Consider the following 115,343-nt stretch of genomic DNA (forward strand, 5'->3'; position numbering starts at 1 on the left):
GGGGTGGGGGGGGGGGCGGGGGTGGGGGGGGGGGGGCCGCCCCCCCCCCGGGGGGGGGCGGGGGGGGGCCGGCCCCCGCGGGGGGGGGGGGGGGGGGGGGGGGGGGGTCCCCCCCCCCCCCCCCGCCTCCTGCGTGGTCACCCGGTCGTCTCGGGGCACACCTGGCCCGAGCGGTGGCGGGTCAACCGACCTTGTGCAACCAGACGACGGGGTTGCCCTCGCCGCTGTAGCGGAAAGGTTCGAGCTCGTCGTCCCAGGCCTGGCCGAGGGCGAGGCGCAGCTCGCGGTGCAGCTCGAGGGCGTTGGACCCCGCGATCTCCATGGCGTAGCGGATGCGGTCCTCGGGGATGACGGTGTTGCCCGCCGTGTCGGTCTGCGCGAAGAACACCCCGAGGTCGGGCGAGTGCATCCAGCGACCACCGTCGTGGTCCTCGCCGGGATCTTCGGTCACCTCGTACCGCAGGTGCTCCCATCCACGCAGGGCGGAGGCGATGCGGGCACCGGAGCCCTCGTCGCCCTGCCACGAGAACTCGGTGCGCTGGGCGCCGGGCAGCACGGGCTGGTCGACCCAGGCGAAGTTCACGCCGTGCCCGAGGGCACGACCGACGGCCCACTCGACGTGTGGGCACAGTGCACGAGGGGACGAGTGCACGTAGAGCACTCCCCGAGCGGTTGCAGCAGCCACGATTCCTCCATCTGGTTCAGGTGCGACTTCCCCATCGACCTGTCAGACGTGACTCGTGTGCGTTCTTCGATTGTGCGGGCCGGGGCCCGATGACTCACGGACCGGAGCCCGTCTCGTGAATTATGACCGACCCGGCTGAGAAATCACAACTGTGTAACACCTGCGAAGACGGTGCCGCCCCGGGCGGGTCGCCGGCGCGCTGCCGGCCTCACTTCGCCTGCGAGTAGTCGTCGACGACCGCGACCGTCACGGGGAACGCCACGGGAGCTTCGCCGAACAGCAGCCGACCGGCCTCGACGGCGCTCTCGGTGACCAGACCGGCCACCTCGTCGGCGACCCCGACGGGCGCGTGCACCACCACCTCGTCGTGCAGGAAGAACACCAGGTGGGGCGCGTCGACCCCGGCTCCCCACCGGGCGTGCAGGCGCCGTCGCAGGGCGCCCATCCAGCACAGGGCCCACTCGGCCGCCGTCCCCTGCACGACGAAATTCCGGGTGAAGCGACCCCACGAGCGGGCGTCACGGTCGGCCGGGCGAACGCCCATCTCGGGCGGGAGGGCGCCTGCCGCGGACCCGGCGGCCCCGGGCTCGTCGATAGGCCGAGGCGAGCTGCGCCCGAGCAGGGTGTCGACGACTCCCCCGGCCTCGCCCGTGCGGGCCGCGGCCTCGACCAGCGCCATCGCGTCGGGGAACCGTCGGGCCAAGCGCGGCACGAGCCGGCCGCTCTCGCCCTGCGTCGCCCCGTACATGGCGCCCAGCATGGCCACCTTCGCCTCGGCCCGCGACGCCACGGCGCCGCTCGCGACGATGCCCTCGTAGAGGTCGCCCGCCCCCGCCCGCGCCATCGCCCGGTCGCCGGACAGCCCGGTCAGGATGCGCGGCTCGAGTTGCGAGGCGTCGGCCACCACGAGGCTCCAGCCGGGGTCGGCCACGACGGCCCCCCGGACCGCCTTCGGCAACTGCAGCGCGCCTCCTCCGCTCGTGGCCCATCGTCCGGTCACGACGCCGCCGGGCACGTAGTCGGGGCGGAACCGACCGTCGCGCACCCAGGCGTCCAGCCACGACCAACCGTTGGCCACGAGCAGCCGCTGCATCTTCTTGTAGTGGAGCAGGGGTCCGACGGCGGGGTGCTCGTGCCGCTGCAGCTCCCACTGGCGCGTGGACTGCACCAGGACGCCCGCACGGTTCAGGGCCCTGACCAGCTCGGCCGGCGAGTCGGGGTTGAGGTCGGGCGCGTCGAGGGCCCGTCGCACCTCGTCGAGGGCCGTGCGCATGCGGGCAGGGCGCTCGCCCGGTGCCGGCCTCGACCCGAGGGCCGCGGTGAGCAGTTCGTCGTGCACCCGGGGCGACCACGGGATGCCCCGGTGCCGCATCTCGACGGCGATCAACGCCCCGGTCGACTCGGCGGCGACGAGCAGTTCGAGTCGGCCCCGCGTCGACGACGCCTCGACGGCGTCGCGCTGGGCCACGAACTCGCCCACCGGGTCGGGCAACGAGTCGGGCACGACCTCGAACAGACCGTCCGACTCGCCGGGCGCCGCCTGCGGGACGTCCCAGGGCCCCGGTCGAGGCCCGTCCGAGGCGAACCCGGGCGTCGCCGTCGACAGCCGCAGGAGGGCGTGCACGAGCCGCAGGTCGACGCACCGGGCCACGGTGACCCCGGCGTCGAGGAGGCGCGGGTACCACCGCGGGGTGTCGTCCCAGACCCAGCGGGGCGAGGCCTCGCGCTCGAGGTCGGCGACCCGCCGCGGCAGGTCGGTCGCGGCGACCGTCTCGACGCCGACCACCTCGAGGCGACCCGACGAGCCGCGTCCGAAGCGGGTCAGCTCGACGTCGCCGTCGGCCAGGCGACGCAGCAGGAAGAACACCGTCCGATCATCCCACCGCGGCCCGGCACCGTCGGTCCACGGTGGGCACGGCGGCTAGTGCAGCGGATGGCCGGCCGCGTCGAGCACGTTCTTCTCGCCCGCCTCGATCGGCAGCGTGAAGCGGTTCTGGGCCGGCGGGATCGGGCAGTTGAACGCGTACGAGAACGCGCAGGGCGGCAGGACGGCACGGTTGAAGTCGAGGGTGATCGTGCCGTCGCCGGCCGGGGTCGGGAAGAGGAACCGCCCGACCGAGTACGTGCTGTCGCCGTTGGTGGCGTCGCCGAAGACGAGCTGCAGACGATCGCCGTCCCCCGACGGGAAGGCGGCGAGTTCGTGGTCGACCCCGCCGCCCGAGAAACGGATGAGCCCGGGCAGCGGCTTGGGGCGGCTGAGCTCGAGGTCCTTCTGGTGGCGGATGTCGACCAGGGCGTCGGGCGCGGTCGGCACGAAGTCGGCCGTGACCACCCAGTCGGGGTCGAACGGGAACGCGTCGATCGAGCCGAACCCCGTGACGGCGTCCGAGGCGGAATCCCAGACGCGCAGGGCGTAGCCGGTGTGGTCGTCGTTCGCGATCACCGTGCCGGTCGTCGTCGGCGAGAACCTCAGGGCACTCGGCGTCATCGCGTCGTCCCCCGCCACGACGACGGTGCCGTCGACGAGGTCGCCGTCGACCCGGATGCCGTCCGCGGCGGTCGCCGTGAGGGCCAGTCCCGACACGCCCTGCGGCGTCGGGGCCCACCGCCCCGGGACTCCCCAGACGGTCTGCTCGTGGTCGACCCACTGCGTGCCCGTCAGCGCCAGCGGGCCCTGCGGCGACACGGCCCGGGTGCGGCGCAGCGCGTGGAAACGGTCGAGCTCGGCCTGACCTGCCGCCGTCCCGGACGGGGCGTCGGCTCGGTCGGTGCCGGGGGTGGTGTCGGTCATCGGTCCTCCTGGGGTCTGCCGGGGTCAACGCCGAGGAGGCGCGGTTCATGCCCCGAGGCGCGGCACGGCCTCGGGACGCGCACCGCGCCTCCTCGCCGTCCGGCTCAGGCCTGCGGGTCGTCGCCGCCCACGGCCAGGCGACGCAGCTGCTCGTCGAACGGCACGACGGCCGCGAACGCGTCGTCCGCGCCGCCCTGGTGCCGGTCGACCAGATCGGCGAACTCCCCCGCGGCGCGGGTGACGCGCTCGGGCAGCGTCGTCGACGTGCCGTCGCCCTCGCCCCAGTCCTCGGACGCCGCGAAGACCGACGTCGGCACGACGACCGCCTGCAGGTACGCGAAGAGCGGTCTCACCGCGTACTCGAGGGCGAGCGAGTGCCGGGCCGTGCCGCCGGTCGCCGCGACGAGCACGGGCGTGCCCGTCAACGCCTTGTGGTCGAGCACGTCGACGAACGACTTGAAGAGCCCGCTGTACGACGACGAGAACACGGGCGTCACCGCGATGACGCCGTCGGCGGTCGTCACCTTCTCGAGCGCCGCCGCCAGGGCGGGAGGCGCGAACCCGGTGAGCATCGCGTCCGTCACCTCGTGCGCCAGGTCGCGCAGCTCGACCACCTCGACCTCGACGAACGACCCGCGACCGACGAGGTCGCGCGTCGTCGCCTCGACGAGGCGGTCGGCGAGCAGGCGGGTGGACGACGGCTGGCTCAGCCCGGCGGACAGGGCGACGATCTTCTTGGTGCTCATGGCGCGCCTCCCGGGGCCGTCAGCGGGCGGACGACGCGACGAGGGCGTCGTGCGCGGTGGGGGTGCCGGCGGACTGCGACGCACGGGCCTCGACGAGCGAGGCGTGCGTGGGGGCGTCGGGCACGTCGGCCGGACGGTTCGCCGCGAACTCGCGGCGGAGGACCGGCACGACCTCGCCGCCCAGGATGTCGAGCTGCTCGAGGACCGTCTTCAGGGGCAGGCCGGCGTGGTCCATCAGGAAGAGCTGGCGCTGGTAGTCGCCGACGTAGTCGCGGAAGCCGAGGGTGCGGTCGATGACCTCCTGCGGGCTGCCGACCGTGAGAGGGGTCTGGCTCGTGAAGTCCTCCATGCTCGGGCCGTGACCGTAGACGGGAGCGTTGTCGAAGTACGGCCGGAAGGTCCGCTTGGCGTCCTGCGAGTTCTTCGCCAGGAACACCTGACCGCCGAGGCCGACGATCGCCTGGTCGGCACGGCCGTGGCCGTGGTGCTCGAAGCGGGTGCGGTAGAGCTCGACCATCTGCTTCGTGTGCGAGGCGGGCCAGAAGATGTGGTTCGCGAAGAAGCCGTCGCCGTAGTAGGCGGCCTGCTCGGCGATCTCGGGGCTGCGGATCGAGCCGTGCCACACGAAGGGGGCGACGCCGTCGAGGGGGCGGGGGGTCGCCGTGAAGCCCTGCAACGGGGTACGGAAGTGGCCCTTCCAGTCGACGACGTCCTCGCGCCACAGACGGTGGAGCAGGGCGTAGTTCTCGATGGCGAGGTTGATGCCCTGACGGATGTCCTTGCCGAACCACGGGTACACCGGCCCCGTGTTGCCCCGCCCGAGCGTCAGGTCGACGCGGCCGCCCGCGAGGTGCTGCAGCAGCGCGAAGTCCTCGGCGATCTTCACCGGGTCGTTCGTGGTGATCAGGGTGGTGGCGGTGCTCAGCACGATGCGCTCGGTCTGGGCGGCGATGTAGGCCAACAGCGTCGTGGGGCTCGAGTTCACGAAGGGCGGGTTGTGGTGCTCGCCGGCCGCGTAGACGTCGAGGCCGACCTCCTCGGCCTTCTTCGCGATCGTGACCATCGCCTGGAGGCGCTCGCCCTCGGTCGGGGTCACGCCGGTGGTCGGGTCGGTCGTGATGTCGCCGACGCTGAAGATTCCGAACTGCATTGCTCCACCTTAGGTCATCTGCATGCGTTTGCATGCACTTGACCGAACCGCGGGGTGGGGGTCGGCATTCCCGTGGCGCGCGACCGCCGACGGGATCGGGCCGTGCACCCTTCCGCCCCGGCGCCGGTGGACCGCGGAGTGCCGTCCGCCCTGTCGGCAACTCAGGGCCGCTGCTGCACCGCACACGCGCAGGCCCGACAAGGCGGGCCCGTGACGCGAGGGCGCAGCAGGAGCCAGGAACTGCCGACACGGCGACGCGACGGGGCCGGACCGGACCCGGGCCGAGTGCGGGCGGGCCCGGCTCGGAACGGATCGGCGCGTCAGCACGGGCCCCTGACGGCAACTCCGGGCAGGTGCTCCGCCGCGCACGCGCCGGCCCGGACAGGCGGGGCCGAAACAGAGCGGCGCAGCAGGAACCAGGAATTGTCGGCCCCGCGACGGATGGGGGGCCGAGCGAGCAGGGCGGGAGGCGCGTGTGGCTGACGCGGGACGGGGCGGGCGGTCGCGGCGGAAGCGGTCACGGCCAGGACGGATCCGGTCGGGCGAGCGGTGGGTGAGGCCACGGGCGGGTCAGGCCCCGGGCGGGTCAGGCCCCGGGCGGGTCAGGCCACGGGCGGGTCAGGCCAAGGGCTGGTCATGCCCCGGGCGGGTCAGGCCAGGGGCGCCAAGCGTAGCCATCGCTCGGCGACCTGCGCCTGCGTGACGGGCCCGTCTCCGTCGCGGTCGATCTGGGGCGAGTCGAACTCGACCCACCAGGTGCGGGCCGAGCCGCCGATGGCCGAGACCCCCTGCCAGGCGCTGCCGCCGGCCCGGACGACGATGCCGGTCGGACCGTACGGGAAGGGCGTCGCGGGGTCGTCGTCGGAGTCGAGCACGTAGACCTGTGCGCCGACGCCCATGCGCGCCGGCCCGGACCGTCGGTCGTCGTCGGACGAGGGATCGCCGCCCCAGGAGTCGGGGTCGGGCTCCGGCCGTCGGGGCCGCTTGGTGAACATGGACGACATCGTGCCACGCACGGCGCACGCGAGGCGACGACGCGGCCGCGCTCACAGCGGGCCCCTAGGCCGACGGGTGCCGGGCCGGGGCCACCGGTGCGTGCCGGAGTAGGGCGGACGGGACTTGAACCCGTGACCGATCGATTATGAGTCGACTGCTCTAACCGGCTGAGCTACCGCCCCCCGCGTCGACCCACCGGTGCGCGCCGGGGTCGGCCGGGGCGGTGCCGCGGTCGACCGTCAGTGTGCGCGGTCGGACGCCGCGTCGGTGGAGGGGACCACCGGCTGACCACGATACAGGCTCTCGAACACGCTCAGGGTGCGCTCGATGTCGTGCCCCTCGATCATCTTGAGGCTCGCCCGCCGCATGGCGAGGTAGTCGTCGTCGGACTTCGTCAGCACCGTCGTGAGCTTGTCGGCGAGGTCGCGGCTGTCGCCCGGGCGGAAGAGGTAGCCGTTCTCGCCCTCGTCGACGAGGTGCGGAAGCGCCATCGCGTCGGCCACGACGATCGGCAGGCCCGAGGCCATCGCCTCGAGGCTGGCGATGCTCTGCAGCTCGGCGATGGAGGGCATGGCGAAGACGGTCGACTCGGTCAACGTGCGGCGCAGTTCGTCGTCGGACAGGTAGCCCACGAACGTCACGACGTCGGCGAGTCCCAGGTCGCGGCTGGTGGCCTGCAGCTGCTTGAACAGGTCGCCCCCGCCGACGATCGTGAGCGTCGCGCCGAGCGCGGGGTCGAGCAGGGTCATGGCGCGCAGCAGCACGTCGATCTGCTTCTCGGCGGTGACCCGGCCCACGAAGACGATGCGGTTCGCGTCGGGACGCGTGTCGAGGGCGGTGTAGTGGCCGGCTTCGATGCCGCACGAGACGGCGAGCACGCCGCTGACGGCGACGGACTTCTCGAGGAACGTCGCCGCCTTCTGCGTGGGCGTCGTGATGGCCGCGGCCCGGTGGAACGTCTTGCTGGCGTCGTTCCAGGCGATCTGGGTCGCCTTGGCGCGCAGGCCCTTGGGCAGACCGGTGTGCTCGAGCAGGTTCTCGGGCATGAAGTGGTTCGTGGCGACGACGCGCACGCCCCGACGTTCGGCGACCTGCGCGACCCCGCGACCCATGACGATGTGCGACTGGATGTGGACGACGTCGGGGTGGATCTCGTCGAAGATCTTCTCGGCGTGCTCTTGCACCCGCCACGGCGTCGCGAAGCGCAACCAGTCGTGCAACGGCCAGCGCGTCGAGTAGAGCCGGTGCACGGTGAGCGTCACGCCGCCGTGCTGCTCGAGGAAGGTGCCGTGGTGGCGGCTGGCCGCCGGGACCATGAGGTGCACGTCGTGCCCGCGCTGGGCGAGTCCCACGGCGAGCCGCTCGGTGAAGTTGGCCGCTCCGTTGACGTCGGGCGGGAACGTGTCGCCGGCGATCAGCACGGTGAGTCGGTCCGACGACCCCGAGGAGGCGCGGGTGGCGGCGTCGGCCGTCGTCGCGTCGACGGGGTGGCCGGGTTCCGAGGGCATCGGGGCGGTGGTCACGGTTCGTGGCGTCTTTCTCGTGCTCGGTGGCCGGGGTGGCGCGTCACGCGTCCGGCGGGTGGTGGGACCGTCGGTCGCGACGACCCCACGCTAGCTCAGGCTCGGGTCTGCGGATGGTATTTGGCGAGCTGGAACACGCCGTAGACGGCCACCGCGGCGGCGATGACGAAGAAGACCCCGGCGACGGGCGGTGCGTTCTGCGCCTCGCCCAGCACGACGATGCCGATGCCGACGGCGATGAGCGGGTCGACGACGGTGAGGCCGGCGATGACGAGGTCCGGCGGACCGGACGAGTAGGCGTTCTGCACGAAGTACCCGCCGAGCAGGCCCGCCGCGAGGAGGAAGACGATGCAGACGATCGTGAGCCAGTCGAAGTTGCCCGCGAACACGCGGTTCAGCACCACCTTCGCCAGGGTCGCGACGAAGCCGTAGAGCACGCCGGCCGCGATGATGTAGAACAGCGCGCTGCGCCGGCGGCGAAGGAGCGCGAAGGCGATGCCGAGCACGGCCCCCACCGCGGCGAGGATGACGAGCACGGTGACGAGCTGTCGCGTCGTGATCTCGGGCTCGATGGCCGTGAACGCGGCGACCGTGACGAAAAGGCCCACGCCGCCGACGCAGAACAGGATCGCCCGCTTGGCACGCCGGTCGAGCCGACGACCCGTCGCCCGCGAGTTGAGGACGGCCGTGATGACGAGCGCCACCGCGCCGAGGGGCTGCACCACGAGCAGCGGGGCGATGCGCAGGCTGGTGAGCTGGAAGAGGATCGCGAGCCCGAGCAGCAGCGTGCCCAGCACCCACGACGGTCGACCGACGAGTGCCAGCACCTGGCGGACGTTCATGCCGCTCGTGGCGGCGCCGATGCGGCGCTCGACCTTGGCGACCCCCTGGTGCTGCAACTGCGCACCGATCGAGAGGAACACCGCACCGATGAGGGCGATGGGGATGCCGAGGGCCTGGTAGGGGGTCAGGGATACCTGGTGGGTGAGCTCCCCGATGTCCGTCGTCACGGCGTCCACGCTAGCGCCGTGGCGCTGGATAGTCTGGACGAATGGCCGTTCGACCCATTTCCATCACGGGTGACCCCGTGCTCCACTCCCCCGCCTCCGAGGTGACCGTCGTCGACGACGAGCTGCGCGCCCTCGTCGCCGACATGTTCGACACGATGGACGCCGCCCCCGGGGTCGGCCTCGCGGGCCCGCAGGTGGGCGTCGGCAAGCGACTCTTCGTCTATTCGTGGACCGATGACGACGGAACCCTCTGGCGCGGGGTGGCCGTCAACCCGACGCTCTGGCAGAGCCCCCTGTCGATCGAGCCGCTCGACGACGAGTCGGAGTCCGAGGGCTGCCTGTCCGTGCCCGGGGAGAGGTTCCCGCTGCGTCGGGCCGACGGAGTCGTGCTGCGGGCCACCGACCTCGACGGCGACGAGGTCGAGATCGAGGCCTGGGGCTGGCTCGCCCGCATCTTCCAGCACGAGTACGACCACCTCGACGGCGTGCTCTACGCCGACCGGCTCGAGCACCCGTTCCACAAGGCGGCGGCCAAGGCCGTCCGCAAGAAGGGCTGGGGCCAGCCGGGCAACACCTGGCTGCCGGGCGTCGACCACCTCGAGGACTGACCGGTGAGCGAGCCGACCCCGAGTCCAGGGAGGCGCGTCCTGCGAACCGCAGGACGCGCCTCCGTCGGTCTCGGCCCCGCGGCACCTGTCGCAGGCGGGAGAAGACCTTCGCACGCGGGAGAAGACCTTCGCACGCAGGAGACGACTTTCGGGGGCAAGAGAAAAGGCCCAGAGGGTGGAGCCTCTGGGCCTTCGCTCCCCGAGTTGGACTCGAACCAACAACCTGCCGGTTAACAGCCGGCTGCTCTGCCAATTGAGCTATCGAGGAATGGCAACCGCCTCGGACCTTCGTCCGTGACAGCGGAGACAACTCTAGCAAAGATCTGGGGCCCCGTCGGACCACGGTGCCGACCCGGCGCGTCGGACGACCGCGGACACCGGCTCAGTACCCGGCGCGCGGGTCGACGACGCCGACGAAGTCGCCCCGGCCGACGAACGCCGCGACGTTGTGACGGATGCGTTCGGCGAGCAGGGGGGCCGTCATCTCGGGAGTGTCCGCCTGGTGCGGAGTCACGACGACGCGCGGCTCGCCGAACAGCGGATGGCCGTCCGGCAGCGGCTCGGGCGTCGTGACGTCGACCCCGGCACCCCACAGCCGCTCGGCCCGGACGGCGTCGACGAGGGCGTCGGTGTCGACGAGGCTGCCCCGGGCGACGTTGACGAGCACGGCCGTCGGCGGCAGCAACGCGAGCCGACGCGCGTCGAACAGGCCGGAGGTGCCGGGCGTCGCCGCGGCGGCGAGCACGACGACGTCCGCGTCGGGCAGCACCTCGTCGAGCCGGTCCACGGCGACCGTCCGGTCGGCACCCGCCACGGGGTCGTCCGAGCGTCGCACGATCGTGACCCGCACGTCGAACGGCGCCAGCAGGCGCATCAACTCGACCGCGATTCCCCCGGCGCCGACGATGACGACGTGGGCCCCGTACAGCGAACGGCCCTGCTGCTCGGTGGCCCACGAGGTCGCCCGGACGCGCTGCGGCACGACGCGCAGCAGCGAGAGCACGAGCATGAGGGCGTGTTCGGCCACGGGCTCGGCGAACGCGCCCTTGGCGCTGGTCCAGAGCGGCAGGGCCCGGTCGGCCCGGGCCGCGATCACCTCGGCGAAGGCGTCGACGCCGGCGTAGGGCAGCTGCACCCACTCGATGCCGGGGTGGTCGTCCAGGGCGCGGGCGAGGCCCGCGGGGTCGCGGTACGAGAGCCAGACCAGGCCGCGGGTGTCGGGGCCGAGGGGGACGACCTCGGCTCCCCCGGCACGGACGGCCTCGACGAAGACCGGGGTCTCGCGCGGGGCCACCGAGACGGGGCCGGGGGTCGGCCGTCGCCCGGGCGTCGGCGCGGGGCCCGTGGTGAGGACCGCGCGGTGGCCGCGCGCGCCTCCCGGGGTCGACGCCCGGGGCGCGTCCCCCGCGACGGCCCCACCGGTCGAGTCGGCGGTCACGGTGACTCGGGGCCCACGCCGTCGGCGTCGGGCGCCCGGCGGGACGCCTCGCGCTCCTCCGGGCGGATGATGTCGATCGGCGTCGTCTGGGACAGGACCTTGACGTAAGGGTCGATGCCGGTGCGCAACACGTCGTCGATGTCGCCCAGACCCACGAGGCGGCCGCCCCGCATGACGGCGACGCGGTCGGTGATGGCGCGGGCCTCGGCGACCGACGACGTGACGACGAGCGCCGAGAACTGACGCCCCTCGTGCAGGTTCTTGATCACGTCGAGCACGGCCTGCCGCACCAGCACGTCGACCCCCCGGGCGGGCTCGTCGGCGATGAGCAGCGGGGGCTCGAGCACGAGGCTGCGGGCCAGGGCGACGCGTTGGCGTTGACCCGAGCTGAGTTCCCAGGTCTGCTTGAGCATGGTGCCGAGCGGCAGGTGGACGCCGTCGACCAACGTCGCGACGATGCGCCCGGCCTCGGTGCGGTCGAACTTCCGGTCTCGAAGGTAGATCGGCTCGGCGATGGCCTCGCCGACGGTGAGGTCGGGGCTCAGGCGTTCGCCGTCGTCCTGCGCGAGGTAGCCGACCATCGTCGACAGCCGGTCGCGACGTCGACCGGACAGCTTGCCGACGTCCTGCCCGAAGACGCGGGCGGTGCCGCCGACCAGGCGCGGACGCCCCTCGTCGACGCGCCCGGTGCCGGTGAGCCCGGCGAGGGCCATGGCGAGCGTCGACTTGCCCGAGCCGCTCTCGCCGAGGACGGCGACGATCTCGCCCGGCTCGACCCGCAGGGTCACGCCGTCGACCGCACGGACGGCCGGGTGGCCCGCGCGCGCGGGGTAGAGCAGCGACAGGTCGTCGGTGACGACCGGCTGGTCGAGGTCGAGCTCGCGGGCCGCCACCGTCAGGCCGCCCCGCCGGCGGGGTGGCCGTCGGTCGCCGTGCGGTCGCCGCCCGTCGCCGCCTCGCGGTCGAGCCGGGCCAGGTGCTCGCGCCGCGACGCCTGCTCGATCGGGTCGGGCACCGGCAGCGAGGCCAGCAGGCGCTGGGTGTACGGGTGCTCGGGGGCGCCGAGCACCTGGTCGTTCGGCCCGCTCTCGATCAGGTCGCCGTGGAACAGCACGCCGATGCGGTCGGCGAGCATGTTGACGACCGCGAGGTCGTGGCTGATGAAGAGCGCCGCGAAGCCCAGCTCGGACTGCAGCTCGGTGAAGAGCTCGAGCACGCGGGCCTGGACCGACACGTCGAGCGCGCTGGTGGGTTCGTCGGCGATCAGCAGCGTGGGGTCGAGGGCGAGCGACCGGGCGAGGCTCGCCCGTTGACGCTGGCCGCCGCTGAGCTCGTGCGGGTACCGGTCGGCGAACGACTTCGGCAGCTGGACCGCCTCGAGCAACTCGTCGACGCGCGGGCGGGCGGCCCGGGCGTCCTTCGCACGACCGTGCACGATGAGCGGCTCGGCGACGCACTCGGCGATCGTGAGCAACGGGTTGAAGCTCGACGCGGGGTCCTGGAAGACGAAGCCGATGTCGGCGCGCTTCGGCTTGAAGTCCCGCTCGTGCACGCCGTTCATCTCGATGCCGAGCACCTCGAGCGAGCCACCGGTGACCTTCGTCAGGCCGGCGATGGCCCGCCCGATCGTGGTCTTGCCCGAGCCGCTCTCGCCGACCAGGCCGACCACCTCGCCGCGGGCGATCGTGAAGTCGACGCCCTTGACGGCCCGGAACCCACCACGACCGAGGCGGCCCGGGTACTCGATCTCGAGTCCCCGCGCCCGCACGACGACCTCGCTGTCGGCCGGCTGCTCCTGCTGGGTGTGGCCGCGGGCCTCGAGCTTGGGCACCGAGCCGAGCAGGCGCTTCGTGTAGTCGTCCTGCGGGTTCGCGAAGAGCTCGACGGCCGGGGCCTGCTCGACCACCTTGCCGAGGTACATGACCGCGACCCGGTCGGCGAGGTCGGCGACGACGCCCATGTTGTGCGTGATGAGCACGATGGCCGTGCCGAACTCGTCGCGGCAGCGGCGCAGCAGGTCGAGGATCTCGGCCTGGACCGTCACGTCGAGGGCGGTGGTCGGTTCGTCGGCGACGATCACCGACGGGTCGAGCACGAGCGCCATGGCGATCACCACGCGCTGCTTCTGCCCGCCCGAGAACTGGTGCGGGTAGTAGTCGACGCGGGTCTCGGGGTCGGGGATGCCCACGCGACGCAGGATGTCGATCGCCTTGACCCGCGCCTCCTTGCGTCCCACCTTGCCGTGGGCCCGCAGGCCCTCGGCGATCTGCCAGCCCACCGTGTAGACGGGGTTGAGCGCGGTCGAGGGCTCCTGGAAGACCATGGCGACGTCGGTGCCGCGCAGCTCGCGCACCTTCTTCGCGCCGACCTCGAGCACGTTCTGCCCCGAGAGCAGCACGGCTCCCGTCGCGACGGCGGTCTCGGGCAGCAGGCCGAGGATCGTCTTCGCGGTCACCGTCTTGCCGCTGCCGGACTCGCCGACGATCGCCAGGACCTCGCCGGCACGGACGTCGAGGGTCACGCCCCGCACGGCGGCCACGTCACCGCCGTCGGTCGCGAAGGTCACCTCGAGGTCGGTGATGCCGACGGCGACGGGACGCTCGTCGCGGGGGGCGGCCGGTCGGCCCGTCGTGGTCGTGTCGGCGCTCATGCGGTCACCTCGTCGTTCGTCGTGGTCGGTGCCTGCCCGGCTGCGCGGGTGGCCCCCGTCTTGCGCTTCGCGCGACGGCGGGTCCGGAGGCGCGGGTCGGCCAGGTCGTTCATGCTCTCGCCCATCAGCGTGATGCCGAGCACCATGAGCACGATCGCCGCACCCGGGAACACGCCGGTCCACCAGATGCCGCTGGCCGTGTCGGAGAGGGCACGGTTGAGGTCGTAGCCCCACTCGGCCGCCGACGTCGGGCCGATGCCGAAGCCGAGGAAGCCCAGGGCCGCGAGGGTCAGGATCGCCTCGGACGCGTTGAGCGTCAGGATGAGCGGCAGGCTGCGCGTCGCGTTGCGCAGGACGTGCTTGAACATGATGCGGCCCGTGCTGCTGCCGTTGACCTTCGCGGACTCGACGAAGGCCTCGGCCTTCAGTCGGGTGGCCTCGGCCCGGACGACGCGGAAGTACTGCGGCACGTACACCACGGTGATCGAGATGCCCGCCGACACGATGCCGCCCCACAGGCTCGACTGGCCGCCGCTGATGACGATCGAGACGACGATGGCGAGCAGCAGCGACGGGAACGCGTAGACCGCGTCGGCGATGACGACGAGCACGCGGTCGAGCCAGCCGCCGAGGTAGCCCGACACCAGGCCGAGGGTGACGCCGATGGTGATCGAGAGCACGACGGCCACGATGACGACGGCCACGGCGGTGCGGGTGCCCCACATGACGCGGCTGAAGACGTCGTAGCCGCCGACCGTGGTGCCCCAGAGGTGCTCGGCCGACGGAGGCGCCTGGCGCGGGAACGCCTCGGTGGCGCCGCGCAGCTGGCCGAAGCCGTACGGGGCGATGAGCGGCGCGAAGACCGCGAGCAGCACGAAGACGGCGACGATGACGACGCCGGTGAGCAGCATGCCGCGCTGCAGCCCGACCGAGCGGCGGATCTGGGCCACGACGGGCAGGCGCAGGAAGAGGGGTTCGCGGCGGTCGGCCGCGACGGTTGCGTCGGTCATGGTCAGTACCTCACCCGGGGGTCGATCAGCGCGGCGATCACGTCGACCACGAAGTTGGTCACCGCGACGATGACGGCGAGCACGGCGACGATGCCCTGCACGGCGACGAAGTCACGGGCGGACAGGTACTGCTGCAGCTGGAAGCCCAGCCCCCGCCAGCCGAAGGTCGTCTCGGTCAGCACGGAGCCACCGAGCAGCATGGCGATCTGCAGGCCCATCACGGTGATGATCGGGATGAGCGCCGGCTTGAGGGCGTGGGCCCGCACGAGGCGGAACTCGCTCACGCCTCGAGAGCGCGCCGCGTCGACGTACTCGGAGCCGAGGGTGCCGATCACGTTGGTGCGCACCAGGCGCAGGAAGATGCCCGCGGTGAGGACGCCGAGCGCCAGGGCCGGCAGCACGGCGTGCGACAGGACGTCGGTGATGATCGTCGAGTTGCCCGTCCGCAGGGCGTCGACGATGTAGATGCCCGTCGGGTCGTCGATGCGGCCGAGCGCGATGGCCACGCGCGTGCTGGCGCGACCGCCGAGGGGCAGCCAGCCGAGCCAGACCGAGAAGGTCAGCTTGAGCAGCAGGCCGGCGAAGAAGACGGGGGTCGCGTAGGCGAGGATCGCCAGCACGCGCAGGATGGCGTCGGGCCAACGGTCGCGCACGTAGGCCGCGAGCATGCCGAGCGGGATGCCCAGCACGAGCGCGACGATCAGCGCGTAGAAGACCAGCTCGATGGTGGCGCTGCCGTACTGCAGCAGGATGTCGCTGATCGCACGGTTGTCGGTCGCGGTCGTGCCGAAGTCGCCGCGGACGATCTGGCCGAGGTACTCGAGGTACTGCACGATGACCGGGCGGTCGTAGCCGGCCGCGGCGAGGCGCTCCTGCAGCTGCGCCTCGGTGAGGCGCCCGCCGACGGAGGCGGTGATCGGGTTCCCGACGACGCGCATCAGGAAGAACACGAGCGTGACGAGGATGAACACGGTCGGCACGATGAGGATCGCGCGGACCACGATGTAGCGTCCGAGGCCGCCGCCGCCGGAGCCCCGGGACTTCCCGGGGGTCGAGGTGGGCGGCGCCGTGAGGGAGCCGTCGGTGATCAGGGTCACGTCGTTGGGCCTTTCGATGGTGTGGTGCCGGTCGCAGGCCGGAGGGGGCGCCCCGCGGTGTCGCGGGTCGCCCCCTCGGCGTACGGCCGTGGTGCGGAGTCCCCCGCCCCCCGAGCCCGACCGGCGGACCGGCGGGGCTCAGGGGACGAGGAGGCGCGTCAGCGGCTCAGCGCACCGTAACGGAACTTGAACGACGCGTCGAGCGTGTCGTCCACGCCCTTGACGTCGGACTGCGACACGACGACCTGCGTGCCCTGCAGCAGCGGCAGCGTGGGCAGGTCGGCCGCGACGGCGTCCTGGATCTGACCGATGACGGCCTCGCGTGCCGAGGCGTCCTGCTCGCCGATCTCCTGCGTCAGCAGACCCTGGACGGTCGGGCTGTCGTAGTGGTTGCCGACGAAGTTGTCCGCGCTGAAGAACGGCGTCAGGTAGTTGTCGGCGTCCGAGAAGTCGGGGAACCAACCCAGCTGGTACACGGGGTAGGCGTCCTCGCGGCGCTCGGTGCTGTAGGTGTCCCACAGGGTCGACTGCAGGTTGACGGTGAAGAGGCCGCTCGCCTCGAGCTGCGACTTGATCAGCGCGTATTCTTCGTCGCTCGACGCGCCGTAGTGGTCGGGGCTGTACTGCAGGTCGATCGACACCGGGGTGCTGACGCCGGCGGCCGACAGGGCCGCGGCGGCCTTGTCGACGTCGGGGCCGCCCTGGCCGTCGCCGTAGAGGCCCTCGAGGGGCTTCGTGGCACCGGTCAGGCCGTCGGGGACGACCGAGTAGAGCGGCGTGTAGGTGTCGTTGTAGACGTCCTTGGCGAGGGCCTCACGGTCGATCGTGTCGGCCACCGACTGGCGGACCGCGAGGGCCTTCGCCGCGTCCGCGTCGGGCTGCGTGGCACCGTAGGGCATGGTGTCGAGGTTGAACACCAGGTACCGGATCTCGCCACCGGGGCCGTTGTGCACCGTCAGCGAGTCGTCCTTGGCCAGGTCGGCCAGGTCGGTCGGGCTCAGGCTGCGGTTCGCGACGTCGACGTCGCCGTTCTGGACGGCGAGCTTGAGGTCGGTCTCTTCGGTGTAGTAGGTCGCCGTGACCGAGTCGGTCTTCGGGGCCCCGAGCACGCCGTCGTAGGCGTCGTTCGCCTCGTAGGCGATCGTCTCGTTCTGCGAGTAGTCCGTGATCTTGTACTGACCCGAGAAGGCGTCGCCCGTGACGATGTCGTCGGCGTCGGTCAGCGCGGTCGCCGAGAAGACGTCCTCGTCGACGATGGGGCCGGCGGGGCTCGAGAGCACCTGCGGCCAGGTCTGGTCGGCCGACTTGAGGGTGAAGACGACGGTCGTGTCGTCGGGCGCGTCCGTGCTGGCCAGGTTGCCGAGCAACGACGAGGGGCCGTTGGGGTCGGCGATCGCCAGCTGACGGTCGAAGCTGAACTTGACGTCGCTCGAGGTGAGCGCGTTGCCGTTCGAGAAGGTCAGGCCGTCCTTGAGCTTGACGGTGTACTCGGTCGGGCTGGTGAAGTCGGCGGACTCGGCCAGGTCGGGCTCGACGTCGGGGCTGCCGTACGGGGCGTTCGTCAGGAAGCCGAACACCTGGTTCTGGACGGCGAACGAGCCGTTGTCGTACGAACCGGCCGGGTCGAGCGACGTGATGACGTCGGTCGTGCCGATGCTGAGACCGTCGAGGGCGTCGGTCGCGTCACCACCGGAGGCGCAGCCCGAGAGGACGAGCGCGGTGGCAGCGGCGCCACCGACGACGGCCAGGGCGCGTCGGGCGAGCGTGGAGTCGGATGTCATATCCGGTTACCTCTTTCTCTGTGTGCAAGGGGTCCCGGGCCGTGCTGTGGACGCGGCCGTTTCGGGGAACGTTCATTGGTAACACACACGTGACCGTGCAACGGGTTCATCGCGCAACTGTTTACAGGCCCGCAACGAACCCTTGCCACGTGGTCGGGTCGCGGGTGGGGCCCCGGGCCCCGCTGCTCGGACCCGGAGGCGGGCCTGAGGGCCTGCGGGCCTGCGGACCTGCGGGCCGGACCCGGCGACCCGCGGCGGGCCGGCCGGACGCCCCGGGGTCGGCACGCCCTGTCGTCACTCCTGCCGGATCGACCGTCGGTCGGCCTCCACCGCCGCGATGCGCACCTGGATCTCGCGCCAGCGTTCGGGTTCGGCCTTGACGTCGGTGCGGAACGACTGGCCGAGCAGTTCGGACTTCTCGCGGATCAGGTCGCGCTCGACGATCGAGACCACGATGCCGCGGCAGTACGTGGTGATCTCGCGTCCCTCGCGCTCGGGGATCGGGGCGACCGCAAGCTCTTTGGCCAGCGCGTCGAAGGGCGACGGGGTCTGGCCGAGCACCACGTCGAGCCAGTCCGACGAGTCGAACCGGTCGAGGCTGGCACCGATCGCGTCGCGGACGACCGCCAACGCGCTGTTCTCGATGCGTGCCCTGGCCGCGCGCTGCATCAGGTCGAAGCCGACCGTGGCGGGGTGCTGCAGCATGGCCATCAGCGCGTCGCGCTCGGTGCGCGTGGTGAGGTCGCCCGGCAGGGTCAGCAGGCTCGGGCCGGCCGGTTCGTCGGGCACGGGCGGCAGGCTGGTGATGGACTGCCGGCCGTCGGACACGCTCTTCGGCTGCGTCCGCTCGAGGGCGTGCTGCGCCGAGGAGGCGCGGCGGGCGTCGTCGACGCTCGTCGCGACGTCGGCCGGGTCGAGCCCGAGCCAGCCGGCCAGCGACCGAACGTAGCCCTGCGTCATCGACCGGTCCCGGATGCCCGCGACGACGGGAGAGGCGGCCCGCAGCGCGGACACGCGACCCTCGACCGTCTCGAGGTCGTGCCCGTCGATCAGCCGCCGGATCATGAACTCGAACATCGGTCGCTTGGTCGAGATGAGGCGACGCACGGCGTCGTCGCCCCGGTTGAGACGGAGGTCGCAGGGGTCGAGCCCGTCGGGGGCCACCGCGACGAAGGTCTGGGCGGCGAAGCGCTGTTCTTCGGCGAAGGCGCGGGACGCGGCCCGCTGCCCCGCCTCGTCGGGGTCGAAGGTGAACACGACCTCGCCGCCGGTCGACGTGTCGGCCCCGCCGACGTCGCCGAGCATCGGGCGCAACACCTTGATGTGGTCGACGCCGAACGAGGTGCCGCAGGTCGCCACGGCCGTGGTGACCCCGGCGAGGTGGCAGGCCATCACGTCGGTGTAGCCCTCGACGATGACGACCTGCTTGCCCTTCGAGATGTCGCGTCGGGCCAGGTCGAGCCCGTAGAGCACCTGGGACTTGTGGTAGATCGGCGTCTCGGGGGTGTTGAGGTACTTGGGGCCCTTGTCGTCGTCGAGCAGGCGCCGGGCACCGAACCCGATGGTCGACCCGGTGACGTCGCGGATCGGCCACACCAGTCGGCCGCGGAACCGGTCGTAGGGGCTGCGATCGCCTTGGCTGAGCAGCCCCGCCGTGACCAGTTCGTCGTCGCGGTAGCCGAGCCCCTTCAGGTGCGAGCGGAGCGCGTCGAACGACTTGGGGGCGAAGCCGACGCCGAAGCGTTCGGCCGCCGCCGGGTCGAAGCCCCGCTCGCCGAGGAAGCGCCGTGCCGGCTCGGCGTCGGCGGCCGTCAGCCGACCCACGAAGAACTCGCGCGCCGCCTCGTTCGCCGAGATGAGCCGCGCCCGGTTGCCGTGGTCGCTCGCCTGCCCGCCGTCTTCGTAGTGCAGCTCGAAGCCGATGCGGGCGGCCATGCGCTCGACGGCCTCTTGGAACGTCGTGTGGTCGGTCTTCATCACGAAGCTGAAGACGTCGCCGTCTTCGCCGCAGCCGAAGCAGTGGTACCGGCCGACCTGGGGCCGCACGTGGAAGCTCGGGCTGCGCTCGTCGTGGAAGGGGCACAGGCCCTTCAACGAACCGACCCCCGCCCCCTTGAGCGTGACGTGGTCGCCCACGATGTCGGCGATGTTGGTGCGCGACCGGACCTCGTCGATGTCGTTGCGTTTGATCAGGCCGGGCACGTGTCGATTGTAGGTCGCGCCACCGACGACGCCGACCCGAGGGGCCCACCGCGGGAGGACGAGGAGGCGCGGCCGGGCTGGGCAGGACCCGCGCCTCCTCGGCGGCCCGCCCTATCGACCGGCGGTGAGCCGGTCGTGCCAGGCCATCGCGCTCTGGTCGGTCAGCGACGCGACCTGGTCGACGACCACGCGACGCCTCGCGGCGTCGTCGTCGGCCGAACCCCAGTCGGCGGCGAAACCGCGGTCGAGCTCGGACGGGCCCGCCTGCCAGAGGGCGTCGGCGAGGCTGGTGAGCACCTCGCGCTGCCGCAGGTAGATCGGCTGTCGGTTGTCGCGGGTCATCACGAACGCGGCCACGATGCCCTTCAGCACGGCGATCTCGCCGATCACGTCGGGCGCGACGACCACGGAGGCCCCGAAGCGCATCAGGGCGTCACCCGGGTACGACTCGCGCGTCGCCTGCGTCGCCGACCCCGCGAAGCGGCCGATCAGCTGACTCGTCAGGTTCTTCAGGCGTGCCTGCGCGAAGCGGCTGCCGTCGTAGGACTCGAGCCAGAACGGCAACGCCTGCAACCGGTCGAAGGCCTCGGTCAACTCGTCGCGGCTGAGTTCACCACCGACCCACTCGTGCATGGCCGTGACGAGCGAGTCGTGGTCGACCCGGGCGCCGAGGCTCGCGACGTCGACGTAGCCGTTGACCACGGCGTCCTCGAAGTCGTGCACCGAGTACGCGATGTCGTCGCTGAGGTCCATCACCTGGGCCTCGACGCAGCGGCGCCGCCGGGGGGCTCCCCGACGCAACCACTCGAAGGCGGCCGTGTCGTCGTCGTAGAAGCCGAACTTCATGCGTCCCCCCGGGTCGGGGATGCCCTGGGCGGCGGGCCACGGGTACTTGCAGCTCGCGTCGAGGCTGGCCCGCGTCAGGTTGAGGCCGAAGCTGCGACCGGTGGCGTCGATGACCTTGGGTTCGATGCGCGTCAGGAGGCGGAGGGTCTGGGCGTTGCCCTCGAAGCCGCCGATGTCGGCCGACCACTCGTTGAGGGCCCGCTCGCCGTTGTGACCGAACGGCGGGTGGCCGAGGTCGTGCGCGAGGCAGGCCGTGTCGACGACGTCGGGATCGAGGCCCAGGCTGGTCGCGAGCTCGCGACCGACCTGCGCGACCTCGAGCGAGTGCGTCAGACGGTTGCGTGCGAAGTCGAGGCCCGCCGTGGGGCTCAGCACCTGCGTCTTCGCCGCCAGGCGACGCAGCGCGCTCGAGTGCAGCAGGCGGGCCCGGTCGCGGGCGAAGTCGCTGCGGCGGTTCGAGTGCTGCTCGGGCAGCCAGCGCTCGGAGTCGGCGGGGTCGTACCCGGGGGCGGCACTCGGCAGGGCTTCGGTGGACACCGGGGCCTCTCGGTCAGGAACGGACGGGATCGAGCGGACGGACGTGCCTAACCGCCGCTGTGGTGCAGCTCGGCCGCCGCGAGCTCGGCCTTGAACGCCTCGTCGAGGTCGCGGCTCTCGAGCCAGCGGTCGGGCAGCGCCGGTCGCTTCGGGCTGCCGGCTCGGCCGCGGGGGCCCTCGGCCGCCTCACCGGGGTAGCGCTCGTCGGGGTCCATCGTGGCGAGGAGGTCGTCGATCTGCTGCAGCGAGTCGGCGAGGGCCAGGGCGGCCCGGACTTCTCCGCCCACCGGGTAGCCCTTGAAGTACCAGGCGACGTGCTTGCGCATGTCGCGGCAGGCGCGCCCCTCGTCACCCGACCAGAACTCGACCATCAGCTCGGCGTGACGCCGGAAGGCCCGGCCCACCTCGCCGAGGGTCGGCTCGGCCTTCAGGTCTTCGCCTCGGAAGGCGGCGGCCAGGTCGCCGAACAGCCACGGCCGACCGAGGCAGCCCCGTCCGACGACGACGCCGTCGCAGCCGGTCTCGTCGACCATGCGCAGGGCGTCGGCCGCCGACCAGATGTCACCGTTGCCGAGCACGGGCACGTCGGTGATCGCCTCTTTGAGCGTCGCGATGGCGGACCAGTCGGCCGTGCCGGAGTAGAAGTCGGCGGCCGTGCGGGCGTGCAGGGCGATGCTCGCGACGCCGGCGCCCTGGGCGGCTCGGCCGGCCTCGAGGTACGTGAGGTGGTCGGAGTCGATGCCCTTGCGCATCTTGACGGTGAGCGGGATGTCACCAGCGGCCTTGACGGCCCCCTCGACGATCTCGCGGAACAGCCCGATCTTCCAGGGCAGGGCCGAGCCGCCGCCCTTGCGCGTCACCTTCGGGACCGGGCAGCCGAAGTTGAGGTCGATGTGGTCGGCGCGGTCTTCGGCCACGAGCATGGTGACCGCCTCGGCCACCGTGTTGGGCTCGACGCCGTAGAGCTGGATGCTGCGCGGGGTCTCGGACTCGTGGTGCTGGATCAGGCGCATCGACTCGGGCGTGCGCTCGACCAGCGCCCGGCTCGTGATCATCTCGCTGACGTAGAGGCCGGCGCCGTACTCGCGGCAGAGACGACGGTAGGCCGTGTTGGTGATGCCCGCCATCGGGGCGAGCACGACCGGCGAGGCCACGTCGATCGGGCCGATCGAGAGGCCTCGCGAAGGCAGGGTGGTGGTGGACATCGTTACGATTCTCCCATGAGCGACGGCGGGCTGACGAGCGGTGTGGACGACACGGTCGCAGGGGGCGACGCAGGGCACGACGCCGACCGGCCCGAGGGCACCGACCGGGTGCGCGCGGACGCCGCCGCGCGGGGAGTCGCGGTCGAGATCGTGGCCCGACCCGCGGCCGACTCGCTGGAGGCCGCGGCCGCCCTGCTCGGGCTCGAGCCGTCCGACATCGTCAAGAGCCTCGTGGTCAAGCGCCACGACGGGTCGTTCGTGTTCGCGCTCGTGCCGGGCGACCGCCAGATCTCGTGGGCCAAGCTGCGAGCCGCCGTCGGCGTCAACAAGCTGTCCATGCCCAGCGCGGACGTCGCCCTCGAGGCCACGGGGTACGAGCGGGGCACCATCACCCCGATGGGCAGTGCGACGGCCTGGCCGGTGGTCGCGGACTCCCGCGTCACCGGTCGACGCGTCGCCCTCGGCGCGGGCGCACACGGCTTCAGCGCCTTCGTCGACGCCGACGAGTTGGTGCGGGCGTACGACGCGACGGTGGCCGACATCAGCGACTGACTCCGCGCCTCCCGGGCCGGTCTCCCGCCGCCGCGTCGTCGGGCGCGACCGAGGCGTCAGCCGGCACGACGAGGCAGGCGTCGCCCTCGCAGACGACGGCGTCGGACGCGCCGAGCATGGTGAACGGGCCGGACGACAGGGGGCCTCGCGAGTCGGAGGAGCCGCTCACCGCGTCGCCTCGGAGGCTACCTGCTCGAGGGCCTGGACGAAGGCCTCGGGCGCCTGGGCACCCGAGATGCCGTACCTGCCGTCGAGGACGAAGAAGGGGACTCCCGAGATGCCGTAGGCCTGCGCCTGGGCCTGGTCGGCACGGACGTCGTCGAGGTGACGACCGGACTCGAGCGCCTCCCGGGCGGCGGACTCGTCGAGGCCGACCTCGCCGGCGAGCTGCACGAGGTCGTCGACGCGGCCCACGTGACGGCCCTCTTCGAAGTAGGCGTGGAGCAGGCGCTCCTTCATCTCGACCTGACGGCCGTTCGCCTTGGCGAAGTGCAGCACCTCGTGCGCCTTGACGGTGTTCGTGTGCTGCAGGTGGTCGAAGTCGTAGGCGAGGCCCACCTCGGACGCGATGCCTGCCACGGTGGCGAGCATGCCGCGGACCTGGTCGGCGGGCATCCCCTTGTGCGTCGACAGGAAGTCGACCTCGTCGCCCTCGAAGTCGACCGGGGTGTCGGGCGACAGCTCGAACGAGTGGTACTCGACCTCGACGGGGCGGCCGAAGCGCCGCACGGCCTCCTCGAACTTGCGCTTGCCGATGAAGCACCAGGGGCAGGCGATGTCGGACCAGATGTCGACCTTCACGGTCGCGGACGGGGTGGCGGGGGCTGAGGTCACGGCAGGCTCAACTCGGCCCCGGGCGCGGCCATTCCCGCGCGTGGCTCCGCCGGCCCCCGCCCGCCCCGCTCCGTCGACACGCGCCCACCTCGCTCCGTCGTCGCGCGCCCGCCCCCCGCTCCGCCGTCACCCGCCCGCCCCCGCTCCGTCGTCGCGCGCCCGCCCCCGCGTGCGAGATCGCGGTGCTGCCATTCGCCTCACATGTGGCGCGCTCGGTCACCCCCGCCCCTGGTCCACGAGTCGGTATCCGCGCTGCCCCCTGGTCCCTCGTCCGCCTCCCCCGGTCGGCAACTCCTGATCCGTGCGGCGTCTCGGCACGGCCAGCCGCCAGGCCCTGCGGCCCCGTGGCCCCAGGACGCGCGGGAGGCCGGAATTGCCGACACGCGACTCCGGTCTCGCACCTCCAGCCGTCGTCACCAGCGCCTCGATCGCGGCAGCGGTCCGGGCCCAGCGGTCGCGGACCATCGTCGTCCCGGCCCGGAACGGCACCCGTCCGTCGAGGGCGATGTCGGCGTCCTTCGCACGGTCCTGGTCGAAGCGCTTCTCGTGGTGTTCCCGGCCGTCGGTCTCGAAGCCCACGATCCCGTCGACGAGCATGTCCAGGATCTTGCCCGTGCCACCCACCGGGACCTGTCGCTCGACGTCGTGGCCGGCACGACGCAGCCGCGTCCCGGCCGCGGACTCGAGGATGCTCTCGGCTCCCCCGTCGCTCCAGGCGACCAGACCGGCGGCGTCGGCTCGTCTGCGGCCCAGGACCTCGGCGGCGTCGTCGTCGTCGGTCACGATGCCGACGTGACGGGCCCAGTCCACCAGGATCACCGCGTCCTCGAGGGACCGCGATTCGACGACGGCGCGAGCGAGGGCGTCCCGGGGGTCGACCGACCAGGTCGTCCCGCGCGCGCCGAGCTCGACCGGGTCCCAGACGATCCTGACCCCGCGGCGGCGTCTGAGCCGGGACGCGGTGGCAGGTACGGACACGGTGATCGGCGGACGGCGCCACGACCACGCGCCGAGCTGGTGCAGGGCAGCGGCCCCGGTGAGGCGGCCACCCACCGCCACGGCCACGAAACGTGGATCGTGTCGCGGCCAGGTCGAGTACCAGCCACGGCGGGGTCGACTCACCGCCCCTGACCGGACGGCGACGGTGAGCTGGCGGTCGGTGGCGCCCTGCGCCACGAGATCGTGCTTGTGCAGGAGTCCCCCGGCATGCGAGACGAGTTCGGCGATCGTGGTCATGTCGACAGGCTGCCGAGGTCGACCCGGGCGTCCCGAGCGACCTCTGGGTGCCTGGGGACCGTCGCTCGCACCCGCCATCTGTGGAGGAGCGCTCGCCCGGCAGGACAGGACGAACCCGGCCGGGAACTCCTGCCGCGTGCCGCGCGAACCGCCGACACGCCCGCCCTTCGGCGTGTTCTGCGACGGGAAGCAGGAATTGCCGACGCGGCGAGGGGCCAGTGGGCGGGGGTCCGGAGGCGCGAGGCGGACCCGGGGTGGGTGCGAGGCCCGGCCCGGAGGCGCGGCGACGGGTGCGAGGCCCGGCCCGGAGGCGCGGCGACGGGTGCGAGGCCCGGCCCGGAGGCGCGGCGACGGGTGCGAGGCCCGGCGCGGAGGCGCGGGACCGGGGGCGAGGCTGGGTTTGAAGCCCGGGCGCGGAGGCGCGGGGCGACCCCGGGGTCGCGGCGACGGGCGCGGAGGCGCGGGGCGACCCCGGGGTCGCGGCGACGGGCGCGGAGGCGCGGGGCGACCCCGGGGCGCGGCCGGGCCCGGGGGGCACGGCGACGGGCGCGGCGCCGACCGACGGAGCCGCGCCCGGCCGGCGGTGCTAGGCGCCGAGCAGCTGCTCGGCCAGGTACGCCCGCAGCCCGGCCAGCGGGATGCGCTGCTGGGCCATCGTGTCGCGTTCGCGGACGGTGACGGCGTCGTCGTCGAGCGAGTCGAAGTCGACCGTGACGCAGAACGGGGTGCCGATCTCGTCCTGGCGGCGGTAGCGACGGCCGATGGCGCCGGCGTCGTCGAAGTCGATGTTCCAGTACTTGCGGAGGTCGGCCGCGAGCCCGCGCGCCATGGGCGACAGCTGCTCGTTGCGGCTCAGCGGGAGCACGGCGACCTTGACGGGTGCCAGACGGCGGTCGAGCTTGAGCACGGTGCGCTTGTCGACGCCGCCCTTGGCGTTCGGCGCCTCGTCCTCGGTGTACGCGTCGACCAGGAACGCCATCAGCGACCGGGTCAGGCCCGCCGCGGGCTCGATGACGTAGGGCGTCCAGCGTTCGTTCTTGGCCTGGTCGAAGTAGGTCAGGTCCTTGCCCGAGGCGGCCGCGTGGGTCTTGAGGTCGTAGTCGGTGCGGTTCGCCACGCCCTCGAGTTCGCCGAATTCGCCGCCGGCGAAGCGGAAGCGGTACTCGATGTCGACGGTGCGCTTCGAGTAGTGCGAGAGCTTCTCGGCGGCGTGTTCGTAGAGGCGGAGGTTCTCGGGGTCGATGCCGAGGTCGACGTACCACTGGAACCGCTGGTCGATCCAGTACTGGTGCCACTCTTCGTCGGTGCCGGGCTCGACGAAGAACTCCATCTCCATCTGTTCGAACTCGCGGGTGCGGAAGATGAAGTTGCCGGGCGTGATCTCGTTGCGGAAGCTCTTGCCGATCTGGCCGATGCCGAACGGCGGCTTGATCCGCGACGACTGCAGGATGTTGTCGAAGTTCGTGAAGATGCCCTGCGCGGTCTCGGGACGCAGGTAGGCCATGCCCTGCTCGTTGTCGACCGGACCGAGGAACGTCTTGAGCAGGCCCGAGAAGTTCTGCGGCTCGGTCCACGAGCCCGGCTGGCCCGTGTCGGGGTCGCGGACGTCGGCCAGGCCGTTCTCGGGCGGGTGGCCGTGCTTGGCCTCGTACGCCTCGAGCAGGTGGTCGGCGCGGTAGCGCTTGTGGGTGTGCAGCGACTCGACGAGCGGGTCGCTGAAGACCTCGACGTGGCCCGAGGCCTCCCACACCTGGCGGGGCAGGATGACGGCGGAGTCGAGGCCGACGACGTCGTCGCGACCCTGCACCATGGTCTGCCACCACTGGCGCTTGATGTTCTCCTTCAGGGCGACGCCGAGGGGCCCGTAGTCCCAGGCCGAGCGCGAACCGCCGTAGATCTCTCCCGACTGGAAGACGAAGCCGCGGCGCTTGGCCAGGGCGATGACGGAATCGAGACGGTTGGGTGCTGCCACGTGTGATGCTCCGATGAGTTGAGGCCCGAGCTGGGTGCCCGGTCGGTCGAGGTACCCGGCAACTCTAGCGGCGGCGCGTCACCGGCCGAGCGCGGCGGCCACCGCCTCGACGTCTCCCTCGTCGTTCCAGAGGTGGAAGGCCACGCGCACGCGACCGGCACGCCCCGACACGACCAGCCCGGCGTCGCCGAGGAGGCGCTGGTCGCGTCCGTCGGGGTCGGCCCAGGTCACGATGGCGCGGCCCTGCGCCTCGATCCCGAGCCGCGAGCAGAGAGCGTCACCCGTGCCGGCGGCGTGTGCCCAGGTCTCGTCCGCGTCGAGCCCGGCGAACGCCTCGAGTGCGGGCAGCGCCCCCGCCCAGGCCTGCCAGGCGGGCGAGACGTCGAACGCCCGGGCGTCACCGGCGAGCCGCATCTCGGGGCCGTAGCACGAGCCCCACACGTCGTCCCCGGCGTACCAGCCGGCCTGGGCGGGCACCATGGCCGCCCGCAACCGCTCCCCCACGGTGAGGAACGCCACGCCACGCGGGCAGCACAGCCACTTGTAGGCGTGCGTCACCGTCGCGTCGTAGCGCGACGCGTCGACCGGTCGCACCCCGGCGGCCTGAGTCAGGTCGCACAGGGTCAGCGCCCCGTGCCGGGCCGCGGCCTCGACGACGGCCGCGTCGTCCGCCACCTGGCCCGTCGCCGACTGGACGGCCGACCACGCCACGAGGTGCGTGTCGGGCCCGACCGACCCGGCGAGCTCGTCGAGGGGCACGCTCCGCACGCGGACGCCCCGCGCCTCCTGGACCACGAACGGGTAGACGATCGAGCTGAAGTCGCCCGTCGGGACGAGCACCTCGGCACCGTCGGGCACCGAGGCCGCGACCACGGCCACCATGGACGAGGTCTGCGACGCGATGGCGACGCGACCGACGTCGACCCGGGCCAACCGGGCGAAGGCAGCACGCGCCTCCTCGACGACGGCGCCGTAGGCCGCCGGCCCGGCCAGTCCGGACGCCCAGGCGTCGACGTCGGCGCGCAGGGCCGCGACGGTGGCCCGCGTGGGCAGCCCCATGGTGCAGGCCGCGAGGTAGCCCGGTGCCGGGGCGAAGAGGTCGGCGTGCGGCGAGGTCATGCCTCCAGGGTCCGGGAGCACGGACCTCACGACAACCACCAGTGTCTGAGGTCGTCCATCACCGTGGCTTATGCTTCGCAGATGACCGCCGACCTCGACCTGGCCTCCCTCCGGGTCGTCCGCGCCGTCGCCGACACGGGCACCATCACCGCCGCGGCCGCCCTGCTCGGCTACAGCCAGCCCGCCGTCAGCCAGCAGCTGCGCCGGGCCGAGCGCCAGGTGGGCCAACCGCTCGTGCTGCGCGCCGGGCGCGGAGTCGCCCTGACCGAGGCCGGGCAGCGGCTCGCGGCCCACGCCGTCCACGTCCAGGCGGCCCTCGACGCCGCCCGCCAGGACCTCGACGCCCTGGGCGGGGTCGCCACGGGCCGCGTCACCCTGGCCGGGTTCCCCAGCGCGTCCTCGACGATCGTGCCCGACGTGCTGTCGCGCCTGCGCGACCGGCACCCCGGCCTGACGGTCGACTACGTCGAGGCCGAACCCCCGGAGGCGCTGGCACGACTGCGGGACGGCTCGGCGGACGTCGCGGTCACCTTCAGCCACGGGGGCGCCCCGGCGGGCGAACGCGACCTCGACGGGCTGCTGCACCGCGCCTCCTTCGTCGACCGCACCGTGCTCGCCGTGCCCGCCGCCCACCCGTTCGGCCGCGGTGACGCGTTCGCGAGCCTGGCGCACGAGCGGTGGATCGGCGGCTGTCCCCGCTGCCGCGGGCACCTGCTCGCGACCTGCGCGGCGTCGGGCTTCGAACCCGAGATCGTGCTCGAGACCGACAACGCGCTGGCCGTCCTCGGGCTCGTCGCGGCAGGTCTCGGCGTCGCCCTGCTGCCGGGCCTGTCGCTCGTGGCGGCTGCCGTGCCCGCCGGGGTGCGCGTCGTCGAGCTCGACGACGGCCTCGCCCGGGTGGTGCACGTCGTCCACGGGCGTGGCGGCGACCGGGTGCCGAGCGTGCGTGCCGTCCTCGAGGCCCTCGGGCACGTCGACGGCGGGGCACTCGGACTCGTGGCCGTCGGTCCGGAGGTGCCGACGGGAGCGCCGGGTTAGGCTGGCCCGACGAACCAGGAGAGGTGCAGGTCGTGCGCAGAAGACTGTCCGTCGGCATCGCCGTCTCGACGTTGGCCCTCGTCGGGCTGACCGGGTGCTTCCCGAGCCTCGACGGCCTGACGCCGGTCGGCGCGGGCGGGTCCGGCGGTTCGGCCGCGACGCCGGGCACCGGGGCGAGCGGCGTCCCTCAGCCCCAGGTCACGGGCGCTCCGGGAACGGGCGGTGGCTCGGGGTCGCAACCCGACGCCCTGGCACCCGGCGGCACCCTGCTCGGTCAGGTCAACTACAAGGACCTCACCATCTACGTCTACGGCGTCGGCGAGCTGACCACCACGGCCCCCTCGATCTACGCCCGCCCCGACGGCACCGACCCCTACCCGGCGGGCACCGACGTCGAGGTCACCGCCTACGTGCTGACGAACAACTCGCAACGTCGCCTCGACCTCACCGACCTCAGCGCGGACTACTCGTCGTACGGCAACGACCTGGCCACGCAGGACGTCTTCGCCGGGCAGGACCTCCTGACCCGGCTGGGCTACGAGACGTCGCTCGAGTCGAAGTTCCCCGCCGACAGCACGACCTGGTACCTGTTGCCCGGCGAGTCGACCGTGTTCGCCAACGCCTGGTTCCACCGGGCGAGCGACGGCCCGTTGACCCTGCAGTTCCTCTGGCCGGCCGAGCGGATCTTCCTGGGCGCGAACATCCAGTTCTGACGGGGCCGTCGCGCGAGTGCGGGTCCGCGGCCTCGCCCGAGGCCACGTCGGATCGTGCCCGGGCGTCGGTCAGGCCGGGCTCGGGGCGTCCACCGCGCCGCCGAACCGGCGGGTGCGCGAGGCGTAGGTCTCGACCGCCTGCCACAGGTCGGTGCGGGTGAAGTCGGGCCACAACCGGTCGAGGAAGACCATCTCGGCGTAGGCGGACTGCCACAGCAGGAAGTTGCTCGTGCGCTGCTCGCCCGAGCTGCGGACGAACAGGTCGACGTCGGGCAGTTCGGGCGCGTACAGGCGCTTCTGGATCAGCTTCTCGCCCACGGCCGACGGCCTGAGCCGCCCGGCCGCGACGTCGTCCGCGATCGAGCGCACCGCGTCCGCGATCTCGGTCCGGCCGCCGTAGTTCACGCACATGGTCAGCGTCAGGACGTCGTTGCCCTTCGTCAGCTCTTCGGCGAACTGCAACTCTTTGACGACCGACCCCCACAGCCTCGGCTTCCGCCCGGCCCAGCGGACCCGTACGCCCCAGGCGTTCAATTGGTCACGTCGGCGGTGCAGCACGTCGCGGTTGAAGCCCATCAAGAAGCGCACCTCGTCGGGCGAGCGCTTCCAGTTCTCGGTCGAGAACGCGTAGACGCTGAGGTGCTTCACCCCGATCTGGATCGCCCCCGCCACGACGTCGAGCAACGACATCTCGCCGGCCTTGTGCCCCTCGACGCGCGTGAGCCCGCGGCCGTTGGCCCAGCGACCGTTGCCGTCCATGACGATCGCCACGTGCTCGGGCACGGCGCCCCTCGGCATCGCCGGCGGGTGCACGCCCGTCCAGTCGAGCGGGCGGAAGTCGGCGGCGTCGCGGTGGGTCTTCTTCACGGTCTCTCTCTTCCGGGCACCCGGTCGACGTGCTGCAGCGATCGCAGTCCCCGTTCGAGGTGCCACTGGGTGTACGCGGCGACGACGCCGCTGGCCTGGTTGCGGGTCGCGTCGGGGGCGTCCTCGGCGTGGCCCCAGTCACCCGTCAGCAGCGCTCCCAACAGGGCCAGCGCCTCCTGCGTCAACCGCGGAGCGCCGGGAGGCGCGTGCGAGTCGGCCACCACGCCGCCCAGCTGGACGACGAAGGCCGAGTGGGGCCCGGGTGCGCCCGTCACGGCGCAGTCGCCGAAGCTGGGCGACCAACCGGCGATGCTGAGCGCGCGCAGCAGGTACGAGTCGAGGGTCAGTTGCGGAGCGTGCTCGTGGCGCGCGAGCGAACGGAGGGCCCCGACGAGCAGGAGGTACTGCTGCAGGCCCGCCTCGGCCTCGGTGAGCTTGTCGGCCGTCTCGACCATGACGCTGCCGGCCGTGTAGCTCTCGTAGTCGGCGGCGATCACCGCACCGTACGAACCGAGCGACTCGGCCTGCTGCACGATGTCGAGCGACCGACCCTCGTAGAGCTGCAGGTCGGCCACCATCATCGGCTCGAGCCGCGCGCCGAACTTCGAGGCCGTCCGCCGGACGCCCTTCGCGACGGCCCGGATCTTGCCGTGGTTGCGGCTCAGCATCGTGAGGATGCGATCGGCCTCACCCAGCTTGTGGGTGCGCAGCACGACGCATTCATCACGGTAGACGGGCACCGACCAAGCATCGCACGCGTGGTACAAACGTCAGGTGCACGCCACAGCCTTCGCCGTACCCCTGTGGGTGGACCTCCTCGCCGTCGGCATCGGCAGCCTGCAGGGGGCGATGTTCGCCTCCGAGTACAAGGACCGCCGGCTCGACCTGCTCGGCATCGCCATCATCGGCACCGCCACCGGCCTCGGCGGCGGCGTGCTGCGCGACGTGCTGCTGGGCGAGGTGCCCCGCGCCATGACGAGCAACTGGTACCTGCTCGTCGCCGTGGCGGCCGCCATCGTCGGCATGGCCCTGCAACGTGTCTTCACCCGGCTGGCCGGCGTCATCACGGTGCTCGACGCCCTGACGATCGGACTGCTCGGTGCGATCGGGTCGACCAAGGCGCTCTCGCTCGGGCTGCCCGAGATCCCCGCCGTGTTCGTCGGGGTGATCGCGGCCGTCGGCGGGTCGGTGCTGCGCGACCTGCTGATGAACCTGACGATCGCGATGATGCACGTCGGATCGCTCTACGCCGTCGCCGCCGCCGGCGGGACCGTCGTGCTCGTGGTCGCCGTGTCGCTCGGCGCCCCCGTCGCCGCGGCCGCGATCGCCGGCACCTCGATCACCTTCGCCATCCGCATGCTGGCCGTCCGCTTCGGCTGGACGCTGCCCGAGCAGCGCGCCCTCAGCAGATTGCCGCGCTGGCGCCGCCCGCGCTGACCCCGAGACACGACCGGCCGAGGCGCCCGGGGCGTCCGCGCAGCCGTCGGCAACTCCTCACGGGTGCGCCCGGGCACCCCGCCACGCCGCTCGGCCGGACCCGCCTGCCGCAGCAGGCAGGAGTTGCCCGCACCCGCGAACGACCTCGCGGCCCGACCATGCGGGTGCGGGCACGACGACGCCCCCGGCACCGTCGGCACCGGGGGCGGGTCGGCCGGGCTCAGACGGCGGCGAGCTCGCGGGCGTCGCTCACCGTGCGGATGGCGCGGTTGACCGCCGAGACGATGGCCTTGAGCGATGCGGTCGAGATGTCGGCGTCGATGCCGACGCCCCAGAGTCGGGTGCCGTCGACGTCGAGCTCGACGTAGGCGGCGGCCTGGGCGTCGCCCGAGGCGCTCAACGTGTGCTCGACGTAGTCGTAGAGCTTGACCTGGACCCCCTGGTCGGCCAGCACCGCGATGAAGGCGGCGATGGGCCCGGTGCCGCGGGCCGAGGTCGACTCGACGCCCTCGCCGACCCGCAGGTCGACGTCGAGCGTGGTCTCGCCGCTCATGTCGCTCGACGTGCTCGTCCGCGTCAGCTCGAAGCGGCCCCACTTGTCGTCGGCGTCGTCGGCGGGCAGGTACTCGTCCTGGAAGATCGACCAGATGTGGGCGCTGGTCATCTCGCCGCCCTCGCTGTCGGTGCGCGACTGCACGACGCCGCTGAACTCGATCTGCAGCTTGCGGGGCAGGTCGATGGCGTGGTCGGCCTTCAGCAGGTAGGCGACGCCGCCCTTGCCCGACTGCGAGTTGACGCGGATCACGGCCTCGTAGCTGCGCCCCAGGTCCTTCGGGTCGACCGGCAGGTACGGCACGGCCCACTCGAGTTCGTCCACGTCGACGCCGCGGGACGCCGCGGTGGCCGCCATGGCCTCGAAGCCCTTCTTGATGGCGTCCTGGTGCGAACCCGAGAAGGCCGTGTAGACGAGGTCGCCGGCCCACGGGCTGCGCTCGTGGACGGGCAGCTGGTTGCAGTGCTCGGCGGTGCGCTTGACCATGTCGAGGTCGCTGAAGTCGATCTGCGGGTCGATGCCCTGCGTGAAGAGGTTGATGCCCAGGGCGACCAGGTCGACGTTGCCGGTCCTCTCGCCGTTGCCGAACAGGCAGCCCTCGATGCGGTCCGCACCCGCCAGGTAACCGAGCTCGGCGGCCGCGATGCCGGTGCCGCGGTCGTTGTGCGGGTGCAGCGACAGGATGACGCTGTCGCGACGCGCCAGGCGACGGTGCATCCACTCGATCGAGTCGGCGTAGACGTTCGGGGTCGCCATCTCGACGGTGGCCGGCAGGTTGACGATCACGGGACGCTCGGGCGTCGCGTCGAAGGCCTCGATCACCTGGTTGCAGATGTCGAGCGCGAAGTCGAGCTCGGTGCCGGTGTAGCTCTCGGGCGAGTACTCGTAGAAGACGGCCGTCTCGGGGATGGTCTTCTCGGCCTCGAGGCACAGTCGGACGCCCTCGAGGGCGATGTCGACGATGCCCTGGCGGTCGGTGCGGAAGACGACGTCGCGCTGCAGCACGCTCGTCGAGTTGTACAGGTGCACGATGGCCTGCTTGGCGCCGGCGATCGACTCGTAGGTGCGGGCGATGAGGTGTTCGCGCGCCTGGGTCAGCACCTGGATGGTCACGTCGTCGGGGATGGCTCCCTCGTCGATGAGGCTGCGGACGAAGTCGAAGTCGGTCTGCGACGCGCTCGGGAACCCGACCTCGATCTCTTTGTAGCCCATGCCGACCAGCAGGTCGAACATGATGCGCTTGCGCTCGGGGCTCATCGGGTCGATCAACGCCTGGTTGCCGTCGCGCAGGTCGACGGCGCACCATCGCGGCGCCTCGGTGATGCGCTTCGACGGCCAGGTGCGATCGGGCAGGTCGACGGCGATCTGCTCGTGGAACGGCCGGTACTTGTGGATCGGCATGGCCGACGGCTGCTGTGCGTTCTTCATGTCCTGTGGTCTCTCTCGCCCTCGAGGGGCTGCTCTTCGCGGGGGTGTCGGCCGACGACGGACTCCGCGACGAGTGGGGCCTGGGTCAGGACTCGCCGCGGCAGCTAAGGAGGAGCAGGCCGGTGGACACGTGACGAGGCTAGCACCGACCGAGGAGGCGCGGGTCGTCGACCGCCGGCACCGCGCCTCCTCTGCTCGTCGCGTCGATCAGACGACGGTGCGGACGAGCCGCACCACCGCCCCGACCGACAGGTCGGGCAGGTAGGCCCGCCCGAGCGCCGTGCCGATGGCGGGCAGCTGGACCGGATCGGGGAAGGCCATCACGAGCGGCACGAACTCGGGCTGGAACTTCTTCTTGAAGGTGAGCAGCGTCTGGAAGCCGTACGCGGGTTCGAGCACCCGCCCGAGGAAGGTCAGCACGCGCTCGGTCTGTGTCGCCGGGCCGTCGACCGGGCCGGTGGTGGCGAGCGGCGCCGCCGACAGGCTGAGGAACTCGACGCCCCGCTCTTTCATGGCCAGGGCCGACGAGGCGATCACGAACTCCATGACGCCGTTCATGCTGTCGGGTCGGCGGCGCATGAAGTCGAGGGTCCACCCGACGACCTCGCCGTCGCGCCAGGTGGGCAACCAGCTCGTCACGGCCAGGACGGTGTCGTCGGCGTCGAGCGCGAGCATCAGTGCGACGTCCGGGTCGCGCAGCTCGTCGAGGCCGCCGAGGGTGAACCCCATCTCGGGGAGGTTTTTCTCGGCGACCCAGAGCTCGCTGATCTCGGTGATCTGTCGGGCGACCGCGGGGCGCAGGTCGGCGTACCGGGTCCATTCGGCCCGGACGCCGTTCTTGGTCGCGCGGTTGAGGCTCGACCGGACGTCCTGCCACTTCTTGCCGGTCATGCTGAAGGTGGCCGGGTGCAGCACGGTCTCTTCACCGACCGGCAGGGTCGTCCAGCCCAGGTCGTCGAAGAACGGGGAGAGCTCGCCCCGCACGCTGTAGAAGACGGGGGTGAGCCCCTGGTCGTCGCACCACCGGGCGAAATCGAGGGTGACCTCGCGCAAGCGGTCGGGCGGGCAGAGGGGTTCGGCGGTCGTCAACGCGATGCCCGAGACCACCCGGTACGCCACGGCCGACCGGCCGTCGGCGGTGAACCACCAGCTGTTGCCCGACCACAACGCCATGTGCGACAGCGTGCCGGGTGCCCCGCGGTGCACGATCTCGCGCACGCGGGCTCGTTCGGCGTCGGGACGGAGGTCGCCCGGCCGCACCGCCCCGGCCACGAGCGCCACCAGGACGACGAGCCACCACAGCGGCCCCGTCCACTCGAACGCCACCCGGACGACACCGCCCACCGGGACCGGCCCCAGCCCCGCCAGGCCGACGAACCCCACGGGCACGAAGCGCTCCGGGACGTCGGCCGCGAGGGTCGCCGCGTCGACGGACGGGACGAAGGAGGCGCGCCCCACCCAGGCGACAACGGCGAACGTCCCCGAGAGGACGGCCCCGGCCCCCAGCACGACCGTGGCGACGAGACGCCGTCGCACGCCCGCCCCCACGCCGAAGTGGTGCCGGAGGACGAACAACGAGACGGCCGTGCCCGCCGGCACGGCCACCGCGACGACGGTGAGCAGGACGTGCGCGACGAGGTGTCGCCGGGGGTCGCCGTCCGCCGTGCCCGTGGCCGGCATGACCACGTAGTACACGAGGGCGAAGACGGCGAGGAGTCCGTTCACGGCGACGGCGACGTCCAGGGCGACCCGTCGGCCCCGGCGGAGGAACCACGCGGCGACGAGCAGGACGGCCAGCGGCAGCAGGCTCAGCGCGACGGTCGGCACGGCGTCGATGCTGCCGAGCGCCGCGGCCCGGGCGCAGGCGTCCACCCGTTCGGCCTGCCGGTCGAGCGGCGTGCGCAGGGCCGCCGCGCAGAGGCTCGCCGGCGACCGGCCCGACAGGACGTCACCGAACAACAGCCCGAAGGGTGACAACGGTCCCACGGGGCTGCGCGCGAGCAGGGTCAGGACGGGTCCGGCCGCGGTCACGGCCACGACGGCCGAGGCGAGGCGACGCACCTCGTGGTGCGAGCTGCGCAACCAGCCGCGCCGGGCGGGCGGTCCGGCCAGGAGACGGCCGAGCGCGAGTCCGACCACGGCACCGACCAGGGCGTAGAGCCCCGAGGGGTGGCCGTCGTAGAGCACGAACGCCAGCAGGGCCGAGAAGCCGAGCAAGCGGATGCGTCGACGCCAGAGCGGACCCACGAAGCCGCTGACGGTCATGATCGTGCCGAGCGCCGGGGTGAACGGGTGCAGCGTCGACTCGGCGGCGACCTCGAGGGCCCAGGGTTGCCCCACGGCGCGACCGACGGCTTGCACGGCGACCCCGACCGCCGTGGCCACGACGGCCGTCACGACGTAGGCCGTGAGCGCCCGGCGGCTGCCGATGCGCCGCTCGGCGACGCCGACGAGCACGAGCACGGCGACGACGGCGAGGACGAGCTCGCGGGGGCCGGAGGCGAAGAGCACCGAGCCGAGGGTCAGCGGCCAGAAGCCGCGGTCGTCGAACGGGTCGAGACCCGCACCGACGGCCTCGCGCAGGCGTTCACCCGGCCCGTGCACCAGGCTGCCCGAGACCACCGCCAGCACGACGAGGAGGGCGGCGAGCACGATGCTGACCGGCTGGGACCTCGCGAACGCGACCGTCGAACGCCAGGCCGCGCCCAGACGGCCCCGAGCGGCAGGGGCGTCGACGGCGCTCACGGCTGCTGGACCGAGTCGGCGAGCCCGAGCCGCGGATAGAGCGCACCGATGCCGTGCGCGAAGCCGTTGGTGGCCGTCGTCCAGTCGTGGGCGCTGCCGGGCGAGACGTAACGGGTCACGGACATGCCGGCCCGCTCGGCCGCGGCGGAGTTCTCGGTCATGATGCGACCATAACGGGTGTCGTTCTGACCCACCGCGAAGAACGCCGTGGTGTCGGGGTACGGCGCCTTCGCGGCCATGATCGCCTGCGGCTGGGCGGCCTCGTAGGCGGCGTCGCTGCCCGCGAAGCCCCCGTCGACGGTCGCCTGACGGGTTCCGATCGAGGGGCCGAGCTCGCCCGAGACGTCGATGAACGAACCGAACAGGTCGGGGCGCGCCGACGCGAACTGGATCGAGCAGGTGCCACCCTGCGAGAACCCCCCGACGGTCCAGGCCCGGGGGCCGGTCGCGACGTGGAAGTGGCTGGTCATGTAGTCGACCACGTCGGTCGTGATGTACGTGGCGCTGTCGCCGAGCGGGCCGTCGACGCACATCGGGTTGTCGGCGTCGGCACCGAGCTGGTCGGGCACCACCACGATGGGAGCCAGACCGTGGTTGCGGGCGGCGAACGCGTCGAGGGTCTCGACGAGGTGCCCGGGGCCCACGACCGACTCGGGACTGGCCGGCTGGCCCGACATCATCACCATGACCGGCAGGGCCGGGGCGTCGGCGACGAGGGCCGCCGGGGGCAGGTACACGATCGCGTCGCGGGCGGCGAAGTGCGAGACCGTCCCGGCGATGTGCACGGAGCCGTACCGACCGTGCTCCGGCATGCCCGCGGGAGCGTGCCAGGTCGACCAGAGCGTCGGGTCGAACGCGGTCGACGACGCCGACGCGGGAGGCGCGGTGCCGGCGTCCGCCAGGGCCGGCACCGTCTCGCGGCCGAGGGCCTGGGCGAGGTCCTGGTAGACGCCGCCGTCCCGGTTGACCGCCAGACCCGTCGCCAGGACGAAGACGACCGCGGCGACGACGGCCACCACCTTGCGCCACCACCGCGTGCGGACCAGGCCGACCACGACGAGGCCCAGGCCCGCCCCCAGGGCGGCGATCCAGATCCGGTCGACGAGCGTGGGTGCGACCCCGACGACGTCCTGGACGTCGCCGAACCACCAGGTGGCGAGCAGCGCCGCTGCCCCGCCGACGACGACGCCGAGCCCGACCCAGCGCCACCACGTCCGACGCGTCCGCGGCCGGACGAGCAGCCACGCGACGCCGAGCCCGGCCACGACGTCGACCGGTGCCAGCACGGTCGAGGACAACAGGGGAAGCGACGACAGGTCGATCATGGGGCACTCCGTTCCGGCGGGGGTGGCTCGACGGCGACCGCCCGGACGACACTCTGCCCGCACGGACCGTACGGACACCGCGCCGACAGACAGCTCTCAGCAGCCTCATCATCGACGCCCAGCGGACACGCGACCTCGGCCGGCGTGCCGGCGTCATCGGGACGTCGGCGTCGTCGGGGACGTCGGACGGGCGCGCGAGGCTAGTCCGTCAGGCCGTGCTCGTACGCGTAGACGACCAACTGGACTCGGTCGCGCAGCGAGAGCTTCGAGAGCACCCGGCTGATGTGGGTCTTGACCGTCGCCTCGCTCAGGAACTCCCTCGACGCGATCTCGGCGTTGCTGAGTCCGCGGGCCGCGAGGTCGAAGATGTCCCGCTCCCTCGTGGTGAGGGTGCCGAACGACTCGGGGACGGCCCGGGCGCGCGACGCCCGGCCGTCGAAGTGCTCGAAGAGCTCGCGGGTCGCCGACGCGGCGATCACGGCGTTGCCCGAGTGGACGGTCCGGATCGCGGCGAGCAGGAACTCGGGGTCGGCGTCCTTCAGGACGAAGCCGCTCGCGCCTCCTCGGATCGCCCGCGTGGCGGCCTCGTCGAGGTCGAAGGTGGTGAGGACGATGATGCGGGGCGGCCGACGAGAGGCGGCCTCGGCCTGGGCCAGGACGGCGGTGGTCGCGGCGATGCCGTCCATCACCGGCATCCGGATGTCCATCAGGACGACGTCGGGGGCGGTGCGGGCCACCATCGCCACGCCCTCGTCGCCGTTGCTCGCCTCACCCACGAACTGCAGGTCGGTCTGCGATCCGACGAGCATCTTGATTCCCGCCCGGAACAGGGCCTGGTCGTCGACCAACGCGACTCGGATGGGCGCCGCGGAGCGGCCGGGCATGTCGATCATCGGATGCGTACCTCTTGGGTCAGTGCCAGTGTCGGCACGATGGCGTGGACGACGAAGCGCCCCTCGGCGTTCTGGGTGGTGAGCGATCCGCCCGCCAGGGTGGCTCGTTCGCGCATGCCGTCGAGGCCGTGGCCACCGCGACGCTCGTCGCCGCTCGTGTCGACGGGACGCGTGGGCGGACGGACGACGTTCGAGATCAGCAGGTGCAGGGCCTCGTACCGCCAGTCGAAGTGCAGGTCGACGGGATGGTCGGCGGCCCCGTGACGGAGGACGTTCGTGAGGCTCTCCTGCACGATGCGGAAGACCGCGAGCTGTCGGTTCGTCCCGAGCACCTGGGGTTCGCCGGTCACCCGGAGGTCGACGCTCAAGCCCGAGCCGCGCATCTGCTCGAGCAGACGGTCGAGGTCGCCGAGGGCGGGCTGGGGTGCCTCGCCCTGGCTGTGCCGCAACTGCCCGAGCAGCACGCGGACGTCGCCGAGCGCCTCCCGTGCCGTCGTGGCGATGGTGGTCAGGGCCCCGTCGACGGACGTCGGGTCGACGCGGGCGGCGTAGCGTGCCCCGTCGGCCTGGGCGATGACGACCGCCAGCGAGTGGGCGACCACGTCGTGCATGTCGCGGGCGATCCGGTTGCGCTCCTGCTCGACCGCGATGTCGCGCTCGGCCCGGGCCGCCTCGCGCTCGGCCCGCGCGGCGTCGTTCTCGGCCCGCGCGGTCTCGCGCTCGGCGATGAGGCGCGCCTCGCGGCTGAGTCGCTCGGACCACCGCTGGCGGGCCAGGAGTCCCCCTGCCCAGGGCAACCCGAGGAGGGCGAGGAAGCCCAGCAGCGTGATGCCCACCTGCAGCAGGAGGCGGACGACGTCGGTGACCGCGTAGATGTCGTAGTCGACCCCGAAGAGACTCTGCTGCACGTACGACAGGTAGAACGTGCCGAGCAGGGCCCCGGCCCCGACCGAGACGAGCCCCGTCCACTTCACCCGGTCGCTGCCGTAGGCGGCCGTCGAGTACAGCACCGCGCAGATCGCGAGGTTCGTGACGCCGGGTGCGGCGCCCGTCGCCATCTGCGAGGCCGCGACCAACCAGGCGAGGGTCAAGGCCAGCCCCGGCGACAGGCGACGCAGCGCGAAGGTGACCGTCATGCCCAACACGACGAAGGGGGTCGTGACCACACCGTCGGTCAGCAGCAGGCCGACCACGCCGAGGACCAGTGCCGCCGTCAGGTCGACGGCGACCTGGTACGGGGCGAGGCGGCGGAAGATCACCCGACAACCGTACGACGTGCCGCGGTGGACCGGGGCCCGCCGCAGCGCGCGGACGACCTGGGGACCACCACGATCATCCGGAGGGACGACGGACGGCCCGGACGCCTCGGGCGCCCCTCGCCGACCCGACGGGATCGGTCGTGCCGGTCGCGCCGGTCGTGTCGACGGTCAGAATCCGAGGCGCCCGAGCTGCTTGGGGTCGCGCTGCCAGTCCTTCGCCACCTTGACCCGGATCGACAGGAAGACCTGTTTTCCGACGAGCGGTTCGATCTGGGCGCGGGCGCGTTCGCCGACCTCGCGGAGGCGCTGGCCGCCCTTGCCGATCACGATCGCCTTCTGGCTGTCGCGTTCGACGAAGAGGTTGGCGTAGATCTCGAGGAGGTCCTTGTCGTCGCGCTCGACCATGTCGTCGATGGTCACCGCGAGCGAGTGCGGCAACTCGTCCTGGACGCCCTCGAGCGCGGCCTCGCGCACGTACTCGGCCACCCGGTCGGTCAGGCCCTCTTCGGTCACGGCGTCGGACGGGTAGAGCGGCTGCGACACCGGCATCAGCTTGATGAGTTCGGCGGTGAGCACGTCGAGCTGCACGTCGCTGACCGCGGACAACGGGATGATGGCCTCCCAGTCGCGCAGGCGGCTGACCGCGAGCAACTGCTCGGCGACGGCGGGCCGCGAGGTCGCATCGGTCTTCGTGACGATGGCGACCTTCTTAGCTCGTGGGTACTGGTCGAGCTGTTCGTTGATGAAGCGGTCGCCCGGGCCCAGCTTCTCGTCTGCCGGCACGCAGAACCCGATCACGTCGACGTCGCCGAGCGTGGTCTGGACGATGTCGTTGAGCCGTTCGCCGAGCAGGGTGCGTGGGCGGTGCATGCCCGGCGTGTCGACGAGCACCAGTTGTCCCGTCGCCTGGTGCACGATGCCGCGGATCGCCCGACGGGTCGTCTGCGGCTTCGACGACGTGATGGCGACCTTCTCGCCGACGAGCGCGTTCGTCAGGGTCGACTTGCCGACGTTGGGTCGACCGACGAACGAGACGAAGCCCGCGCGGTAGGTCGACCCCCGAGGAGGCGCGGCCGAGAGGGTGGGGTCGTCTCCGGTGGTCGACATGGGGGCCTTTCGTTGACGGGGTGGGTCGGGTGGGGACGACGTGTGGCGTCGGGCCCCGGGGTCAGTCGTCGCGCGAGCCCTCGACGAACGCGGCCTGCGCGTCGACGAGGTCGGGATCGCGCTCGACGAGCACGGTCTGCAGGTCGTGACGACGCCCCTCGGTGCGGTCGGCGGTGAGGACGAGGCCCGAGACGCGGGCGACGGAGCCCTGCTCGGGCAGTCGACCCAGGACCTTCGTGAGCAGTCCGCCCACCGAGTCGACGTCGTCGTCGTCGAGCTCGAGGCCGAAGAGGTCGCCGAGCTCGTCGACGGGCAGGCGCGCGCTGACCCGGAAGACCCCGGACGAGACCTCCCTGTGCGGCGCGACCTCGCGGTCGTACTCGTCGCTGATGTCACCGACCAGCTCTTCGATGAGGTCTTCGAGGGTGACGAGCCCGGCGATGCCGCCGTACTCGTCGACGACCATGGCCAGGTGGTTCTTGTCGAGCTGCATCTGGCGCAGGGCGTCGTCGGCCTTCTTGGACTCGGGCACGAAGACGGCCGGGCGCGCGAGGGTCGTCACGGGGGCCGAGTCGTCGCCGGTGTGCTCGTGGAGCCGCCGGGCGAGGTCGCGCAGGTACACGATGCCGACGACGTCGTCGGAGTCGCGGCCGACGACGGGCACCCGCGAGACGCCACGCCCGAGGAAGAGGCTCATGGCCGCCCCCACCGAGGCGGTCGCGTCGAGGGTGACCATGTCGGTGCGAGGCACCATGACCTCTCGGACGACGGTGTCGCTGAACTCGAAGATGGAGTGGATGAGCTCGCGGTCGTCCTCTTCGAGGACGTCGAGCTCGGTCGCCTCGTCGACCATGCTGAGCAGCTGCTCCTCGGACGAGAAGGACGCGCTGCGGGGCCGCCCCGGGGTCACCCGGTTGCCGATCGCGACGAGGGCGTCGGCCAACGGGCCCAGGACGACGCGCACGAGGCGCACGAGACCGGAGGTCAGCCGCACCAGCCCCCTGGCGTGGGCGCGACCGACGCTGCGCGGGCTGGAGCCGACCAGCACGAACGAGACGACGGTCATGATGAGGGCCGACAACAGCAACGCCAGCCACCACGGTTCGACCGAGAAGGCGAACGACAGCGACACCAGCACGGCCGCCGAGGTCTCGGCCAGGATGCGGACGAAGTTGACGGCGTTGACGTGGGCCCCGACGTCGGCCGCGATCGCGGTCAGCGCCGTGGCGTGACGGGGGTCGTCGTCGGCCTCGTCGAGCAGGTCTTGACGGCTGAGGACGCCCAGCGCGGAGTCGGCGGCGGCCAGGAGACCGCCGAAGACCACCAGGAAGATCGCCACGACGACGAAGACCGTGACCATCACGGCGTCACCGGCTCGCGTCGGCCGCGGCGAAGGCCGCGAGGATCTCGCGCTGCAGGCCGAACATCTCGCGTTCGTCGTCGGGCTCGGCGTGGTCGAACCCGAGGAGGTGCAGGATGCCGTGGCAGGTGAGCAGCAGCATCTCGTCGAGGGGGCTGTGCCCCGCCGTGGCGGCCTGCGCCACGGCGACCTGAGGACAGACGACGATGTCGCCGAGCAGGCCGGCGGGAGTCGGTTCGTCCTCGGTGCCCGGACGCAGCTCGTCCATGGGGAAGCTCAGCACGTCGGTCGGGCCGGGCTCGTCCATCCACTGCACGTGCAGCTGCTCCATCGCGGCCTCGTCCACGAACACGACGGCCAACTCGGCCTCGGGGTGCACGTGCATCTGGTCGAGGGCGAACGTGGCCAGGCGCTGGATCGTGGCCTCGTCGACCTCGACGGCGGATTCGTTGGCGACCTCGATGCTCACCGGGTTCCTCTCTTGGGCAGGCGGTCACGCGGCACGCCGGCCCGACGCTCGGCACGATCGGTGCCCTCGGCCAGGGCCTGCGCGGCCTCGTGGCGTCGGTGCTGTTGTGCCTGACGTTCGGCGTCGTAGGTCGTGTAGGCGTCGACGATGCGACCGACGAGCGTGTGGCGCACCACGTCGTCGCTGGTCAGGCGGGCGAAGTGGATGTCGTCGATGTCGCCGAGGACCGTCGTGACGAGCTGCAGGCCGCTCGCCCCGGTCGGCAGGTCGACCTGGGTGACGTCACCCGTGACGACCATGCGCGAGCCGAAGCCGAGGCGGGTCAGGAACATCTTCATCTGTTCGGGCGTCGTGTTCTGGGCCTCGTCGAGCACCACGAAGGCGTCGTTGAGCGTGCGTCCGCGCATGTAGGCCAGCGGTGCCACCTCGACCGTGCCCGCGGCGAGCAGCTTGGGGACGATCTCGGGGTCCATCATCTCGTTCAGCGCGTCGTACAACGGCCGGAGGTAGGGGTCGATCTTGTCGGTCAGCGTGCCCGGCAGGAAGCCGAGCCTCTCGCCCGCCTCGACCGCGGGTCGGGTGAGGATGATGCGCTGGACCTCGCGCCGTTGGAGCGCCTGGACCGCCTTGGCCATCGCGAGGTAGGTCTTGCCCGTGCCGGCAGGGCCGATGCCGAAGGTGATCGTGTGCCGGTCGATCGCGTCGACGTATTCTTTCTGACCCGCCGTCTTGGCGCGCACGCCCTTGCCCCGGCTCGTGACGATCGGCTGGCCGAAGACCTCGGAGGGGCTGCCCTGGCCCGAGTCGAGCAGCCTGGCCGACGTCGCGACCTCGGCGGGCCCCAGGTCGTGGCCGCCGCGGACCATCGAGACGAGCTCGGCCACGAGCCCCTCGGCCCGGCGGACGTCGCCCGAAGGGCCCTCGAGGGTGACCTCGTTGCCCCGGACGAGGACGCGGACCTCGGGGTACTGCTTCTCGACCGCGCGCAGCAGTCGGTCTTGCGGGCCCAGCAGCTGGACCATGGCGACGCCGTCGACGGTGACGTCGACGCGTCGGACGTCGTCGCCCGACGACGTCGAGGGGCCGGTGGCGTTCGTGTCGCTAGTGGGCAAGGGTGCCTTCCTGGAGGGGTCCGCCGAGCACGTGGGCGTGCACGTGGAACACGGTCTGGCCGGCGGATGCGCCGGTGTTGAAGATCAAACGGAACTCGGCCCCGGAGTGTTCCCCGAAGACGGCCGGGTCGGCGGCGAGCCGCGACGCCGTCGCGACCATCTCGGCCAGCAGCGCCGGGTCGCCGGCGGCGAGTTCGACCACGTCACGGTACGCCTCGGTCTTGGGCACGACGAGCAGGTGGACGGGCGCCTGAGGAGCGATGTCGCGGAACGCGACGACCGTGTCGCTCTCGAACACGATGTCGGCGGGGATCTCTCGCGCCACGATGCGGCTGAAGACGGTGGGCTCTGACATGCTGCCCATCGTAGCGACGACCTCCGACAGCGACCTCCGGTGGCCCACCAGCCCGTGGCTCACCACCGACCCAGGCGCGCGCTCAGCACCGACAGGGCGGCCGGCCCCGCCGTCGAGGTGCGCAACACGGCGTCCCCGAGGCGGACCGGGCGGGCGCCCGCCTCGGCGAGCAGGAGCAGTTCGGCGGGCGACACCCCACCCTCGGGGCCGACGACCACGACGACCCGGTCGGGCACCGCGCCTCCTGCGGTCAGGTCGACGGCCGTCAGCGCCTGCTCGGCCGACGGTTCGAGCACGAGGACGAGATCGCGGGAGGCGCGCGCGGCCAGGGCCTTCGTCGTCGCGAGCCCCGTCACCTCGGGTGCCCACGGACGGATGGACTGCTTGGTCGCCTCGCGGACGATCGACGACCACCGGGTCAGCCCCTTGGCGACCTTGGGGCCTTCCCAGCGGGAGACGCTCCGCGCAGCCGCCCACGGGACGATCTCGTCCACGCCGAGCTCGGTCGCCGCCTGCACGGCGAGCTCGTCGCGATCGCCCTTGGCCAGGGCCTGGGCGAGGACGAGGCGGGTCGACGGACGGTCGTGGCGCACCACCCGCGTCGCGAGGAGCACGAGACGGTCGGGTGCCGCCTCGACCACCTCGCCCTGCACGACCAGCCCCCGGGCGTTGCCGAGGGTCAGCGCCTCGCCCACCCGGACGCGGCTGACCGTGACCGCGTGTCGCGCCTCGGAACCGGTCACCTCGACGGTCGACCCCGCCTCGGCGTCGGTCAGCCCGTCGACCAGGTAGAAGTGCGCCACGGTCAGAAGTTCAGGAAGCGATCGCGCAGCTTGCCGAACAGACCCTGCTGGAAGTGCGACAGCTCGGGTGCCGGCGACCGTCGACCGGAGGCGAACTTCTCGATCAGTTCGCGCTCCTTGTGGCTGAGCTTCGTCGGGGTGACGACCTGCACGCCGATCTTGAGGTCGCCGCGTCCGGTGCCCCGCAGCCGCGTGATGCCACGGTCCTTCACGGTGATGATGTCGGCGCTCTGCGTGCCGGGCTTGATCTCGACCTCGATCTCGCCGTCGAGGCCCGTGAGCGTGGTCGACGTGCCGAGGATGGCGTCGGCCATCTGCACCTCGAGCGTCGCCAGCAGGTCGTCGCCGTTGCGACTGTAGGTGTCGTGGTGACGCACCTTGACCTCGAGGTACAGGTCGCCGTTCGGTCCGCCGGCCTGGCCGACCTCGCCCTGACCGGGCAGCTGCAACCGCAGCCCGGTGTCGACGCCGGCGGGGATGTCGATCGGGATGGATCGACGTGCACGCACCCGGCCCTGGCCCTGGCAGGTGGGGCAGGGGTTCGGGATGACCGTGCCGTAGCCGCGGCAGGTGCCGCAGGGGCTCGAGGTCATGACGTTGCCGAGCAGCGAGCGGACGGTGCGCTGGATCTGGCCCGAGCCGCCGCAGATGTCGCAGGTCTGGGGCGAGGTGCCGGGCGCGCAGCACGAGCCGCTGCACGTGTCGCAGAGGACGGCCGTGTCGACCTCGATGTCGCGCTGGGTGCCGAAGACGATGTCGTCGAGGTCGACCTCGAGCCGGAGCAGGGCGTCCTGTCCCCGTTCGCGCCGCGACCGCGGCCCCTGGCGCTGCCCCTGGCCGCCGCCGCCGCCGAAGAACGCGTCGAAGATGTCGCCGAAGCCCGCCGCGTTCCCGCCGCCGCCGCCGAAGCCGGGCTGGGGGCCGAGGTCGTACCGCTCGCGCTGCTGGGGGTCGCTGAGGACGTCGTAGGCGTGCGTGACGTCCTTGAAGCGTTCGGACGCCTCGGGGCTCGGGTTGACGTCGGGGTGCAGCTCGCGGGCGAGCTTGCGGTACGCCTTCTTGATCTCTTCCGGGGTCGCCTGACGGTCGACTCCGAGGACGTCGTAATGATCTGCCACTTGTTCTCGTCTGCCTCTGGTGTGGTGTGGTGGTGTCCCGGCGGGGCCGGGCCCGGCGAACCGGGACGGGGTGGGGTCGTGGGGCGGCCGGGGCCGCGATCGTGGTCTACCGCTCGGCGAGCAGCGACGACAGGTAGCGGGCGACGGCACGGACGGCCGCCATGTTGGTCGAGTAGTCCATCCGCATCGGACCGAGGACGCCGAGCCTGGCGACCTCGCTGCCCTGGGTCGAGTAGCCGCTGGCCAGGACGGAGGCCTGCGACAGCCCGAACGAGGCGTTCTCGCGGCCGATGCTCGCGGCCACGTCGACCGCGTCGAGCTGCATCTCGCCGAAGAGCCGCAGGAGGGCCACCTGCTCTTCGATGGCCTCGAGCACCGGGTAGAGGTCGCCGCTGAAGTCGTCACCCGTGCGCACGAGGTTCGCGGCGCCGGCCATCACGAGACGGTCCTGGCGCCCCGCGGCGATCTGCTCGGTCAGGCTGGCGACGACGACGCCGACCACCGCGGCGAGGTCGGGTCGGAACCGTGCGGGCAGGTCGGCGAGGGCGGCGGACGCCTCGCCGAGGGGACGACCGCCGATCACGGCGTTGATCGCGGCCCGCAGTTCGGACAGGAACGACTCGTCGACGGTCGTGCGGATGTCGACCACCCGTTGCTCGACCTGCCCGCTGTCGGTGATCAGCACGGTCATGACGCGGCCGTCGCCGAGGCTGACCAGCTCGACGTGGCGCACGCGCGCGCGGGAGAAGGTCGGGTACTGCACGAGGGCCACCTGGTTGGTCAGCTGCGACAGCAGCCGGACCGTCCGCCCGAGCACCTCGTCAAGGTCGGTGGAGTCCCCGAGGAAGGTCTCGATGGCCTGACGCTGCGCCGCGCTCAGTGGACGCAGGTCGGCGAGCTGGTTCACGAAGAGGCGGTAGCCCTTGTCGGTGGGCACGCGGCCCGACGACGTGTGCGGGGCGGCGATGAGCTCTTCTTCTTCGAGGAGGGCCATGTCGTTGCGGATGGTCGCGGCCGAGACGCCGAACTGGTGACGCTCGACGATGGACTTCGACCCCACCGGCTCGCGCGAGGCCACGTAGTCGTGCACGATGACGCGCAGCACTTCGAGACCGCGTTCGGAGACCATGCCGCACCTCTCTTCGCTCGACGCCCCCCGGGTCGTCCACCTCCGGGCGACCGGGCCTGGCACTCGTCGTGCCGGACTGCCAATCGTACGACACCTCCGTCGCCCGGCCTACTCGCGCCGCGCCCGCCTGCCCTAGGGTGGCGGGGACGACCCGCACGACACTCACGGAACAGGTGCAGCCATGACCGACACCCCTCCCGCCCAGCCGAACGGCCCGCAGCCCGGCCAGGGCTACGGCCAGCAGGGCGGCTACGGCCAGCAAGGCTACGGCCAGCAAGGCGGTTCCCAGCCGCAGCCGGTGCAGCCGATGCGCCCCGAGGACGAGAAGCTCTGGGCGACCCTCGTCCACCTCGGCGGCATCCTGTTCGCCTTCGTCCCCGCGCTCGTCGGCTACCTCGTGTTGAAGGACCGCGGGCCGTTCGTCCGCGAGCACACCAAGACCGCGCTGAACTTCCAGATCACCATGGCGATCGTGTACGTGGTCTCGGCGATCCTCTCGATCATCCTCATCGGCGGCCTCCTGGCGCTGATCGCGGCGATCCTCGTCGTCGTCTTCTCGATCATCGCCGCCGTCGCGGCGAACAAGGGCCAGTGGTACAAGTACCCGCTGACCATCGAGTTCATCAAGTAGACGGTCCACCGGCCCGGACGGGCACGACGCGAGGCGCGACTCCCCCGGGAGCCGCGCCTCCTGCGTTCTCGGCCCGCGCCTCCTGTGTTCTCGGCCGACGCCCCCGGGCCCCTGCCTCCCCCACGTGCGCCTCGGGGCCGGCGGGGACCCGACGCGGCGGGCCGGTCAGTCGGGCAGCAGGCGCCGGACGACGGCGTCGGCCATGAGGCGACCCTCGCGCGTCAGGACGACGCGACCCCGCAGGGCCGGACGACCCTCGACCCAGCCGTCGGCGATGAGCCCGGCGACGGCCTGACGGCCGTCGTCGTCGAGCTCGGAGGTCGGCAGGCCCTCGCGGATGCGCACGCCGAGCAGGACGCGCTCGACGCGGCGCGTCTCGTCGTCGAGGGTCTCGCGTCCGGCGGCCGGCGACTCGCCCGCGGCCATGCGCTGCTGGTAGGCGGCCGGGTGCTTGACGTTCCACCAGCGCACCCCGCCGACGTGGCTGTGCGCACCCGGTCCGACGCCCCACCAGTCGTGCCCCTGCCAGTAGGCCAGGTTGTGACGGGACCGGTGTTCGAGACCCCGGGACCAGTTGCTCACCTCGTACCAGTCGTAACCCGCCTCGGCGAGCCGCGCGTCGGCGAGCTCGTACATGTCGGCGGCGGTGTCGTCGTCGGGCGTCGCCACCTCGCCCCGCTTGATCTGGCGGGCGAGCTTCGTGCCCTCTTCGACGATGAGCGAGTAGGCGGACAGGTGGTCGGGCTGCTGCTCGAGCGCGACGTCGAGCGACCGGCGCCAGTCGTCGAGGGTCTCGCCGGGCGTGCCGTAGATGAGGTCGAGGCTGACGTCGAGCCCGGCGTCCCGCGCCCAGCGGACGACGAACGGGATGCGCTCGGGGTCGTGCGTGCGCTCGAGGGTGGCCAGCACGCTGGGCACCGCCGACTGCATGCCGAAGCTGACGCGCGTGAACCCGGCGTCGGCGAGCTGCTGCAGGTAGAGCGCGTCGACCGAGTCGGGGTTCGCCTCGGTCGTCACCTCGGCGCCCGGCTCGAGCCCCCAGGTGTCGACCGTCGCGTGCAGCATCGACGCGAGGTCGCCCGACGGCAGCATCGTCGGGGTGCCCCCGCCGAAGAACACCGAGGAGGCGCTCCGCCGTGGCAGCCCCGCCTCGCGGAGCACCCGGCCCCCGAGTTCGATCTCGGCGACGGCCTGCCCGGCGTAGTCGTCGCGACGGGCGCCCCGCAGCTCGTCGCCGGTGTAGGTGTTGAAGTCGCAGTACCCGCAGCGCACCCGGCAGAACGGGACGTGCAGGTAGACGCCGAAGTGGCGGGCGTCGGCACCGACGGCGACGCTCTCGGGCAGGCGACCGTCGACCGGTGCGGGGTCGCCGAGGGGAAGGGCTCCGGGCACCGTCAGGCGCCGGTCCCGGCGGCGTCGCCGCGCGGCCCGGTCGGGGGCCGCTCGTCGCCGCGCGGGTCGCCGACCCCGGCCTCGGTGTCCTCGACCACGACGACCTCGTCCGTCTGCTCGCCCTTCTCGTTGAGGCTGAGCGCCCGGAGGTACCGCTTCGTGTACTGCGCCTGGGTACGTCGGAGGAACGGCGCCACGAGGCGCCACTTCGCGCTCGACGGCTTCGAGAACGACCGGATCGACAGCCAGACCGAGCCGTCGTCGGTCTGGTCGACGATCCAGGACTCCTCGCCGCACTCGGGGTGCCCGTCGAGGGTGCCGTAGGCGAAGCCCTTGCGCCTCGGTTCGTCGATCACGTAGACGACGCGCACCGGCGCCTCGACCGTGCGACCGTACGCCTCGATGCCGAGCGTGGCCGTCGTGCCCGCCGTCAGGAACGGCGTGCCGTCCGGCGCGTAGCGCGACTCGTCACGGGCGGCCGCCCACTCGGCCGCGTCGACCGGTTGGCCGTGCTCGTCGAACTGCACGGGCGTGTACTCGCTCTCGTCGGCCGAGGGCACGCTGTCGACGCGGACGCTGATGCCGCTGCGCTCCTGGATCTGCCAGGTCATGGTGGCGATCCACGCCGCGGCGAACCGGGCGTCGCCGTGACCGACGCGGGCCCGGTACTCGGCCGGCTTGAACCCCTTCGGCGGGTACTGCATCAGGTCGGGAGCCTGCGTGGCCCCGACCTCGCCGTAGGTCGTGCGGGTCTCGGTGTGGGTGGCTCGGCGCATGGCCTACTTCTTGTCCTTCTTCTCGACGTCACCGCTCAGCGCGGCGATGAAGGCCTCTTGGGGCACGTCGACCCGGCCGATGGTCTTCATGCGCTTCTTGCCCTCTTTCTGCTTCTCGAGCAGCTTGCGCTTGCGCGAGATGTCACCGCCGTAGCACTTGGCGAGGACGTCCTTGCGCATGGCGCGGATGCTCTCGCGGGCGATGATGCGGGCACCGATGGCGGCCTGGATGGGCACCTCGAACTGTTGCCTGGGGATGAGCTCGCGCAGTCGGCCGGTCATCAGCACGCCGTAGGCGTAGGCCTTGTCGCGGTGCACGATCGCGCTGAACGCGTCGACCTGCTCGCCCTGCAGCAGGATGTCGACCTTCACCAGGTCGGCCTCCTGGTCGCCCATGGGCTCGTAGTCGAGGCTGGCGTAACCCGCCGTCTTCGACTTGAGGCTGTCGAAGAAGTCGAAGACGATCTCGCCGAGCGGCATCGCGTAGCGGATCTCGACCCGGTCCTCGCCGAGGTACTCCATGCCGAGCAGCGTGCCACGGCGCTGCTGGCAGAGCTCCATGATCACGCCGACGTAGTCCTTCGGCGCGAGGATGCCCGCCTTGACCATGGGCTCGCTCACGCTGGCGATCTTGCCGCCCGGGAACTCGCTCGGGTTCGTCACCGTCACGGTCTTCTTGTCTTCGGTCGTGACCTCGTAGACGACGCTCGGCGCCGTCGTGATGAGGTCGAGGCCGAACTCGCGCTCGAGACGCTCGGTGACGATCTCGAGGTGCAGCAGCCCGAGGAACCCGCAGCGGAACCCGAAGCCCAGGGCGACCGAGGTCTCGGGTTCGTAGACCAGCGCCGCGTCGGACAGCTTGAGCTTGTCGAGGGCCTCACGCAGGTCGGGGTAGTCGCTGCCGTCGATCGGGTACAGACCCGAGAAGACCATCGGCAGGGGCTCGGTGTAGCCGCTCAGCGCCTCGGTCGCGGGCTTGGCCGACGTCGTGACGGTGTCGCCGACCTTCGAGAGGCGCACGTCCTTCACGCCGGTGATGAGGTAGCCGACCTCGCCCACCGACAGCCCCTGGCTGGGCACGGGCTCGGGCGACGAGACGCCGATCTCGAGGATCTCGTGCGTCGACTTGGTCGACATCATCTGCACCTTCTCGCGCGGGTGCAGCGTGCCGTCGATCATGCGGATGTAGGTGACGACGCCGCGGTAGCTGTCGTAGACCGAGTCGAAGATCATCGCGCGGGGCGAGGCGTCCTTCACGCCGACGGGCGACGGGATGCGGTCGACCACCCGGTCGAGCAGGTCCTCGACGCCCATGCCGGTCTTGCCGCTGACCCGCAGCACGTCGGCGGGGTCGCCGCCGATCAGGCCCGCGAGCTCGGCGGCGTACTTGTCGGGGTCGGCCGCGGGCAGGTCGATCTTGTTGAGCACCGGGATGATCTCGAGGTCGTTCTCGAGCGCGAGGTAGAGGTTCGCCAGCGTCTGGGCCTCGATGCCCTGGGCCGCGTCGACCAGCAGGATCGCCCCCTCGCAGGCGGCGAGCGACCGGGAGACCTCGTAGCTGAAGTCGACGTGCCCGGGGGTGTCGATCATGTTGAGCGCGAAGGTCTCGCCGTTGCGCTCCCACGGCATGCGGACGGCCTGGCTCTTGATCGTGATGCCGCGCTCGCGCTCGATGTCCATGCGGTCGAGGTACTGCGCCCGCATCGCCCGCGACTCGACGACGCCGGTGATGCCGAGCATGCGGTCGGCGAGGGTCGACTTGCCGTGGTCGATGTGCGCAATGATGCAGAAGTTGCGGAGGGACTCGGGCTCGGTCGACGCCGGCTCGAGTGCGCGGGTTGCTTGGGGACTCACACGATCCTCTGGGGTGGTGGGCGGGGGTACCGCTCGATTCTCCCATGCCGGGGGGTCGGATCGGACGGCGCGCCGTGCGGGGTGGGGCGTCGGCGACTCCTGCCGGGTGTGACCACCGGCACCGCGCCTCCTCGGTCCCACCCGCCCGTCGTGACGGCGAGGGGGAATTGCCGACGCACCGTGCGTCGGCCCCGGGGCCGGACGCGCGGCGCGGGCGGGTGGCGCGGGCCGGCGGGAGGCGCGGGCCGGCGGGAGGCGCGGCACGGGCGGGAGGCGCGGGCCTGGCCCCGTGGGTCAGCCCGCGGTGCCGGGGATCAGCGCGAGCAGGCCGGCCCCACCGACGACGGCGACGCCGATCGCGAGGGCGACGAGGGTGCCGGCGAGCATCACGACGGACGACACGATGCCGACGAGGGCCATCGTGCGACCCTCGGGCTCGCGACGACGCGACAGGACGCCGAGGACGAGGCCGGCGATCGGGACGACGAAGGTGAAGCCGAAGCCGATCGAGGCGAGGCCGAGGACGAGACTCCAGACGGCCAGGGGCGAGCGGACGGTGGTCGGGACGGTGGCGTGGACGGGTCGGTTCGTCATGTTCCGAGCCTAGGAACGGCCCGACGCGGGACCCAGGGGGCTGACCCCCGGATCTCGGCGGGGGTCGCCCGGAGCCGGGAGCTTGCCGAGCCCCCGGGTGATCACCTCGGGCGACGAGGCGAGGCAGACCCGGATCCACCCCTCGCCGCTCCGGCCGAAGGCGCTGCCCGGCGCGACCGCGACCCGGTGCGTCAGCAGGAACCGTTCGGCCCACCCGGCGACGTCGCCCCGGGTGGCGTGGCCCATGTCGATCCAGAGGTAGAAGGCGCCGGTGGGCTCGAGGTACCGGATGCCCCGCTCGTCGAGCAGCGTCGTCGCGAGCTCGAGGTTGCGACGGTAGTGCTCGCGGGCGTCGGCCACGGGCTGGTGGTCGCCGACGATCGCGGCCAGGGCGGCGTGCTGGTCGGGTTCGGCGACGCAGCTGATCGCGGCCTCCTGCACGGTGCGCATGGTCTCGGAGAGCCCCTTCGGGGTCACGAGGTAACCGACCCGCACGCCGGTCATGGCGTAGGTCTTGCTCAGCGAGAACACGCTGAACACCCGGTCGTCGGCGTCGAGCGAGGCGAGGCTGACGTGCTTCGGGCCGTAGGTGAAGTACTCGTAGACCTCGTCGCTGACGACCCAGAGGTCGTGGCGGCGCGCGAATTCGAGCAGCCGCCGCAAGGTCTCTTCGGGATAGACGACGCCGAGCGGGTTCGACGGGCTGTTGACCACCAGGACCCGGGTGCGATCACCGACGAGGCGTTCGAGCTCGTCGAGGTCGGGATGGAACCCCTGCGCCGGCGTCAGCGTGTAGGGCACGGGCACGGCGTCGAGCATGTGCGCGTTCATCGTGAACGTCGTGTAGCCGGGGTCGGGCACGAGGACCTCGTCGCCCGCGGCCAGCAACAGCCCCATGGTCTGGTGCAGCGCCTGCGTGCCGCCCACGGTGACCCAGACCTGTTCGAGGTCGACGTGGACGTCGTTCTCGCGCGCGAGCTTCGCCACGAGGGCCTCGCGGAGGGCGGGGATGCCGCCGTTCGGCGTGTAGTCGGTGCGGTCGTCGGCCCAGGCCCGTCGGGCGGCGTCGGCGATGTGCCGGGCCACGGGGACGTCGGGCTCACCCACGACGAGCATGTCGACGTCGTCCAGCTGTGCCGCGATCTCGAACACGCGACGGATGCCCGACGCGGGCACGGTGGTCATGTGGGGAGCGAGCTGGGGCATGACGGCACGGTACTACGGGCGACACGGCACGCCGTCGGCACGGCGCTCGTTGAGAGTGCGGCCTGCTGCTGGTAACGTTGCCTGTTGGCTTGCGCGTTACGTCTGCAGTGGCGGAACGCGATCGCAGCCGAGAGCCGCTCCGGTGGCCATCACCGGCGGCAGCACCGGGTCGACCGATTCACGTCGGTCGGACGCTCGGCTGGCGCACATCCGTCCGAGACACAGAATCCAGAAAGTAGTTCACGTGGCAAACATCAAGTCGCAGATCAAGCGCATCGGCACCAACAAGAAGGCCCAGGACCGCAACCGCGCCGTCAAGAGCGAGCTCAAGACCGCCGTCCGCGCCACCCGCGAGGCCATCGCCGCCGGCGACAAGGACAAGGCCACCTCGGCCCTGCTCCTCGCGTCGAAGAAGCTCGACAAGGCCGCCAGCAAGGGTGTCATCCACCAGAACCAGGCCGCCAACCGCAAGTCGTCCATCGCGAAGCAGGTCGGCGCCCTCTAGGCCCCTCCCCCGGGCCCTCGGGCTCGACGACGAAGGCCCCGTCTCGATCGAGACGGGGCCTTCGTCGTCCCTGCCGCGGGGGTCGCCGCCACCGGGCCGAGAGGCGGCCGAGCGGGTCAGGAGGCGCGGGTCACGACAGCAGGGAGCCCCGCGTCGAGATCATCGTCACCATGCGCTCGAGCGCGTAGACCGGGTCGCGCTCGGCACCCTTGACCGCGGCGTCGGTCTCGGCGAGCACCTCGATGCACCGGCCCAGCCCCTCTTCTGACCAGCCGCGCAGGTCGCGTTGCGCCCGCTCGACCTGCCACGGGGCGAGCCCGAAGCGTGACGCGAGCTGGCCGGAGCCGCCGTACGAGCCCTGCAGCTTGGCCATCGTCCGGATCTTCATCGCGAAGGCGGCCACGACCGGGACGGGGTCGGCCCCGGTCGAGAGCGCGTGTCGCAGCAGGACGAGCGCCTGGCCCTGCTGACCGGCGATGGCCGCGTCGGCCACCTTGAAGGCGTTCGTCTCGACCCGCCCCGAGTAGTACTTCTCGACGGTGGCCTCGGTGATCTCGGCCGCGGCGTCGCTGATCAACTGCTGGCAGGCGCTGGCGAGCTCGGCCAGGTCGTCGTTGAAGGCCGTGACGAGCGCCCGCAGGGCCCCCTGCGAGATGCGCCGACGTTCGGCGGAGAACTCGGCGGCCGCGAACTCGAGCTTCTCGGTGTCTTTCTTGAGTTCGGCGCAGACGACCTCGAGGCCGCCGCCCGTGCCGCCGCGGATCGCGTCCAGCAGCTTCTTGCCCCGGACGCCGCCACCGTGACGCAGCACGACGGTCGTGTCGTCGGCGGGGGTCTCGAGGTAGCGGATGGTCTCGGTCAGGAACGCGTCGGTGCACTTCTCGACGTTCGAGACCCGGATGAGGCGCGGCTCGGCGAAGAGCGACGGGCTGGCCAGGGTGACGAGCTCACCGGGCTGGTAGTGGTCGGCCTCGAGGTCGTGCACCTCGAGGCTCGGGTCTTCGGCGGCGAGCTGGTCGCGCAGTTGACGCGTGGCCCGGTCGGCGAGGAACTGCTCGGGCCCGCTGACCAGTACGACCGACGCGGGCCGGATGCGGTCCCACCCGACCTGGTCGATCGCGACCGTCGACTTCTTGGCGGTCCTGCCGCTCGCTCGCGCTGCCATGCTGCCTCTCGGACGTCGTCCCACGGGCGCGCGGCCCGCTGCGCCTCCTCCGATGCTAGAGGACCCCACCGACCCCGCCGACCCGGCCGACGAACCGGCCTCGGCACGAGGGGACGCGTGCTCGCTCCACACACGGAGGCCGATCACCCCGTCGGCCCCGACGACGGGCACGACCGCGGCCTCGCCCGCCTCGTCGCTGCGGACGACGACGCCTCCGGCCGCCCGCACCGTCTCGAGGGCGGTGTCGGTCGGGTGCCCGTACGAGTTGTCCGCCCCGACCCCGATGAGTCCGACCCGCGCCGCCACCCGCTCGTAGAGCCCGGCGAGCTGGTCGGCCGAACCGTGGTGCGAGACCTTGACGACGTCCACCCGGGCGAGCGCGTCTGCGTCGTCGGCCTCGGACCACGCGACCAAGCGCCGCTGGGCGGTCTCGCCGAGATCGCCCAAGTCGAGCAGCGACAGGCACCCCATCGAGCAGCCGGGGCCGGGGTCGACGCGCAGCACCAGGCTGGCGTCGTTGCCGGCAGGCGTCTCGGGCGGCGGCCAGAGCAGCCGCCACGTGAGCTCGCCGAGGCGTCCTCGGGTGCCGGCCCGCGCCTCCTGGACGTCGGCGCCGGCGTCGGCCAGCGCCGTGACGACGGCCGCGTCGTCCGACCGACCGGTCGGGCCGACGAGGACGGTGCCCACGCGGCCGACGACCGCGTCGACCGCCCCGACGTGGTCGCGGTCGAAGTGGGTCAGCACGAGCAGGTCGACGCGTCCGACCCCGAAGGTCGAGAGGCACCGGCGCAGGGCGGCCTCGTCGTCGCCCACGTCGATCAACGCGACGGCCGGGCCGCTGCGCACGAGCACGGCGTCGCCCTGGCCCACGTCGCACTGGGCGACGACCCAGTCGTCGGGCACGGAGGCGCGGGTCACCAGGGTGCGCCCGGCCACCACGCCCGCCGTCACGGTCACGACGGCGACGAGCAGCGCCGCCGTGACCGCCCTCGTGCGGCCGCGGGCCCGGGCGACGAGCGCCACGACGATCAGCGCGGTCAGCCCGACGAGCGCGGCGACCCCGAGCCCCGACGGGCTCCAGTCGACCCGGGTCACCGGCCAGGTCGCCGCCGCGCGCGCCACGGCGGCCACCCACGACGCCGGCAGCCACGAGACCCCGGCGACGACGCCTGCCGCACCGGGTGCCCACGGGGCGAGCACGCAGACGACCAGCCCGCCCACGGTCGCCAGCGGGGCCGCGGGCCCGGCCAGCACGTTGGTGGGCACGCCGTGCAGGGCGATGGTCGGTTCGAGGGCCAACAGGACGGGTTGACAGGCGAGCTGGGCCGCCGCCGGCACGGCGAGGGCCGCCGCCACGGGCTCGGGCACGAGCCGGGCGAGCAGGACGGTCAGCGGTCCGCCCAGCACGACCAGCCCGGTGGTGGCGAGCACCGACAGGACGAAGGCGAGGTCGCGGGCCAGCCACGGGTCGACGACGAGCAGGCCGGTCACCGCCAGGGCGACGACCGGCACGCCCGCGATCGGCCGGGCGACGGCGAGGTGGACGAGGACGATCACGGCCATGACCGTCGCCCGGACGATGCTCGGCTCGGGGGTGACGAGCACGACGAAGGCCACGAGCACGCCCACGGCCAGTGCCGCCCGCACGAGCCGGGGCAGGCGCAGCAGGGCTCCCCCGAGCATCACGAGCGTGACGAGCACGGCGCAGTTCGAGCCAGACATTGTTCTCACTAGAGGTGCGTAGCGGAAGATCTGTGTATTCGCGTGGTCTCGATGGATGAGCGCCCCAGGTGCTAACAAGCACTATGGTGCTCGAAGACGAGGTCCCCCGGGCGAGAGCAGGACGACTTGTCATCCCCTCGTGGGGAGGCCACGGCCGTCCTGTGTGAAGTGGCTCATCTCTCTTGGTCGTCGAGGTCAGGGCAAGCGTGTCGTGGGTCATCGGGACTTTCAGCCTGTGTCGCACCCGAGTATTAGTGATCGAGCAGGAGGTCGAAACAGAGTGACAGACATAGAGCTGCGATCGCTTGCCCCGGAGTACGTCGAGGATCACCACAAGACCTATGTTTCCCGGCTCAACGCAGCCGTGACCGATACCCGGAACAAGAACATCGCTCTCACCGGTCGCTACGGAGCCGGCAAGTCGAGCATCCTCGATGAGTTCATCAGGGGGCAGGAGGAGACCCCGCAGCGCCCGACGTCCAAGGGGTGGCGCGTCGGGCAAAAGCTCCGGCGGACTCGTCACACGCCCAAGAGAGTCCTGCGCATCAGCATCAACACGCTCGGACCCGATAAGGGCGAGGACCTGACGAACCGGATCCAGAAGGAGCTGGTCAAGCAGTTGGTCTACCGGGCCAAGCCAGGCAAGGTCCGCAGTTCAGAGTTCGCGCGGGCACCCGAGCTGCCGTGGTGGCGGGCTGGTCTCGAAGCGCTTGCCGCCACGGCGATTCTCGTTGGTCTGCTCTGGCTGTTCGGCGTGCGCCCCGACAAGGAGGCGTTCGGGACCGACGACTTTTTGTGGCCGATGATCGTGTTCTCCACGCTGGTCTTCGCGATCCTGCTGGTCGCACGTCGGTACGTCGGTAATCGCGTGGTAGCCCAGGTGTCGGCCGGGGGCGCGTCGCTCTCACTCGAGGGCAAGACAGACTCCTTCTTTGACAAGTATCTCGATGAGTTGATCACGTTCTTCGAGGCTACCGAGCCGGACATCGTTGTCTTCGAGGACCTCGATCGGTTCGATGACCCACGGATCTTCGACTCCCTGCGCGAACTGAACACCCTGGTCAACACCTCCGCTCACTGGAGCAAGCGCTCGGAACGGCCGCTGAGGTTCGTCTACGCGATCAAAGACAGCCTGTTCGAGAAGCTTGGTGACGAACAGCCGAAGAAGGACGACGCCGAGATCCATGAAACCGATGCGGCTCCCGACAGGTCCGACGCGAGGACGCAGGAGAAGAAGGATGCCGCGGCTGAAGCAGTGGAGCGCGCGAACCGAACGAAGTTCTTCGAGATCGTCATCCCGGTAGTGCCTTTCCTGTCGCACAGCAACGCACGCGACCACTTGGTGAAAGAACTCGAGAAGCTAATGCTTCCAGAGGAGGAAAGCGCGAAGGTCGACCGAGGCCTCATCGACATCGTGGCGCGCCACACGACGGACATGCGTTTGATGATCAATATTGGCAACGAGTTCGTCGTCTACGCCGAGCGCATGCTGTGGATCGATGATGCCAAGCGCGCTCCTGGGCTGACTGCCGATCGCCTGTTCGCGCTCCTCGTCTACAAGAACTTTCACCTCGCGGATTTCGAGGCTCTCCCTCATCGGGGAAGCGCGCTCGACGCGCTGGAGAAGGCACGGCGAGAGCTGGTGGACGCAGCAATCAAGCAGTTGCGGCGGGAGCACGCCAGTCTCGCCGGCGGCGAGACCCACCGGCAGCGACAGCTTGAGCTCGCAACGAAGCTCGGTGAGCGGCTTGATGTCTTCCTGGGGTCAACACACATGACCCTCGGAGACGTGACACTTGACGGTAGTTCGTTAGCGGTTAAGGCAACCAATGAGCCTCGTATGTGGAAGGCAGTCGCGCGTGCGAAGAAGGTCAACGTTCGACTCGACCCTCAAACCAGGTACGGGAACACGTCTGCGCTGGACCGCGTAAGCCTTGCGTGCTTGTTTCCCGAGATCGACTACGCGACCGCCTGGCGCGACCAGCCGACGCAGGCCGATGGGAAGAGACTTGTGGAGATCGACACCGAGATAGCCGAGCTCCGCGGCGCTGACTTCGAAGCACTCTTCGACGACACCCGGTACAAGCTCAACGGCGAGACCTTCGCCTTGATCGCTGAGAACACTCTGCCGTCGCGGCTCGCAGTCGACCTGGTTCAGCGGGGGCACATCGATCGGTTCTACGCGGAGTATTCGACCACCTTCTACGGTGAGTTCTTGGGCGTGGACGTGGCGAACTTTTTCCGCAATAGCGTGTGGCCCAACGAGATGGACTCGGAGTTCAAGTTCACGACTCCCCACGCTGCGGAGAATGTCCTCGCGCAGGCACCCGTCGACTTCCTGCGCACCCGGAGCGCTCTCAACATCGACATCGTCGACCATCTCATGGGTAGAGATCCGGCGTTGTCGGATAGCCTCGTCGAGTTCCTGGCTCGACCGAACAACGCAGAGGGACACCAGTTCCTGAAGACCTACTTCAACCGTTCGGGAACCCGCGATGAGGTGCTGGTCTCGCGACTGGCGGCCAAACCCTGGCCAGGGCTCTTCAGCTTCATCGGCTCGGAGGAGACGATTGATGCTGATCAGACGAACCTACGCCTGCTACACGCTGCGCTTCTGAGCGCGGGCGACGTTCAGGACTTCGAGGTGGATGATGCGGCACGGGCGCTTCTCGCACGTCTCCATTCGGACATCCCCGCGTTCCGAGAGACGCAGGACACTGCGTCCGCGGTGACCCTCTTCGCGTTCTTATCAGAAGCGGTCCCGAGCATCCCGAACCTTCGAGCGCTCTCACCCGAACTTCAGAGGCTCGTGGTGGACGCGAAGCGATACGAGCTGACTGCTGACAACCTAAGGGCTGCAGCGTCGGTTCCGAACGAGGAGCCAATCTCCTCGGACAACCTCATCACCGAGCCGGTGGTCTGGGAGTACTGCAGCGAGAACATCGAGGACTACCTCGAGTTGGTCGGGAGTGATGAGCACACAGCCGCGAGCTGCCTGTCGCGCGACGTTCTCGTTCAGGTCGTCAATGCGCAGGACGAAGCCTGGACAGCCGAGCAGATGGCAGCGTTCCTCTTCGCGAGCGCTAAGGACGCGGCAGTCCCTGACATCGCCACGGTTGAGCAATCCGTGTGGGATGCGCTCCTCAACGCGTCGAGAGCAATCCCGAACGTTGCCAACCTCGAGGCCTACGCGACCACGATCGGCGTCAACGATGTGCTCGCGGCGCTGCTCACGGAGGACGATGCGGCCGTCGTTGACGTGCTCGATCTGGAGGAGGCGAGCGAAGAGCAGCTCGAGCCCCTCATCCCGCTGCTGCTTAACGCACAACCCGCGCTCGGACCGCGGCAGCGCGTGCTGCTGGCCAAGCAGCTCTGGCACTCCCCCGCTCAACCCGCCTTCGTCCTCACGGAGGTCACTGCGAGCCCCGACGAGTTGCTGGCAGAACTCCTCCGGCAAGGAATGGTGGACGACGTAGAGGAGTCCTTCGAGCGCTTCTCGAGCGCTGGCTGGGCGTCGATCGGCCCTGCACTGCGGGTGTCGAAGGAGGCAGCGACGTTTATCACCCCTGCGTTGATCGAAGGTCATGCAGCAGACCTCCTGCGAGGCGAGAGCTTCCCGGAGGCAACGAGGCGGGCTGTTCTCGATCGACTCACCGAGTTCGCACCGACCGAGGACGAAACATTCTTAGTGGTCGCGGCCTCGGTTGCGCGAACCCTGCGTGTCCGGCTTTCGCTCGAAGCACTCAAACTCATCGCGCCTTTCGTGCACACGCATGAGGACGCCGTGTGGCAGCTGCGTGAGCACGACGAAGCCATCGAGCCAGAAGTAGCCTTGCAGATCCTCGGCGACATGCCCGGCGACTTTGTCGGGTTTGCGGGTTCCGCCGGACAAAAGTTTGAGGTGCAAAATACGCCGTCCCTTGGGGCCCTTTTGGACCGCCTGAAGTTCGCTAACCTCGTCAAACTGCAGCAAGGTGGCCAACCAAGAGGTCGCTGGAAATTGCGGATCGCATAGGCGCTACTACTTAGCCAATCTCCATGTTGCAGCATTGAGCCCTGGGCTCGAATACACGGACGTGGAGCACATCGATGGCTGAGACATGCTGAGAATCAGCCTCCTTCGCGTCGAGCACTGTCGCACCTGATCGACGTGTCGCGGGGAGGCGGCCGACATCCGCGAGCGGGCGCTTCCCCTCATAGGCCCGGGCGCGAGCCAGACTAAACAGCACGAAGACTGGAACAGCGACGACGGCGTCGAGGACGGCCGCCCGCCTCGGTATCTCCTCAGCGGCATCGCGCTCTGCAAGGCGTGCCGCGCTTTAAGGAGCGTCGGCACGCAGAACAGCGCTAAGAGCCGTCCCACGCGCAGCGCCGGCTCATAGCCCCCAGACCGCTTTCGCATCGCATATAGTTAGCGACAGGGGTGAGTATGGAAGCGTTGACCGTTCGTGAGTACCTTCGCGTCTCGCGAGACCGGCTGCACGAGGGCAAAAGTCCTGACCAGCAGCACGATGAGAACGTCATGTCCATCGAGCGCCAGGGCTGGGTGATGCACCCCGATCCTTCCTATCGAGACACAGACAGAAGCGCCAGTCGCTTTGCGAAGAAGGACCGCGAAGACTTCTCGCGATTGATTGCTGATCTCGAGAAGGACACTTTCAGCGCGGATGTGCTAGCAATTTGGGAGTCCAGCCGCGGATCGCGTCGCGTTGGGGAATGGGTCGACTTAGTGGACCTATGCAAACAGCGGAAGGTCCGAATCTGGGTCACGACTCACGGTCGGCTCTACGACCCCAGCAACGCACGTGATCGGAGGAGCCTCCTTGAGGACGCGGTCGACGCCGAGTACGAATCCGATAAGACCTCTGAGCGGCTGCTACGTAGTGTTCGAGCTTCGGCAGAGCAGGGAAAACCCCACGGAAAAAACCTTTACGGGTACCTGAGGGTCTACGACCCGCAGACGCGGCAGTTGCTCGCCGTAGAAGAGCACCCCGATCAAGCCTCCGTTGTGCGTGAGGCCGCGGCGCGCATTCTCGAGGGGCATTCTCTCTACGCGATTGCACGAGACCTCAACGAGCGGGGAGTTCCGCCCCGACGACCTAACCGTGTGGACCACCGAAAGAACCACGGGTGGACACCACCAGCCGTGAAGCAAATGCTGTCGACCGCGGCGTACGCGGGCAAGCGCGAGCATCAGGGGGCGGTTGTCGCTGACGCGGTTTGGCCGGCGCTCATCAACTTAGAGACGTGGCAGAAGTTGCAGGTGCTGATGTCCCCGCCCGAACGCAAGCGAACCAACGATTGGCCGGCCCAGCACCTCTTAGCAGGCATCGCCCGTTGCTCGGTCTGCGGAGGCATGATGCGCGTCGGAAGGCAGAACGCTGGCCAGCGGCTTATCGGGGCGGACGGTGAACCTCGTCCGCGAGCTACGTACAAGACCTATGTCTGTGCCGGCGTCCCTGGTCGTCCTGGCCCCAACGGAACAAAGGGTTTCCACGTGGCCATGCGGAAGGAACTGCTTGACGAAGCCGTGTGCGAGCTGCTCTTCGCGAGACTCGAACGGCCCGATTTTCTTGCTGGCGCCGAAGCCGGCAGTGACAGCAACCAGGTCGAACGTGGGGCGCTGCTTCAGGAGATCGCGGGCTATGAGGAATACCTCGACTCGGTCCGAGCGGAGGCAGCAAAGCGGCTCCGTTTTGACCTTGTCCTCGACCAGGAGAACCGAGTTCGGCCGAAGATTGAAGCCGCCCAGGCGCGACTTGGACGACTAACACAGATGGATCCTTTCGTCCTCTCGCTCGTGGCGGACGGAGGTATTCGGGATCGCTGGGCTTCCCTGCCCCTCGCCGAGCAGAGACGCACAGTCCGAGCGGTCATGACGCCCATCGTCAAGCCGATCGGCAAGGGGTGGCGAGGACGCAAGGGGATCAACTGGGATCGGGTTGAGGTTGTCTGGTTCTAGCCATTCTTCGCTTAGCAGCACAGGCGGCACGGCGTCCTGCTAAGTGAGCGTTCTGCTCGCTTGGACTTTGCCTTGCCGACGTAATCAGACTGTGGATTCAGCTGCGTAACTTCGTAACTCTGTAACTGACTCACTTCCTTAGCAACGCGAGCAGTTCTTCCTCGCCTCACGCCTCTTACACCCGTTGCACCGCGGCCGCGGTTACAGAGTTACGCAGCTACAAGGACTCCCCCGAACTGGGGATAACGATCTTTTCAGGCCTGCCCATTTTTTGTCACTTGTTGTTCGTAGCTTTGAAGAACTCGGTAACCGCCGAGCACACAACTGAACATCTAGGCCCTCGTACCGGCAGGTGCGAGAGCGAAGAAGAGCGCGGCCCCGGCAACGGGGATATACCTCGAAGCCGGCAGGCATCGAGACGAAAAACAAGTGCAGCCCCGGCAACGGGGATATACCTCGAAGCCGGCAGGCATCGAGACGAAACAGAAGTGCAGCCCCGGCAACGGGGATATCTCCTCCGGCCGGCAGGTCAAGGACGAAAAGACATGCGACCTGGTCTCGAGACGATGCATCACGCGAAGTCGAGACCAAGGTGCGAATCGGAGCAGTGGCTGGCTCTCGGTTCAGAGCGATAGGCCGATGCCGTTGTGGCCCACTTCTAAAGGAGCCACGAATGACTCTCACAACGACACCCCTTGAGGCCGCTCAGCACACCCCCGGGGTCGCCCACGGCCTTTCACTCCCGGAAGCCTCCGAACGGAGCGGTTATGGGGTCTCAACCCTTCGCCGCCACATCAAGGACGGCCGCCTGAAAGCGGTGAAAGCAAAGGGCCGAATCTTCGTTGAGATGTCCGACCTCGACGCCTTCGCTGAACCGGAACCCGTCCAGCCGTCGGAAGCGAGTCTCCAGGAATGGGCCCGGCGTATGGCCGCGAAAGCGCCCGCGATTCGTCCGGAGCAGAGACAGATCATCCTGGCCGCTTTCTCATCTGCCCTTGGGGAAAACTAGGACATGACGCACGCAGAAAACCGCCCTGTCGAAGACAAGACGGCATCTGAGGAGTTTGGCGGCTCTGCAGATCAGATTAACCCCTCGGAACGAGAGATGGACCCCTTGCACGCCGCGAGCTCGCTCGAAACTGGTCGGAAGTTTCGAGCAACCTCCGCGGACACGCTCATGGGGGCCGCCACCGTCCGATACCTGGCCGCAATCGCGGATGATCCCCGCGTCACGCTGCAGGAGATCCGCGATGCACTTCTCGACCGCGTGAACGGTGAGTACGCGATCGAGAACATCGCTCGAAAGGACGCAAACTCTTCGTCGCCGCCGCTCCTCAAGGTCAGCAGACTCAGCGAACACACGGTGGCACAGGTCCTCCTTGCTCGCCGGCGCATCATTGCTGTCGACCTCGCCGAGGGCGCGACAGAGGACATGACTCACTTGGCCACCTACGTGGAAGAGGGTGAAGACAGGGGCGTTTACGACCGCTCGGAAAAACTCCTGAAGCAGCTTGCAAGTGAACTGCAGCCGTCCCTGACGTCTAAGGGCATCAGTTCGGTCATCGAACGGCTCAAGACCGCAGCTCCCGTCAAGCGCCGGACTATCGAGCCCCACCTCATCCCCGTCGGAAATGGCGTCTTCGATCACGCACGGCAGGAGCTCCGCGAGTTCTCGCCGCAGTGGGTGTTTCTCTCCAAAATTCCGGCCCCCTACGACCCGGCCGCTACAAGCCCAAGCATCACCATGCCGGACGGTCAGATCTGGACCTTCGACACCTGGCTCGAATCCCTCAGCGACGACGAGGAAGTCCGTCGGCTCCTTTGGGAGATCATCAGCGCTTGCGTTCGATCGAACGCACCCTGGAACAAGTCCGCCTGGTTCATGTCCGAGCGGGGAAACAACGGGAAAGGAACACTGATTCAGTTCTTGCGCAACCTGCTCGGCGCCAAGGCATGCGCATCGGTCAAGTTTGCAGACTTCGGGCGGGACTTCGTCATGGAGCCCCTCATGGACGCTCGCGTCAATCTCGTGGACGAGAACGGAGTGGGTGCCTTCGCAGACAAGATTGAAGACTGGAAAGCCTTCACGACCGGCGATGCCTTCCTTTTGAACCGCAAGTTCAAGACGCCGGTAAGCATTCGCTGGCACGGCTTCGAGATCCAGTGCCTCAACTCGACAACCCCCCGCACGAAAGACCGCACGGAATCCTTCTACCGACGACTGCTGCTTGTGCCTTTCACCAATTGGTTTGGCGACGATGAGCGCAAGTACATCAAGGACGACTACCTCGCCCGACCGGAGGTCCTCGCCTACGTGCTGCGACGAGCGCTCGAGATGACGAACGACTCCCTGTCAAACCCGCAGGTCTGTCGAGAAGCTCTCGACGCCTACCGCGGGAACAACAACGCTTTGCAGGGCTTCTGGGAAGAGTTTGAGCCGCAGCTCGCGTGGGATCTCGTTCCTTTCAGGTTTCTTCACGACCTCTACAAGGAGTGGTTCCGCGCGGTCAATCCGAGTGGTCAGGCCGAGAGCCTCACGTCGCTCAGCTCGTTCCTCAGGGAACACCTCGTCGACTCCGACAGCTGGGAGCACAAAGGCGCCGTCGCTGTTCGCCCCGGAACACTGATGGCAGCGCCGGAACCGCTCATCGCCGAGTACGGGTTGCAGGACTGGAGGAACGAATCGTATTCCGGGTCTGATCCTGCAAAGCTCTGCGTTCCTTATCCAATGAAGACCAACTACAAGGGACTCGTTCGTCGGGCCCCCTCAGCTAGTCGAGGAAGTTCGGCCGACGTTCTCCAGGCCGCATAAACCCCGAAGGCGTGTCAGAGATCCCATCTCTGGCACGCCTTCTCAGTTCAGGGCCAGCTGCGCTACAGGCGAGGACCCGCCTCCCCCAGCCCTGCCGAGGTTCGGGGACGGGCAGGAGGCCGTTATCAACCACAGCGAGCATCACGACACGCGCGGGCACCCACTCGTTTTCAAGAGCCGGCTCGAGACGGCGAAGTCAGATGCATTCATCCCTCCGAGGCAACAAGCGTTCTCGTTTACGAGCGAAAGCGAACGACTCGCCTAGTGACGATTTTATGAGTGTTCGGTCGTTTCTCGCGGCTCCTGGCGTCGCGGCAGAGATTGCCTACGACTCGGTGCTTACGCTCGGCCGTAAGGTCCAACTCATGAGCGCATACGACTCCACCGCCGATTCCGTTCCATCGCCCCAAGGTGGCGCCGGCCACAAGGAAAGCGAGTTCCGTGTCGATTCGGGCGACGACGCCATTGCTGAGTTCGTCGACACCGTCAACGACCTCGGCGTGGACGGGCGCTGGCTTGTTCAGGGCCTCACAGACTTCCTCCGCCGCCAGAAGCGCGGCGGAGGACCGGGTATGACTGCCGAGGAACGGAAGTTCGTCGTCGAGTCCGGCTCAATGACGGAGGCCGAGCTCGTGGACTCCGAAAAGAGGGTTGCGAAAGGGTCGCTTGAAAAGAGCGCCGCCGAGCTGTGGCTCGGGACGTATCAAGAAACGTGGTCGGCGAGCACAGTTGCCCACTTCATGGGCTGGACGGAGGACGAAGTCCTCGCCGCGGCCGAAGGGCAGCGCATCTACGGCGTCCCTGTGAGGGACAGGCTCCGATTTCCCCGCTGGCAGTTCAGTTTGGGCTCCCCAGGAAGGCTCATTCCCCACCTCGAGACCGTCTTGCCCGTCCTGACCGAACATTGGGATTGGATCTCGATCAGCGCCTTCATGTCCGTCCGCCAACGCAGCCTTGTGGCCGAGGGGCGGAAGACGCCGCGGTCGTGGCTGCGTGACGGTGGGGACCCGGCGGCCATTTCGGAAATCATCGAGGGCGACAAATACTGGTAGCTCGCCAAGACCTCTCCACCTAGCGCAATTTCGGAAGGCAAGATGCTCTTCGGGCCGTGCAAGTTTGGGATCGGCGGCCAACCCGAAGTCCTGGGCACTGCAAGACTGCCCTCCAATTTGTATTCATATTGTGGTCGAGTAACGCCCCGTCATGTACCACAATACAAATCACGTAGACACCGAGCTCACGGTAGTTGTTAGACTTGCCATTCATCCAACGCCTACCCAGGGACTCACTTCGGGCCGTCATAGGTCAAGTGCTGCGTCGGGCACATGAAGTTTGAAACCAAATTCTCAGCAGCCCCCTCCCAAGCAGCCGAGGCATACTAGGTGAAAGACGATCTACGGTCGATTACGAGAGCCTCGATGTGATCTGCAGAAAATATGATAGACAAGATCGTAAAGGGTTCCCTTGCAGGCCTGCAAGGGGACGGGCATAATCGTCGTTTCGACAGCCTTTTTGGCACTTCAACATGGTCAAGAGTGACGCCGCACGTGCAATGGAGGCAACAGTGTCTGATTCCCTATTTGAACTTACCGACAACGTAGTTGTTCCGTTATTGCCAGGGGAAACCTTGATATTCGGGGATCTCCAAGCATCCTCTTTGAAGTCTTCGGACCAAGACATTAATGAAAAATACGTCTCTGGCGAAGTTCGGATAGTCACCGAAAGCGGTCGTTACCCATTGAACTCAATTGCAACAATGGTACGAGGCGACGACTACCAGCTGAACCCGGAGTTCCAGCGTCGGCACAGATGGTCGGAGGGTAAACAGTCTCGCCTAATTGAGTCGTTTATAATGAACGTGCCAGTCCCTCCAATATTCCTTTATGAGGACGAGTATTCCCACTATGAAGTCATGGATGGACTGCAACGCCTCACCGCCATTACCGCCTTCTACGAGGACCGCTTAGCCCTCAGCGGGCTGACGGAATGGCCAGAACTCGAGGGTCGGGTCTATTCGACCCTCCCGGATCAGGTTCGAAGGGGCATCGATCGACGTTACCTGTCATCAATTATCCTTCTTCGGGAAACGGCGAAATCAGCTGGTCAGGCTGAGATACTCAAACAGCTTGTCTTCGAAAGAATCAATAGTGGCGGCGAAGCTCTAAAGGAACAGGAAACTCGAAATGCTATTTACAACGGGCCGCTAAACAAACTTTGCATCAAGTTATCTCGTACCCCCGCTCTTTGTGAGCTCTGGGGAATCCCTGCACCTACGCCCGAGGAGCTGGCGACGGGTGTTGCCTCGCGAGAACTCGAAAATCATAAGCACTACAGGACGATGTTTGACGTAGAATTAGTCCTTCGTTTCTTCGCTCACCGACAGCGACGACGGCTTGGAGCAGGCGCCTTCCGAACCTACTTAGACGAGTACCTGAAGCAAGGAAATCAATTTTCCGATGAAGTGCTTCGAGGCCTCGAGTTGATTTTCGTCTCCACCATCACTCTCGTTCAAGACACTCTTGGAGAAAAAGCGTTCTGGCTTTGGCGAGAACGTCAGGGGCGTTGGGACTGGCTTGCACGACCAACAACAAGTGTCTTCGACGCAGTGATGTTCGTGTTCAGCAAACACCTCGATCGAGCTGATGAGATCCGGGCGCGATCCGCAGAATTTCGGGAAGCTATGCCCGGATTCTACGAACTACATATGGAGGCGTTCGACGCTCGAATGACTAACCTGTCAAATATTCGAGAGCGGGACAATTTGATTGAAAACCTTCTCCTTAGCGTTCTGAAGCACGGCCGCTACATCCAAGAGAAATGAAGTCGAACTTAACCAAGTTCAAGGCAGACACGAGCCGCTTACGAACTGCCCTGGACCTGGAAGAGTCCATTCAGCGCGCGCAATCATGGAGCCCGCCTGGCGGAACGCTTTCTGAAGAAGGCGATCTGCTAGTCGCAATTAAAGCTGCGGCCGGCTTGTCCGGCGATTTGAGAAAGTTATTTTACGGTGGTATCGTAGTCCAACTTTATGGAGCCTTCGAGCAATTTGCAGAATCCCTAGTCATAGATGCCGTAGGCCGTATATGCGAGGCCTGCCCCACCTACGCTGATATTCCGACCATCATCCTCTCGCATCACACGACACTAACGCTTGATATATTACAGGCAATGGCTGCTGGCAGATACCACGGTGTGCTCCAGGAACATGAGCTCGCGGCAGGACTTCATCACGCTGTCTCCAGAGGGAGTCCCGTCAAACTAAACACCGGAGTGTTCGGTCGGCATACGGCCAACTTCAAGTGGGAAGTCTTAGTTGCACACTACGCACGGGTGGGCATTCCTATAAACCAAGTGGGCGACGACCCAGAATTCATCGCCATGTCCGATGATCGTTTCTCCGGTGCCGGAAACCCCTTCGAGGTGCTAAACGATCTCGCACATCGACGAAATGAAATATCTCATGGTTGGGAACCGGACGAGATCCTCTCAGAATCGTTAGTGCGGGACTACATTGATTTCATGGACGTGCTCGCGTCTGCAATGCTCCGGGTGTCAATTAAGCACGTTATAAGCTTGGTCGTATTGCACGTAGGTGACCCGTTGGGAAAACCGGACATAATATACGACAAGACAGTTGCTTGCTACTATAGCCTGCCATTCAGCATTGCCGTAGGTGGACTCGTCGCAATATCGAACGACATCGGCACAGAGGTCGGCACCGTCCTGAGCATTCAAAAGGAGAACGTCGATTACGAACAGGCGCATACTGGCGAAACAGTAGGTATTAGGGTGTCAAAATCAATATCGGCGGCCGCTCATATCCGCATTCTTCCGTCCGAGTGCAGCTATCTGTTGGCCTGACAAAGCCGTCCCGAGTTCATGCCGTACTAGTAATATCTAGTTGTCCAATGCGCTTGATGCCAGGAGTCCGGGCAATAACGTTAGGCCGCTTACGGACACTGCCCATGCTGGCGGGGGCGGTGGGCAGCGTTGACCGATTAGGGTTCCCTTTTGGACGATGGCGACGCCGGGTTATATCGTAACGTGAGTCTTTCGTGACGCATGCAATATAAGACGGAGTTGCAGGCATAAGTGCAACGGAACACCCCGTATCCATGGGCTTTCGGGAAGGCTTGATCACCGCATCTCCACGTAACAAGGTTGGGGCCAATAATTGAGGCTTACCGAAGGCCAGATCGCAGACCCTTGAAGTGACGAGCTCGAGGGCGCCAAGGGATTAGCGCGCAGCCAATCGCATCAGATGTCCTTAGCATTGAACGCATGAGGGGGGCCTACCGTGCCGTTGACCGCGTCGTCGGGCGACCAGTACTTGCTGGCACCGGTGTTCTCGCCCGACTCCTGGGTCGAGCTCAAGAAGCGCCGGCCGCGCCCCGTCCTCAGCTGCGGAGAGACGGCGATCGCGAAGACGTCACGGCTAGGCACGCAGTTCTTCGCGCACAAGGTCCTCTGCGACGTCGGGCACAAGGGTGAGTCACCTCAGCACCTGAGGCTCAAGACCGCGATCGTCCGCGCGGCGGCGGAACTCGGCTGGCATGCTCGGGCAGAGGTCCGGGCGCCGGATGGGTCCTGGATCGCGGACGTGCTCGTCGAAAAGGGCGGGCGTCGCGTGGCGTTCGAGGTGCAGATCGCCTCGCAGGATCTCGACCGCTATCGCGAGCGGCAGGCGAGGTACGCCCGCGACGGTGTCGAATGCTTCTGGCTGACCTCGAGGTCGAACACGGACCATCTCGCCGGCGTTCCTGCGCTCAGGGTCGATCCGAACGCCGACGAGCTCGTCGTCGCGCACAGGTCTCGGGTCACAGAGACGTTCCCGCTCGACGGCTTCGTGGACGCCGTGTTGGACGGAGCGCTGCGCTGGGCGCCGGCCGCGCCCGCCAGCGTCACAGGTGCGATCCGCTGGGGCGTCCACGCCTGCGACTCCTGCCGTCTTCCAAGCGTCGTGTGGGACGTCGACGCCACCGCCGTGGCCACCTGCGCCGACTGCTCCCGTCGACGTCCCACTGAGCCGATCTATGGCGGGCACGCGCCCAAGGCCGCAGCTGCTCGACTGGGGATCGTCGCTCCCGCGGCCACGTGGCACGGCAGAGACCCCGAGGTTCCCTCACGGTTCCGTTGCGGACACTGCCGGGCCGCCTTGCCGCAGACCGACCTGGGCTGGCTCATGAACGGAATGGCGTCTGTCACCAGCACCGCCCCGATCCATGTCGAGCTCAGCAATGACGGCCACTGGTGCACCTCCGGGTTAGACCTCAGACGGCCCGCTGACGTTGTCCTCTGGCTTCGGGGTGAGCGACTGGCCGCATCGACGCCCTCCCCCAGCTCGCCGTTGACGGCTCACGACCTCCTGCGCGACGCAGCCGATCGGCAACGCATCCGCCTCGAGCGCGCCGAGGAAGCCAAGAGGGTGCGCGCCGACGCAGAGCGGCGCGAAGCGGCGACAGCTCTTCGCCTCCGCCAGTTCGAGGCGTCACTCCCTGTCGTCGATCCTGCCTCGAGGGGCATGCCGCCCCTGGCTGGCCCCAAGGCGTCGTCAGACCACGAGCGCACGGCAGCCATCGACGCCTACGTCCTGGCGCAACCGCACCAGGCGTACACGACCGACGAGCTGCTTCCTCTGTTCCCTCGCTTCACCGAACGGTGCGCATGCAGTGAATGCGCCGAGATCAAGAAGACCTATCTCGGTCGCGAGAGGCAAGAGCTTTTCCCGCGGCTGCCCTGATAGCGATCACTGCTCGCGGGACAGGCTTCTTGCTTCAGGCAGGCGGCAGGCGCGACTCGAGCAGTGACGTGACGTCCGCCACGTCGACGACAGAGGTGTCGCCGTCGCCGAGCCGCGAGCCGTCGAGATCGCAACGAGGGTCTCGCAAGTGCTTCGCCAGGAGCCTCGGCCACAGGACGCGAACACCAGCCACCTGGAACGAGCCGCCGAAGATCGGCCAGTCGGCCTCGACGAAGCAGAGAGCGCCTGCCACCGGCACGCCGCCGGCTCCGCCGTGTCGAGGATGCTCCGAACGATCTCGACCTGGCGCTGGACGCCGAGAACGAGCTTCGACTGGTCACGCCCGCCCACCGTGAGGCTGCGCGTGACGGGCCTGAAGAATAGGCCCCCGTTGCGGACTCCCGGTCGACCCCGGTAGCGCTTGGCGTCGACGACCAGCACACCGCGCGTGGTGACGACGAGGTGGTCGATGTTCGCACGGTTCCGCGGGATGCGACGGTCGTGCAGGACCTCGAGCCCCTCCCCCGAAATGGCGTCGGGTGCGCGGCCGACCTGGCGCTCACCCTCGGCGCCGACTGACCACGTCTTCGTGCTCTGCCGCTCATCGGTCAGACGAACAGCGAGGCCGCCGAAGCGGCCCCAGAGAGCCCGGACCTTGTCGTCGTCCGCTGCCCGCCGCCGGTCGTACTCACGTTAAGCCGACGCTCCCGCGCCGCTAGCTCTCATTTCCTTTCGTCCGAGCCGTTGTGTCCTATCCAGAGAGCGGGCTTTGCGCTCCGGCCGCGGGCGTCCTGATATCGAAAAGCATCACCGCGGACTCCATGTCGCTTCCACGACCCTCAGCGCGATGAGAGACGTCTAGAAGTCGAGCCGCGTGTTGTAGACAGATGCGATTTTATTCGGTGAGCTCGCGCCTGGCCCGGCTGAGCGCCTCACTCGTGTAATGCGGTACAGGCATATCGGTTGCATCATAAAGGTCAGCCGCTTCTTGCCGCAAGTTCAGTTTTGCCTCAGCGACGGAGCGAAACTGCTTAGCGATGTCGAAATCCTTACCTGCCAACAGCAGCTGTTCCCTGTGTGCCGTGCTCATAGGCTCAGACTATTGCGGTTGCGGCGGCGCGATGTGAAGGGCGTCGTGGATCGCGCCGCGCACCGAGTTGTACGACGAGTTCGAGGTACCGGCGCCATGTAAAACGACGCCACCCCTCGCAGCTTGCGAGCCTGCTCGCCTCACCCTTGACGCGCCGACGCCTAATAACCAGGACAAAAACATGCGAGCTGGCCCTCGTTTCACCAGCTCTGCGCCTTCCAATGCGGTCAAACTGAATCCGTGTCCGCCGATCAGCCTGGCGCTAATGCGCCACACGAAGACAGTCTGTCTGACCTCATGGCGAGGCGCGCGACGCTGCTCGCGGAACTAGGCAGAATCACCGCTGAACTGAAGCGCCGCGGCCTCGGCAGAACCGACCAGGTCGTCGGTGAGCTGGGTGAGCGTCTCGCCCTCGAGGTATATGGGGGCGTGCTCGAACCGCCGAGCGCACCCGACATCGACCTCATTGACGCCGGCGGCCGCCGCGTCCAGGTGAAGGCGCGTGAGCTTCCCACCGGCGAGCAGCGCATGTTCCAGTTCTCGTCGATGGACTTCGACATCGCGGTCTGCATCCGCTTCGACCGTGAGACGTTCCACCTCGACTGGGCCCGTGAGGTCACCGTTGAGGAGTTCGCCGAAATCCACGCGACCCACAAGGCAGGACCGCGACTCTCCGGCGCCCGAGCGGCTCGAGCAGGCGTCGACGTCACGGAGCAGTTTCGTGCTGCGTGGCACGTCCTGGAAGAGCTGCAGCCACCGAGTCATTGAAAAGGGGCGTGTTCTTGCCACTCGGCGGCTCTGGGCCCCTTCATCTGAGGTGCCGATCCTGCGAGCGTAGGAAGCAAGGCAACGACCACAAGGTCACCGCCGCACCGAAGGAGTTCCCATGCTCGATCTCGCCCTGTCCACCCTCGAGGGAATCATCGCCTTCTGCACCCTGGCCGTCGTTGGGGGTGCCGTCTGGATGGTCGCCGTGCTCAAGCTTCAGTAGACCGGATCCCCGGCCTACCCCCGTCGACCCTCCTGCGTCAACGTCGGAGGGTCGACGTAGCCTCCCCGTCGTGGGAGCGAGCGGATCAGGAGACGCAGCGCGAGCGGTGCTGAAGCGCCGCCGCCTCGAGCACCCGTACGCGATCCCGGCCTTCCCCGGCGCGCAGGGACTCTGGCTGATCCGCGTCGGCGAGGCCGACCCGCTCGGCTACATCCGCACGCGCGCCGTCCAAGGTGGCCACGTCTTCGACGTCTACGCCCACTGCCGAGACGACGCCGGCGGTCGCCCCTGGCTCTTCACCGCGCCGTCGTTCAACGCCGGCGTCGCGTGGGCCGTTCAGCACAGCGACGAGATCCTCGCGCTGATTGCGCGATCGACCCCCGAGCCGGACGTCTGGCCGCCACCTCAGTAGTCGGTCGCCAGCCCCGCGGTGCTACTGGAGCAGTCCCTGCGCGGCGGCGTCCTGGCACATGGCTGTGCTCTCGTTCCCGAAGCAGACGTTGCTGAGCGTCATCGGAAGCTCCGCCTGCGTCGGAGCCCGTGTCATCCCGAGCGCCTCCGGGTAGCGCGCGATCCCGGCTGACCACTCGTCGACGGTTGCGCAGTCGCTGACCGTCCGGACCATCTCTGTGTCGTTGGTCTGATCGAGCGGAACAGCCGCCGCATCCTCGAACGCCGACACGCACGCCGGCCCAGGGCCCGCGGCGGCACTGGTCTCCGACGGCTCGTCGCCGCGGCCTTCGAGGTAGGCCAGCCCCAACGAGACGCCGAGGAGCACCACGGCGGTTCCGACGAAGATCGGGATGAATCCTCGAAGGGCGCCCGTCTTCCTGGACGCGGCCCTCGGGGCCGTGGGCCCACTCGCGGGCTGGGCACGTCGCGCCTCCGGCTTAGCCGACGCCGCGACCCGCGTCTGACCGGTCCACTTCTGGCCGTCCCAGTACCGCTCGACCCACTCGTCGCGAGGATCAGGTAGCCACCCCGCTGGCACGTTCTCCATGCGGCCAGTCTGGCGCACGGAGTAGACGCGTCACATCCCCTCTGCCAGCAGATCGTCGAGCGCGCTGAGGGCGCACCAGTAGGCGGCGATCTCCTCCGGTTCTGAGTGCGGGTCGCACTCTCGCCGAAGGACGAAGAACTCGAACCGGTCACGGAGCTCGGCGGCGCTGATCATGCGACGACGCTCTCGCGACTCGAGGCGGCGGAGCCTGCGTCTCCACAGGTCGCCGCGACGCGGCGAGCTGAGCGCGTACCTGTGGAGGAGACACCGGAGGCCCGGGCACCCCTTCGTGTGGAAGCGGCGGCATAGCCGCCGTCGGGCAACTCGTGAAGCAGAAGACCTCCCCTGCTGCTGGCCGACGCTCGAGCTTCGGCTCCTCGATCCGACGAAGGACTCACCATGCACTCGAAGCTCGACATCTACTTCCTCATCGTCCACATCTACGCCGCGCTCTTCGCCCTGGTGCTCATCGCCCTCGCCGTCGTGGGCCCGTTCCTGGCCGTCCGCGACGGCGAAGCCTGGGTGATCCCCTTCCTCCTCGCCTGCGGCGTCCTCGGGGTCATGCTCCTGCGCCTCCTGATCGGCGCCTACCGCGACGCCTGGCGCCATCGCCGCGATCCGGCCGCCTACGTCGAGGACTGACACCGCGCACTGACCGACACCAAGCACCGACCACCAAGGAGAGACCATGACCCGCATCGAAGACCTGCTCGACGTCGCCACGCGATCGGCTCTCGCCGCTGTGACTCAACCGTCCGAGGACTCGCTGTTGCTCAACGCCGACGAGTACGGCGAAGAGGACGTGCCCGGCGGCTGCGTCTACTGCTGGGGCTCCGGCGTCATCGAGGACTTCGAGGGCGACCGCGACTGCTCCGGCTGCGACGGAACCGGCACGCCGGTCGAGCGACCGGCGCTCCGCAGTTACGCCCTGACCTGAGACGCGCGCAGCCCTGCGCCGACGCCCCGCCGCCCAAGACCTTCCCGCCGCCACCGTGGCGATCGACAGAACGAGGACACCACCATGCGCGAACTGATCGCGAAGCTCACCCAGACCCTGAAGTCGCGAGGCCCGTTCGCACGCGCCGGCCGCGTCCTCGACGCAGCAGCGCTGATCGGCGAGCCCGTTCACATCCGGGAGGAGCGCCAGCTCTTCGGATGGCCGCGCATCACGCGCGAGACCCCCGGCGTCATCGAGGGCGCCGACCCGAGCAACGGCGAGCTCTTCGTCGCCTTCAGCACCGACATCCCCGGCGAGAGGCTCTACCTCCACGCCTTCGCTGACGAGCTCGTCTTCAAGGAGGCAGCCCATGTCTGACCTGGCTGAGCCCGACCCGATCCAGCCTGACGTCACGCCGGCCTGGCCGGTCGACGAAGAGGCGGTTCTGCGGAAGCCCGCGGGCTGGCGCCCGACGCCCTACTTCGACACCGTCGAGGTAGAGGGTCGCGGCACGATGACGGTCACCTCGTTCATCGAGCCCTCCCCGAGACGGTTCGTGCTCGCGCTCCGCCGCGGCCGAGAGGACCCCGTGACCGTCGAGGCCATCGCCGGCGAGCTGCCGCAGTAGCCGGCGGCCGCGCCTCGCCGCCCACTCCCCGATCAGACCCCTGTCGCCCTTCCCGGGCGGCGGGGGTCTTCTCTTTCGACGCCGGCCAGGTACCGTCGCATCGAGGCCGACCTCTCGGCACGAAGGAGCCCGACGTGACAGAACCCACCATCTACTCCTCGCTCGGCGAAGCGATGCGCCTGGGCAACATCCCGTGGGAGAACCACGCCACTGTCGAGGGCATCGTCGAGGCGATCGGCATCGAGACGCTCTACGCGCACAACTCCTACGGCATCAGGGCCGTCCGCCAGGAGGCGGGCCCGGACCTCTGGATCGCCTACGGCAACACCAGTGGCTTCGCATCCGAGGAGGAGGCGCGTCGGGCCGCGCCTGAGCTCCAGCCCTGGCCCGACAGGAAGAAGGGCGAGTGGGGCGTCACCCACCCCGAGAACAAGAACCGCGACGGCGGTGGCACCCGGCGTGAACGGCCGGCGGCCGAGACGTGCCCCCACTGCTTCACGGAGAAGGCGAGCGACGGCAGCTGCCTCTGCGACTGACCAGCACGCCGCCTCGAGCTGCGCTCGTGACACGACCCCCTCACCCCCACCGGGTGCGGGGGACTCTCTTTTTTCCGGGCGCCGCTGACGCGACGCCGAGGCGGCCGGCTGTCTCAGATGGCGCTGTTGCGCGCGCCGGCACTGAGACCTGATCCAGGGCTGATCCCGGGCCGCGTCCGGCCCGATGATGACCGGATCGCGGCCACGGAGGGCCGCGCTGTGCCTGTCCAAGCCGCCTAGGCGGCTGTTTCGACCGGATCGTGGCCAGGGCCGGGCCAGTGTCTGGCCACGAGCCGGTCAGAGACCCAGAAGAGCACCCCTGAGGGCCCTCCGACCCTCGGCTGGGGCCTCGGGAGCGCCTGGGCGACCAGTTCCTGGTCACATCCGGGCCGCAGCCGGTCACAGATGGTCACTTCGTGACCGCAGAGTGACCCTGAAACGGGCACAGATTCCCGCCGCCGAGGCGACGGATGAGACCGATCTAAAGGGCAAGAGTGGGCGGAGGCGGGGCGCGATGGAAGCGCGATCAGGGGCCGGCCGAGAGACCATCTGGAGCTCCCCCAGCTCCTCGTCGTCCAGCTGCCGTTCGTGCCTCTCTTGGCTGGCTCCTCGTCGCTGGATCGCACCAGATGCTTTCTCGGATGGTGTGAGAGGACGACCCCATGAAGCATCGACATCGCGAGACTGACGGGCCGCGACCCCGCCCCCGCTGAAGGGACTTCCACCAGGTCGGTGACCCCTCGAGCCGACGGCCGAGGGAGTGGGCCCAAGCAGAGCAGAGGCGCGACCGGCGGCCAGGGCCGCCACGAGATGAGGCTGCTCGGCACGCGGAGCGATGGAGCATCAGCCGTCCCCCGGTGCTTCGCCCCGGCGGCATGGACGCGCAAGCAGGCGCGGCGAACAAGTCGCCACTTGAGCCGAGGAGCCCGACGGAGCTGAGGCACCGTGACGTTGCAGCGACCGGGGCGACCGGACATCCCTTCGGGAGAGCAACAGCCGCCCTGGGGCGATCGCAACAACAGGGGTGTGAGGGCGTCGTGGCCGACCAGAGGGGCACCCTCAGGATGCGGAGTGACGGCGCCCCCGGGGCGGAGCTGGGACTGGCTCGGCGGCCAGCTCTGTGGCGTCGGTGGTGACGAGATCCGGGGCGGATTTCGTTACTCGGCGCAGTGGGCCAGAAGGCTTCGCGCGCGCCTCGAGGCGGAGGCGGAAAGGCGGCGATGAAGGGGCGGAGTGGCAGCCAGTTCTGCTGCGGTGCCAGGGACTCAGAGACGCGGTCTGACGACCGAGGTAGCCACCGGTTCTGAGGCGGTCCTGGTCGCTCCACAGTCGCGACCAGATGGGGCAAAAGGAAGGCACTCGAGAGCCGCCAGGGCGGCTGCTGCCAGTGACCTGCGACACCTCCTGCGTCGGCGTCTCAGAGGGGGCCAAAGCGGCAACTAGGGAGGCCGCGGCTTCGCCCCGTCCTGCGCAGGTGTGAGACCGAAGGCAGCCGCGTCCCCGCGTCTGCGTCAGGGTTGAACGAGCCCGGTACCACTCCGTGTCACCGCCCTCGAACGTCGCTGCGCTCCAGGTGGTACCCCGGCGTCACTTCGTTCTCTGCCCCGGTACCACCTAAACCCCGACTTTCCAACGAAAAAGGATGCCCCTGGTACCACCCCGCCCTTCGGGTCCTGCGGATTCCGGGCTGGTACCAGATGTAGTGGGACCATCCTTTTTCGCTGATCACAACTGCATTGTGACCACGATCCCTCGCTGAAGCTCCGGATGCGTGGGAGAAGAACGAAGAGCATAAGGGGGGGTGACGCCGGGCTGCGTTTCTTCCTTCGCTTCGCTCGTCAGAAACTTGTCCGTCGGTCGGCACAGCCGACACCCCTTCGGGCGCCCCACAGCCTCTCGCTTCGCTCGGTCTGCGTGGCTTCCTCACCCTCGTCGCTGGCGCTCCTCAGGCCCTTACTGCGTCGCTGCGCTCCTGGCTCTCAGTCGCCCCGTCGGGGGCGCCTGCGAGTGCTTTCCGGCCCTGCTTCTCCTCCGCTGCGCTCCCCCGTTGCATGGCCGGCTAAACAAGTCCTTGCCAGTCCACGGAGCCAGAGCTGAACCTCTCCCAGAGGTTGTGGTGCGAGGGCGCGTCGAAGGTCTCGCCCTCCCCGTCTGCGAGGCCCCAGGAAGGGCTGAGGGCCTGCAATTAGCCAGCCGCTTCGCGGGGTGTCCATCCTCGACGAAGCCGTCCTGGAGGAAGCGATTCGAAGGACGAGGCACTCAACCATGCGGCCGCAAGCAGATGGCGTTGGTACGAGCGCCAAGCGGCATCGAGTGCTCAGGAAGCTGACCGACGCACTCGTCGAACTAGGCAACTAGTTACTCACATAGTGGCTCGATCGCCTAACACAGAAGGACACCCGTCGGCTCTCCGGATACGTCGATTCCCACTTCCTTCCCGTGGTCGAGGAGCGCCGTCCCAAGCGGCGCGCGTTTTCCCAACTTTGACGGCCGAAATGGGACGCCCGGATTAAATCAATTCGAAAATCATTTCGGAAATCATGTTGCTGGAGTTTTCGCGCCCGCCTTTTGGCATGACATCCTCATGACCCTCGGCGTCCTCCGCATGAGAAGTCCAAGCGGGCTCTGGGTAAGCCCCGCGGGCCTAGCTGGAATCGCTAGTAGGGGGGCCGCATGTGCAGGTGGCGCATCCACCAGAGCCGCCTGCCACGTTCTATCTCCATTCTGCGCCTGGCTTCCCCGGCGACTGGTTGAGGCCGAGAGTTAGCACTGAAAGCTGCGGCGCCCGGCCGGCCGTCGGGCAATCGTTCTCACTCGTATATGCGCAGATGGGCTCATCTTTCATTCCGTACCCCAGTCGTGTACCCCGGCCAGATCCGCGTGAGGGTCCGCGCATTCTCGTCTTATGTCCGCCACTGACGCCCCCTCAAATGCCACCGTCGCACACCTCATTGCTTTCATCCGCGATCCGGACACCAACGCAGATTGGTTCACGGCGACCCTCGCCGAACGCAGAGAAGGGCCCCCTATGAGCGGCACACCGACGCAGGACGAGCGGCGCGCAGCTCTCGACGCATCTGGGATGTTCACCGAGCCGGAGCTCGAAGCAAACATTGCCTATGTCCGATGCGGCGACCTGCAGGTCAACCAAGTCCTGGGCTGGGTATTCGACGTTTCGACAACCCTCCTTTTTCGCCCAGACCGCCTTTTATCTCTGCACGACCGACGACGAACTTCAGCCCGTCAGGTCCACAGCGTCGCGGTGAACGGCACCTACCGGTTCCCTCGTCGGCAGTTCACCATCGGGTGGCCAAAGCTGCAGACCCCCGGCGCTAACAAGGCCGTCGAAGCCACCGAAAAGTACGGCACGGGGTGGGAGTCCCGCGCCTCGTTCATAGATATAAAGCAGACCGAACTCATCGGACGGAGGCGGAAGATTCCCGCGGAACAGCTCCGCGACGGTGGCAAGATCCGCAGAATCATGGGCATCTTCGACAGCATTGGGCTCTCCTGATGGGTGCATGCCCCGGTCTCCGTGGTGCTCCCAGTCTTGCGGAGTCGAACCCGGTCATCGCCGCTCAGTGGCACCCGCACAAGAACGATCGCACACCGGCTGACGTCGCCGGGAAGGGCACCTACCGGGCGTGGTGGGTGTGCCCCAACGGCGGTCACGAGTGGGCCACGATGGTCGTTGTCCGAACTCGAGGATCTAATTGCCCCGTGTGCGCCAATCGGGTCGCAGCCGTCGGTGTCAACGACGTCCCGACCGTCAACCCGGCCGTCGCTCACGACTGGGACCCTGTCCGGAATGAGTCGCCGACACCGGTTGGCGTCGGCGCTTTCAGCACCAGAACCGCCTGGTGGGTGTGCAGCGCCTGCGAGTACTCGTGGAGGACACCCATCCGCCGCCGCGCCCTCGAAGGTGGAGGATGCGCCCGATGCGCAGGACAAGTCCTCTGGCCCGGCGTCAACGACCTCGCGTCACGGCGGCCCGACATCTCAGGCGAGTGGCACCGTAGCCGGAACGGTGCCGTCGCACCCGTCGATGTGTTCGTCGCAAGCGCGAAGAAGTTCTGGTGGCAGTGCAGCGTATGCGACCACGAATGGAAGACGGCGCCCGCAACCCGGAGTTCTGGATCCGGATGCCCTTTCTGCGCCGGGCAAGTCCTCACCGCCGGTGTGAACGACATGGCGTCTCGAGCGCCAACGCTCCTTGCCGAATGGGATTACGCCCGCAACGACGTCGCGCCGAACGCTGTGTCTGCTGGGTCAAAGGCGGGCGCCTGGTGGGTGTGCCAGAATTGCGCACATTCGTGGCGAGCCCAGCCCGTTGCTCGAGTCCGTGGAACTGGCTGCCCAGCATGCAGCGGTCGTTTGACTGTCTCTGGGTTGAACGATCTCGCGCACTGCCTGCCTGCGCTCGCAGCTGAATGGCACCCAATTAAGAACGGTGCCATCGCCGCATCGGCCGTTCGCCAGGGCGCCCGATACCGGGCCTGGTGGCAATGCCGAACCTGCTCCCACGAATGGCAGTCACCGGTCAATATGAGAGCCCGCGGCACAAGCTGCCCGCGTTGCGCCAAGCACGGATTCCAAAAAGACTCTCCCGCTATGGTCTACTTCCTCGAGCACGACACCCTTCGAGCATTTAAAGTCGGTATCGCTGGAATGACTTCCACTCGCCTCACTCTCTTCGGCGACGACGGCTGGAAAGTCCTACACACGGACGCCTTCGACGTTGGCAGCGACGCCCACACCGTCGAGAAAGCCGTTCACCGATGGTGGCGCGACGACCTCGGTCTACCCGCGTGGCTGGGCCGGGACGACATGGGCACGCGAGGCGGTTTCACGGAAACCATCTGCTCTGACGAACTCACCAAACACGAAGTCATAGATCGCCTGCGTGCAGAAGCGGCACGTATGCGGACCGCTCGCGCTGCGTGACAGTGTCAGCGGCACAACCTGGGTGTTACAGGCCGAGGCCGGGAACGTCCTTGACGCATTTGAAGCGATACACCAGACCAGGTCTTCCGTTCTCGGGGGGACAAAGGGTATCGGACGGAGGTGACAGCTCAGGATGCGACGGCAGGGCGGCTCGTTGATCGTCCTGGCGCATTGCCGCCGACTGGGGCTGTGCACGAGCAAGCGGCCTAACTTGCCAACTTCCAACCTCGGGGCATGGGCCGGTTTGTCAAGGGGCGAAGACAGGCGTCGATGATGTATCGTTCGAACCCATCAGCCTCAAGCTCAGCAACGACGGCAGCACGCAGCCGCGACCAGGTCTGAACCTTCCACACTTTGCGGTATCGCTCTTGCGCTTCCCACCCGTCTGCCCATGCCCTCGCGTAGCTCGGGTCGTGCTGATCTTTCGAGGACAAGCCCATCCGGGCGTCGGCGAGACTCCGCGCGTCCCTATTCCAAAGCCACACGAATGGTGAGGACGCCGCCGGATTCATCTCGTAATGCCGAAGATCGGCATGGCCGCACCCCATCGGGTAGCAGATGATCTGGTTCGTGTACTTACCCTTGTGCTCTGGGTTCGAGCACTTCCACGTACCGTTCACCTGGGCGTTAAACTTGGCCTCCACGGCCGCCAACGGTACCCACCAACATCTAACGTCGTTCCATCGCGCTATGACGAGGTCAAGGTTGCGGTTGCCGAGCCGGCCGCGTTCCGAAGCCGCCAGAAGCTCCCCGCCCGTGATGAGCCGGTGGTCGTCCCGCCATGCCATACCTGCCGCTGTGGTGAGCGCGCGAAGCATTCCTCTCTGCAGGGCTCCGGTGGCCGTCCCCATAAATGCCGTCACTTCCTCCTCCCGCCAACGGACGGGAGTCCCGTCAGCTAGCTGGTACGGGAGTAGGCGACGGAGGGTGTCCGTAGACGATGCGAGGTGTGGTTCCGAAATTAGCCCCCGATCGACCAGCTCAGCCAGCCCTATGCCCTCGCCGTCCATCGTCGCTCGCCTCCATTCGCCACGATGACTCGAATGCCTTCTGTGAACTCCAGTCCGGTCATGAATGCTCGCATCTGATCCAGAATAGTTATAGCCAGCGACGCGCCCCTGATAAATTTGCCGGATCCGGATAGAGATTTATCGCGCACGTCACGCATGACCTCGTACTTGAGCGCTCCGTCAAGATGCGGCTGCCCGCCTGCTCGACGCCAGCGTCGGCTAGTCCTGACTTTCGAGATAGGCGGAACCCAATGACAAACTCGCACAGAGCGACCGATCTCGCGGCGGCGCTGGTGGGACTGATCGGCGGGGAGAGCGCGTTGGTGCTTAAAGAGATTCTCGACCCGGTTCCGAACTTTTGGGACGTGATCGATTACGGCGATGCCGCGGGCGAGATTCGATACAGCAAGATGATCGGCTGGCTTCTCAACCCGCAAGAAAACCACGGCCTCGGAACATCCTTCGCCCAAAGCTTCGTGAACGCCGCATACGGCGGCGAAGCGGCGCCGCTCATCTCGTCTCGAGCTCGAGTGCACCCGCGCGAATGGCGGAGCATAGACGTACTGCTCGTCGATCACGATGAAGAGGGTCGCCCAACGCTAACGCTCGTCGTCGAGAACAAGACCGGCACGATCGAGCACCCCCGCAGCGGGCTCGGCGTCGGGCAGACCCGCTGGTACAACTGGGTGGTTCGCGGCGACTTTCCAGCGATCTTCTCCGCCATTGACGCCTCATCGCTCGATCCCAATGAGAAGAATCGCGTTCGCAGGCGTGCACGGCAGTGGGAGGCCGCGACCGGGGACTATCGTGAGGTTCCGGACACGGGCAGGCACTTCGTCTACCTGACACCTCGCGAGGGCGAAGCTGCTGAAGACCCCGAATTCCGCACAGTGACCTACGCACAACTCGTGGATCTACTGACAAAGGTCGAGCACACGCTAGTGGCAACGGGACTCGGCGACGCGGAGAAAATTGTGCGGGATTTCCGCCGCGCAATCCACCGTCGATTCGAGAGATCACTCAACCGCCAGATTAACCGGCTGTTCGGCGACGACGGCTTTCCCACCGCTTCCAGCCCCGACGAGCGAAACCTCGCCCCCGAACTGGCCGGGCTGGCAAGCGCGCTGGGCATTATCGACGAGGACCACCAGCGGCCCGGAGATGAGCAGTATCTAGCGGCGGCGCGAGCCGTTGCGGGTGGTGTGGCTGCGACAATCGCGGAAGTGAACGCTCTCGCGGATCAACCAGTGTCGGAAGCCCAGTTCGGTCGCCTCATTGAACACATCTGGAATCACCGTCCGCCCCGAAGCTTCAACGACACGTCGAAGTACTTCTGGGGCAGCGATCGTGTGCAAAGCCTCACGAAGATTGAAGTGTTGCAGAAAATTGCGCTCGCCTTTGCGGAGCAACAGCGCGTCAGGACGGTGGCCGATTTCTCCCGCCAGTTCGGGGAGGTCGTTTCGAGGGTCGTAGGCACTCCAACGGGCAATGCGTTCACCGGTTTAGATATCGTCATAGATCCCGACGTATACGCGTACTCGCCTTCGGCTGCCCTGCGCTACCGGGAACAGCAGATTGCGCTGCGCGACCGTATAGGCGCGCTGCTACTCGACAACGGCCGATACTGGGTGTCGTGGCAGCTTGGATATAGGAGCTCCACGCAGGCAGGGCGAAAGATTCATCTACCGCTGATCCAGCACTTCGCTGCCTCCGGCTATCCGATCGTTGAAGCAATCTAGGAGAGGCAAAGAGCTAGGCGCGTCCATCGTGTCAAAGCTTGGCTTGATAGTCAGCCGCTCCGCCTTGGCCCGTTGGTTCGCGACAACGATGACGGCTCCCATCGGACCGTCGGCCCAGGTGAGGCGATCAAGGTGCAATTCCCCTATCAGTAAGGCCAGGAGACGTGGGCAGCCCTGTTACTGTCCTCGTTGAACGAGCGCGACGACCAGGTAGAGGCGCCGGTCATCCTGCAGCGGGAGCCGCCGCCCCGCATCATCTACTGCGCGTCCCGCTCTGCGACCGCTTCAGCCCTTGTCCCGCACGCGTCCAGAGGTCTTCTTCCGGGCTGCCAACCAGGTGGGAGACGAGCCATCGTCACCAGTAGGCTCTCGACACCCGAACCCGACAGGAGACCACATGGGCAACATGGACGAGTACATCGCTCTCACCACGCGCGCGAAGGCCGAGGGTGGTCCCGAGCTGATGCTCGCGGCAATTGAGAAGCTCGCCGCGGCCAAGGGCTTCGGCAAGGGTGCCGCTGTCGTGGCCGTCGGTGTTGTCGCTGTTGCAGGTGGGAAGTACCTCTGGGACAAGTACCGGCCGGGGCAAACAGAGGCTGTCGGGAAAGCTGTCTCCGTTGCCGTCGCTGAGGCAGAGTCGCACAAGTGGAATACGGTCTCCGAATCGCGCGAGATGGCCGGCGACCTGACCCTCACTGTCGGCGACCGGTTCAAGGCCCTGATTCGTGACGGCGACGTCGTGATGATCGAGGTCGCTGACCGGGAGGACAACCCGTTCCCGGCGTCTGGTGCGGTGCTCGAGGAGATCTCTGACTTCGTTCTGACTGACCTCGACGGCTGAAGCTCTCCTCAAAGAATGAAAACCCCGCAACCGATGGGCTGTGGGCTTGTTGCGCCGAGGAGGACGGGCGCCGCGGAGTAAGGATCTGCGCGCCAGACACCCGGATCGCCGCTGTGGGTTCGCACGCTACCGTCGACGTCCTCTACTATCCCGAACCTTTTGCGGTAGAAGCAGGCGGCGATGTCTTCGGGCCAAGCACGGGAACTCGGATGGGCTCGCGAAAGTCCAGGAGTGGGTGAACGCGAACGGCCACGAGGCCTCCTCGCGCGACCGCATCAGCCAGGCCGTCCGCCACGTGTATGACGCGGCGCACGGACGCAATTCCCCCGCAGAACAGCCGGCCACTCAACGGGGTAGCTGGCCAATCACGCATATCGACACGTTTTGTAAAGTTATCTTGACATATATTACTTTAATTCAGAGTAGTCCATATGGTCCTCGCCTATCAGGCGGGGGGCGTCGGGGACGGATTTCCGGAATTTCTTCCATTCCCGCTCTGAGAGGTACTTCCCGCTCAGGATGTATCGACGCCACGCCTTCCCGTTGGTGTCAAAAAACTCCACTGTCAGCATTTTCAGGTCGTGAGGAACCTTCGATTTTATTTTCAGGAGTACCCCCGATTCACCTTTGATCGGGTGCTCATCGCCATACTCATCCTCAATAAATGGGAGGTTCACCCATGCGTCGTCGTCAATGAGAGTGCCAACGGACGCATTGGGGATCGGAGACTTATTCGCGTTGAAGCAGTAGATATCGGATATGTGAACGTCTTCACCGCGCAGGTTCTTGCCCTTGTAGCTCGATGACCACCAGGTAGAGAACTTGTCCGCGGCTTCGCGGCGCTTCTCATTGCGGTCTCGCATGAGGATCGTCAGGGCTAGCACCAAGGAACCGCTCGACAAGAACGATCCGAACCACGCTGGCGCGTTACCCCAGTCGATCGTCGGCCACCAGGTGCCCCAGAAGAAGTTCCAGCTGTCGACCGCCCATTCCCAAACATCCACGTGGCGAATCTAGCCGAGGTGTTGCGTTCAGCGGTGTGCCGCTAGAGCGTCCGGAGATACCTCCTGGCTAGGGTCAGTAGGTGACCACCACCAGGTAAGCGCTCTCACCGCCGCCGGTAGCAGCAGTGATCGTCTAGGGATTTGCGCTCGTACCTGCGCCGCTAGTAGTCACGTTCGAGGCCGAAGTGATGAGGGTCGTCATGATCGTGAGGTTGGTAGCGCGGTCAGTCATGAGATCGGCGAGGTCGGTCGTGAACTTGGCGATGCTGCACTGAGCGAGTGTGACTGTCCCGGTCTTCCCGGCGACGCTCCGAACAGGAGCAGCGGCAGCTGTCTGCCCATCCGTCTACGCCACCTGAATCGGCGGCTTGTTGATGAGGGCTGTGCAGTCACCCCTGGACGCGACGGTGGCGAGGCTCCAGATGTCCGCCTTACCACTCAAGGCGCCCTGGACTACCGTCCCCACAGACTTGCTAAGGTCAGCGGTCGCCACGAGCAAGGTGGCCGCGGACGTGTCCCACGTCGCCACAAGGGTTCAGAGTGCCACATCTGCCGCGAGCGACCATGTGGGCGGCAGCATCCACCGTCAACCCGCAGCAGGGTGTCAACCGCCTGGCTACGCACGCTCAATCCCAGGGTCGCGTAATCAAAAGTCACGCACATCCCTTCCGTAGTGTGTCTCCGGACACCGCCGTGAGGTGGCTGAGCGACGCCGCCGTCATGTCGGCGTCGAGGTCGTCGGGCACGCCCGACGTGTCGCCGATCGCGAGCCCCGGCAGCAGGGCGCCGCCGTCACCCGGCAGACGTGCCGCCACGGCGCGGAAGGACGACCGCAGCCCGTTCGACCAGGCCGAGGCCCCACCCGGCTCGGCCAGGACGTCGAGCCGCCCGACCGAGCCGCCCTCGAACGCGACCGACTCGCCGTACCTCACGGGGCCCGGCACGAGCCGGGCCGACACGCGCGAACCGATCTCGACCGGGCGAGCGGAGCCGGCCCGCGCACCGAACAGCCGCACGGGCACGGCCGACCGGAGCACCACCGCCCCCTGGCCGACGTCGACCCGGTCGACCGACAGGGTCAGCACGTCGACCCGGCCCTCGACCCGGTCAAGGGTGCGACCCTCGACCGTCACGGCGTGACCCACGGCCGACACGAGCACCGGCGGGTGACGGATCTCGTCACGCGCCGCGGCCTGACCCGTCAGCCCGGCGCAGAGCCCGGCCCCCAGGACCACCACCAGCAGGACGGCCCCGATCACACCCCCGGCCGGGCGGGTCACGACAGCGGCCCCGAGAGCGACCGCCCCGACGACGACCGCGACCGTGGCGACGAGCGCCAGCAGCCCCGGCCGCGTCACCCCGACCGCGAGCCCGGCCCACGCCACGCCCACCGGCACCCCGAGCCGCAGGTCGAGCACCCGCCCGGGCGTCACACCCGCACCCGGTCGCGCAGCTTCTCGAGGGTCTTCGGGCCGATGCCCGGCACGCCGAGCAGGTCGTCGACGCTGCGGAAGCGCCCGTTCTCGTCACGCCAGGCCAGGATCGCGGTTGCCGTCGCCGGACCGACCCCGGGCAGGGTCTGCAGGGTCGCGTCGTCGGCCAGGTTCAGGTCGATCACGCCCCCGGCACCCGCACCCGCACCGCCGACGGCGTCCCCACCGGTGCCGCCCCCGCCACCCGGCCCGCCGGCCGCCGTCGGGCCGTCGGGCATCTCGCCCACGGCCGGCACCCGAAGCTGTTCTCCGTCGACGAGCGGCCGAGCGAGGTTCACGGCCGCCTGGTCCGCCTCGGCGGTGAAGCCGCCGGCGGCCGCCACCACGTCGACGACGCGCGAGCCCTCGGGCAGCTCGAACAGGCCGGGCGACGCCACCTGGCCGTGCACGTGCACGAAGACGACCGGGGCACCTCCGGGAGGCGCGGTGCCGGGCCCTGCGGACGGCCCCGCCCCGGTGCCCGGCTCGACGGTCACGAGGTCGCCGGCCGCGCCTCCTCGGGTCGCGAACGCCGACACGCCGACGCTCACGGCCAGGACGACCAGCAGGAGCACGACGACCGCTCCGAGGCCCACGCGCCACCGCGGACCACCCGGGTCGGACGGGTCGACGGCGGTGCGGAAGCTGACGGTCATGGCCCGTCACGCTACGAGCGGGCGGTCACCCGCACACGCGGCGACGGCCGCCCTGGGGAACCAGGACGGCCGTCGACGGGGTGGGGACGAGGCGCCCCCGACGGGGCCTACTTCACCGCGATGTTCACCAGACGCGGAGCCCGCACGATGACGTTGACGATCTGCTTGTCGCCGATCGCGCGCTGCACGGCGGCCGAGTCGCGGGCGAGGGCCTCGAGTTCGTCCGAGCCGATCTTCGGCGAGACCTCGAGCCGGTCGCGCACCTTGCCGTTGACCTGCACCACGGCCGTGACGCTCGTCTCGACGAGCAGCGTCGGGTCGGCCTTGCGCCACCCGTACGTGGCGATGCCGCCGCCGTCGTAGCCCAGCTTCTCCCACATCTCGGAGGCCGTGTAGGGCGCGAACAGCGACAGCCCCAGCGCCACGGTCTCGGTCGCCTCGCGCACGGCCGGGTCGGAGGCGCCGGGCCCCGAGTCGATCGCCTTGCGGACGGCGTTGGTGAGCTCCATCAGGCGGGCCACGACGACGTTGTACTTGAAGGCCTCGCTGAGCCCGGGGGCCTCGGCGAGGAACCGGTGCGTGACCCGGCGCAGCGCCTGGTCGCCGTCGGCCCAGACCACGTCGGGCGAGCTGTCGACGTCGGTCGCGAGGCGGAACGCCCGGGCGAGGAACTTGGCCGAGCCGGCCGGCGAGACGTCGGCCCAGTCGATGTCGTCCTCTGGCGGGCCGGCGAAGGCCATCGTCAGGCGGATCGCGTCGACGCCGTGCGCGTCGATCTCGTCGGACAGGCTGACGACGTTGCCCTTGCTCTTGCTCATCTTCGCGCCGTCCTGCAGCACCATGCCCTGGTTCAGCAGCGCGCTGAAGGGTTCGGTGAAGTCGACGTGGCCGAGGTCGAAGAGCACCTTCGTGATGAACCGTGCGTAGAGCAGGTGCAGGATGGCGTGCTCGACGCCACCGACGTACTGGTCGACCGGCGCCCACTTGCCGGCCTGGGCGGGGTCGAAGGCGCGATCGGCGTCGTTCGGGTCGAGGAACCGCAGGAAGTACCACGAGCTGTCGACGAAGGTGTCCATCGTGTCGGCGTCGCGGCGCGCCGGTGACCCGTCGCGCGGGTCGGGCACGTTCACCCAGTCCTCGGCGGCGCCGAGCGGCGAGCTGCCCTTCGGCTTGAGATCGAGGCCCTCGGTCGACGGCAGCCGGACGGGCAGCTCGTCGTAGGGCACGGGCACCTCGACGCCGTCGGCGCCGTGCACGATCGGGATGGGCGTGCCCCAGAAACGCTGGCGCGAGATCAGCCAGTCGCGCAGGCGGTACGTCTTGGCCGCCTTGCCGTCGCCGGACGCCTCGAGCAGCTCGACGACGCGCTTGATCGCGTTCGACTTGCTGAGGCCGGTCAGGGCACCCGAGTTCATCAGGCGGCCGTCGCCGGTCAGGGCCACGCCCGTCTCGCGGGGGTTCAGGTCGGACAGGTCGTCGGGCAGGATCGCCTGGCCGTCCTCGTCGAGCTCGAGCTTGGGGATCACCCCCGTGACGGGCGCGTTCGTGTCGACCACGACGCGCACCGGCAGGTCGTACTTGCGGGCGAAGTCGAGGTCGCGCTGGTCGTGCGCGGGCACGGCCATGACCGCGCCGTGGCCGTAGTCGGCCAGCACGTAGTCGGCGGCCCAGACCGGCATCGGGTCGCCCGTGAGCGGGTTCACCGCGACCCGGCCGAGCGGCACGCCGGTCTTGGGGCGTTCGCTCGACTGGCGCTCGATCTCGGTGGCCTTCTGCACCTCGACGAGGTACTCGGCGAAGGTCGCCTTGACGTCGTCCGTCGCGTCGGCGACGAGCTCGGCCGCCAGGTCGGAGTCGGGGGCGACGACCATGAAGGTCGCGCCGTAGAGGGTGTCGGGGCGCGTGGTGAAGACGGTGACCTTCTCGTCACGACCCTCGATCGTGAAGTGCACGTCGGCACCGATCGACCGGCCGATCCAGTTGCGCTGCATGTTGAGCACCTTGGTCGGCCAGCGACCCTCGAGCTGGTTGAGGTCGTCGAGCAGGCGGTCCGCGTAGTCGGTGATCTTGAAGTACCACTGCGTCAGCTTCTTCTTGACGACGACGGCACCCGACCGGTCGCTCGTCCCGTCGGCCAGCACCTGCTCGTTGGCGAGCACGGTCTGGTCGACCGGGTCCCAGTTGACCCAGCTGTCCTTCCGGTAGGCGAGGCCCTTCTTGTACATCTCGAGGAACAGCCACTGGTTCCACTTGTAGTACTCGGGGTCGCTCGTGTGCAGCACCCGGCTCCAGTCGAACGACGGCGCGTAGAGCTTCATGCTCTGCTTCTGCTGCGCGATGTTGGCGTACGTCCACTCGCGGGGGTCGACCCCGCGCTTGATGGCCGCGTTCTCGGCGGGCAGCCCGAAGCTGTCCCAGCCGATCGGGTGCAGGACGTTGAAGCCCTGCTGCCGCCAGTAGCGCGTCACCATGTCGCCCAGGGCGTACTGCTCGGCGTGCCCCATGTGCAGGTCGCCCGAGGGGTACGGGAACATGTCGAGGATGTACTTGCGCGGACGCTTGTCGTCGGGGTCGACGACGAAGGGCTGCTCGGCGTCCCACCGGGCCTGCCACTTCTCTTGCAGGCGGGCGACGTCGTACTCGCGCTCGGGCACGCCGTCGTGGGGCGTGCTGGCCGAGGAGGCGTCGGTCGCGGTCGTGTCGTGCTCGTGTGCCACGGGGCTCTCATTCACTGCTGGCAGTCGGTGCGGTGGGGGCGGACCGCCCGTGCCTGGGCACGACGACGTGCGCTGAGCGCAGCGATCCGCGACAAGGCTACCGAACGCCGCGCCGCGTCACGACATGCGCACCGGGCCCCCGTCGGCCGCGCTGACGCCGAGGACGGCGAGCAGGGCCGCGGCCTTCAGCTCGACCTCGTCGCGTTCGTCGGCCGGCACCGACGAGATCGTGATGCCGCCGCCCACGCCGACGCGCGCCCCGGCCGGTCGCGCGGGGCGCCCCGGGGCGGCGGCCAGGGCCCGGTGCACCTCGATCGACCGGATGACCATCGCCAGGTGCGCCGACCCGTCGCGCCCTAGCCACCCCGTCGCGCCCGAGTAGACGCCCCGGGGTGCCCCCTCGAACCCGGCCAGCAGCTCGACGGCGCGGCGCTTGGGCGCCCCGGTCATCGACCCCGCCGGGAACGCCGCCTCGACCACGTCGGTCGCCGTGCGTCCGGGTGCGAGTCGCGCCCTGACGGTGCTCACCAGCTGGTGGACGTGCTCGTACGAGTGCACCGCGAGCAGTTCGACGACCTCGACCGAGCCGAGACGGGCCACGCGGGCCAGGTCGTTGCGCACGAGGTCGACGATCATGACGTTCTCGGCGCGCTCCTTCTCGCTCTCGAGCAGCTCGAGGGCGAGCGAGGCGTCGTCGGCCCCCGAGCCGCGCCGTCGCGTGCCCTTGATCGGCGACGACGAGACGAGGCCGTCGGTCGACACCTCGACGAACGACTCGGGCGACGCCCCCACGACCGACACGTCGCCGATCCGCACGAACGACGCGTGCGGCGCCGGCGACGAACGACGGAGGTGCGCGAAGGCCTCGAGGGCGTCGACCCCGCCCGCGACGTCGACCGCCGTGGTCAGGCAGAGCTGGTAGGCCTCGCCCGCCGTGATGGCCCGGCGACAGCGGTCGATCAGGTCGAGGTACTCGCCCGGCCGGTGCCGCCAGCGGGCCGTCGGGGTGTCCGACCCGCCGGAGGAGGCGCGGGTCGGCCCGGGCACCGGCGGCTCGACGGGCACGTCGCCCCAGGTCTCGGCGACCCGGCCGGGCCACGGGTCGCCCGCGCGCGCCACGGCCTCGACCGAGCGAGCGGCGTGGTCGAACACGAGGGCACGGTCGACGTCGAGCAGGGCGACGTCGGGGGCGTCCCCCTCGGCGGCCGTGGTCGCGGACGTGGCCGCCGGCCGGTGCCCCGCGGTGGCGTCCCGGTCGATCAACCGGCAGCCGAAGCCGTAGCCGAGCCAACCGGCCCAGCCGAGCGGGTCGCTGCCTGGTTCGACGTCGGCGAGGTCGTCGCGCACCGCCTGCCAGAGCCGGTCGGCGCCCCCGTCGCGCACGTCGCCCGTCGCGGGGCGGCCCCAGCCGACGATCGAGCGCCCCCGCGAGGCGTCGAGACCCGCGTCCCGCCACACGACGTCGTCGGTCGCGGCCAGGTGCCGCACCACGGACTCGGGGTCGCGCCACGGCAGGGAGGATCGGACGACCGCGGGGCGCATACCCTCGATCCTATGAGCGGAACGGCGACCCGATGAGTGTGGAGCGATGAGCGCGGGGGCGCCGGGCGGCACGGTGCTGCACGTCTGGCAGGGCGGCGAGCTGCGTCCGTCCGAGGGCTGGCGGGACGGCGAGGCCGACCCGCGCCTCCTCGTCGCCGACTCGTGGCTCGTCGACGACGGGCGGGTGCTCGCCCTCGACGTGCACCGCGACCGGTTCACCGGCTCGGTGGCCGAGGCGCTGGCGCGCCCGGACGTCACGACCGGCCCCGACGCCGGCGAACCGGCGGCGTTCTGGGCGGCCGCCGTCGCGGCCCTGCCCCGGACGGGCGCGTGGTTCCCCCGCGTCGAGCTCGTCGCGGTCGACCGCCCGGACGGGCGGCCCGGTGGGGGCGGCGGCGCGCGGCTGCAGCTGCGCCTCCGGCCCGCTCCCCCGCGTCGCCGCTCGGTCGTCCTCGCGACGGCGGACCACGACCCACGGACGCGGCCCACGGTCAAGGGGCCCGACCTCGCGGCGTTGGGTGCGCTCGTCGCGGACGCCCGCGCGCGCGGAGCCGACGAAGCCGTGCTGCTCTCGCCCGAGGGTCACGTCGTCGAGGGAGCCTGGAGCTCGATCGTCTGGTGGCGCGGCGACGCCCTCTGCCTGCCGGCCGACGACCTGCCGCGCCTGCCGGGCGTGACGCTCCGCACCCTGACGACCCTCGCCGCCGTCCTGGGAGTCGACGTGCTGCACGACCGCACCCGCCCCGACGAGCTCGACGGCTTCGAGGTGTGGAGCCTCGGCGCGCTGCACGGCCCGCGCATCGTCACCGGCTGGGTCGGGGGGCCGTCACCCGCCGAGGAGCCCGGTCGCCTCGGGCTCTGGCGCGGCCGGCTCGACCGGCTCCGTCGGCCGATCGACGCCTGACCGCGGCGCCGACCGGAGCGGGGGTCAGCCGCGGACCCACGGCTCGGGTCCGCCGTCGGAGTCGACGGACGACGACGCCTCGATCTCGCGCAGCCGACCCGCCTCGACCCGGACGCGACGCGTCACCAGGTCGGCGGGCACCTCGACGTGCGAGATCACGACGACCGTGGCGCCGTCGTCGCGTGCCGTCGTGAGGACGTCGCGCACGAGCCGACCGGCGGTCTCGGGGTCGAGGCCGGCCGTGGGCTCGTCGAGAACGAGCACCGGGAAGCCCCGCAGCAGGGCACGGGCCAGCGAGATGCGCTGGGCCTGACCACCCGAGACGAGGGCGCCACGCTCACCCACCGGAGCGTCGAGACCGCCGCGCTCGGCGGCCCAGCGTCCGAGCCCGACGCGGTCGAGCACGCCGAGCAACTCGTCGTCGGTGGCGGTGTCGCGGGCGAAGAGCAGGTTCTGTCGCAGCGACTCGTCGAAGAGGTGGGGCGCCTGTTCGATGAGGCCCACCGTCGCCCGGACGGCCGCCGGTGGCCGCGTCGCGGTGTCGACTCCCCCGACCTCGTAGCGACCGGTGTGCTCGACGAAGCGCGCGAGCACCGAGGCGAGCGTGGTCTTGCCGGCCCCGCTCGGACCCTCGACGACCATCCGGTCGCCCACCGCCACGTCGAGGTCGACGCCGCAGAGGGCCGGCCCCGCGGCCCCGGGCCAGGTCGCCGAGACGTCACGGAGGCGCAGCGCCGGCGGCGGCGTCGCCCGCGCCGTCGCCGACGACGCCGGGGACGTCGACCCACCGGGTGCGGGGCCCACCTCCGCCGTGTGGGCGTCGGCTCCGACGCGCCCCGGGGCGACGGCGTCGACGTCCACCGGGCCGACGGCTCCGTCGTCCACGACGCCGACCGGCACCTCGTCCGGCACGGCCGAGTCCACGCGCTCGCCGCTCGCCCGCACCCGTCGCCAGGCGAGCACGGCCGTCGGCACGGCCCCGACGACCTCGAACACGGCGAGCGGCACGAGCACGACCAGCGCGAAGGCCGGCCCCGAGAGGTCGCCCGAGGCCACGGCAGGCGCCGCGACCGGCACGGTGGCGAGCACGGCGGCACCCGAGAGCGCCGACAGGACCGCGGCGACGACGCCGGCGGTGAGGGCCCGACGCGAGGAGGCGCGGCGCAGGTCGGCGTCGAGCGTCGCGACCCGGCCGAGCTGGGCCTCGACCGCCTCGAACGCCACGAGGACGTCGAGGTTCTGCACGAGGTCGACCACGGCCGTCGACAGTGCCCCCCGCCGAGCCACGAGGGTGCGCTCGTTCCGTCGGGCGAGCCGGTCGGCCGCGACGCACCCGACGACGAGGGCCACGACCAGCGCGCCGGCCAGGACGGCCGCCGCCGCGGGTGAGACGAGGGCGACGCCGACGACGGCGACGACCGAGGTGAGGCCCGACACCACGAGCGGTTGCACGACCCGCAGCGGGAGGTCCTGCAGGGCGTCGACGTCCCCCACGACGCGCGCCAGGAGGTCGCCGCGGTCCGTGCGCCCGAGGCCGGCCGGCGCCACGCGGACGAGCCGCCGGTAGAGCTCGGTGCGGACGACCGCCAGCTGCCGGAAGGCCGCGTCGTGGCTCGCGAGGCGTTCGACGTAGCGGAACGCCGCCCGGGTCAGGGCGAAGGCGCGGACGCCGACGACGGCCAGCGAGAGGTAGAGGATGGGCGGCTGCTCGGCCGCCCGCGTGATCAGGTACGCCGACGCGGCGAGCAGGGCCACCGCCGACAGCGCGCTCAGCGACCCGGCGACGATGCCGGGTGCCGCCCGTCGCGGACCGGGCTGGGCGGTGCGGAGCAGCGAGCGCGTCACGAGGCGCCTCCGATCGTCACGACGAGGTCGGCCGCGTCGCTGACGGCCCGGCGGTGCGTGACGACCACCACGGCGACCCCCGTCGCCGCGATGCGCCGCAGGCCCGCGACGACGCGCGCCTCGGTGATGCGGTCGAGGGCCGACGACGGCTCGTCGACCAGCAGGAGGCGCGACCCCACCCGGTCGAGCCGGTACAGGGCCCGGGCGACCGACACCCGCTGCGCCTGCCCCCCGGACAGCCCCTCGCCCCCGGCGCCGAGCACGAGCGCCGGGTCGAGCCCGGCCGCACCCGCCAGGTCGAGGGCCCGGACCACGGCCGCGGCGTCGGGTTCGCCCCCCTCGCCCAGGGCGACGTTCCAGGCCACCGTGCCGGACGAGAGCCGGGGCGACTGCCCCGACCACGAGATCTCGGACCGGGCGGGAGCCCGGCCCGACGACCGCCAGACGACCCGCCCCTCGCACGGTTCGAGCCCGAGCACCGCGTCGAGCAGGGTGGACTTCCCGGCACCGCTCGGGCCGACGACGGCGGTGACGCGACCGGTCTCGGCGACGAACGAGGTCTCGGGCAGCCGCACCGCGCCTCCTCGGTCCACGGTCAGCCGGTCGACGACGAGGGCGTCCGCCGGGGCGCCGACGGAGCGGCGCTCGATCCCGACCGGCGGACCGGCGGACACCGCACGCGCGACGCCGTGCTCGTCGTCGAGCAGCTCGAAGACCTCCTCGGCCGCGGCGACCCCGTCGGCGGCGGCGTGGTAGTTCTCTCCGACCCGGCGCAGGGGCAGGTAGGCCTCCGGGGTGAGCAGCAGGACGAACAGTCCCGCGGTCAGCCCCATCGACCCCTCGACGAGCCGGATGCCGATCGACACGGCGACGAGGGCGACCGACAGCGACGCCGCGAGCTCGAGCACGAAGCCGCTGAGGAACGACACGCGCAGGACCGTGACCGTCTCGACCCGGAGGTCGTCGGTGAGGCGACCGATGCGCTCGACCTGTCGACGCTCGCGGCCGAAGGCCTTGAGGGTCGACACGCCCGCCACGGCGTCGGCGAACGACGAGGCGAGACGGGTCAGTCGCTCCCACTGGCGGGCCTGGGCGGCCCGGGTGGTCCACCCGATCAGCACCATGAACACCGGGATGAGCGGCAGCGTCAGCACCACGATCACGGCGGACAACCAGTCGCGCGAGGCCATGACGGCGATGATCAGCGGAGTCGCCAGGACGGTCAGCACCAGCTGCGGCAGGTACCGGGCGAAGTAATCGTCGAGCGCGTCGAGCCCGGGGCCGACGAGGGTGGCCACCCGTGCCGACGAGTGCCGGTCGACCCAGGCCCGGCCGCGGTCCGCGACCGCGGCGACGACCCGGGCCCGCAGCTGGCTCTTGACCTGCGCCGCGGCCCGCGCGGCCGTCACCTCGAGCGCCCAGGCCGCGAGCGAGCGCGCAGCCACCGAGACGCCGAGCCCGAGCAGGGTGGTCGCGAGCCCCTCGGCGGCCCGTCCGTCGACGACCTGCACCACGGCCGACGTCGTGAACCAGGCCACGGCCACGATCGAGGCGGTCTGGGCGACGCCCAGCAGGGCGCCGAGCCCGAGGAACACCCGGGCGGCGGAGGCGTGGCGCAGGAGGCGCGGGTCGAGCGGCTTCACGGACGCCGGCTCAGTGCGCGGCCGGGATCGCCGCACGGCTGATCCGTCTGCGGAAGATCCAGTACGTGAAGCCCTGGTAGCCCAGGATCAGCGGGACGAAGACGAGGGCGACCCAGCTCATGATCGTCAGGGTGTACGTGGAGCTGGACGCGTTCGCGATCGTCAGGCTGTTCGCCGGGTCGTTGCTGGCGGGCATCACGGCGGGGAAGAGCGCCGCGAACAGGCTGGCCACCGCCAGCGCGATCGTCACGGCCATGAGGCCGAAGGACCGGCCCTCGCGACCACGGAGGTTCGCGACGAACGACGCGATCAGGCTGACGGCCGCCACGGCCGAGAGCACCGTCGACGCGAGGGTGCCGTGCATCAGCGAGGTCAGGGCGAGGAAGCCCGCGGCGACGACGATCGTGACGACCCCCGCACGGACGGCCAGGCGGCGGGCGCGCTCGCGGATCTCGCCCTCGGTCTTGAGCGTGACGAACACCACGCCGTGCGTGAAGAAGAGCAGCAGGGTCGTGAGGCCGCCCAGCAGGGCGTAGGGGTTGAGCAGGTCGAGCACCGTCCCGGTGTAGTCGTGCCCCGCGTCCAGGGGGACGCCCTGGACCACGTTGGCGAAGACGAGGCCCCAGACGAACGCCGGCACGGCCGAACCGACCACGATCATCAGGTCGAAGCGGCGCTTCCACGAGGCCTCGGGGCGCTGGTGCCGGTACTCGAACGAGACCCCGCGGGCGATCAGGGCCAGCAGGATGAGCAGCATCAGCAGGTAGAAGCCGCTGAACAGCGTGGCGTACCACTCGGGGAAGGCGGCGAACAGGAACGCGCCCGCGACGATGACCCAGGTCTCGTTGAGGTCCCAGACCGGGCCGATCGTGTTGATCAGCACGCGTCGGTCGGTGTCGTCGCGCCCGAGGAAGGGCAGCGACATGCCGACGCCGAAGTCGAAGCCGTCGAGCACGAAGTAGCCGACGAAGAAGAAGCCGAGGACGACGAACCAGAGGGTGGGGAGGTCCATGGTCAGTGCCTTTCTCGCGGGGGTCCGGTGGGGGTCGTGGGCATCAGTAAACCGTCGCCTCGTGGCGGATCTCGCCCGACGCGGGATCGGGCTCGGGAGCGTCGGCCGGCCCCTTCCGGGCGGCCTTCACGATGAGCTTGAACTCGACGACGGCGAGCGTGCCGTAGACCAGGGTGAAGGCGACGAGCGAGATGAGCACCGTCAGGCCGGTCACCCCGGGCGAGACGCCGTCCTCGGTCTTGAGCAGCCCGAAGACGAGCCAGGGCTGTCGACCCATCTCGGTGAAGACCCACCCGACGATCATCGCGAGCAGCGGCATGGGGTAGCTGTAGACCGCCGCGCGCCAGGCCCACCGGTTCTGCGGGAGTCGGCCGCCCCGCGTGATCCAGAGGCCGACGACCGAGACGAGGACGCTGACCATGCCGAGGCCCATCATCCAGCGGAAGGACCAGTAGGTCACCCAGATCATGGGCGAGTAGTCGCCCGGGCCGTAGAGCTGCACGTACTGCGCCTGCAGGTCGTCGATCCCCTCGACCGTGCCGTCGAAGGTGTGCGTCGACAGGAACGACAACAGGTACGGCACCCGGATGCTGAAGAGCTCGTGCACCCCGTCGGGCGTCCCCAGGGTGAAGATCGAGAACGAGGCGTCGGCTCCGGTGCTCGTCTTGTAGAGCGCCTCGGCGGCGGCCATCTTCATGGGCTGGGTCTCGACCATGGCGAGACCGAGCTGGTCGCCCGTCAGGAAGGTCAGCCCGCCGGCGACGACCATCGTCCAGAGGCCGAAGCGGAGGGCCGGGCGCATGGTCTCGAGGTTCTGGTTCCGCGAGAGGTGCCAGGCGGCGACCGCGACGATGACCGCGGCCGACACCATGAAGCAGGCGAAGATCGTGTGCGGGAAGGCCGCGAGGGCCACCTTGTTGGTCAGGACCTCCCAGATGCTGGTGAGCTCGGCCCGACCCTTCTCCTCGTTGATGTCGTAGCCGACCGGGTTCTGCATGAAGGCGTTCGCGGCGATGATGAAGTACGCCGAGAGGATGCTGCCGACCGTCGCACCCCAGATGCTCAGCAGGTGCAGCTTCGGTGGCACCTTGTCCCAGCCGAAGATCCAGATGCCGATGAAGGTGGCCTCCAGGAAGAACGCGAGCAGGCCCTCGAGCGCGAGGGGGGCGCCGAACACGTCGCCGACGAACCGCGAGTAGTCGGACCAGTTCATGCCGAACTGGAACTCCTGCACGATGCCCGTCACGACGCCCATCGCGAAGTTGATGAGGAAGATCTTGCCGAAGAACTGGGTGAGCTGGAGGTGGTGGATGCGGCCGGTGCGCACCCACGCCGTCTGGAAGACGGCCACGGTGAAGGCCATGCCGATCGTGAGCGGCACGAAGAGGAAGTGGTAGATCGTGGTGAGGCCGAACTGCCAGCGGGACAACAGCAGCGGGTCGAGCAGCTCGTTCATCGGGATGCGCCTTCTCCCTCGGGTGGTGGTGGTGGTCGTGCGTCGCACCGTCGGGACGAGACGAGCATAGGTCCGCAGATAATCGACACCTGTCGTTTTGGACCCCCGGGCGCCGTGCACTCGCTGTGAATAGGCTCGGGCGGGTGAACGACCTGCTGACGACCCTGCTCGACCTCGTGCAGTCCGTCGACCCCGTGCTGAGGACGGTGCTCGCGGGCGTCGCCATGGTGCTCGAGACGTCGGTCCTGCTCGGCCTGGTCGTCCCGGGCGACACGGTCGCCATCGTCTCGGCGACGGCGGTGGCGTCGCCGGTCGAGTTCGGGGCGCTCGTGGTCGCCCTCGTGCTCGGCGCCCTGGTGGGTGAGAGCGTCGGCTTCGCCCTCGGTCGCTTCTTCGGGCCCCGCATCAGGGCGAGCTTCCTCGGCCGCCGCATCGGCGAGGCGAACTGGGTCCGCGCCGAGAACTACCTCGCCCGACGGGGCGGCATCGCCGTCTTCGTCTCGAGGTTCCTGCCGGTGCTGCACTCGTTGATCCCGCTGACCGTCGGGACGAGCCCCATGCGGTACCGGACGTTCGTCGCGTGGACGACGCCCGCGTGCATCCTGTGGGCGCTCGCCTACGTGTCGGTCGGGGCCGCGGCCGCGGGCAGCTACCGCGAGCTCGCGGATCGACTGCACCAGGCCGGGTACGTCTTCGTCGGCATCATCGTGGCGTTCGCCCTCGTGGTGGTCGTCGTCAAGAAGCTCCTCCACCGCCGCGAGGAGCGGCACATGGCGCACCCCGACGGGGACGCGGGCGACGAGACCCCCTGACCCGCGCCTCCTCGGACCCCGGCCGCCCGCCGGGTGCGCCCGTCGGGCCGCGACGGCGGACCCGGACGACGAAAGAGCCCCGCTCCGCGGACGGAACGGGGCTCTCAGAGGGGTCTGCCTACTGGTCGAGCAGGCCCTTCTCGGTCAGGTAGTCCTTGGCGATGGTGGCCGAGGACTCCTTGTCGGTCTGGCTCTTCGAGTTGAGCTGCTGCAGGTCGGAGGGGCTCAGGACCGCGTCGACGCTGTCGATGACGTCCTGCGCGTCGGAGTCGACCTTGTCGGACACGATCGGGACCACGTTCTGCGGCAGGATCATGTTCTCGGGGTCGTCGAGGGTGACGAGGTCGTTCTCGGCGATCAGCGGGCTGGCCGTGTAGATGTCGGCCAACTGGACGCTGCCGTCGGTGAGGGCCTTGACCGTCAGCGGGCCACCGCCGTCGTCGATCGGGGTCGAGGTCACGTCGACGCCGTAGACGCTCTTCAGGCCGGGAGGGCCGTAGGGGCGTTCGGCGTTCTCGGGCGGAGCGCCGAGGGCCAGCGTGCCGGAGTAGTCCTTGAGGTCCGCGAGGCTCGTGATGTCGTTGTCCTCGGAGAACTGCTTCGTCACGTTGTAGCTGTCCTGGTCGGACGCCTCGGCGGCCTTGAGCGCCGTCAGGCCGTCGGGCAGGGCCTCGGCCAGGGCGGCCTCGACCTCTTCGGGCGACTTCGCGGTCTCTTCTTTGTCGTAGTACTGCAACAGGTTGCCCGTGTACTCGGGGAAGACGTCGATCTTGCCCGACTCGAGCTCGGGCAGGTAGACCTCTCGCTGACCGATCTGGTACTGACGGTCGACCGTGTAGCCCTTGGCCTCGAGGGCCTGGGCGTACAGCTCGGCGATGATCTCGTTCGAGTAGTACTGCTGCGAGCCGATGACGAGCGTGTCGCCGTCGCTCGACGCGGACGAGTCGCCCGAGCTCAGCGGGTCGCTCGACGCGCACCCTGCCAGGGCCACCATGGCCCCGATCGCGACTGCACCGAGAACGGTGAGCCGGCCCTTCTTGTTCGCTGTGATCACTGTGTGCCTTTCGTGAGGGGTGTTGCCGTGACCGCCCCGGCCCGGACGGCCTTGGAGCGGGTGTCGGAGGGGCGACCGGCCGTGACCCCGGCGGGGACGACCAGGCGCTGGACGATCGAGAAGACCACCTCGAGGACGACGGCGAGGGCGATCACGACGATCGAACCCGCCAGCATCTGGGTGTAGTCGTTCGACCGCAGGCCACGGAAGATGTAGGTGCCCAGGCCGCCGGCACCGACGACGGTGGCGATGGTCGCCGTCGCCACGACCTGCAACGTGGCCGAGCGGATGCCGCCGATGAGGAGCGGCAGCCCGAGGGGCACCTCGACCTTGGTGACGATCTGCCACTCGGTCATGCCCACGGCCCTGGCCGCGTCAACGGTCTTGCGGTCGACGGCCTCGAAACCCGAGTAGGCGCCGGCGAGCACCGAGGGGATGGCCAGGACGACGAAGGCGATCATCGGCGCCGTGATGCCGATGCCGACGAGCAGCGCCAGCAGGAACACCAGCCCGACGGTGGGCAGGGCCCGTGCACCACCGGTCAGGGCGACGGCGAGGGTCCGGCCACGACCCGTGTGTCCGATGAGGTAGCCCGCCGGGATGGCGAGGACCGAGGCGATGACCACGGCGACGATCGTGTACCAGAGGTGCTCGCCCAACCGGGTGGGGACCCCGTCGACTCCCGAGAGGTGCGCGGGGTCGCCCAGCCAGGCGAAGGCGTCGAGGAAGAGGTTCACGGCGCCACGACCTTCTGCCGGGCCCAGGTGGGCGTGTTCGCCCTGGTCGGGGCCTGACCCCTCGTCCAGGGCATGAGGGCTCGACCGAGCAGGACCAGCAGACCGTCGAGGACCAGCGCCATGACGATGGTGAGGACGATGCCGGCCACGATCTCGGCCATGATGTCGCGCTGCAGCCCGTCGTTGAAGAGCAGTCCGAGCCCGTTGATGCCGAGGATGCCGCCGACGGTGGCCAGGCTGATGGTGCTGACCAGGACGACGCGGAGGCCGGCGAGCAGGACCGGGCCGGCCAACGGGACCTCCACGCGCCAGAACCGCTGCCACCCCGAGTAGCCGATCGCCGTGGCGGACTGGCGCACGTCGGCCTCGACCGACTGGAGGCCGTCCGCGACCGACCGGACCATCAGGGCGACGCCGTACAGGGTGAGGCCGATGATGAGGTTCGTGTTGCTGCGGATGCTGTAGCCGATGAGACCGGGCAGCACGACGAGCAGGGCGAACGAGGGCACGGCGTAGAAGAGTCCGGCGACCGCGAGGACGACGCCCCGCAGCCGCGTGTACCGGTTGGCCGCCCACCCGATCGGCAGCGAGATGACGAACGCCAGGACGACCGGGGGCACGCTGAGGCCGAGGTGCACGATCGTCTTGTCGAGGACGTAGTCGCTGTTCGACACGATCCAGTTCACGACGCCCGCCCACCTCGGACCGGCTCGGTCAGCACCCCGGCGGTGCGTCCGTCGCCGTCGACGACCACCTGCCCGGTCGGGGTCTGCTCGACGTGGAGCGCGCGCTTGCCGCGGTTGGCCCCGACGAACTCGGCCACGAAGTCGGTCGCCGGCGCCGAGAGGATCTCGGCCGGGCTGCCCTGCTGGGCGATGTGACCGCCCTTCTCGAGGATGACCACCTGGTCGCCGAGGTAGAAGGCCTCGTCGATGTCGTGCGTGACGAACACAACCGTCTTGTCGAGCTCGCGCTGCAGGCGGATGAGCTCTTGCTGCAGGTCGGAGCGGACGAGCGGGTCGACGGCGCCGAACGGCTCGTCCATGAGCAGGATGTTGGGGTCGACCGCGAGTCCGCGGGCGACGCCGACGCGCTGCTGCTGCCCGCCCGACAGCTGGCTCGGGTAGCGCTGGGCGAGGCCGCGGTCGAGCCCGACGGTGTCCATCAGCTCGAGGGCCCGGTCTCGCGCCGCCCGCTTCGAGGTGCCCGTGAGGACGGGCACGGTGGCGATGTTGTCCACGACCTTGCGGTGCGGCAGCAGACCGGAGTTCTGCATGACGTAGCCGATGCTGCGGCGGAGCGCCACCGGCTCGAGGTCGCCGATCGACTTGCCGTCGATCTCGATGACGCCGGAGGTCGGATCGACCATGCGGTTGATCATGCGGAGGATCGTCGTCTTGCCGCAACCGCTCGAGCCGACGAAGACCGTGGTCTTGCGGGAGGGGATCACGAGGCTGAAGTCGTCGACCGCCAGGGTGCCGTCGGGGTACTGCTTCGTCACGGAACGGAACTCGATCATGGGTGGCTCATTCCTCGTGGGCAGCACGAATCGACACTTGCCAGGGCGTTCACCCAACCACAGATCTCGACGATGTGTCATCGACCTCGCCGAGGCCGCGGACACACGCCGTCACACGGCCCGCGAGGTCAGCGCAGGGTGACGAGCGGCTCGAGGTAACCCGTCAGGACCGACCGGCACTGGCCCACGAAGCGCTCGTCGCCCGTGACGTCGTCGATGAACGCCCGCGCGAGCAGGGCGTTGGCGATCTCGACCGCGACCTGCAGGCCCAACTCGAGCTCGTCGGTGCGGACGACCGAGCAGTGGTCGACGAAGACGGCCGACAGCTGCTCGGCCAGCGGACTCGTGTACTGGCGCGACTCGGGCGTGCGCACGTCGGGTGCGTCACCGAACCGGATCGCACGGAACCCGGGCTCGCTGCGGTACATCTCGGCCTTGGCGTCGACGAACGACTCGACGGCACGACGCCAGTCGGTGACGACGTCGTCGGACACGAGCTCGGTCACGCGACCGGTCAGCCGCTGCACGCAGCGGAGGGCGAGGGCGTCGACGACGGCGATGCGGTCGGGGAAGTACCGGTAGACGGTGCCGATCGAGGCGCCCGCACGCTCGGCCACCATGGCCGTCGTCAGACGCTCGTAGCCGATCTCGTCGATGATGGCCGCGGCCGCGTCGAGCAGGCCGGTGAGCCGCGCTGAGCTGCGGGCCTGGACGGGCTCGTTCCTGAGCAGCGGTGAACCCCCGGGCAGTGCGTCATTGACGTCGGTGACGAGCAACGTTTCTCCGTTTCGTGGCGATGCCTCGACGGGGTCGGGCATGGTGCGACGACGTCGAGGGTGACCGTGGTGTCGGTCACCGGTTGTCGGCGGCTGCCGTCAGAATGGACCGCATGTGCGGACGATTCGTGATGGCGCGCGCCTCGAGCGACCTGGTGGCCCTCTTCGACGTCGATGTATCAGGAGAAAGTCTCCCAGAGCCTTCCTGGAATATCGCTCCGACTCGACCGGTGAGTCTGCTGGTCGACGCCGCTCCGCGGGGTGACGACGCGGGTGGTCCGCCGGTGCGGCGACTCGCCGCCGCCCGCTGGGGTCTCGTGCCCGGCGGGTCGACCGGCCCCGACGCCGGCCCGCCGTTGTTCAACGCACGCTCCGAGTCCGCCGCCGAGAAGCCGTCGTTCCGCGACGCCGTCGCCTCGCGGCGGGGGCTGGTGCCGGCGACGGGCTGGTACGAGTGGCAGACCCTTCCCGACGGCCGGAAGCGCCCGGTCCTCGTCCGCCTGCCCGACGACGAGGTGATCCTGTTCGGGGCGCTGTACGAGTGGTGGCGCGACCCGTCCGCCGAGGTGGGCGCCCCGTCTCGGTGGCTGCTGTCGACGACCGTCCTGACCCGCGCCTCCTCGGGTCCCGTGTCCGAGGTGCACGACCGGATGCCCGTGCTCGTCGGCACCGACGTCATGGACGACTGGCTCGACCCCGAGACCGAGGGCGACGACGACCTGGTCCAGGGCATCGCGGGCCTCGGCACCGAGATCGCCGAGCGCCTCCTGCACCACGAGGTCGGCCCCGAGGTCGGCACGACGACCGTCGACCACCCCGGGCTGCTCGATCCCGTGCACTGAGCCGCCCGCCCGGCGGCTCGCCGTGCGAGACTGACCGGATGCCCGACACCCGCAAGGCACCGCCCGCCGCCGTCGAGCCGTTCCTGCACCGCGCGGCACGCATCGAGAACTCGGTCCACCGCTTCCGCGAGAAACGGGCCCGACGTCGCGGCCTCCTGCCGACCGTCGTGCCGTACACCGGCTACGGGGCCCCCGGGTGGGCCCGGGTGCTGTCCCGGGTGCTGCTGACCCGCACGGGCACCCTGTCGGGCGTCGACCGCCTGAACGTGAGGGGCTGGCGCAGCTTCACGAGCGTCCCCGTCGAGAAGGCCCTCGTCGAGATCTCGCTCGGTGGGCACGTCCAGCGCGTGCAGACCGACCGCGGCGGCGTGCTCGACGCGCGCATCCCGGTCGACCTCGAACCGGGCTGGCACGTGGCGACCCTGACCACCGAGGGTTCGACGCCGGTCGAGGCGCCGATCTTCGTGATCGACCCGGAGGCGCGGTTCGGCATCGTCTCGGACATCGACGACACCGTCATGGTCACCTCGTTGCCCCGGCCGATGCTGGCGGCCTGGAACACCTTCGTGCTGAACGAGCACGCCCGTCGGCCCGTGCCCGGCATGGCCGTCCTCTACGAGCGGCTGAACGCGGCGAACCCCGGGTGCCCCGTCGTCTACCTCTCGACGGGAGCGTGGAACGTCGCGCCGACGTTGTCGCGGTTCCTGTCGCGCAACCTGTACCCGAGCGGCCCCCTGCTGCTCACGGACTGGGGGCCGACGCACGACCGGATCTTCCGCAGCGGGCGGCTGCACAAGCAAGAGTCGCTGCGCCGCCTGGCGGAGGAGTTCCCCGAGCTCAAGTGGCTGCTCGTCGGCGACGACGGCCAGCACGACGAAGAGTTGTACGGCACCTTCTTGCACGACCACCCCCAGAACGTGGCCGCCGTGGCCATCCGCCAGTTGTCCCCCAGCGAGGCCGTGCTGGCCGGCGGCCGGTCGTCGCGATCCGAGCACGCCGGCGGCAGCGACGTGGCCTGGGTGTCGGCGCCCGACGGCGCGGGCCTGTGGGAACAGCTGCTCGACAACGGCGTCATCGACTGATCAGCTGACCGTGTCGACCTCCGCGCAATAGTGGGAATTTGACTTTTACGAGCCGATTCTCGCTGTTATGCTGGGTTATCCCGTGATTGGAGGACCATGCGTGACGACGATCGGATGCCGGGCGACACCGAAGGGCCCGTCGTGTCCACCGACGAACGCGAACGACAGGTGGGCGACCAGGTCCGTCGCCTGAGGCTCGACCGGGGCCTCGACCAGGTCGAGCTCGCCCGACGGGCGGACCTGTCGCCGAGCACCGTGCAGTCGCTCGAGGCCGGGCGGGGCAGCACCCTCCGCAGCCTGGTTCGCGTGCTGCGGGCGCTGGGTGCGGACGACGCCCTCGCCCGCCTGGCCCCGGCGAGCGCGGTCAGCCCCCTCGACGTCCTGAGGTCGTCGGCCGACGAGCCTCGACGCCGGGTGTACCGCCCGCGGGGCGCCCGGCCGCCCGAGGGCGGCTCGTGAGCTGGGTGCCGGTCCGCGCGGTCGAGGTGACGGCGTGGGGACTGCGGGTGGGGGCCGTGGCACCCGACCCCGCTCTCGGCGCCTACGTGTTCGAGTACTACCCGGACTGGGTGGCCAGGGGCATCGAGCTCGCCCCGTTGACGATGCCGATCCGCGTCCGTAGGCACGTGTTCCCGCAGCTTCCCGAGGCGACGTTCCACCGGCTGCCCGCCGTGCTGGCGGACGCGATGCCGGACGACTTCGGCAACGCCGTGATCGACGCCTGGCTGGCGCGGCAGGGCGTGTCGAGGCAGCTCGTGAGCCCGTTGGACCGGCTGGCCTACATGGCCGACCGGGCGATGGGCGCGTTGGAGTTCCGGCCGTCCCGGGGCCCGCGGCAGCGGACGGCCAGTGCGCTCGAGCTGAGCGAGCTGGTCGACGGGGCGCGGAGCGTGCTGGACGCCCGCTTCAGCGACGACCGCGAGACGGAGTCGGCGATCCGGTCGTTGATCCAGGTCGGGACCTCGGCGGGTGGGGCGCGGGCCAAGGCGGTGGTCGCGTGGAACAGGGCGACGGGCGAGATCCGGTCGGGTCAGGTGGCGGCGCCCGAGGGGTTCGAGCACTGGCTGATCAAGCTCGACGGGCTGGGCCCGGACTCCGAGTTGGGGTCGGGCGGCCTCGCCGGTCGGATCGAGTACGCGTACTCGTCGATGGCGGGGGCGGCGGGGATCGACATGGCCGAGTGCCGGTTGCTCGACGAGAACGGACGGTCGCACTTCATGACCCGACGGTTCGACCGTCGCGACGAGGGCAAGGCGCACGTCCTGACGCTCTGCGGGGCGGCCCACCTCGACTTCCGGCAGCGGCAGGCGCACGACTACGGTCAGCTGTTCGACGCCGTCCGTCGCCTGGGGCTGGGCGACGAGGCGATGGCCCAGGCGTTCCGGCGGATGGTCTTCAACGTGCTGGCCGCCAACAACGACGACCACACCAAGAACTCGTCGTTCCTGCTGGCCGGGCCCGGGGCGTCGTGGGCGCTGTCCCCGGCCTACGACGTGACCTTCGCGCACAACCCGACGGGGCGGTGGACGTACCAGCACCTCATGGGGGTGGACGGGGTCTTCCGGGACGTCTCGCGGGCGGACGTGATGCGCCTGGCCGATCGGTTCCTGGTGCGGGACGCGTCCGGGATCGTCGACGAGGTGCGTGACGCGGTGGGACGTTGGCGTTCGTTCGCCGACGAGGCCGGCCTACCCCGCGAGGCGGCCGACCACGTCGAGGAGGCGCTGCCCCGCTGGTGAGGCGGCTCCCGTCCCGGCACTCCCGGCCACGGGGCGTGGAGGCACCCCGAGGGGGTGGCCGATGTCGGTGGAGGTTCGTAGACTCCGTTCGAACACACATTCGAACGAGAGGTCGGCAGATGAGGGTGGACGAGAAGGTCCCGGTCGAGACGACGGCCGACGGGGCGCCCCTGCGCTTCGAGTGGCGGGGGGTCGTGTACGGCGTCGTCAGCTCGCCCGAGCTCTGGGTCACGCGCACCGACTGGTGGCGCTCGGCGACCCGGGCGCCACGAGGGGCGAGCGCTCACCTGCTCGAGATGACCGTCTGGCGGGTCGACGCCGTCCCGCTCACCGACGGCGCCCATCGGGTCGACGGCACGTTCGACCTGGCGCTCGACGGCCGGGGCGACTCGTGGTTGCTGCTCGGGGTCTTCGACGACCGGGTCGAGCAACAGCTGTTCGCCTGACGCCGGGGCTGCGCCACGACGGGGCCGCGCCCACCGGGAATGGCCCTCGTGCCACACTCGTTGCAGCACCAGGCGCCCTGCGCCCCGGGGACGCCGTGGTCCCGCACCACTCCGTCACCCCGATCGAAGAGAGCCCCCGATGAACCCGTTGCTGTGGTTGTTCGACGCCCAGTTGCACATCGGCGACCAGACCATCCTCTGGCGCGAGGTGATCGGCAACGTCTTCGGCCTGCTCAGCGCCCTCGGCGGCATGCGACGCAAGGTCTGGGCCTGGCCGATCGGCATCGTGGGCAACGCCCTGCTGTTCACCGTCTTCCTCGGCGCGGTGTTCGACACCCCGAACCCGGTGAACCTGCTCGGCCAGGCCGCCCGGCAGGTCATGTTCATCGTGGTGTCGATCTACGGGTGGTACCGCTGGAAGCACGCCGGCGACACCGGCGGCGTGGCCGTCGAACCCCGCTGGGCAGGAGCGAAGAACCGTGTGCTGATCGTCGTCGGCCTGGTCGGCGGCACCGCCGTGCTGACCCCCCTCTTCCGGCTGCTGGGGTCGTACGAGCCCGTCTGGGCCGACGCCTGGATCTTCACCGGGTCGCTGCTGGCGACCTACGGCATGGCCAAGGGCTGGGTCGAGTTCTGGCTGATCTGGGTCGCGGTCGACCTGGTGGGCACTCCCCTGCTGTTCAGCGCCGGCTACTACGCGTCGGCGTTCATGTACGTCTTCTACGGGGCCTTCACGCTCGCCGGCTTCGTCGTCTGGGCCCGCACCCGTCGGCAGAAGCCCAAGGTCGAGACGCTCTGGCCCGACCCGACGCTGCAACGCTGACCCCGGCCGGGGGCCCGCTGGTTTGATGAGCGCATGCCCCTGCCCATCGAGAACTACGCACTGATCGGCGACCTGCACACCGGATGCCTCGTCGGCACCGACGGCAGCATCGACTGGCTCTGCCTGCCCCGCTTCGACTCCGCCTCGACCTTCGGCGCCCTGCTCGGCGACCACGACTCGGGCCGCTGGCTCGTGGCCCCCGTCGACACGGGCGCCACCTCGACCCGGCACTACGTCGACGACACCTTCGTGCTCGTCACCCGGTGGACGACCCCCACGGGGGTCGTCGAGGTCACCGACCTGATGCCCTACGGCGACCGACGGGCCGACGTCGTCCGTCGCGTGACCGGCGTCTCGGGCACCGTCTCGATGCACGTCGACCTCGCCATCCGCTTCGGTTACGGCACGGCCGTGCCGTGGGTGCGGCAGGTCCCCGAGGGCGACGAGACGGTGCTCGTCGCCACCGCGGGGCCGGACGCCGTCGTCGTCCGCGGCCCCCGCCTGACGGCCACCGACCACACGCACGAGGCGACCTTCGACGTCGCACCGGGCGAGACCGTCGACCTCAGCCTCACCTGGTACCCGTCGCACCGCGAGCCGCCCGCTCCCGTCGACGTGTCGGCCCGCATCGACGAGACCGTCACCTGGTGGCAGGAATGGGCGTCGCGGTGCTCGGCGCCCGAGGTCTACGGCCGCGAGGTGCACCGGTCGCTGCTCATCCTCCGGGCCCTGACGAACGAGGACACCGGCGGGATCGTCGCCGCGGCGACCACGAGCCTGCCCGAGCAGTTCGGCGGCTCACGCAACTGGGACTACCGCTACGTGTGGCTCCGTGACGCGTCGATGACGCTCCAGGCACTCATCCTGCACGGCTACGCCGAAGAAGCCGACCGGTGGCGCGGCTGGCTCCTGCGCGCCATCGCCGGGGACCCCGCCGACGTGCAGATCATGTACGGCCTGGCCGGAGAACGCTACCTCCACGAGAGCGAGCTCGGGCAGCTGTCCGGCTACGACGGGGCGTCGCCCGTCAGGATCGGCAACGCCGCCTACAAGCAGTACCAGGGCGACATCTTCGGCGAGGTGATGGTCGCGCTGCACGAGGCCCGCCTGCTGGGGGTCGAGGAGAGCGAGTACTCCTGGCCGCTGCAACGCGCGCTCGTGCAGTACGTCGAGGACAACTGGACCCGCCCCGACAACGGCATCTGGGAGATCCGCGGCGAACTCCAGCACTTCACCCATTCGCGCGTGATGATCTGGGCCGCCCTCGACCGGGCCATCCAGGGCGTCGAGCAGTTCGGCCTGGACGGCCCCGTCGACCGCTGGCGAGGGTTGCGCGACGAGGTGCGCGCCGAGATCGAGACCCACGGCTGGAACGCCGACCGCGCCTCCTTCACCCAGCACTACGGGACGACCGAGGTCGACGCGTCACTGTTGCAGCTGGCGCAGGTCGGCTTCGTCGCCGCCGACGACCCGCGCATGCTCGGCACCGTCGCCGCGATCGAGCACGACCTGCTGCAGGACGGCCTGTTGATGCGGTACCGCACCGAGAGCGGGGTCGACGGGCTCGAGGGCGCCGAGAACCCCTTCTTGACCTGCTCGTTCTGGCTGGCCGAGCAGTACGCCGCCTCGGGACGGGTCGACGACGCCGTCACCCTGATGGACCGACTCGTGGGCTACTGCAACGACGTCGGCATGCTCTCGGAGGAGATCGAGGTCGCCACCGGCCGCCACGTCGGCAACACCCCGCAGGCGCTCTCGCACCTGGCGCTGGTGCGCGCTGCGGACGCCATCTCGAAGGCGAAGGCGGGGGCGGACGCGGACGGCTAGGCCCCGCACGGCGACGGCCGCCCTGCTCTGACGAGCGGGGCGGCCGTGACGCGGGACGCAGGAGGGATCAGGCGGGCCAGTCCTTCGGACCGGTCGATCCGGCGGCGTACGTGTCGAGCGGCACGCGGTCGGCCTTCCAGGCCTCGATCACCGGCGCGACGATCGCCCAGCAGCGCTCGGCGACGTCGCCACGGATGGACAGCGTCGGGTCGTCGTGGAAGATGCCGCTGAGCACCTCGCCGTAGGGGGTCAGCTCGGGCTTGCCGAGCGTCACCTGGAACGTCGACTTCTCGAGGTCGAAGGGGTTGCCCTTGCCGTTGGTCGTGACGCCGAGCTCCATCGTCTCGGGGCTGATCTCGATGCGCAGCGTGTCGGGAGTCGACGAACCGTTGAGCCCCTCGGGCAGTGCCGGCACGGGCTTGAACGTGATGAGGACCTCTTTGCGGATCTTGGTCATGCCCTTGCCCGAGCGGAGGATGAACGGCACGCCGGCCCAGCGACGCGTCTTGACCTCGAACTCGACCTCGGCCAGGGTCTCGGTCTGGCGCTCGACGTCGACGCCGTCCTCGTCGGCGTACGCGGGGACGTCCTTGCCGTCGATGGTGCCGGCGGCGTACTGCGCCCGGCGGCTCGAGGCGATCGGGTCGGCGTCCTTGACCCAGGTGGCCCGCAGCACGCGAGCGATCTCGCTGCGCAACTCGACCGAGTCGATGCTCGACGGGGCGTCCATGGCGATGACGGCGAGCACCTGCAGCAGGTGGCTCTGGATCATGTCGATCAGGGCGCCGGCCTTGTCGTAGTACTGGGCGCGACCCTCGAGGCCGAGGACCTCGTCGTAGAAGATCTCGACCTTCTCGATGTTGTCGCCGTTCCAGACCGGCTCGAAGAGGCGGTTCGCGAAGCGCAGGCCGATCATGTTCAGCACGGTCGCGCGGCCCAGGAAGTGGTCGGTGCGGTGGATGCGCTCTTCGGGGACGATCTTGAGCAGTTCGGCGTTCAGCTCGCGAGCGCTCTCCTCGTCGGAGCCGAACGGCTTCTCGAGGGCGAGGCGGAGGCCGTCGGGCAGGTCGATCTCGGCGAGCGCCTGGATCACCTTGGTGCTGATCGCGGGCGGCAGGGCGAAGTACATCACCGGGGTGCCCTCGCTGGCCTCGAAGAGGGCCTTCAGGTGCTCGACCGTGGTCGGGTCGCCCTGGATGTACCGGCTCGACGCGAGGGTCTTCTTGGCGAGGTCGCTGCCGGCGTCGCCGTTGAAGGCGGTCTTCACGACGTCGTCCCATTCTTCGGGGCTGCGCTCGCTGCGGCCGGTGCCGATCAGCTGGACGTCGACGCCGCGGTCGCTCTTCAGCAGGCTCGCGAGGCCGGGGAGCAGCAGACGCTCGGTGAGGTCTCCGCTGGCTCCGAGGATGATGAGGGTGGTGGTGTCTGTCACAGTGCAGCTTTCGTGGGGAGGGCGGCGATCGTGTCGTCGCTGGTCGATCAGGCGGCGGGGGTTCTCGGGGCCACGGGTGTCAACGCACAGGGGGGACGGGCATTCCCGTCGACCGCCCCGGCCGGGTGGGGGCACGGGTCGCGTCTCGGCGTCGGTGCCCGGTCAACCGTACTGCTCCCGGAGGTCGTGCGCCGTATCGGGGTCAGCGGGCGTCGTCGTCGGCGCGACCGGCGGGGGCGTCGTCGTCCTGCCCGGTGTCGTGCGGCGCGGTGTCGCGGGGGGCGCTCGCGTCGTCGACCGGCCCCGTGCTGTCGGTGCCGCCCACGCGGCCGCCGGTGCCGTCGTCGTCCGCCGCGCGCGCCTCCTCGGCGGCGTCGTCCTCGGGGCGGGGCGCGGTCGTGTCGTCGGGGTCGAGGGCGGCGATGACGCGTCCGAGCGAGACCGCGATCGAGACCCCGCCGCTCGTGGCGGTGGTCGGGCGGTCGCGATGGCGGTCGACCGCGTCCCAGAGGTCGGCGACGCGGCGGCGGGCGTCGGTGAACGCGTCGGCGTCGTCCGTGCCGTGGCGTCGGATGACGGTGGCGACGCCGTGAACGGCGTGGGCGACGTCGGGCGCGAGGTCGTCGGGCATGCCGATCTGGCGGCCGATGCGACGGCCGAGGATGCCCGAGACCTCGGCCACGTCCTGCAGGTGGAACGACACGCGCTCGTAGACGGCGAGGTCGGCGTAATCCTGGCCCAGGTCACGGCGCCGCAGCAGCCGGCGGGGGTTGAGGTGGCGGGACTCGTCGGCGTACCGGACGGCCTCGCGCACCCGACGCAGGGTGCTCGGCAGGACGCCGACGCGGCGTTCCCACTCGTCGTCCTCGAGCGGCCAGGTCGTCTCGAACACCCCGGCGATCTCGTCGGCCCGGTCGGCGAGCGAGTCCCGGACGCGGGCGAGGCGCTCCTCGGCGCGTGAGGCGTAGAGCGGCGGCACGAGCACCAGGTTGACCACGACGCCGACGACGACGCCGACGCCGACCTGCACGACGTAACCCAGCGAGTAGGCCTCGGCGTTCGAGCCGCCGAGCAGCAGGACGAACAGCCCGGCCGTCAGCACCCAGTCGCGACCGGCGCCGAGCCAGCGGATGCCGGCCACGAGGACGCCCACCCCGACGACGAGCGCGACGGCGAGGACGCCGGGCCGCCCCTCCTGCAGGGCAAAGACCGTGGTGGCGAGGACGATGCCGACGACGAGGCCGAGCAGCACCTGGAACCCCTGCCGCACCGAGCTCTTGATCGTCGGGTACATGGCGATGACGGCGCCGAGCGGGGCGTAGTAGGGGTACTCGGCCGCCACGCCCGGCACGTGCGGGGCGATCCAGTAGGCGAGTGCCGCGGCGAGCGCGGTCTTCACCGCGAGCAGGAGGCGCGGCTGGGCCAGCAGGACGCGGGTCCAGTGGGTGGCGGTGCGGGCGTCGCGACGCAGGGCGCCCCCTCGACGGGGCGGGGCGGTGCGTCGATCGGGCATGCCCCGATGATGACAGGCGGCGGGACGGACGGGTGACGGGCACGACGGGTCGGCTCGGGCGACGTACACTGGTCGAACACCTGTTCGAACGACCCGGCCGGGGGTTCAGCAGCCCGAGGTACCGACCATGAGCTTCATCCACCTGCGCGTCGCGTCGGCGTTCAGCGCGCACCACGGCACGGCGCACCCGAAGGCGCTCGTCGACGCCGCCGTCGCGGCGGGGGCCGACGCCGCGGCGATCACCGACCGGGACGGACTGTACGGGGCGATCCGTCACATCGGAGCGTGCCGGACGGCGGGCGTCGACCCGATCGTCGGGGTCGAGCTGGGCTGTCGTGACGACCGCGAAGGGGGCGCGTCGGTCGGTGGGGCCGACGGGCGCGACGGGTCGGGCGCCGTCGACCGCATCGTGGTGCTGGCGCACGGGGCACGGGGTGGTGGCCCCGCGAAGGCCGGGTGGGCGGCGCTGTGCCGCCTGATCAGCGCGTCGCACGGGCGGGCCACCCGCAAGGCCAGTGGCAGTGCCAACAGCGTCGCGACGATCGCCCGGTCGCGGGTGCGGGGGTTCGTGCAGGGCGAGACCGAGCCCGCGGCGACCGTCCTGCTGGGGCCCGACTCCGACGTCGGGCGACTGGTGCAGGCCGGGCGGCACAGCGAGGCGGCGGCGTCCCTGTCGGACTGGGCGGCCGCGCTGCCGGGCGGGGTCGTGGTCGAGG

At 69.8% G+C, this 115,343-nt stretch carries 99 protein-coding genes, 2 tRNA genes and 3 pseudogenes (1 of these 104 running past the window's edge); 36 read left to right on the forward strand and 68 right to left on the reverse strand.

The genetic code is table 11. The features are described from left to right. Positions 1 to 181: 181 nt before the first annotated feature. The 9 genes from ABID81_RS12360 to ABID81_RS12400 form a co-directional block, all read right to left on the reverse strand. A complete protein-coding gene (locus ABID81_RS12360) occupies positions 182 to 685 on the reverse strand; it encodes a DUF3145 domain-containing protein (RefSeq protein WP_354595091.1) in 504 nt (167 codons plus the stop codon). Between the two features lie 208 nt (positions 686 to 893). Beyond that, complete coding sequence (locus ABID81_RS12365) at positions 894 to 2,552, reverse strand: bifunctional 3'-5' exonuclease/DNA polymerase (RefSeq protein WP_502915222.1); 1,659 nt, start codon at positions 2,550 to 2,552, stop codon at positions 894 to 896. 54 nt (positions 2,553 to 2,606) lie between these two features. Then, positions 2,607 to 3,476, reverse strand: coding sequence for a DUF1684 domain-containing protein (locus ABID81_RS12370; protein WP_354595092.1), 870 nt, complete (start codon positions 3,474 to 3,476; stop codon positions 2,607 to 2,609). A gap of 104 nt (positions 3,477 to 3,580) precedes the next feature. After that, positions 3,581 to 4,222 carry an FMN reductase gene (locus tag ABID81_RS12375; RefSeq protein WP_354595093.1) on the reverse strand — a complete coding sequence of 214 codons (642 nt, stop codon included), beginning with the start codon at positions 4,220 to 4,222 and terminating at the stop codon, positions 3,581 to 3,583. Between the two features lie 19 nt (positions 4,223 to 4,241). Beyond that, positions 4,242 to 5,372, reverse strand: a complete 1,131-nt coding sequence (locus ABID81_RS12380) for an LLM class flavin-dependent oxidoreductase (RefSeq protein WP_354595094.1) — start codon at positions 5,370 to 5,372, stop codon at positions 4,242 to 4,244. A gap of 650 nt (positions 5,373 to 6,022) precedes the next feature. Beyond that, positions 6,023 to 6,367, reverse strand: coding sequence for a hypothetical protein (locus tag ABID81_RS12385; protein WP_354595095.1), 345 nt, complete (start codon positions 6,365 to 6,367; stop codon positions 6,023 to 6,025). Positions 6,368 to 6,476: 109 nt separating this feature from the next. Continuing rightward, positions 6,477 to 6,550 (reverse strand) — tRNA-Ile (locus ABID81_RS12390). A gap of 57 nt (positions 6,551 to 6,607) precedes the next feature. After that, positions 6,608 to 7,876, reverse strand: a complete 1,269-nt coding sequence (locus tag ABID81_RS12395) for a glycosyltransferase (RefSeq protein ID WP_354595096.1) — start codon at positions 7,874 to 7,876, stop codon at positions 6,608 to 6,610. Between the two features lie 110 nt (positions 7,877 to 7,986). Continuing rightward, entirely contained in the window at positions 7,987 to 8,901 is a 915-nt protein-coding gene (locus tag ABID81_RS12400; RefSeq protein ID WP_354595097.1) for a DMT family transporter, read from the reverse strand. A 41-nt stretch (positions 8,902 to 8,942) separates the two neighbouring features. On the opposite strand from ABID81_RS12400, the gene def reads away from it, so the two are divergent. Then, complete coding sequence (def, locus tag ABID81_RS12405; RefSeq protein WP_354595098.1) at positions 8,943 to 9,509, forward strand: peptide deformylase; 567 nt, start codon at positions 8,943 to 8,945, stop codon at positions 9,507 to 9,509. Positions 9,510 to 9,704: 195 nt separating this feature from the next. On the opposite strand, the gene ABID81_RS12410 is transcribed toward def, so the two are convergent. The 10 genes from ABID81_RS12410 to dusB form a co-directional block, all read right to left on the reverse strand. Beyond that, positions 9,705 to 9,777, reverse strand: a tRNA-Asn gene (locus ABID81_RS12410). Positions 9,778 to 9,891: 114 nt separating this feature from the next. Next, positions 9,892 to 10,947, reverse strand: coding sequence for a D-isomer specific 2-hydroxyacid dehydrogenase family protein (locus tag ABID81_RS12415; RefSeq protein ID WP_488627592.1), 1,056 nt, complete (start codon positions 10,945 to 10,947; stop codon positions 9,892 to 9,894). Continuing rightward, entirely contained in the window at positions 10,944 to 11,840 is an 897-nt protein-coding gene (locus ABID81_RS12420) for an ABC transporter ATP-binding protein (protein ID WP_354595099.1), read from the reverse strand. The genes ABID81_RS12415 and ABID81_RS12420 overlap by 4 nt, the downstream gene beginning before the upstream one ends. Before the next feature lie 2 nt (positions 11,841 to 11,842). Further along, on the reverse strand, positions 11,843 to 13,597 hold the full coding sequence (locus tag ABID81_RS12425; RefSeq protein ID WP_354595100.1) for a dipeptide ABC transporter ATP-binding protein: 1,755 nt from the start codon (positions 13,595 to 13,597) through the stop codon (positions 11,843 to 11,845). Next, on the reverse strand, positions 13,594 to 14,607 hold the full coding sequence (locus ABID81_RS12430) for an ABC transporter permease (protein ID WP_354595101.1): 1,014 nt from the start codon (positions 14,605 to 14,607) through the stop codon (positions 13,594 to 13,596). The genes ABID81_RS12425 and ABID81_RS12430 overlap by 4 nt, the downstream gene beginning before the upstream one ends. A gap of 2 nt (positions 14,608 to 14,609) precedes the next feature. After that, the gene (locus ABID81_RS12435; RefSeq protein WP_354595102.1) at positions 14,610 to 15,704 is read right to left on the reverse strand and encodes an ABC transporter permease; all 1,095 of its coding nucleotides are present in this window, start codon (positions 15,702 to 15,704) and stop codon (positions 14,610 to 14,612) included. A gap of 158 nt (positions 15,705 to 15,862) precedes the next feature. Beyond that, positions 15,863 to 17,485 carry an ABC transporter substrate-binding protein gene (locus tag ABID81_RS12440; protein WP_354595103.1) on the reverse strand — a complete coding sequence of 541 codons (1,623 nt, stop codon included), beginning with the start codon at positions 17,483 to 17,485 and terminating at the stop codon, positions 15,863 to 15,865. Positions 17,486 to 17,779: 294 nt separating this feature from the next. Continuing rightward, positions 17,780 to 19,687, reverse strand: coding sequence for a DNA primase (dnaG, locus tag ABID81_RS12445; RefSeq protein WP_354595104.1), 1,908 nt, complete (start codon positions 19,685 to 19,687; stop codon positions 17,780 to 17,782). Positions 19,688 to 19,798: 111 nt separating this feature from the next. Then, entirely contained in the window at positions 19,799 to 21,070 is a 1,272-nt protein-coding gene (locus ABID81_RS12450) for a deoxyguanosinetriphosphate triphosphohydrolase (protein WP_354595105.1), read from the reverse strand. A gap of 47 nt (positions 21,071 to 21,117) precedes the next feature. Next, positions 21,118 to 22,275 carry a tRNA dihydrouridine synthase DusB gene (gene dusB, locus ABID81_RS12455; RefSeq protein ID WP_354595106.1) on the reverse strand — a complete coding sequence of 386 codons (1,158 nt, stop codon included), beginning with the start codon at positions 22,273 to 22,275 and terminating at the stop codon, positions 21,118 to 21,120. A gap of 15 nt (positions 22,276 to 22,290) precedes the next feature. Between dusB and ABID81_RS12460 the strand changes: the two genes are divergently transcribed. Then, the gene (locus ABID81_RS12460) at positions 22,291 to 22,827 is read left to right on the forward strand and encodes an aminoacyl-tRNA deacylase (protein ID WP_354595107.1); all 537 of its coding nucleotides are present in this window, start codon (positions 22,291 to 22,293) and stop codon (positions 22,825 to 22,827) included. Here ABID81_RS12460 and ABID81_RS12465 read toward each other — a convergent pair. The 5 genes from ABID81_RS12465 to ABID81_RS12485 form a co-directional block, all read right to left on the reverse strand. Further along, positions 22,817 to 22,996, reverse strand: coding sequence for a hypothetical protein (locus ABID81_RS12465; protein ID WP_354595108.1), 180 nt, complete (start codon positions 22,994 to 22,996; stop codon positions 22,817 to 22,819). The genes ABID81_RS12460 and ABID81_RS12465 overlap by 11 nt on opposite strands. Then, positions 22,993 to 23,661 carry a DsbA family oxidoreductase gene (locus ABID81_RS12470; protein WP_354595109.1) on the reverse strand — a complete coding sequence of 223 codons (669 nt, stop codon included), beginning with the start codon at positions 23,659 to 23,661 and terminating at the stop codon, positions 22,993 to 22,995. Before ABID81_RS12470 ends, ABID81_RS12465 begins: the two co-directional genes overlap by 4 nt. Positions 23,662 to 23,877: 216 nt before the next feature. After that, complete coding sequence (locus tag ABID81_RS12475; protein WP_354595110.1) at positions 23,878 to 24,897, reverse strand: putative endonuclease domain-containing protein; 1,020 nt, start codon at positions 24,895 to 24,897, stop codon at positions 23,878 to 23,880. A 586-nt stretch (positions 24,898 to 25,483) separates the two neighbouring features. After that, positions 25,484 to 26,869, reverse strand: a complete 1,386-nt coding sequence (locus tag ABID81_RS12480) for a glycine--tRNA ligase (RefSeq protein WP_354595111.1) — start codon at positions 26,867 to 26,869, stop codon at positions 25,484 to 25,486. Positions 26,870 to 26,947: 78 nt separating this feature from the next. After that, on the reverse strand, positions 26,948 to 27,988 hold the full coding sequence (locus tag ABID81_RS12485; protein ID WP_354595112.1) for an aminotransferase class V-fold PLP-dependent enzyme: 1,041 nt from the start codon (positions 27,986 to 27,988) through the stop codon (positions 26,948 to 26,950). 81 nt (positions 27,989 to 28,069) lie between these two features. Between ABID81_RS12485 and ABID81_RS12490 the strand changes: the two genes are divergently transcribed. Beyond that, entirely contained in the window at positions 28,070 to 29,026 is a 957-nt protein-coding gene (locus tag ABID81_RS12490) for a LysR family transcriptional regulator (protein WP_354595113.1), read from the forward strand. Between the two features lie 32 nt (positions 29,027 to 29,058). Then, a complete protein-coding gene (locus ABID81_RS12495) occupies positions 29,059 to 29,739 on the forward strand; it encodes a hypothetical protein (RefSeq protein WP_354595114.1) in 681 nt (226 codons plus the stop codon). Positions 29,740 to 29,808: 69 nt separating this feature from the next. Here ABID81_RS12495 and ABID81_RS12500 read toward each other — a convergent pair whose 3' ends face one another. Together ABID81_RS12500 and recO are read right to left on the reverse strand one after the other, a co-directional pair. Beyond that, positions 29,809 to 30,606 carry an isoprenyl transferase gene (locus tag ABID81_RS12500; RefSeq protein WP_354595115.1) on the reverse strand — a complete coding sequence of 266 codons (798 nt, stop codon included), beginning with the start codon at positions 30,604 to 30,606 and terminating at the stop codon, positions 29,809 to 29,811. Next, positions 30,603 to 31,346, reverse strand: a complete 744-nt coding sequence (recO, locus tag ABID81_RS12505; RefSeq protein WP_194593967.1) for a DNA repair protein RecO — start codon at positions 31,344 to 31,346, stop codon at positions 30,603 to 30,605. Before recO ends, ABID81_RS12500 begins: the two co-directional genes overlap by 4 nt. A 34-nt stretch (positions 31,347 to 31,380) precedes the next feature. Between recO and ABID81_RS12510 the strand changes: the two genes are divergently transcribed. Then, positions 31,381 to 32,043, forward strand: a complete 663-nt coding sequence (locus ABID81_RS12510) for a trimeric intracellular cation channel family protein (RefSeq protein ID WP_354595116.1) — start codon at positions 31,381 to 31,383, stop codon at positions 32,041 to 32,043. A gap of 220 nt (positions 32,044 to 32,263) precedes the next feature. Here ABID81_RS12510 and leuA read toward each other — a convergent pair whose 3' ends face one another. The 13 genes from leuA to hrcA form a co-directional block, all read right to left on the reverse strand. Beyond that, on the reverse strand, positions 32,264 to 34,024 hold the full coding sequence (gene leuA, locus ABID81_RS12515; protein WP_354595117.1) for a 2-isopropylmalate synthase: 1,761 nt from the start codon (positions 34,022 to 34,024) through the stop codon (positions 32,264 to 32,266). Between the two features lie 207 nt (positions 34,025 to 34,231). After that, positions 34,232 to 36,769: a bifunctional lysylphosphatidylglycerol flippase/synthetase MprF gene (locus ABID81_RS12520; RefSeq protein ID WP_354595118.1), complete on the reverse strand. Its 2,538-nt coding sequence runs from the start codon at positions 36,767 to 36,769 to the stop codon at positions 34,232 to 34,234. Continuing rightward, a complete protein-coding gene (locus ABID81_RS12525; protein ID WP_354595119.1) occupies positions 36,766 to 38,094 on the reverse strand; it encodes an alpha/beta hydrolase in 1,329 nt (442 codons plus the stop codon). The genes ABID81_RS12520 and ABID81_RS12525 overlap by 4 nt, the downstream gene beginning before the upstream one ends. Positions 38,095 to 38,294: 200 nt before the next feature. Beyond that, positions 38,295 to 38,987, reverse strand: a complete 693-nt coding sequence (locus tag ABID81_RS12530; RefSeq protein ID WP_488627581.1) for a response regulator — start codon at positions 38,985 to 38,987, stop codon at positions 38,295 to 38,297. Then, positions 38,984 to 40,246 (reverse strand): sensor histidine kinase, encoded by a 1,263-nt coding sequence (locus ABID81_RS12535; RefSeq protein WP_354595120.1) that lies wholly within the window; start codon positions 40,244 to 40,246, stop codon positions 38,984 to 38,986. Before ABID81_RS12535 ends, ABID81_RS12530 begins: the two co-directional genes overlap by 4 nt. A 168-nt stretch (positions 40,247 to 40,414) precedes the next feature. Next, positions 40,415 to 41,353 (reverse strand): GTPase Era, encoded by a 939-nt coding sequence (era, locus tag ABID81_RS12540; RefSeq protein ID WP_354595121.1) that lies wholly within the window; start codon positions 41,351 to 41,353, stop codon positions 40,415 to 40,417. A gap of 61 nt (positions 41,354 to 41,414) precedes the next feature. Next, positions 41,415 to 42,713, reverse strand: a complete 1,299-nt coding sequence (locus ABID81_RS12545) for a hemolysin family protein (protein ID WP_354595190.1) — start codon at positions 42,711 to 42,713, stop codon at positions 41,415 to 41,417. Positions 42,714 to 42,720: 7 nt separating this feature from the next. Next, complete coding sequence (ybeY, locus tag ABID81_RS12550; RefSeq protein ID WP_354595122.1) at positions 42,721 to 43,182, reverse strand: rRNA maturation RNase YbeY; 462 nt, start codon at positions 43,180 to 43,182, stop codon at positions 42,721 to 42,723. Next, the gene (locus ABID81_RS12555; RefSeq protein WP_502915223.1) at positions 43,179 to 44,294 is read right to left on the reverse strand and encodes a PhoH family protein; all 1,116 of its coding nucleotides are present in this window, start codon (positions 44,292 to 44,294) and stop codon (positions 43,179 to 43,181) included. Before ABID81_RS12555 ends, ybeY begins: the two co-directional genes overlap by 4 nt. Next, complete coding sequence (locus ABID81_RS12560; RefSeq protein ID WP_354595123.1) at positions 44,284 to 44,649, reverse strand: histidine triad nucleotide-binding protein; 366 nt, start codon at positions 44,647 to 44,649, stop codon at positions 44,284 to 44,286. The genes ABID81_RS12555 and ABID81_RS12560 overlap by 11 nt, the downstream gene beginning before the upstream one ends. 59 nt (positions 44,650 to 44,708) lie before the next feature. Next, complete coding sequence (locus ABID81_RS12565) at positions 44,709 to 45,452, reverse strand: 16S rRNA (uracil(1498)-N(3))-methyltransferase (protein ID WP_354595124.1); 744 nt, start codon at positions 45,450 to 45,452, stop codon at positions 44,709 to 44,711. Positions 45,453 to 45,454: 2 nt separating this feature from the next. Next, positions 45,455 to 46,570 (reverse strand): molecular chaperone DnaJ, encoded by a 1,116-nt coding sequence (gene dnaJ / locus ABID81_RS12570; RefSeq protein WP_354595125.1) that lies wholly within the window; start codon positions 46,568 to 46,570, stop codon positions 45,455 to 45,457. 106 nt (positions 46,571 to 46,676) lie between these two features. Further along, positions 46,677 to 47,699 carry a heat-inducible transcriptional repressor HrcA gene (gene hrcA, locus ABID81_RS12575; RefSeq protein WP_354595126.1) on the reverse strand — a complete coding sequence of 341 codons (1,023 nt, stop codon included), beginning with the start codon at positions 47,697 to 47,699 and terminating at the stop codon, positions 46,677 to 46,679. Positions 47,700 to 47,880: 181 nt separating this feature from the next. Here hrcA and ABID81_RS12580 point away from each other — a divergent pair, with 181 nt between their 5' ends. Continuing rightward, a complete protein-coding gene (locus tag ABID81_RS12580) occupies positions 47,881 to 48,330 on the forward strand; it encodes a DUF4870 domain-containing protein (RefSeq protein WP_354595127.1) in 450 nt (149 codons plus the stop codon). Positions 48,331 to 48,495: 165 nt separating this feature from the next. Here the strand turns inward: ABID81_RS12580 and hemW are convergent, their stop codons facing one another. From hemW to ABID81_RS12605, 5 genes are all read right to left on the reverse strand, one after another. Continuing rightward, positions 48,496 to 49,722, reverse strand: coding sequence for a radical SAM family heme chaperone HemW (gene hemW, locus ABID81_RS12585; protein WP_354595128.1), 1,227 nt, complete (start codon positions 49,720 to 49,722; stop codon positions 48,496 to 48,498). Between the two features lie 2 nt (positions 49,723 to 49,724). Then, entirely contained in the window at positions 49,725 to 50,498 is a 774-nt protein-coding gene (locus ABID81_RS12590; protein ID WP_354595129.1) for a DUF1990 domain-containing protein, read from the reverse strand. A gap of 3 nt (positions 50,499 to 50,501) precedes the next feature. Further along, positions 50,502 to 52,352, reverse strand: coding sequence for a translation elongation factor 4 (lepA, locus tag ABID81_RS12595; RefSeq protein WP_354595130.1), 1,851 nt, complete (start codon positions 52,350 to 52,352; stop codon positions 50,502 to 50,504). Positions 52,353 to 52,646: 294 nt separating this feature from the next. Further along, the gene (locus ABID81_RS12600) at positions 52,647 to 52,946 is read right to left on the reverse strand and encodes a DUF4190 domain-containing protein (protein WP_354595131.1); all 300 of its coding nucleotides are present in this window, start codon (positions 52,944 to 52,946) and stop codon (positions 52,647 to 52,649) included. A gap of 9 nt (positions 52,947 to 52,955) precedes the next feature. Continuing rightward, positions 52,956 to 54,152 (reverse strand): pyridoxal phosphate-dependent aminotransferase, encoded by a 1,197-nt coding sequence (locus ABID81_RS12605; protein ID WP_354595132.1) that lies wholly within the window; start codon positions 54,150 to 54,152, stop codon positions 52,956 to 52,958. 244 nt (positions 54,153 to 54,396) lie between these two features. On the opposite strand from ABID81_RS12605, the gene rpsT reads away from it, so the two are divergent. Further along, on the forward strand, positions 54,397 to 54,657 hold the full coding sequence (gene rpsT / locus ABID81_RS12610; RefSeq protein ID WP_043596189.1) for a 30S ribosomal protein S20: 261 nt from the start codon (positions 54,397 to 54,399) through the stop codon (positions 54,655 to 54,657). Between the two features lie 130 nt (positions 54,658 to 54,787). Here rpsT and holA read toward each other — a convergent pair whose 3' ends face one another. Both holA and ABID81_RS12620 read right to left on the reverse strand, forming a co-directional pair. Next, positions 54,788 to 55,822 (reverse strand): DNA polymerase III subunit delta, encoded by a 1,035-nt coding sequence (holA, locus tag ABID81_RS12615; protein ID WP_354595192.1) that lies wholly within the window; start codon positions 55,820 to 55,822, stop codon positions 54,788 to 54,790. A gap of 678 nt (positions 55,823 to 56,500) precedes the next feature. After that, positions 56,501 to 57,544 (reverse strand): annotated as a pseudogene (locus ABID81_RS12620) (ComEC/Rec2 family competence protein); the annotation flags it as partial. Positions 57,545 to 57,824: 280 nt separating this feature from the next. Here ABID81_RS12620 and ABID81_RS12625 point away from each other — a divergent pair. The 8 genes from ABID81_RS12625 to ABID81_RS12660 all read left to right on the forward strand — a co-directional run bounded on the left by ABID81_RS12625 (position 57,825) and on the right by ABID81_RS12660 (position 72,058). Further along, positions 57,825 to 61,559, forward strand: a complete 3,735-nt coding sequence (locus tag ABID81_RS12625; RefSeq protein WP_354595133.1) for a YobI family P-loop NTPase — start codon at positions 57,825 to 57,827, stop codon at positions 61,557 to 61,559. A gap of 414 nt (positions 61,560 to 61,973) precedes the next feature. Further along, on the forward strand, positions 61,974 to 63,506 hold the full coding sequence (locus tag ABID81_RS12630; RefSeq protein ID WP_354595134.1) for a recombinase family protein: 1,533 nt from the start codon (positions 61,974 to 61,976) through the stop codon (positions 63,504 to 63,506). Positions 63,507 to 64,179: 673 nt separating this feature from the next. Beyond that, positions 64,180 to 64,515 carry a helix-turn-helix domain-containing protein gene (locus ABID81_RS12635; protein WP_354595135.1) on the forward strand — a complete coding sequence of 112 codons (336 nt, stop codon included), beginning with the start codon at positions 64,180 to 64,182 and terminating at the stop codon, positions 64,513 to 64,515. 3 nt (positions 64,516 to 64,518) lie between these two features. Next, positions 64,519 to 66,318 (forward strand): DNA primase family protein, encoded by a 1,800-nt coding sequence (locus ABID81_RS12640; RefSeq protein WP_354595136.1) that lies wholly within the window; start codon positions 64,519 to 64,521, stop codon positions 66,316 to 66,318. Between the two features lie 365 nt (positions 66,319 to 66,683). Then, positions 66,684 to 67,370 (forward strand): hypothetical protein, encoded by a 687-nt coding sequence (locus ABID81_RS12645; RefSeq protein ID WP_354595137.1) that lies wholly within the window; start codon positions 66,684 to 66,686, stop codon positions 67,368 to 67,370. Positions 67,371 to 67,843: 473 nt separating this feature from the next. Next, positions 67,844 to 69,139, forward strand: coding sequence for a GmrSD restriction endonuclease domain-containing protein (locus ABID81_RS12650; RefSeq protein WP_354595138.1), 1,296 nt, complete (start codon positions 67,844 to 67,846; stop codon positions 69,137 to 69,139). After that, positions 69,136 to 70,179, forward strand: a complete 1,044-nt coding sequence (locus ABID81_RS12655) for a HEPN domain-containing protein (RefSeq protein ID WP_354595139.1) — start codon at positions 69,136 to 69,138, stop codon at positions 70,177 to 70,179. Before ABID81_RS12650 ends, ABID81_RS12655 begins: the two co-directional genes overlap by 4 nt. A gap of 436 nt (positions 70,180 to 70,615) precedes the next feature. Next, positions 70,616 to 72,058, forward strand: coding sequence for a competence protein CoiA (locus ABID81_RS12660; protein ID WP_354595140.1), 1,443 nt, complete (start codon positions 70,616 to 70,618; stop codon positions 72,056 to 72,058). Between the two features lie 34 nt (positions 72,059 to 72,092). Here the strand turns inward: ABID81_RS12660 and ABID81_RS12665 are convergent, their stop codons facing one another. From ABID81_RS12665 to ABID81_RS12675, 3 genes and pseudogenes are all read right to left on the reverse strand, one after another. Further along, on the reverse strand, positions 72,093 to 72,311 hold the full coding sequence (locus tag ABID81_RS12665; protein ID WP_354595141.1) for a hypothetical protein: 219 nt from the start codon (positions 72,309 to 72,311) through the stop codon (positions 72,093 to 72,095). 38 nt (positions 72,312 to 72,349) lie between these two features. Beyond that, positions 72,350 to 72,670 (reverse strand): annotated as a pseudogene (locus ABID81_RS12670) (nuclease-related domain-containing protein); the annotation flags it as partial. A gap of 283 nt (positions 72,671 to 72,953) precedes the next feature. Beyond that, on the reverse strand, positions 72,954 to 73,148 hold the full coding sequence (locus tag ABID81_RS12675) for a hypothetical protein (protein ID WP_354595142.1): 195 nt from the start codon (positions 73,146 to 73,148) through the stop codon (positions 72,954 to 72,956). A gap of 240 nt (positions 73,149 to 73,388) precedes the next feature. Here ABID81_RS12675 and ABID81_RS12680 point away from each other — a divergent pair, with 240 nt between their 5' ends. Together ABID81_RS12680 and ABID81_RS12685 are read left to right on the forward strand one after the other, a co-directional pair. Further along, on the forward strand, positions 73,389 to 73,916 hold the full coding sequence (locus ABID81_RS12680) for a DUF6998 domain-containing protein (RefSeq protein ID WP_354595143.1): 528 nt from the start codon (positions 73,389 to 73,391) through the stop codon (positions 73,914 to 73,916). A gap of 293 nt (positions 73,917 to 74,209) precedes the next feature. Next, on the forward strand, positions 74,210 to 74,551 hold the full coding sequence (locus ABID81_RS12685) for a hypothetical protein (protein ID WP_354595144.1): 342 nt from the start codon (positions 74,210 to 74,212) through the stop codon (positions 74,549 to 74,551). Positions 74,552 to 74,572: 21 nt separating this feature from the next. On the opposite strand, the gene ABID81_RS12690 is transcribed toward ABID81_RS12685, so the two are convergent. Together ABID81_RS12690 and ABID81_RS12695 are read right to left on the reverse strand one after the other, a co-directional pair. Beyond that, positions 74,573 to 75,139, reverse strand: coding sequence for a DUF2510 domain-containing protein (locus ABID81_RS12690; protein WP_354595145.1), 567 nt, complete (start codon positions 75,137 to 75,139; stop codon positions 74,573 to 74,575). A 30-nt stretch (positions 75,140 to 75,169) separates the two neighbouring features. Then, a complete protein-coding gene (locus tag ABID81_RS12695; RefSeq protein ID WP_354595146.1) occupies positions 75,170 to 75,313 on the reverse strand; it encodes a hypothetical protein in 144 nt (47 codons plus the stop codon). Positions 75,314 to 75,538: 225 nt separating this feature from the next. Here ABID81_RS12695 and ABID81_RS12700 point away from each other — a divergent pair, with 225 nt between their 5' ends. From ABID81_RS12700 to ABID81_RS12730, 7 genes are all read left to right on the forward strand, one after another. Then, positions 75,539 to 75,781: a hypothetical protein gene (locus tag ABID81_RS12700; protein WP_354595147.1), complete on the forward strand. Its 243-nt coding sequence runs from the start codon at positions 75,539 to 75,541 to the stop codon at positions 75,779 to 75,781. Between the two features lie 46 nt (positions 75,782 to 75,827). Continuing rightward, positions 75,828 to 76,076 carry a hypothetical protein gene (locus tag ABID81_RS12705; RefSeq protein WP_354595148.1) on the forward strand — a complete coding sequence of 83 codons (249 nt, stop codon included), beginning with the start codon at positions 75,828 to 75,830 and terminating at the stop codon, positions 76,074 to 76,076. An 84-nt stretch (positions 76,077 to 76,160) separates the two neighbouring features. Continuing rightward, positions 76,161 to 76,454 (forward strand): hypothetical protein, encoded by a 294-nt coding sequence (locus tag ABID81_RS12710; RefSeq protein ID WP_354595149.1) that lies wholly within the window; start codon positions 76,161 to 76,163, stop codon positions 76,452 to 76,454. After that, positions 76,447 to 76,704, forward strand: a complete 258-nt coding sequence (locus tag ABID81_RS12715) for a hypothetical protein (protein ID WP_354595150.1) — start codon at positions 76,447 to 76,449, stop codon at positions 76,702 to 76,704. Before ABID81_RS12710 ends, ABID81_RS12715 begins: the two co-directional genes overlap by 8 nt. 134 nt (positions 76,705 to 76,838) lie before the next feature. Further along, on the forward strand, positions 76,839 to 77,240 hold the full coding sequence (locus tag ABID81_RS12720; RefSeq protein WP_354595151.1) for a hypothetical protein: 402 nt from the start codon (positions 76,839 to 76,841) through the stop codon (positions 77,238 to 77,240). 2,905 nt (positions 77,241 to 80,145) lie between these two features. Continuing rightward, positions 80,146 to 80,754 carry a hypothetical protein gene (locus ABID81_RS12725; RefSeq protein WP_354595152.1) on the forward strand — a complete coding sequence of 203 codons (609 nt, stop codon included), beginning with the start codon at positions 80,146 to 80,148 and terminating at the stop codon, positions 80,752 to 80,754. Next, positions 80,754 to 82,184: a zinc-ribbon domain-containing protein gene (locus ABID81_RS12730; protein WP_502915224.1), complete on the forward strand. Its 1,431-nt coding sequence runs from the start codon at positions 80,754 to 80,756 to the stop codon at positions 82,182 to 82,184. Before ABID81_RS12725 ends, ABID81_RS12730 begins: the two co-directional genes overlap by 1 nt. Before the next feature lie 206 nt (positions 82,185 to 82,390). On the opposite strand, the gene ABID81_RS12740 is transcribed toward ABID81_RS12730, so the two are convergent. Further along, positions 82,391 to 83,194, reverse strand: coding sequence for a hypothetical protein (locus ABID81_RS12740; protein ID WP_354595153.1), 804 nt, complete (start codon positions 83,192 to 83,194; stop codon positions 82,391 to 82,393). A gap of 251 nt (positions 83,195 to 83,445) precedes the next feature. Between ABID81_RS12740 and ABID81_RS12745 the strand changes: the two genes are divergently transcribed. After that, a complete protein-coding gene (locus ABID81_RS12745; RefSeq protein ID WP_354595154.1) occupies positions 83,446 to 84,933 on the forward strand; it encodes a PD-(D/E)XK nuclease family protein in 1,488 nt (495 codons plus the stop codon). Between the two features lie 397 nt (positions 84,934 to 85,330). Then, positions 85,331 to 85,774: a hypothetical protein gene (locus ABID81_RS12750; RefSeq protein WP_354595155.1), complete on the forward strand. Its 444-nt coding sequence runs from the start codon at positions 85,331 to 85,333 to the stop codon at positions 85,772 to 85,774. A 407-nt stretch (positions 85,775 to 86,181) separates the two neighbouring features. Here the strand turns inward: ABID81_RS12750 and ABID81_RS12755 are convergent, their stop codons facing one another. From ABID81_RS12755 to ABID81_RS12775, 5 genes are all read right to left on the reverse strand, one after another. Beyond that, positions 86,182 to 86,778: a hypothetical protein gene (locus tag ABID81_RS12755; protein ID WP_354595156.1), complete on the reverse strand. Its 597-nt coding sequence runs from the start codon at positions 86,776 to 86,778 to the stop codon at positions 86,182 to 86,184. A 653-nt stretch (positions 86,779 to 87,431) separates the two neighbouring features. Beyond that, positions 87,432 to 88,211, reverse strand: a complete 780-nt coding sequence (locus ABID81_RS12760) for a hypothetical protein (protein ID WP_354595157.1) — start codon at positions 88,209 to 88,211, stop codon at positions 87,432 to 87,434. Further along, the gene (locus ABID81_RS12765; protein ID WP_354595158.1) at positions 88,208 to 88,906 is read right to left on the reverse strand and encodes a helix-hairpin-helix domain-containing protein; all 699 of its coding nucleotides are present in this window, start codon (positions 88,904 to 88,906) and stop codon (positions 88,208 to 88,210) included. The genes ABID81_RS12760 and ABID81_RS12765 overlap by 4 nt, the downstream gene beginning before the upstream one ends. A 107-nt stretch (positions 88,907 to 89,013) precedes the next feature. Continuing rightward, positions 89,014 to 91,560, reverse strand: coding sequence for a leucine--tRNA ligase (gene leuS / locus ABID81_RS12770; RefSeq protein WP_354595193.1), 2,547 nt, complete (start codon positions 91,558 to 91,560; stop codon positions 89,014 to 89,016). A 180-nt stretch (positions 91,561 to 91,740) separates the two neighbouring features. Beyond that, entirely contained in the window at positions 91,741 to 93,165 is a 1,425-nt protein-coding gene (locus ABID81_RS12775) for an anthranilate synthase component I family protein (RefSeq protein WP_354595159.1), read from the reverse strand. Positions 93,166 to 93,211: 46 nt separating this feature from the next. Here ABID81_RS12775 and ABID81_RS12780 point away from each other — a divergent pair, with 46 nt between their 5' ends. Further along, positions 93,212 to 94,069, forward strand: a complete 858-nt coding sequence (locus ABID81_RS12780) for an aminotransferase class IV (RefSeq protein WP_354595160.1) — start codon at positions 93,212 to 93,214, stop codon at positions 94,067 to 94,069. 24 nt (positions 94,070 to 94,093) lie between these two features. On the opposite strand, the gene cydC is transcribed toward ABID81_RS12780, so the two are convergent. Genes cydC through ABID81_RS12800 form a run of 4 tightly spaced genes read right to left on the reverse strand, consistent with a single transcriptional unit; the run spans position 94,094 to position 100,025 of the window. Beyond that, positions 94,094 to 95,914, reverse strand: a complete 1,821-nt coding sequence (cydC, locus tag ABID81_RS12785; protein WP_354595161.1) for a thiol reductant ABC exporter subunit CydC — start codon at positions 95,912 to 95,914, stop codon at positions 94,094 to 94,096. Next, entirely contained in the window at positions 95,911 to 97,557 is a 1,647-nt protein-coding gene (cydD, locus tag ABID81_RS12790; protein WP_354595162.1) for a thiol reductant ABC exporter subunit CydD, read from the reverse strand. The genes cydC and cydD overlap by 4 nt, the downstream gene beginning before the upstream one ends. A 10-nt stretch (positions 97,558 to 97,567) precedes the next feature. Next, positions 97,568 to 98,569: a cytochrome d ubiquinol oxidase subunit II gene (gene cydB / locus ABID81_RS12795; protein ID WP_354595163.1), complete on the reverse strand. Its 1,002-nt coding sequence runs from the start codon at positions 98,567 to 98,569 to the stop codon at positions 97,568 to 97,570. Between the two features lie 43 nt (positions 98,570 to 98,612). After that, on the reverse strand, positions 98,613 to 100,025 hold the full coding sequence (locus tag ABID81_RS12800) for a cytochrome ubiquinol oxidase subunit I (RefSeq protein WP_354595164.1): 1,413 nt from the start codon (positions 100,023 to 100,025) through the stop codon (positions 98,613 to 98,615). A gap of 143 nt (positions 100,026 to 100,168) precedes the next feature. Between ABID81_RS12800 and ABID81_RS12805 the strand changes: the two genes are divergently transcribed. Beyond that, on the forward strand, positions 100,169 to 100,837 hold the full coding sequence (locus tag ABID81_RS12805; protein WP_354595165.1) for a DedA family protein: 669 nt from the start codon (positions 100,169 to 100,171) through the stop codon (positions 100,835 to 100,837). A gap of 118 nt (positions 100,838 to 100,955) precedes the next feature. Here the strand turns inward: ABID81_RS12805 and ABID81_RS12810 are convergent, their stop codons facing one another. The 5 genes from ABID81_RS12810 to ABID81_RS12830 all read right to left on the reverse strand — a co-directional run bounded on the left by ABID81_RS12810 (position 100,956) and on the right by ABID81_RS12830 (position 104,923). Next, entirely contained in the window at positions 100,956 to 101,891 is a 936-nt protein-coding gene (locus ABID81_RS12810; RefSeq protein WP_354595166.1) for an ABC transporter substrate-binding protein, read from the reverse strand. Continuing rightward, the gene (locus tag ABID81_RS12815; protein WP_354595167.1) at positions 101,888 to 102,628 is read right to left on the reverse strand and encodes an ABC transporter permease; all 741 of its coding nucleotides are present in this window, start codon (positions 102,626 to 102,628) and stop codon (positions 101,888 to 101,890) included. Before ABID81_RS12815 ends, ABID81_RS12810 begins: the two co-directional genes overlap by 4 nt. Beyond that, positions 102,625 to 103,314 (reverse strand): ABC transporter permease, encoded by a 690-nt coding sequence (locus ABID81_RS12820; RefSeq protein ID WP_354595168.1) that lies wholly within the window; start codon positions 103,312 to 103,314, stop codon positions 102,625 to 102,627. The genes ABID81_RS12815 and ABID81_RS12820 overlap by 4 nt, the downstream gene beginning before the upstream one ends. After that, positions 103,311 to 104,147 carry an ABC transporter ATP-binding protein gene (locus tag ABID81_RS12825; protein ID WP_354595169.1) on the reverse strand — a complete coding sequence of 279 codons (837 nt, stop codon included), beginning with the start codon at positions 104,145 to 104,147 and terminating at the stop codon, positions 103,311 to 103,313. The genes ABID81_RS12820 and ABID81_RS12825 overlap by 4 nt, the downstream gene beginning before the upstream one ends. Before the next feature lie 128 nt (positions 104,148 to 104,275). Continuing rightward, a complete protein-coding gene (locus ABID81_RS12830) occupies positions 104,276 to 104,923 on the reverse strand; it encodes a TetR/AcrR family transcriptional regulator (RefSeq protein WP_354595170.1) in 648 nt (215 codons plus the stop codon). A gap of 113 nt (positions 104,924 to 105,036) precedes the next feature. Here ABID81_RS12830 and ABID81_RS12835 point away from each other — a divergent pair, with 113 nt between their 5' ends. The 7 genes and pseudogenes from ABID81_RS12835 to ABID81_RS12865 all read left to right on the forward strand — a co-directional run. Beyond that, the gene (locus ABID81_RS12835; protein ID WP_354595171.1) at positions 105,037 to 105,765 is read left to right on the forward strand and encodes an SOS response-associated peptidase; all 729 of its coding nucleotides are present in this window, start codon (positions 105,037 to 105,039) and stop codon (positions 105,763 to 105,765) included. 38 nt (positions 105,766 to 105,803) lie between these two features. Further along, positions 105,804 to 106,847 carry an App1 family protein phosphatidate phosphatase gene (locus ABID81_RS12840; RefSeq protein ID WP_354595172.1) on the forward strand — a complete coding sequence of 348 codons (1,044 nt, stop codon included), beginning with the start codon at positions 105,804 to 105,806 and terminating at the stop codon, positions 106,845 to 106,847. A gap of 141 nt (positions 106,848 to 106,988) precedes the next feature. Further along, positions 106,989 to 107,306: a helix-turn-helix domain-containing protein gene (locus ABID81_RS12845; RefSeq protein ID WP_354595173.1), complete on the forward strand. Its 318-nt coding sequence runs from the start codon at positions 106,989 to 106,991 to the stop codon at positions 107,304 to 107,306. Beyond that, positions 107,303 to 108,586 carry a type II toxin-antitoxin system HipA family toxin gene (locus ABID81_RS12850; RefSeq protein WP_354595174.1) on the forward strand — a complete coding sequence of 428 codons (1,284 nt, stop codon included), beginning with the start codon at positions 107,303 to 107,305 and terminating at the stop codon, positions 108,584 to 108,586. Before ABID81_RS12845 ends, ABID81_RS12850 begins: the two co-directional genes overlap by 4 nt. Before the next feature lie 119 nt (positions 108,587 to 108,705). Beyond that, positions 108,706 to 109,032: a DUF6504 family protein gene (locus tag ABID81_RS12855; RefSeq protein WP_055972315.1), complete on the forward strand. Its 327-nt coding sequence runs from the start codon at positions 108,706 to 108,708 to the stop codon at positions 109,030 to 109,032. Between the two features lie 139 nt (positions 109,033 to 109,171). Then, complete coding sequence (gene pnuC / locus ABID81_RS12860) at positions 109,172 to 109,855, forward strand: nicotinamide riboside transporter PnuC (protein ID WP_354595175.1); 684 nt, start codon at positions 109,172 to 109,174, stop codon at positions 109,853 to 109,855. A gap of 27 nt (positions 109,856 to 109,882) precedes the next feature. Then, positions 109,883 to 111,682: pseudogene (locus tag ABID81_RS12865) on the forward strand (glycoside hydrolase family 15 protein); the annotation flags it as partial. A gap of 67 nt (positions 111,683 to 111,749) precedes the next feature. Here the strand turns inward: ABID81_RS12865 and ABID81_RS12870 are convergent. Together ABID81_RS12870 and ABID81_RS12875 are read right to left on the reverse strand one after the other, a co-directional pair. Continuing rightward, positions 111,750 to 113,114 (reverse strand): glucose-6-phosphate dehydrogenase, encoded by a 1,365-nt coding sequence (locus ABID81_RS12870; RefSeq protein WP_354595176.1) that lies wholly within the window; start codon positions 113,112 to 113,114, stop codon positions 111,750 to 111,752. Positions 113,115 to 113,316: 202 nt separating this feature from the next. Then, entirely contained in the window at positions 113,317 to 114,627 is a 1,311-nt protein-coding gene (locus ABID81_RS12875) for an FUSC family protein (RefSeq protein WP_354595177.1), read from the reverse strand. Between the two features lie 127 nt (positions 114,628 to 114,754). Here ABID81_RS12875 and ABID81_RS12880 point away from each other — a divergent pair, with 127 nt between their 5' ends. Further along, on the forward strand, positions 114,755 to 115,343 hold the start of the coding sequence (locus ABID81_RS12880; protein ID WP_354595178.1) for a DNA polymerase III subunit alpha. It continues 2,882 nt past the right edge of the window; the window shows 589 of its 3,471 coding nt (coding positions 1–589); the start codon lies at positions 114,755 to 114,757; the stop codon falls past the right edge of the window.

The sequence above is a fragment of the Frigoribacterium sp. PvP054 genome (assembly GCF_040547465.1).
Lineage (GTDB): Bacteria > Actinomycetota > Actinomycetes > Actinomycetales > Microbacteriaceae > Frigoribacterium.

What these genes read in the sequence shown, in the direction of transcription:
- ABID81_RS12370 (WP_354595092.1), bottom strand. Translation starts at nt 3,476, where the DNA reads ATGACCGACACCACCCCCGGCACCGACCGAGCCGACGCCCCGTCCGGG.
- ABID81_RS12375 (WP_354595093.1), bottom strand. Translation starts at nt 4,222, where the DNA reads ATGAGCACCAAGAAGATCGTCGCCCTGTCCGCCGGGCTGAGCCAGCCG.
- ABID81_RS12380 (WP_354595094.1), bottom strand. Translation starts at nt 5,372, where the DNA reads ATGCAGTTCGGAATCTTCAGCGTCGGCGACATCACGACCGACCCGACC.
- ABID81_RS12385 (WP_354595095.1), bottom strand. Translation starts at nt 6,367, where the DNA reads ATGTTCACCAAGCGGCCCCGACGGCCGGAGCCCGACCCCGACTCCTGG.
- ABID81_RS12395 (WP_354595096.1), bottom strand. Translation starts at nt 7,876, where the DNA reads ATGCCCTCGGAACCCGGCCACCCCGTCGACGCGACGACGGCCGACGCC.
- def (WP_354595098.1), top strand. Translation starts at nt 8,943, where the DNA reads ATGGCCGTTCGACCCATTTCCATCACGGGTGACCCCGTGCTCCACTCC.
- ABID81_RS12425 (WP_354595100.1), bottom strand. Translation starts at nt 13,597, where the DNA reads ATGAGCGCCGACACGACCACGACGGGCCGACCGGCCGCCCCCCGCGAC.
- ABID81_RS12430 (WP_354595101.1), bottom strand. Translation starts at nt 14,607, where the DNA reads ATGACCGACGCAACCGTCGCGGCCGACCGCCGCGAACCCCTCTTCCTG.
- ABID81_RS12440 (WP_354595103.1), bottom strand. Translation starts at nt 17,485, where the DNA reads ATGACATCCGACTCCACGCTCGCCCGACGCGCCCTGGCCGTCGTCGGT.
- dusB (WP_354595106.1), bottom strand. Translation starts at nt 22,275, where the DNA reads ATGTCCACCACCACCCTGCCTTCGCGAGGCCTCTCGATCGGCCCGATC.
- ABID81_RS12460 (WP_354595107.1), top strand. Translation starts at nt 22,291, where the DNA reads ATGAGCGACGGCGGGCTGACGAGCGGTGTGGACGACACGGTCGCAGGG.
- ABID81_RS12475 (WP_354595110.1), bottom strand. Translation starts at nt 24,897, where the DNA reads ATGACCACGATCGCCGAACTCGTCTCGCATGCCGGGGGACTCCTGCAC.
- ABID81_RS12485 (WP_354595112.1), bottom strand. Translation starts at nt 27,988, where the DNA reads ATGACCTCGCCGCACGCCGACCTCTTCGCCCCGGCACCGGGCTACCTC.
- ABID81_RS12490 (WP_354595113.1), top strand. Translation starts at nt 28,070, where the DNA reads ATGACCGCCGACCTCGACCTGGCCTCCCTCCGGGTCGTCCGCGCCGTC.
- leuA (WP_354595117.1), bottom strand. Translation starts at nt 34,024, where the DNA reads ATGAAGAACGCACAGCAGCCGTCGGCCATGCCGATCCACAAGTACCGG.
- ABID81_RS12525 (WP_354595119.1), bottom strand. Translation starts at nt 38,094, where the DNA reads ATGATCGACCTGTCGTCGCTTCCCCTGTTGTCCTCGACCGTGCTGGCA.
- ABID81_RS12530 (WP_488627581.1), bottom strand. Translation starts at nt 38,987, where the DNA reads ATGATCGACATGCCCGGCCGCTCCGCGGCGCCCATCCGAGTCGCGTTG.
- era (WP_354595121.1), bottom strand. Translation starts at nt 41,353, where the DNA reads ATGTCGACCACCGGAGACGACCCCACCCTCTCGGCCGCGCCTCCTCGG.
- ABID81_RS12545 (WP_354595190.1), bottom strand. Translation starts at nt 42,713, where the DNA reads ATGGTCACGGTCTTCGTCGTCGTGGCGATCTTCCTGGTGGTCTTCGGC.
- ABID81_RS12560 (WP_354595123.1), bottom strand. Translation starts at nt 44,649, where the DNA reads ATGTCAGAGCCCACCGTCTTCAGCCGCATCGTGGCGCGAGAGATCCCC.
- hrcA (WP_354595126.1), bottom strand. Translation starts at nt 47,699, where the DNA reads ATGGTCTCCGAACGCGGTCTCGAAGTGCTGCGCGTCATCGTGCACGAC.
- ABID81_RS12580 (WP_354595127.1), top strand. Translation starts at nt 47,881, where the DNA reads ATGACCGACACCCCTCCCGCCCAGCCGAACGGCCCGCAGCCCGGCCAG.
- ABID81_RS12590 (WP_354595129.1), bottom strand. Translation starts at nt 50,498, where the DNA reads ATGCGCCGAGCCACCCACACCGAGACCCGCACGACCTACGGCGAGGTC.
- ABID81_RS12600 (WP_354595131.1), bottom strand. Translation starts at nt 52,946, where the DNA reads ATGACGAACCGACCCGTCCACGCCACCGTCCCGACCACCGTCCGCTCG.
- ABID81_RS12605 (WP_354595132.1), bottom strand. Translation starts at nt 54,152, where the DNA reads ATGCCCCAGCTCGCTCCCCACATGACCACCGTGCCCGCGTCGGGCATC.
- holA (WP_354595192.1), bottom strand. Translation starts at nt 55,822, where the DNA reads ATGGCAGCGCGAGCGAGCGGCAGGACCGCCAAGAAGTCGACGGTCGCG.
- ABID81_RS12630 (WP_354595134.1), top strand. Translation starts at nt 61,974, where the DNA reads ATGGAAGCGTTGACCGTTCGTGAGTACCTTCGCGTCTCGCGAGACCGG.
- ABID81_RS12635 (WP_354595135.1), top strand. Translation starts at nt 64,180, where the DNA reads ATGACTCTCACAACGACACCCCTTGAGGCCGCTCAGCACACCCCCGGG.
- ABID81_RS12640 (WP_354595136.1), top strand. Translation starts at nt 64,519, where the DNA reads ATGACGCACGCAGAAAACCGCCCTGTCGAAGACAAGACGGCATCTGAG.
- ABID81_RS12645 (WP_354595137.1), top strand. Translation starts at nt 66,684, where the DNA reads ATGAGCGCATACGACTCCACCGCCGATTCCGTTCCATCGCCCCAAGGT.
- ABID81_RS12650 (WP_354595138.1), top strand. Translation starts at nt 67,844, where the DNA reads ATGGTCAAGAGTGACGCCGCACGTGCAATGGAGGCAACAGTGTCTGAT.
- ABID81_RS12655 (WP_354595139.1), top strand. Translation starts at nt 69,136, where the DNA reads ATGAAGTCGAACTTAACCAAGTTCAAGGCAGACACGAGCCGCTTACGA.
- ABID81_RS12675 (WP_354595142.1), bottom strand. Translation starts at nt 73,148, where the DNA reads ATGAGCACGGCACACAGGGAACAGCTGCTGTTGGCAGGTAAGGATTTC.
- ABID81_RS12690 (WP_354595145.1), bottom strand. Translation starts at nt 75,139, where the DNA reads ATGGAGAACGTGCCAGCGGGGTGGCTACCTGATCCTCGCGACGAGTGG.
- ABID81_RS12695 (WP_354595146.1), bottom strand. Translation starts at nt 75,313, where the DNA reads ATGATCAGCGCCGCCGAGCTCCGTGACCGGTTCGAGTTCTTCGTCCTT.
- ABID81_RS12700 (WP_354595147.1), top strand. Translation starts at nt 75,539, where the DNA reads ATGCACTCGAAGCTCGACATCTACTTCCTCATCGTCCACATCTACGCC.
- ABID81_RS12705 (WP_354595148.1), top strand. Translation starts at nt 75,828, where the DNA reads ATGACCCGCATCGAAGACCTGCTCGACGTCGCCACGCGATCGGCTCTC.
- ABID81_RS12710 (WP_354595149.1), top strand. Translation starts at nt 76,161, where the DNA reads ATGCGCGAACTGATCGCGAAGCTCACCCAGACCCTGAAGTCGCGAGGC.
- ABID81_RS12715 (WP_354595150.1), top strand. Translation starts at nt 76,447, where the DNA reads ATGTCTGACCTGGCTGAGCCCGACCCGATCCAGCCTGACGTCACGCCG.
- ABID81_RS12725 (WP_354595152.1), top strand. Translation starts at nt 80,146, where the DNA reads ATGTCCGCCACTGACGCCCCCTCAAATGCCACCGTCGCACACCTCATT.
- ABID81_RS12730 (WP_502915224.1), top strand. Translation starts at nt 80,754, where the DNA reads ATGGGTGCATGCCCCGGTCTCCGTGGTGCTCCCAGTCTTGCGGAGTCG.
- ABID81_RS12740 (WP_354595153.1), bottom strand. Translation starts at nt 83,194, where the DNA reads ATGGACGGCGAGGGCATAGGGCTGGCTGAGCTGGTCGATCGGGGGCTA.
- ABID81_RS12745 (WP_354595154.1), top strand. Translation starts at nt 83,446, where the DNA reads ATGACAAACTCGCACAGAGCGACCGATCTCGCGGCGGCGCTGGTGGGA.
- ABID81_RS12750 (WP_354595155.1), top strand. Translation starts at nt 85,331, where the DNA reads ATGGGCAACATGGACGAGTACATCGCTCTCACCACGCGCGCGAAGGCC.
- ABID81_RS12765 (WP_354595158.1), bottom strand. Translation starts at nt 88,906, where the DNA reads ATGACCGTCAGCTTCCGCACCGCCGTCGACCCGTCCGACCCGGGTGGT.
- ABID81_RS12775 (WP_354595159.1), bottom strand. Translation starts at nt 93,165, where the DNA reads ATGCGCCCCGCGGTCGTCCGATCCTCCCTGCCGTGGCGCGACCCCGAG.
- ABID81_RS12780 (WP_354595160.1), top strand. Translation starts at nt 93,212, where the DNA reads ATGAGCGCGGGGGCGCCGGGCGGCACGGTGCTGCACGTCTGGCAGGGC.
- cydB (WP_354595163.1), bottom strand. Translation starts at nt 98,569, where the DNA reads ATGGACCTCCCCACCCTCTGGTTCGTCGTCCTCGGCTTCTTCTTCGTC.
- ABID81_RS12800 (WP_354595164.1), bottom strand. Translation starts at nt 100,025, where the DNA reads ATGAACGAGCTGCTCGACCCGCTGCTGTTGTCCCGCTGGCAGTTCGGC.
- ABID81_RS12825 (WP_354595169.1), bottom strand. Translation starts at nt 104,147, where the DNA reads ATGATCGAGTTCCGTTCCGTGACGAAGCAGTACCCCGACGGCACCCTG.
- ABID81_RS12835 (WP_354595171.1), top strand. Translation starts at nt 105,037, where the DNA reads ATGTGCGGACGATTCGTGATGGCGCGCGCCTCGAGCGACCTGGTGGCC.
- ABID81_RS12840 (WP_354595172.1), top strand. Translation starts at nt 105,804, where the DNA reads ATGCCCGACACCCGCAAGGCACCGCCCGCCGCCGTCGAGCCGTTCCTG.
- ABID81_RS12855 (WP_055972315.1), top strand. Translation starts at nt 108,706, where the DNA reads ATGAGGGTGGACGAGAAGGTCCCGGTCGAGACGACGGCCGACGGGGCG.
- pnuC (WP_354595175.1), top strand. Translation starts at nt 109,172, where the DNA reads ATGAACCCGTTGCTGTGGTTGTTCGACGCCCAGTTGCACATCGGCGAC.
- ABID81_RS12875 (WP_354595177.1), bottom strand. Translation starts at nt 114,627, where the DNA reads ATGCCCGATCGACGCACCGCCCCGCCCCGTCGAGGGGGCGCCCTGCGT.